The sequence below is a fragment of the Nocardioides sp. genome, assembly GCF_035503875.1.
Taxonomy (GTDB): domain Bacteria; phylum Actinomycetota; class Actinomycetes; order Propionibacteriales; family Nocardioidaceae; genus Nocardioides.
This window is the reverse complement of the sequence record NZ_DATJTA010000096.1, coordinates 1-91,989: the sequence shown is the minus strand read 5'-3', so window position 1 is coordinate 91,989 and position 91,989 is coordinate 1. Positions and strand designations below refer to the sequence as shown.

Below are 91,989 nucleotides of genomic sequence, written 5' to 3'. Positions count from 1 at the left end.
CCGCTCGACTCCTACCTGATGGCCGAGCTCCTCCAGGAGGCCGGCGTGCCGGCCGGTGTGGTCAACATCGTCGCCGCCGGCCGCGAGGTGGGGGAGCACCTCGTCGCGCACCCCGGCATCGACAAGGTGGCGTTCACCGGCTCGACCGCGGCCGGGCGCAAGATCGCCGCCGTCTGCGGCGAGCAGCTCAAGCGGGTCAGCCTGGAGCTCGGCGGCAAGTCGGCCGCGATCGTGCTCGACGACGCCGACCTCGAGGCGACCATGGCCGGGCTGCGGTTCACGGCCCTGATGAACAGCGGCCAGGCGTGCGTCGCTCAGACGCGCATCCTCGCGAGCCGGGCGAAGTACGCCGAGGTCGTCGACGCCCTCGCCGAGACGGTCTCGTCGATGCCGGTGGGGGACCCGAGCGACGCGGCGACCGAAATCGGGCCGATGGTCGCCCAGCGCCAGCAGGAGCGGGTGGAGAAGTACATCGCGCTCGGCCAGGAGGAGGGCGCCCGCGTCGTCGCGGGCGGCAACGGCAGGCCCGACGGGCTCGACCGCGGGTGGTACGTCCGCCCGACGGTGTTCGCCGACGTCGACAACCGGATGCGGATCGCCCAGGAGGAGATCTTCGGGCCGGTGCTCTCGGTGATCCCGTTCGACGACGTCGACGACGCGGTCCGGATCGCCAACGACTCCGACTACGGCCTGGCCGGCACCGTCTGGACCGCCGACCAGGAGGCCGGGCTCTCCGTGGCTCGCCGGGTCCGCGCCGGCACGTACGGCGTGAACACCTACACGATGGACTTCGCCGCCCCGTTCGGCGGTTTCAAGGACTCGGGCATCGGCCGCGAGTTCGGCCCCGAGGGCCTGGCGCAGTACACCGAGCTGAAGGCCATCTACCCGACCGCCCCCGCGATGTAGGAACCGCCGAGTCGGCAGAAGTTGCGCGTCGAGTCGGCAGAACTTGCCGTCAGGTCTGACGTGAACTTCTGCCGACTCGACGTCTGGGTCGGGGCCGGGCTGCGAGAACCGGACAGATTCCTACTGTGCGGTAGTTCCGGGGGGCGGTGTCACCTACTCTCGGCTGCATGAGCGCCTCGAACCCCAGCCCCGCCGGCGGCCCGCTCGTCGAAGGACCGCACGACCCCGAGCACGACCCGACGGCGGCGTACGCCCTGGAACCGGAGTACGTCGAGCCGCTCCTCGCGCGGCTGGTCGCGACCTCCGGGCGCACCGTCGAGGTGCGCTCGCCGTTGAACGGTGCGCCGCTGGCGCACCTGCCGCAGTCGAGCGACGCCGACCTCGACGAGGCCTTCGCGCGGGCCCGCCGGGCGCAGCAGGCGTGGGCGCGCACCTCGCTGGAGGCGCGGTCCGCGGCGCTGCTGCGGCTGCACGACCTGGTGCTCGACCGGCAGGACGAGATCATCGACTTGATCGTGTGGGAGTCGGGCAAGGCCCGCAAGCACGCGTTCGACGAGCCGCTGCACATCGCGCTGACCGCGCGCTACTACGCGCGCACCGCCCGCCAGCACCTCGACCCGCAGCGCAAGCTCGGCGTCGTGCCGGGGCTGACCCGGGTCGCGGTCAACCGGGTCCCCAAGGGTGTCGTCGGCATCATCACGCCGTGGAACTACCCGTTCACGATGGCGCTGTGCGACGGCCTCCCCGCCCTGCTCGCCGGCAACGCGGTGGTCGCCAAGCCCGATGCCCAGACCATGCTGTCGGCCCTGCTCGCCGCGCAACTGCTGGAGGAGGCGGGCTTCCCGCGTGACCTGTGGCAGGTCGTCTCCGGCCCGGGTCCGGAGGTCGGCGGCGGGATCGTCGAGCGATCCGACTACGTCTGCTTCACCGGCTCGACCGCGACCGGCCGGATCATCGCGCGGGGCTGCGCCGAGCGGCTGATCGGCTGCTCGCTCGAGCTCGGCGGGAAGAACCCGCTCCTGGTGCTCCGCGACGCCGACCTGGAGAAGGCGGCGGAGGGCGCCGTCCGGGCGACGTTCTCCAACGGCGGCCAGCTCTGCGTCTCCATCGAGCGGATGTTCGTCGCCGACCAGGTCTACGACCGGTTCGTGGAGCGGTTCGTGGCCCGCACCGAGGCGATGACGCTCGGCGCCACCCTCGACTGGGACAACGACATGGGCTCGCTGATCTCCCAGGCCCAGCTCGACACCGTGACCGCCCACGTCGAGGACGCCGTCGCCAAGGGTGCCCGGGTGCTGACCGGTGGCACGGCGCGGCCCGACCTGGGGCCGTACTTCTTCGAGCCCACCATCCTGGAGGGCGTCACGCCCGACATGACCTGCTTCGGCCGGGAGACGTTCGGGCCGGTCGTCTCGCTCTACCGCTTCCACGACGAGGCCGACGCCATCGCCCGCGCCAACGAGGGGGAGTACGGCCTGAACGCCTCGATCTACAGCCGCGACGGCGCCCGCGCCCGCGCGATCGCGCCGTACATCAAGTGCGGGACGGTCAACATCAACGAGGCCTTCGCTGCGACGTTCGCCAGCATCGACGCGCCGATGGGTGGCATGCGCCAGTCCGGCCTCGGCCGCCGCCAGGGCAGCGAAGGCATCCACCGGTTCACCGAGACGCAGTCGGTCGCGACCCAGAAGCTGCTCCGGTTCGGGCCGATGCTCGGCATGTCCGACCAGGCGTACGGCAAGGTGATGACCGCCAACCTCCGACTCATGAAGAAGCTCGGTCGCGCATGAGCGAATTCGACTTCGACGTCCTGGTCGTCGGCTCCGGCTTCGGCGGCTCGGTCACCGCCCTGCGCCTGACCGAGAAGGGCTACCGGGTCGGCGTCATCGAGGCCGGCGCGCGCTTCGAGGACGACGACCTGCCCGACACCTCGTTCGACGTGAAGAGCTACCTCTTCCGCCCCGAGGTCGGCTGCTACGGCATCCAGCGCATCGACGCCCTCCGCGACTGCATCATCGTGTCCGGGGCCGGCGTGGGCGGTGGCTCGCTGGTCTACGCCAACACGCTCTACGAGCCGCTGCCGGCGTTCTACGACGACCCGCAGTGGGGTCACATCACCGACTGGCGCTCGGAGCTGGCGCCGTTCTACGACCAGGCCAAGCGGATGCTGGGCGTCGTCGAGAACCCGCTGCGCACCCCCTCCGACGACGTCATGGAGAAGGTCGCCTCCGAGATGGGGGTGGCCGACACCTTCCACCCGGCCCCGGTCGGGGTCTTCTTCGGCGAGCCCGGCCAGGCGCAGGGGGAGCGGGTCGCCGACCCGTTCTTCGGCGGCGTCGGCCCCGAGCGCACCACCTGCACCGCGTGCGGCGAGTGCATGACCGGGTGTCGCCACAACGCCAAGAACACCCTGGTCAAGAACTACCTCTACCTCGCCGAGCAGAACGGCGCCGCCGTACTCCCGCTCACGACCGTCACCCGGGTCGCCCCCCGCGACGGCGGCGGGTACGACGTCGACGTCCGCTTCACGAAGGCCAAGCTGCCGAGCCGGGGCGCCCGCCGTACCCTCACGGCCGAGCAGGTCGTCTTCTCCGCCTCCGCCCTCGGCACCCAGCGGCTGCTGCACCGGATGCGCGACGAGGGCCACCTGCCCGGCGTCTCCGAGCGGATCGGTCACCTCTCGCGCACCAACTCGGAGTCCATCGGCGGGGCGATCGCGTACGACGCCACCGTCGACTACAGCCAGGGCATCGCGATCACCTCCAGCTTCCATCCCGACGCCGACACGCACATCGAGCCGGTGCGCTACGGCCGCGGCAGCAACCTGATGTCGCTGCTGCAGTCGGTGCTGACCGACGGCGACGGCGACGAGCCGCGGTGGCGCACCTGGGCGCGGGAGATGTGGCGGCAGCGGCGTGACATCACCACGCTCTACGACATGAAGCACTGGTCGGAGCGCACCGTCATCGCGCTCGTCATGCAGAGCCTCGACAACTCGATCACGACGTACACGAAGCGGATCCCGTTCTCGAAGCGGCGCTACCTCACCTCCAAGCAGGGCCACGGCGTCCCGAACCCGACCTGGATCCCCGCCGGGAACGAGGCGATCCGGGCCATGGCGCGGATCATGAACGGCTTCCCGGGCAGCGCCGTCGGCGACGCCTTCAACCGGCCGCTCACGGCCCACTTCCTCGGCGGCTGCGCGATCGGCGACTCGCCCGGGACCGGCGTCATCGACCCCTACCAGCGCCTCTACGGCCACCCGGGCCTGCACGTCGTAGACGGCTCCGCGGTCACCGCCAACCTGGGCGTGAACCCGTCCCTCACGATCACCGCGCAGGCCGAGCGCGCCATGGCCTTCTGGCCGAACAAGGGGGAGCAGGACCCGCGCCCCGCGCTGGGCGAGACCTACCGCCGCCTCGACCCGGTCGCCCCCGCCGCTCCGGTCGTCCCCGACGACGCCCCCGGCGCCCTCCGCCTCCCCATCGTCGGCATCAGCTGACCCACTCCCTGCCCACCCCGCCGAGTCGGCAGAAGTTGCGCGTCGAGTCGGCAGAAGTTGCCGTCAGGTCTGACGTGAACTTCTGCCGACTCGGCGTCGGACGGGCTTGACGTACCTCCGGCACGGCGAGACGTACGACGCCCCGCCCGCGCTCACCTCGTACGGCAGCGGTCCGCCGTCGCGCCAGCCCTGCCGCTCGTAGAACCGTCGTGCGCGGGCGTTCCCGACGACGACCGCCAGCCAGGCCTCGTCGTACCCGGCGTCCGCGACCTGGCGCTCCGCCTCGGCGAGCAGTAGGCCGGCCACGCCGCTGCCGCGGTGCTCGGCGCCGACGAAGACCTGCTCGACCTCGTCGCCGACGACCATCACGAACCCGGCGACCTCGCCCGCGACGTCCGCGACGGTGGTGTCGTCGACACGGAGCGGGGTGCGCTCGTGGAAGGCGGCGAGCGTGCGGGCGGCGGTGAGCCCGTCGGGTACGTGGCCCGCGTGGCCGTCGTGCCATCCGGCGTGCCAGAGGTCGGCGACGCGGGCCGCGTCGGCGGGCGTGCCAGGGCGGAGGACGGGATCGGTCACCGCTGCAGGCTAGACCCCGTAACCCCGCTCCGAGGGGTTCGTTGAGGCAGCAGAGACCCGGTTCGAGTTGCTCCCTCCGTCACCGGGTCGACCTGTCCAGCGCTGCTCGGCAGTCGCGTGGACGATCAGGACCCGGCCACCTCCCTCCCCGGCCGGGTCCTGGTGCGTCCGGGGTCCGAGGGCCGTCGATAGACTGAGCGCATGACGCAGCAGCCCGACCATGACCTGGTCCTGGTCGTCGACTTCGGCGCCCAGTACGCCCAGCTGATCGCGCGCCGCGTGCGCGAAGCCCGGGTCTACTCCGAGATCGTCCCGCACCACGTGCCCGTCGAGGAGATGCTCGCCCGCAAGCCGAAGGCGATCATCCTCTCCGGCGGACCGTCCTCGGTGTACGCCGAGGACGCGCCCGCCATCGACACCGCCATCTTCACGTCCGGCACCCCGGTCTTCGGGATGTGCTACGGCTTCCAGCTGATGGCCCGCGGCCTCGGCGGCGAGGTCGCGCACACCGGAGCCCGCGAGTACGGCCGCACCGACGTCACGGTGGGGGAGCCCGGCACCCTGCTGGCCGACATCCCGGCCGCGCACCGGGTCTGGATGTCCCACGGCGACTCCGTCACCGCGGCGCCCGACGGCTTCACCGTCCTCGCCTCGACCGAGGTCACCCCGGTCGCGGCCTTCGAGAACGTCGACCGCGGCCTGGCCGGCGTCCAGTGGCACCCCGAGGTGCTGCACTCCGAGCACGGCCAGGCCGTCCTCGAGCACTTCCTGCACGACATCGCCGGCTGCCGGCAGACCTGGACGATGCTCAACATCGTCGAGGAGCAGGTCGAGATCATCCGCGAGCAGGTCGGGGACGGTCGCGCGATCTGCGCGCTGTCCGGCGGCGTCGACTCCGCCGTCGCCGCGGCGATCGTCCAGCGCGCCATCGGCGACCGCCTCACCTGCGTGTACGTCGACCACGGGATGATGCGTCTCGGCGAGACCGAGCAGGTGCGCCGCGACTTCGAGGAGGTCTTCGACGCCCTCGACGTGGTCGACGCCGCCGACCAGTTCCTCGACGCGCTGGCCGGGGTGACCGATCCCGAGGAGAAGCGCAAGATCATCGGGCGCGAGTTCATCCGCACCTTCGAGGCGGCCCAGGTCCGGGTCTTCGGCGACCTGGTGCACGAGGGCGACGGCGACACGGCGTACCTCGTCCAGGGCACGCTCTACCCCGACGTCGTGGAGTCCGGCGGCGGCGCCGGCACCTCCAACATCAAGTCCCACCACAACGTGGGCGGCTTGCCCGACGACCTGAAGTTCGAGCTCGTCGAGCCGCTGCGCACCCTGTTCAAGGACGAGGTCCGCGCGGTCGGCGAGCAGTTGGGCCTGCCCTCGACGATGGTGTGGCGCCAGCCGTTCCCGGGTCCCGGTCTCGGCATCCGGATCATCGGCGAGGTCACCCGCGACCGGCTCGACATCCTGCGCCAGGCCGACGCCATCGCCCGCGAGGAGCTCACCCGCGCCGGCCTGGACCGCGACATCTGGCAGATGCCGGTCGTGCTGCTGGCCGACGTACGCTCCGTCGGCGTGCAGGGCGACGGCCGGACCTACGGCCACCCGGTCGTGATCCGCCCGGTCACCTCCGAGGACGCCATGACGGCCGACTGGGCGCGGCTGCCGTACGACGTCCTCGAGCGCATCTCGACGCGGATCACCAACGAGGTCGCCGAGGTCAACCGGGTCACCCTCGACGTGACCTCGAAGCCGCCGGGCACCATCGAGTGGGAGTAGCGCCCCGCCGGGTCACCCGGCGGCGGCGCGCAGCGGCTCGATGACGTCGGCGGCGAAGCGCTCCATGCCCTCGAGCTTCTGCTCGACGGTCGCGTCCATGCCGAAGTAGTAGGCCCACGGCATGGTCATGCACTCGGTCACGCCGCCCTCGCGGGCGCGCTCGAAGTGCTCGGGCAGGAACGCGTCGGTGAGCGCGACGATCACCTGGAAGTCGCCCTCGGCCCCGTGCTCCGCGCGGACCTCCGCGAGCCGGGTGGCCCAGCCGATGGCCTCATCGGTCTTGTACATGTCGCCGACCCAGCCGTCGTGCCGGGCGGCGCGGGCGAACGCGATCTCGGACAGCCCGCCGATGAAGATGGGCGGCTGCTCGGTGGGCGTCGGCTCCATGACCAGCCGCGGGGCGTCGTAGAACTCGCCGTGGAACTCGGTCCAGCCGGGCTTCCACAGCTCCTTGACCAGGGCCAGGCCCTCGTCGGTGCGCTTGCCGCGGGTGCGGAAGTTCTGCTCCAGCAGCGCGAACTCCTCCTCGCACCAGCCGATCCCGACGCCGAGGCTGACCCGGTTGCCGGACATCACGGCGGCGGTGCCGACCGACTTCGCGACCTGGAACGGGCTGCGCATCGACGGGACGTAGACCGAGGTGAAGAACCGCAGCCGGGTCGTGATGGCGGCCAGGGAGCCGGCGAGCACCCACGGATCGGGCCACTCGGCGGAGAAGTCCCAGCGGCGGGACCCGTCCGGCGTGTAGGGGTACGGCGTACTCAGCGTCTCGAGGTCGACGACGTGGTCGGGCATCGCGATGCTGTGGTAGCCGAGCTCGTCGGCGGCCCGCGCGATGGCGGGCAGCTGGGCGGTCGGCAGGAAGGCCGAGCTGATCGAGAAGCGCACGAGCGCCACCTTAGAACGTGTTCTTATTCCGTGCGTCCGGCTGGGACTACCGTGACGTCATGATGCGCGCGCTGCACCACCTCGACCTGTGGGTGAGCGACCCCGACCTCGCCTCGGAGGAATGGGGCTGGCTGCTGGGCGAGCTGGGCTGGGAGGCCGACGAGTCGGTCCGCTCCTGGGCGCACCCGGACGGCACCTACCTGTTCCTGGAGCGCTCGCCCGACCAGGTCGACGCCCCGCACGACCGGATGCGCCCCGGCATCAACCACCTCGCGCTGCACGTGGGCGACGGGCGGTCGCTCGACCGGCTGCGAGCCGAGTCGAGCGCCCACGGCTGGCACGAGTTGTTCGCGGACCGCTACCCGCACGCCGGCGGCGAGCAGCACACGGCGCTCTACCTGGAGAACGGCGAGGGCTTCGAGGTCGAGGTCGTGCTGGCCGACGAGCCCGAGGACTGAGCACCCCGGAACGCACGATCGCCCGCCCGACGAGGTCGGGCGGGCGATCGGTGCGTGCGGTGCTAGCCGAAGATGCTGTAGCCGCCCGGGCCGACGGCGAAGCCGACGATGATCAGCACGATGCCCCACAGCATCTGGCCCTTGAAGAGCTGGAAGATGCCGGCGATCACGAGGATGACGGCGAGGATCCAGAAGATGAAGCCCATGGTGGTTGTACTCCTGTCGTAGGGGGATCTAGCGGAGGTCGTCGGAGGACTCGTCCTCGACGATGTGCATGGCCGCCTCCTCGGCGGAGGCGGCGGCGCCGTCGATGCCGACGTCGGTGCCCACCAGCTCGGACTCGGTGTCCTCGCCGATGCCGGCGTTCGGGTCGACGAGCCGGCCGGCGCGTCGGTCGCCGACCTCGCCGTCCCGGAGGTCCTCGGTGGCCGACTCGTCGTACGGGTCGGGCTCGGGCTCCTCCTGGGTGATCCGCTGGTCGATGGTCTCCCGGTGCTCCTCCTCCCAGGGCGTGTTGCCGTAGCCCTGGCCGGCGGAGTACTTCTCGGGCGGGCTGTACCCGCGATCGGCCTCGTCCTCGACGTCCTGGTCGAGCAGGAGGTCCTCCGCGCCGGGCTGGTCCTCGTCGTCGACGCTGTAGTCGCCGTACGTCTCGTGGTCGGCCGGGTCCGGGGTGACGTCACCCTGGGTCATGGCTGCCTCCTGTCTGTCGCTTCCGCCGGTCGTGTACCCGGCGGTCGGCGCAGACATGCCCGACCCTTGACTTTAGTTCGAGTCGCGTACTTAATGGCGGGGTGACCCTCGTGCTCGGAGTCGACTCCTCGACGCAGTCGACCAAGGCCCTGCTCGTCGACGCCGACGACGGCACGGTCGTCGCCAGCCGTACGGCGCCGCACCCACCCGGCACCGAGGTCGACCCGCGGGCCTGGCTGAGTGCGTTCGACGAGGCCACCGACGGACTGGTCGAGCGGGCCGACGCGGTGTCCGTCGCCGGTCAGCAGCACGGGATGGTGGCCCTCGACGAGGCCGGCGAGCCGGTCCGCGACGCCCTGCTCTGGAACGACATCCGCAGCTCGGGTGCCGCCCGCGACCTCATCGAGGAGATGGGCGGACCGCAGGCCTGTGCTGACGCCATCGGCAGCGTCATGGTCGCCTCCTTCACGGCCAGCAAGCTGCGCTGGCTGCGGGACCACGAGCCGCAGAACGCCGCCCGGGTCGCGGAGGTCCTGCTCCCGCACGACTACGTCTCGCGGCACGTCTCCGCGCCGGGCACCGCCGCCTTCACCGACCGGGGCGACGCCTCCGGCACGGGCTACTTCGCGACCGCCGCCGGCGAGTGGCGACCCGACCTGCTGGAGCTCGCGCTCGGCCGGGTGGTCGGCCTCCCCGCCGTGGTCGCGCCCGAGGCGGTCGCCGCGCACACGGCGGGGGGAGCGGTTATCGCGGCCGGCACCGGCGACAACGCGGGCGCCGCGCTCGGGATGGGCCTGGAGGCCGGCGACGTCCTCGTCTCGATCGGCACCTCGGGCGTCGCCTCCACGATCAGCGCGGTCCCCGTCGCCGACGGAACCGGGGCGATCACCGGCTTCGCCGACGCGGCCGGCGGCTTCCTCCCGATGGCGACCACCATCAACGCCGCCCAGATCCTCGACCTCCAGGCGCGTTGGCTGGGTGTCGACCACGACGAGCTGGCCGCGCTCGCGCTGGCCGCACCCGCGGGAGCGAGCGGGGTCACCCTGCTGCCGTACTACGGCGGCGAGCGCACGCCGAACCGCCCCGACGCGACCGGCACGTGGACCGGCCTCACCCCGCGCACCACCCGCGAGGACCTGGCCCGGGCCGCCTTCGAGGCGCTGCTGTGCTCGCTGGCCGACGCCGTCGACCTGGTCGTCGGCGCGACCGGTCAGGAGTCGCGCCGGATCCTGATGGTCGGGGGCGCCACCCGCAGCGCCGCCGTCCGCGCCCTGGCGCCCGCCGTCCTGGGCCGCCCCGTCGTCCTCCCGCCGGCGGGGGAGTACGTCGCCCGCGGTGCGGCCCGCCAGGCCGCCTGGGCGCTGACCGGCGTCCTCCCGGACTGGGGGCTGCCCGCCACCGAGACGCTGACCGCCGACCCCACGCCCGCCGTACGCACCGCCTATGCAGCACTGAGAGAGGGTTCATCATGAGCATCGAGATCCCCACGCCGACCCCCGAGGACAAGTTCTCCTTCGGTCTGTGGACCGTCGGCTGGCAGGGCGTCGACCCGTTCGGCGGCGCGACCCGCCCGCCGATGGACACCGTGCACGCGCTGGAGAGGCTCGCCGGGCTGGGCGCGTACGGCGTCAACTTCCACGACGACGACGTCATCCCGTTCGGCAGCGACGACGCCACGCGCGACGCGATCATCGACCGGTTCAAGAAGGGGCTGGCCGACACCGGCCTGGTCGTCACGACCGCGACGACCAACCTGTTCAGCCACCCCGTCTTCAAGGCCGGCGGGTTCACCAACAACGACCGCGACATCCGCCGCTTCGCGATCCGCAAGGTGATGCGCAACGTCGACCTGGCCGCCGAGCTCGGCGCCAAGGTCTACGTCGCCTGGGGTGGCCGCGAGGGCGCGGAGTTCGGCGCCTCGCAGGACACCGCGGTCGCGCTGGACCGGATGAAGGAGGCCTTCGACCTGCTCGGCCAGTACGTCGTCGACCAGGGCTACGACCTGCGCTTCGCCATCGAGCCCAAGCCCAACGAGCCCCGCGGCGACATCCTGCTGCCGACGATCGGCCACGCGCTCGCCTTCATCAACGAGCTCGAGCGTCCCGAGCTGGTCGGTGTGAACCCCGAGATCGGGCACGAGGAGATGGCCGGCATGAACGCCGCCGCCGGCTACGCCCAGGCGCTGTGGGCGGGCAAGCTCTTCCACATCGACCTCAATGGGCAGAACGGCCCGAAGTACGACCAGGACCTGCGCTTCGGCGCCGGCAACGTGCGCGGCGCGTTCTGGGTGGTCGACACGCTGCTCGCCGGCGGGTACGACGGCCCGGTCCACTTCGACTTCAAGCCCTCGCGCATCGAGGACGAGGACGGCGTGTGGGTGAGCGCCGCGGCCAACATGCGCAACTACCTGATCCTGCGGGAGAAGGTGAAGGCCTTCCGGGCCGACCCGGAGGTGCAGGCCGCACTCGAGGCGGCGAGGCTGCCCGAGCTCGCTCGGCCGACCCTCGGGGAGGGCGAGGGCTGGCAGCAGCTGCTGGAGTGGCCGCTGCCCGACCCTGAGGCCCTCGCGCTGCAGGGTGCCGCGGCCGAGCACCTCGACCAGCTCGCGCTCGAGCACCTCTACGGTGTCCGCTGACCGACCGGCCGGCACCGAGGCCCTCCGGCGGCAGAACGCCGCCCTGGTGCTGCGCAGCCTGCGCCGGCTCGGACCCGCGACCCGGGCCGAGCTGGCGCAGCGCACGGCGCTCGCGAAGGCGACCGTCGGGGTCATCGTCGCGGGTCTGGAGTCCGCGGGCGCCGTGACCGAGGCGCCGTCCGAGGCCGAGGCCCGCACGGGTGCGCGGGGCCGGCCGGGCCGGCCGGTCGCGCTGCGCGGCGACTCCTGGGTCGGCGTCGGGCTGGAGGTGAACGTCGACTACGTCGCGGCGGTCGTCCTCGACCTCGCCGGGCAGGTGCGGTTGAGCGAGAGCCGTCCGGTCGCGCTCGACGGCGGCGTCGACGAGCAGTCGCTCACCGATCTCGTGCAGTACGTCGCGGACCACTGCCGGGCCGCCGGCCAGGAGCTGGTCGGGGCCACCGTCGCCGTCCCGGCCCTGGTGCGCGGCGACAACCGCACGGTCGCGTGGGCGCCCAACCTGGGCCTCGAGGGGCCGGGGCTGGCCGACCGGGTGTCCGGCCTGCTCGGCACTCCCGTCCGGGTGAGCAACGACGCCAACTGCGCGGCGTACGCCGAGTCGCACCACGGCGCCGCCGTCGGCGCGCGGCACGCGCTCTACCTCACCGGCACGGTCGGCATCGGTGCGGGCATCGTGGACCGCGGCGAGCTCGTGCGCGGAGCGGCGGGGTTCGCCGGCGAGGTCGGCCACATGCCGATCGGCGACTCGGCCGCGCGCTGCGGCTGCGGTCGCACGGGCTGCTGGGAGGCGTCGATCGGGCTGCACGCCGTGCTCGCGGCGGTCGGGATGCCCGAGCTGGACTCGCCGCTGGAGAGTGCGGCGGCCGTGGCCGAGCGGGCTGCCGTCGACCCCGACGTACGCGCGGTGCTGACCCGGGTGGGGGAGGACGTCGGGCTCGGGTTGGCGATGCTGACCGGGGTCCTCGATCCCGAGGTGGTGGTGCTGGGCGGCTACTTCGTGCCCCTCGGCGAGCTGGTCCTCGGTCCCGCCCGCGCCACCCTCGACCGTCGGCTCGCGTCCGCGGTCCAGGTCCGTCCCGAGCTGCGGCTGAGCACGCTCGGCATCCAGGCGGCGGCCCTGGGGGCGGCCGAGCAGGTCTTCGCCGACGTCTTCGCCGGCGAGCTGGACCTGACCTCGGGCTGACCCCGCTCCGGCGGTGTCCGGGGACGCCGACGCCCCGACAGGCAGGACCTGTCACCGGCATGCCCGCCGGTCGCGGGGAACCTGGCAGACTGATTTAATAGCACTAAACAAGTTGGGTTTAGTGAATTAGTCTCCAGGGAGGTCCCGATGAGCCTGCTCGGCACGCCGCCGCGGCGTACCGCCGCCGTACGTCCCGGCACCGCCCCGAGCGACGCGGCCTCCGGCTCGCTGCGCTTCGAGCAGGTGGGCCGCACGTTCGGCACCGGACCGGGCGCCCGGGAGGTGCTGCGCGCCGTCGACCTCGACCTGGAGGCCGGCGAGGTCGTCGCCCTGCTCGGGCCGAGCGGCTGCGGCAAGTCCACCCTGCTGCGCGCGGCGGGCGGGCTCGACCTGCCCACCTCCGGGCGGGTCCTGATCGGCGGCAGCCCGGTGCGCCCGCACGACGAGCGGTGCGCGGTCGCCTTCCAGGAGCCTCGGCTGCTGCCCTGGCGTACCCTGCGCGCGAACGTCGCGCTCGGGCTGCCGTCGGGCACCGACCGGCGCGCCGGTGCCGCTCAGGTCGACGAGCTGCTGGAGCGGGTGGGCCTCGCCGACCACGCCGAGCTCCGACCGCGGGAGGTCTCCGGGGGCATGGCCCAGCGCACCTCGCTGGCCCGGGCGCTGGCCCGCCGGCCCGGCGTCCTGCTGCTCGACGAGCCCTTCGGCGCGCTCGACGCCCTCACCCGGATGAAGATGCAGGACCTGCTGCTCGCGGTGCACGCCGGCAGCCCGACGACCGTCCTGCTCGTCACCCACGACGTCGACGAGGCCCTCCAGCTCGCGGACCGGGTCGTGGTGCTCGGCCGGTCCGGCGACGACCCCGCCGCCACGGTGACCGAGCTCGTCACCGTGCCCGGGGCCCGGCCCCGTGACCGGGGCTCCGTCGAGCTCGCCGCGCTCCGCAGCCGGCTGCTGGAGAGCCTCGGCGTCGACGCGCACCGCCACTGACCTCGGGATCCATCCATCACCCGACCCCACCCTGCCGGGCGGGGGTCCGACCCACCAGAAGGAACACCCTGATGACGACGCTGACCACGCTCCACCAGCGCCCCCTCGTCCGTCGTGGACTCGCCGCCCTGCTCGCCACGAGCGCCGTGCTGGCGGGAGCCACCGCCTGCGCCGAGGGCGAGGCGGCCGGCGACGACGGCGGCACCCGCTCGCTCGAGGTCGACTACGCGACGTACAACCCGCTCAGCCTGGTCATCAAGGACCAGGGCTGGCTCGAGGACGCCGCGGGCGAGGACGTCGAGGTCACCTGGGTGAAGTCCGAAGGCTCTAACAAGGCCAACGAGGCGCTGCGCGCGGGCGCCATCGACGTCGGCTCCACCGCCGGGTCGGCCGCGCTGCTGGCCCGGGCCAACGGCTCGCCGATCCACACCATCGACGTCTACTCGCAGCCGGAGTGGGCCGCGGTCGTCGTCGGCCCCGACTCCCGGATCAAGGACCTCAGCGAGCTCGAGGGCAAGAAGGTGGCCGCCACCCAGGGCACCGACCCGTACTTCTTCCTCGTCCAGGCCCTCGAGGCCGAGGGCGTGGACCGCTCGAAGGTCTCGATCGAGAACCTCCAGCACGCGGACGGGGCCGCGGCCCTGCAGAACGGCGCCGTGGACGCGTGGGCGGGGCTGGACCCGATCATGGCGAACGCCGAGACCCAGGGCGCGCAGCTGATCTACCGCAACATCGACTTCAACACCTACGGCTTCCTCAACGCCACCGAGGACTTCCTCGAGAAGGAGCCGGAACTGGCCCAGCTCGTCGTCGACGCCTACGCGAAGGCGCGCGAGTGGGTGCAGGAGAACCCCGACGAGGCGGTCGGGATCCTCGCCGCCGAGGCCGGCATCGACGAGGCCGTCGCCCGCACGGTGCTGACCGAGCGCACCAACCTCGACTTCGACCACGTCCCCGGGTCCGCCCAGCTCGACGTGCTCACCAAGGTCGGACCGCTGTTCGTCGAGACCGGCGACGTCGAGGACCAGTCCCAGATCGACGACGCGCTCGACACGCTGCTCGACGACACCTGGGCGACCGAGGCCGACGGCTCGAAGGTCGGCTGATGCCCGGGGCGAGCAGCACGAGCCCGGGAGTCGCCGGCGCGGTCGACGAGCCGCGCCTGGTGGCCCCGCCGACCCGGTCCTGGCACGACCGGCGCGCCGTACGCCTGCTCGGTGGCGCACTGGTGCCGATCGGCCTGCTCGTGGCCTGGCAGCTGGTGACCGCCGCGGAGGTGTTCAGCCCCGTCCAGCTCCCCGCGCCCGGCGCGGTGCTGGACGCCGCCCGAGGGCTGGTCGAGCGCGACCTGCTGTGGCAGCACGTGCACATCAGCACCCAGCGCGTGCTCGTCGGCTTCGCCATCGGCGCCGTGATCGGCACCGTGCTCGGCGCGCTGGTGGGCCTGTCCCGGTTCGCCGACGTGCTGCTCGCCCCCACGATCGGTGCGTTGCGCGCCGTCCCCTCCCTGGCCTGGGTGCCGCTGCTGATCCTGTGGCTGAAGATCGGCGAGGACTCCAAGATCACCCTGATCGCCATCGGCGCGGTCTTCCCGGTCTTCACCACGGTCTCGCTCGCCCTGCGGCACGTCGACCGGAACCTCGTCGAGGCGGGCCGCGCCTTCGGGTTGCGGGGGCTGCGGCTGTTCACCGCGGTGCAGCTGCCCGCGGTCATCCCCGCGCTCTTCTCCGGCCTCCGCCTCGCGCTGGCCCAGTCCTGGCTGTTCCTGGTCGCGGCGGAGCTGATCGCCTCCTCGCAGGGGCTGGGCTACCTGCTCATCGAGTCGCAGAACAACGGCCGCACTGACCGGCTGCTGCTCGCGATCGTGCTGCTGGCGGTCCTCGGCAAGCTCTCGGACGCCGTACTCGGCATCGTCGAGCGCTGGGCCGTACGACGCTGGACCTGACCGGCCCGCCGCTCAGCCGGCGAGGCGCGAGCGGACGTCGACCAGCGCCGTGCCGAGCGCGGCGACCGGGTCGACGAAGAGGGGCTCGAAGGCGACCTCCGCGGCGCCGAGCAGCACGGAGTCCTCGCCGAGCCCGGGCAGCGTGAGGGTGACCGACTCCAGCGGTGCGGGCAGGGCGCGGTCGGCGAGCCCCGCCTGGACCTCGGCGCCGACCAGGGTGAACAGTGCCCGGAAGTAGCCGCCGAGCACGACCAGGCGCGGGTTGAAGGCGTTGACGATGCTCGCGAGCCCGTGCCCGAGGACCGTGCCGGTGGCGCGCAGCTCGCGGGTGGGCCGGTCGAAGCCGGCCAGCACCTCGCCGAGCTGGGCCACCTTGTCGGCCGGGCAGTGGATCGCCTCGGCGATCGCGTGCGCGCCGACCTCGGTCTCCCAGCAGCCGAGGTTGCCGCAGTGGCAGGGCCGGCCCTGCGGGTTGAAGCGCAGGTGGCCGATCTCGCCGGCGTACCCGCCCGCGCCCTCGAGCCGGTGGCCGCCGGTGATCACGCCGGCGCCGACGCCGACGTTGCCGGAGACGTAGATCAGGTCGTCGATCCCCACGCCCGCGCCGCGCTGGTGCTCGGCCAGCGCGCCGAGGTCGGCGTCGTTGGCGATCGAGACGGGGATGTCGAGGCCGAGGGCGGCGAGCACGATGCCCCCGAACGAGACGTCGTGCCACTCCAGGTTGGGGGCCAGCCGGACCAGTCCGTCGGTACGGCGGACCAGGCCCGGGACGCTGATCCCGATGCCGACGAGGGGAGCGGAGGCCCGGGCGTCCTCGACCACCTCGCGGATCAGGGCGGCGACCGAGGCGCCGACCTGCCACGCCTCGCCCGAGGCCCCGACGATCGGCGCCTCGGTGCGCTGCTCGACCACCCCGCCCAGGCCCACCCGGGCGACGACGGCCCGGTCGACCCCGAGGTCGACCCCGATGACGTAGGGCCCGCTGTCGGTCAGCCGCACCCCCGCGGACGGCCGGCCCGCGCCCTGCCGGGCACCGACCGGCAGGGCGCGCTCCGTGACGCCGAGGGACTCCAGCTCGCCCACCAGGTCGGCGATCGTGCTGCGGTTGAGACCCATCATGCTGGTCAGCTCGGCCCGGGAGATGTGCCCGGCCCGGTGCACGTGCCGCAGCAGCGTCCCGAGGTTGTGGCGGCGTACGGCTTCCTGGTTGGTGCCGAGGCCCGCCCGTTGGCGGCTCATGGGATCGCCTCAGACGCCCGCGGCAGAACGACGACGACGCGACACGGCGTCCACGCTAGCGGCCAGCAGCAAGACGCCGCCGGTCACGATGTAGTTGATGTACGCCGCCTGGTTGAGCAGACCCAGGCCGTTCGGGATGGTGGCGATGACCAGGCCGCCGATCACGGCGTCGATGGCCCGGCCGCGACCGCCGAAGAGGCTGGTCCCGCCGATGACCGCCGCCGCCACGGCGTACAGCAGGACGTTGCCGCCGCCGGAGCCCGGCGAGACCTTCCCGGTGTACGACGCCGACAGCAGGCCGGCGATCGCCGCCATCCCCGTGCAGATGACGAACGCGCTGATCTTGATCCGCAGCACGCTGATGCCGGCCCGGCGGGCGGCCTCGGCGTTGCCGCCGACGGCGTACAGGTGCCGGCCGTAGCGCGTCCGGCCCAGCACGAAGGTCCAGAACAGCAGCAGGGCGACCACGATCGGCAGCACCCACGGGATGCCGCTGATGTTGAAGACCGCCGGGTTGGGCGCGCGGTTGGCGCTGAGCAGCGCCGTCACGCCGAGCACGATCGCGGCGAGGACGACGATCTGGATGACCACCAGGGCCAGCGGCTTGTGCACCAGGCCGCGCGCGGAGCGCGAGCGGTAGCGCCAGAGGCTGAGCGCTGCGAAGGCGGCCACGATCAGTCCGGCCGCGATCCAGCCGGCGGCCACGGGCACGTTCTTGATCGAGATGTCCCGCAGCACGCCGGTGATGCGCAGCGAGCCGCCCGAGCCGATCAGCTTCAGCGCGACGGCCTGGAGGCCGAGGAAGAAGGCCAGGGTCACGACGAAGGACGGGATGCCGAGCAAGGAGACCAGCAGGCCGATGACCAGGCCGATGACCGCGCCGACGGCGATGCCGGCGAGCGTGGCCAGCCACCAGGTCCAGCCGTAGTCGATCATCAGCAGCGCGACGATCGTCGCGCAGGCGCCGCCCGCGACGCCGGCGGACAGGTCGATCTCGCCGAGCAGCAGCACGAAGACGATGCCCATCGCGAGCACGATGATCGAGCCGGCCTGGATGACGAGGTTCGCCATGTTGTAGGTCGTGAGGAAGCGGTCGTGGGCCGAGGTGAAGATCGCGAACAGGACGACCAGCCCGAGGATGGCCGGCAGGGAGCCCATGTCGCCGCCGCGCAGGCGGTTGAGGTAGTCGCGGGCCGCGTCGCCGAGGCTGGTGGCCTGACGGTTGTCGTTGGCGAAGTCGTGGTCGGAGGTCTTCGCGGGAGTGTCGGATCCGACGGTCATGATGAGGTTCTCCGGTCCTTCTCAGACGTTCGCGGTCGCGGGGTTCTCGGCGATGCCGAGGTCTCCGGAGCGTCCGGCGGTGATGAGCTCGACGATCTGACTGTGGGTCAGGTCCTCGGCCGGCACGTCGGCAGCCACCCGACCGAGGTAGAGCGCCGTGATGCGGTCGGCGACCTCCATCACGTCGGTCATGTTGTGCGAGATCAGCACGACGCCGAGCCCGCGGTCCGCGAGCCGGCGTACGAGGTCGAGGACCTGGCGGGTCTGGGCGACGCCGAGGGCCGCGGTCGGCTCGTCGAGGAGCACGACCCGGGAGTTCCACAGGACGGCCTTGGCGATCGCGACGGTCTGGCGCTGGCCGCCGGAGAGGCTGGCCACGCTCTGGCGCACCGACTTCACGGTGCGCACGGACAGCGACGCGAGAGTCTCGCGGGCCTTCTCCTCCATCGCATTGTCGTCGAGCACGATGCCCGACCTCAGCTCGCGTCCGAGGAACATGTTCTCGACGATGTCGAGGTTGTCGCACAGCGCGAGGTCCTGGTAGACGACCTCGACGCCGAGTGCCCCGACGTCGCGCGGGCCGTGCACGTGCACCTGCTGCTCGTCGAACAGGTACTCGCCGCTGTCGCGGCCGTAGATGCCGGCGATGATCTTGACCAGCGTGGACTTGCCGGCGCCGTTGTCGCCCACCAGCGCGGTCACCTGACCCGGGTAGACGGCGAAGTCGACGTCGTGCAGGACGTGCACCACACCGAAGCTCTTGTTGACCCCGCGCAGCTCCAGCAGCGGTTGTGTCATGAGGTCCCACTCTCCTCAGGAAATTGTTGTTCGGGGGGACGAAAGGCGCCCGGGCCGAGTCCGACCCGGGCGCCGTCCGTCGTACTGCTGGATCAGGAGATGCCGGCATCGGTGCACAGCGAGGCGAAGTTGCCCGCGCACACGTCCTCCACCGTCTGGCCGCCGTCGTCGATCACGTCGCTGACGTTGTCCTTGGTGATGGACTGCGGGTCGAGCAGGATCGAGGGGACCTCGCGGCCGCTCTCGGAGTCCTTCGTCGTACCCGTCGTCTCGGCGTCCTCGCCGTTGACCAGCGCGATCGCGGCGTCGGCGAGCGCACCCGCCTCCTGGGTGGCGGACTTGTAGACCGTCATGCACTGGGTGCCGGCGAGGATGTTCTGCAGACCCTCGACCGTGGCGTCCTGGCCGGTGACCGGGACCTTCCCGGCCTGGCCGTTGCCCTCGAGGATGCCGATGGCGGCGCCGCCGAGACCGTCGTTGGCCGCGAGTACGCCGTCGACCTTGCCGTCAGCGGCGGTGTAGAGCTGCTGGAAGATCGTCGCCGCCTCCTCGTTGTCCCACTCCGGGACGGCCTGCTCGCCGACGACCGTGTAGTTGGTCATCGGGTCGAGGACGCTGTGCGCGCCCTCGGCGAACAGGGTGGCGTTGTTGTCGGTGGGCGAGCCGTTGAGGAAGACGATGTTGGCCTTCTTGTCGCCCAGGCAGTCTGCGAGACCCTGGCCCTGCAGCTCGCCGACCTTCGTGTTGTCGAAGGAGACGTAGTACTCCGCGCTGCCGTTGAGGGTCAGCCGGTCGTAGTCGATGGTGGCCACGCCCTGGGACTGGGCCTTCTCCTGGATGGCCGCGCCCGACTCGGAGTCGAGGTTGACGATGGCCAGGACCGTGACGCCGTTGCCGATCATGGTGTCGGCGATCTGGGTCATCCGCTCGGCGTCGCCCTCGGCGTTCTGGATGTCGTACTCGACGCCCGCCTCCTCGAACGCAGCCTCGAGGGCCGGCCGGTCCGCGCTCTCCCAGCGGACCGACGACTCGGTGTCGGGCAGGATCACGCCGATCTTGCCCTCGGCCGCGCTGCCACCCCCGCCGCCGTCGCTGCCCTCGGCGCCGGAGCCCGAGTCGTCGTCACCACATGCGGTGAGTGACATCGCCACTCCGAGCAACCCCACCAGGATCAAGCTGTGCTTCCGCTTCACGCGAACCGCCTCCCTTTGCGATCTCGATCGCGCCGCCCGTCCGACCGTCGGAGGTTCGCCGCGCGTTTGTTGTGCGCCACAACATATGAGGTGACGACGGTCACGTCCATACCCAATCGGCGCTGTTTCCGGTTCGTTACCAACCGCCCCGCCCCACCGCCGAGTCGGCAGAACTTGCGCGCCGAGTCGGCAGAACTTGCGCCCCGAGTCGGCAGAAGTTGCGGGCCGAGGGGCGTTGTCCACAGGCGGCGAGCGGGTGGGTGTGGGGGAGGGGCGCGAGCGGGCAGGTCGGAACGCATGCCGCTCCCATTGCCCGACGACTTCCCGCTGCCCGCTGACCGACCGTTCCGTCGACGAGATGCGATCGAGGCGGGCCTGACCGATCGGATGCTCAGCGTTCTCACCCGGGAGGGTCGGCTACGCCGCCCGGTCCGCCAGGTGTACGTCGGCGCCGGCGTACCGGACAGCCTGGAGCTGCGATGCCGGGCGATCGGGCTCGTCGTACCTCGCGACGGGTTCATCTGCGACATCACGGCTGCCTGGATCCACGCGGGGGACATGGCGCTGGCGCCCGGCGACCACGAGACCGTCCCGCCGGTCTCCTGCTTCCGGCCGAGCGACGCCGGTCGGATCCGCAACAGCGTGACCGCGAGCGGCGAGCGCCGGATGGGGCCGGACGACCTCGTCGAGCTCCACGGTCTCGTCGTCACCACGCCGCTGCGGACGGCCCTCGACCTCGGCCGCCTCCAGCGCACCGCCGACATGCGCCTGTGGGGCATGTCCTGCATGCAGTACGTCGGCGGCTTCGGCCACGACCGCCTCTGCGTCGAGATTGACCGGTTCCGTCGTCAGCGAGGAGTCGTCCTGCAGCGGATCCTCGTCGAGCGGGCAGACCCCGGGCTCCAGTCGTTCGGGGAGGCCGCCCTCGCCAACCGGTGGTGGGACGCCGGTCTGCCGCGGCCCCAGACGCAGGTCGAGATCGAGCGCGACGACGGGTCGACGTACTTCCTCGACCTGGGGCTGCCCGGCGAGCGCTTCGCCGCCGAGTACGACGGCCGCGCGTGGCACTCGAGCGTCGAGCAGCGCGAGCACGACCGCGGCCGGCGACAGTGGATCCGCGACCACCGCGGCTGGCGGATCGAGTCGTACGGCGAGGCCAACGCCTTCGGCCACCACCAGGACGCCGAGCGGCTGCTCCGCGAGGCCTTCGCGGCTCACCGAGGGGTGCGCTACCTCTGAGCGCCGCAAGTTCTGCCGACTCGGCGGTCAAGTTCTGCCGACTCGGCGGTCAACTTCTGCCGACTCGGCGGTCAGCGGGGGTCGTACGTCGTGGTGCGCTCCCTCACCGGGCGGTCGATGCCGGCGCCGATCTCGACCAGTTCGGCGACGGTCTTGGCGGAGCCGTGCTCGGAGCCGGCCATCCGGGAGATGGTCTCCTCCATCAGGGTGCCGCCGAGGTCGTTGGCGCCGGCGTTGAGCATGGCGCGGGTGCCGTCGATGCCGAGCTTGACCCAGGAGGTCTGGATGTTGCGGATCCGGCCGTGCAGCAGGATCCGGGCCATCGCGTGCACGGCGAGGTTGTCGCGCAGGGTGGGGCCGGGGCGGGCGACGCCGGCGAGGTAGATCGGCGCGGAGGTGTGCACGAACGGCAGCGGTACGAACTCGGTGAACCCGCCCGTCTCGTCCTGGATGCGGGAGAGGACCCGCAGGTGACCGACCCAGTGCTTCGGGTTGTCGACGTGGCCGTACATCATCGTCGAGGTCGTCGGCACCCCCACGCGGTGCGCGGTGGAGACGATCTCGATCCAGGTGCGGGTCGGCAGCTTGCCCTTGGTCAGCACCCAGCGGACCTCGTCGTCGAGGATCTCCGCGGCGGTGCCGGGCAGCGAGCCGAGCCCGGCCTCGCGGGCCTTGATGAGGAAGTCCTCGATCGACAGCCCGGTCCGCGCGGTGCCGTTGACGACCTCCATCGGCGAGAAGGCGTGCACGTGCATCTGCGGTACCCGCTGCTTGACCGCCGCGACCAGGTCGAAGTACGCCGAGGACGGCAGCTCGGGGTCGATGCCGCCCTGCATGCACACCTCGGTCGCGCCGAGGTCCCACGCCTCCTGGGCACGGTCGGCGACCTCGTCGTACGACAGCGAGTAGGCGTCGGCGTCGGTACGCCGCTGGGCGAACGCGCAGAAGCGGCAGCCGACGTAGCAGACGTTGGTGAAGTTGATGTTCCGGTTCACCACGTAGGTGACGTCGTCGCCGACCGTCTCCTTGCGCAGCGCGTCCGCGAGCTTCACGACCTGCTCGAGCAGCGGCCCCTCGGCGGTCATCAGGGTCAGCGCGTGCTCGTCGGAGAGGTTGCCGGGGTCGGCCTCGGCGGCGGCCATCGCCTCGCGGCCCTCGGCGTGCAGCACTGCCGGGGCGCCGGTCGAGCCCGCAGCCGCTCGGATCGAGTCCCAGTCGCCGTACACGTTCGAGAAGTCCGAGCGCCGGTCGTCGGTGCGCCCCTCGGTGTCGACCGCGGCGAACAGGTCGGTGCGCCCGACCGAGGCGAACCCGCCGTCGGGCTCCTGCCACGGCAGACCCTCGGGCCGTACGCCGGGCCGCGCCAGCCCGTCGTCGGTGGCGAGCGCGGCGACGTGCGCGGAGACCCGCGGGTCGAGCCACGGCTCGCCGGCGCGGACGTACTCGGGGTGGACCGTGAGCCGCGCCTGCAGGTCGAAGCCGCACTCGGAGGTGATCGAGCGCAGCCGCTCCAGCGAGGGCCAGGGCCGCTCGGGGTTGACGTGGTCGGGGGTCAGCGGCGAGACGCCGCCCCAGTCGTCGACACCCGCGTCGAGCAGCGCGCGGCACTCGGCCAGGTCGACCAGGTTGGGCGGGGCTTGCACGCGGGCCTTGGGGCCGAGCAGGAGGCGGGTGACGGCGATCGCGGCGCGGTACTCGTCGAGGTCGAGGTCGTCGGTGTGCCGCATGGCGGTGTCGGGCTTGGCCCGGAAGTTCTGGACGATCACCTCCTGCACGGCGCCGTACGCCTTCAGGTTCGCCCGCAGCGCGAAGATCGTCTCGGCGCGCTCGGTGAGGTTCTCGCCGATGCCGACCAGGATGCCGGTGGTGAACGGGATCGAGAGCCGGCCGGCGTCCTCCAGCACGCGCAGGCGTACGGCGGGGTCCTTGTCCGGCGACCCGAAGTGCGCGAGCCCCTTGGTCTCGAACAGCCGCGTCGAGGTGGTCTCCAGCATCATCCCCATCGAGGGCGAGACCGGCTTGAGGCGGTTCAGCTCCTCCCACGACATCACGCCGGGGTTGACGTGCGGCAGCAGCCCGGTCTCCTCCAGGACCCGGATCGCCATCGCGCGGACGTAGGCCAGCGTGGAGTCGTAGCCGCGCTCGTCGAGCCACTCGCGCGCCTCGGGCCAGCGGTCCTCGGGGCGGTCGCCGAGGGTGAACAGCGCCTCCAGACAGCCCATCGCGGCACCCTGGGTGGCGATCTCGAGGATCTCGTCGGGGGAGAGGTACGGCTCGCGGCCCTCGCGCCGGGCGTGCCCGGGCGTCTCGACGAACGTGCAGTAGTGGCACTTGTCGCGGCACAGCTTGGTGACCGGGATGAACACCTTGGGCGAGTACGTCACGACCCCCGGCCGGCCCGCCGCCACCAGGCCCGCGTCGCGGACCTTCGCCGCCGCCGCGGTCAGTCGCACGAGGTCCTCGCCGGTCGCCGCGAGCAGCGCCGTCGCCTCCGGTACGTCGAGCGCGGCTCCCCGCTCGGCCCGCGCCAGGGCCCGTCGTACCTGCTGGGGAGTGGGCCGGTCCGTCACCTCGTCAGGCTAACCGCGCTGTCCTCGGGGGCGGCGGGTGGCCCGCTCAGTGGTCCTCGGTCGAGGCTGGAGGGCCACCAGATCCGGGAGCCGAGATCGAGGTTGAGAGCCGTCACGAGCACCGACCGGACGATCAGGGTGTCGAGCAGCACCCCCAGCGCGACCGCCACGCCGAGCTGCACGAGGAAGACGAACGGCAGGGTCGCCAGCGCGAGGAAGGTGGCGGCGAGCACCAGCCCGGCGGACGTGATCACCCCGCCGGTCGAGGCCAGCGCGATCAGGGATCCGCGCCGGGTGCCGAAGGTGGCCGTCTCCTCGCGGACCCGGGTCATCAGGAAGATGTTGTAGTCGATGCCCAGCGCGACCAGGAAGACGAAGGCGAACAGCGGGAACCCGGCGTCCGAGCCCGCGAAGTCGAAGACGTACTCGAAGAGCAGGGCCGAGATGCCCAGGGCGGCCCCGAACGACAGGACGACGGTCAGGATCAGCAGCACCGGGGCGACCAGCGCGCGCAGCAGGACGATGAGGATGAGGAGTACGACGAGCAGCACCAGCGGGATCACGACCTTGTTGTCGCGCAGCGACGCGGTCTTGGTGTCGAGGTAGAACGCCGCGCCCCCGCCGACCAGCGCGTCGGCCCCCTCGACCGAGTGTGCGGCCGTCCGGGTGTCCTCCACGATCGTGAACGCCGCCTCCGAGGAGATGTCGGCGCTGATCGGCGCCTCGAAGTACGACCGCCCGCCGCCGATCGAGGTGGCGTCGGTGGGACCGCCGACGCCGTCGACCCCGGCGACGGCCTCCTCGACGGCGCCCAGCTGTGCGTCGTTCGCCACGACCTGGACGGTGTTGGAGTTGTCGCTCAGGCCGTGGTCGGTAAGCAGCTCCTGGGCGATGATCGAGTCGAAGCGCTCGGTGAAGGAGTCCTCGGTCGACAGCCCGGACGCGTCGAGCCGGAACAACCCGAGGCAGGCGACCAGCAGCACGAACGTCGTCCCCATCCAGACGGCCCGGGGCCGGACGGAGATCCGGCGGCCGACGCGGGACCAGAACCCGGTCTGGGTCGGCTCGGGGGAGCCGTACGCCGGCCGCACCGGCCAGAAGATCCAGCGGCCGACGATCACCAGCAGCGCCGGCAGCAGGGTGACCATCACCAGGAACGTGACGGCCACGCCGACGGCGAGCACCGGACCCAGGCTGGCCGTCGAGTTCAGGTCGGCGAAGGCCAGGCAGAGCAGGCCGACGACCACGGTGGCCGCGGAGGCCAGGATCGCGGGCGTCGCCCGGTGCAGGGCGTACGCCATCGCCTCGTGCCGGTCCTCGTGGCGGCGCAGCTCCTCCCGATATCGCGCGACCAGCAGCAGCGCGTAGTCGGTGCCGGCCCCGATGACCAGGATGCTGAGGATGTACTGGCTCTGGTCGTTGACCGTCAGGTCGGCGTACTTCGCCAGCAGGTAGACCACGCCGCCGGCCATCGTGTTGGCGACGATCGCGCAGATGATCGGCAGGATCCACAGCACCGGGCTGCGGTAGGTCACCAGCAGGATCAGGATCACGACCGCGAAGGTGATCAGGAGCAGGGTCAGGTGCGAGCCGTCGAAGGAGTTGATGAAGTCGTACGCCTGGCCGCCGAAGCCGCCCACGTAGACGTCGACGCCGTCGATCGCGGTCAGGTCCTTGATCTCCTCGACCGGCCCGTCGATCTTGTTCCAGCCCTCGGAGCCGAGGTTGAAGACGAAGTAGAGGTAGGCCACCTCGCCGTCGGCGGAGACGAGCTCGGGTGCTCTGACCCCCTGGGCACGGAGTGCCTCGGCCGACGCCGGGGAGAGGACGCCGGCGTCGGTGACGCCCTCGACGCCGGCGATCTCCTGGGCGTGCTCCTCCATCGCGGCGAGGTCGGCCTCGGTGAGACCGGACGCTCGGTGGTAGGCGACCAGGGTCGGGATGTCGTTGGGGTCGATCGCGTCGGACAGCTCCTCCGACACGCGGGTCGACTCCGCCTCGGCGGGCACCCACGACGACTGCTCGTTGTCCTTGACGTCGGCGAGCTGGCTGCCCAGCGAGCCGAGCACGCCGGTCAGGAGCACGACGGCGACGAGGACGATCCACTTGGTGACCGGGCTGGTGAGCCGGCCGGCGATCTGACGGTGCATGACGTGCTCCAGCGAGGGGGACGATCGGTCTTCTTGAGTCAGACCGGGCGCCCCCGCCGTACTCATCGGTGCGGGGGAGGGGCACTCAGGTCGTCTCCTCGGCGGCCGATAGGGGCGCGACAGGGTCGAGTGCCGACCCGAGAGAGAGGTTTGCCATGCCGTCCTCGCCCGCCCGCTCCCTGAGCGGCCTGACCCTGCGGACCAGGCTGCTGGCCGCCTTCCTGGCCGCGTCCGTGGCGAGCGTGGTCGTCGCCGGCTTCGCCCTCAACCGGATGGGCGACATCAGCGACCGCGCCGAGGCGGTGTACGACAACGGCACCGTCCAGCTCGACGCCACCCGCGAGCTCCAGGTCCTGTGGTGGGAGTACGCCGCCCACGACGCCCGCACCGCCATCGAGTCGATCCCGAAGGAGACCCTGGCCGCGGAGGCGAAGGAGGCGGCCCGGGCACTGGAGGAGCTCGGCACCCTGGTCACCGAGGTGCAGCAGATGGACCTCTCGGCGACGGTCGCGACGGCGATCGACTCCTTCGCGGCGGCGATCGACGCCAACGAGGAGGCGCTGGCGGCGCTCAAGAGCGGGACCCTGTCTCCGGAGGAGACCATGGCGCGCCTCGCGGACATGGGGACGGCGGCCGACCTGGCGAAGGCGTCCATCACCGAGGCCAACGAGGCCGAGCAGGCCGAGGCGGCCAAGCAGGCGCAGGCCGCCCGGGACGCCTACGAGTCGGCGCGCACCCTGACCCTGGTGATCATCGGCGTCGGGCTGGTGCTCACCGTCGGGCTCGGCGTGGTCACCGCCCGCAGCGTGGTCGGGCCGGTCCAAGCCACCCGCGACGTCCTGGCCCAGGTCGCCGCTGGCGACCTGACCGTCCGGGTCGCGGACGCCGGCTCGCGCGAGATCACCGAGATGAACCGCTCGCTGAACGCCACGCTCGACGCCTTCGGCTCGGTGATGCAGCTGGTCCGCGAGCTCGCCGCACGACTGGCCGGCTCGTCCGCGCAGCTGCGCAGCTCGGCCGAGGTCATCACGACCAACGTGCAGGGCGTCGCGACCCAGGCCGAGGTGGCCTCGGTCTCCGCCGGCGAGGTATCGCGCAACGTGGGAACCGTCGCCTCCGGCTCCGAGCAGATGGAGTCGGCGATCCGCGAGATCGCGCACAGCGCCAACGAGGCGGCGAGGGTGGCCGGCAACGCGGTGAGCATCGCCGAGAACACCACCGAGACCGTCGGCAAGCTGGGCGTCTCGTCGCAGGAGATCGCGTCGGTCGTCAAGGTGATCACCTCGATCGCCGAGCAGACCAACCTGCTGGCCCTGAACGCCACCATCGAGGCCGCCCGCGCCGGCGAGGCCGGCAAGGGCTTCGCGGTCGTCGCCGGCGAGGTCAAGGAGCTGGCTCAGGAGACCGCTCGTGCCACCGAGGACATCTCGCGCCGGGTGGAGACCATCCAGGCCGACACGGGCGGCGCGGTCGAGGCGATCAGCCAGATCAGCGCGGTGATCGCCGAGATCAACGACTTCCAGATGACGATCGCCTCGGCGGTGGAGCAGCAGACCGCCACCACCAACGAGATGAACCGCAACGTGCTCGAGGCCGCGAACGGCTCCGAGGGCATCGCGAGCAACGTCGCCGGCATCGCCTCCGCCACCGCCGAGACCTCGGCCGGGGTGCGCGACGCCCAGACCGCCGCGGCCGAGCTGGCCGAGATGGGTGCGGAGCTGGAGGCCGCCGTCGGCCGCTTCCGCGTCTGAACCCACCCGCCGAGTCGGCAGAACTTGCGCGCCGAGTCGGCAGTACTTGCGCGCCGAGTCGGCAGTACTTGCGCGTCGAGTCGGCAGAAGTTGCAGACAGACCGTCGACAAGTACTGCCGACTCGACGTTGTCAGTCGGGGAGCAGGCGGCGGCCGGTGATGTGGTCGACCGCGATCGCGATCGTGGTGTGGCGCGATCCGGCCGCCCACGGCTCGGGGGTCGGACCGTCGTCCGCGCCGTACCGGATATCCGCCTGGCCGCGGGCCACGACGCTCCACCCGGAGTGGTCGGTCTCGGAGATCGAGTCCACCTCGAAGGCGACCCGCTCGGCGTCGACCTTCTGCACCAGGGCGGAGTACGCCGCGGTCCGGATGCGGATCGTCGATCCGTCGGAGGTGAAGTTGACGGGGACCACCTCGGGGCCGGTCGCGGTGCTCCAGATGATCCGGCCGACCGGGGCGCCGGCGAGCAGCTCCCAGCACTCGGGGGCCGACAGGTCGCGCAGCTGTCCGGGCTGGTTCATGCCCCCATGGTGCCCGGACGGGTCCAGGACCGACAGGCCCCCGGGGCACGTGGGCGTGGGACGAAGGACCTAAGCGGCCGCGCGGCGGGCGCGCCGGGCGCGGCCCCGCCGTAGCGTCGCCGGCAGGGTGAGTACGACGCCGATCACGATGCCGACCAGCGCGCCGGCCGTATTGGCGACGAGGTCGCGCTCGTCGGGGACCCGGCCGGGGATCGAGCGCTGCGCGGTCTCGATCGCGGCGGTCATCGCGAACGCGGCGGCCGCCGCGATCCACCACAGCCGGGTCCCGAACAGCAGTAGCAGGAACAGCCCGACGGGGACGAACAGCGCGACGTTGGCCAGGAACTCGGCCCGGTCGTAGGTCAGCCACGAGAGCTCGTCGTACGCCTGCAGCCGGGCGAGCACCCGCAGCACCAGGTCGCTCTGGGTCGGGGCGGCCGAGCCCGGGGTGAGGGTCAGCCAGGCGACGAAGCCGAGGTACGCCAGGGTGACCAGGCTCAGGAAGGGGTGCCGGTGCAGCATCCGCCCAGTGTGCCGAGGGGGCGGTCGGGTCAGGCCGCGCGGGCCCGGCGGTTCTCCCAGACCTGGCAGCCGACCAGCACCGCGAGCGCGACGAGGGCGCCGGCGATCGCGTCGACGACGTAGTGCTCGCCGGTGTAGACCAGGCTCAGCGACATGGTCAGCGGGTAGGCCAGCAGCAGCCAGCGCGCCGGGTGCTTGAACCGCTGGATCGCGTAGAAGACCAGCAGGAACGAGAAGCCCGCGTGCAGCGACGGCATCGCGGCGACCTTGTTGGGCAGGCCGCCGAAGAAGATGCTCTGACGCTCCAGGCCGATCTCGTCCCAGCCGCGGCCCGTGATCCGGGTGACCGTCCCGATGAACCCGTCGCGTCCGGCCATCCACGGCGGCGCCATCGGGTAGAGGAAGTAGATCGTCAGCCCGGCGAAGTTCATCGCGACGAACCGGCGGATCCAGCGCACCCACTCGACCCGGCTGCGGATCCACAGCACGCCCGCGAGCCCCAGCGAGGCCAGGAAGTGCGACGCGTAGACGGTGGTGAAGAGCGTGTCGTACCAGCGCGGCGGCGAGGAGCGCAGGCACGGGTCGCCGCACCAGGCGTCCTGCAGCAGCTCGGTCGGGGTGGTCCCGCCGCCGAGCCACTCGTCGAAGCGGATCGGCGGGGTGATGTTGACCGGCACGAACGTCTGGTCGGCGAACCCGCGCAGCAGCGAGTACGTCACCAGCAGCGCCATCGGCAGCCACCAGTCGCGCCACCAGGCCCGGGTCACCTCGCGCGGTGCGTCGGCGTGCCAGGCCACCGTGCCGATCCAGATCCACAGGCACACGCCCAGGGTGTCGTTGGGGATGCCGATCGTCAGGCTCCACACGAGCAGCGCGACGATGTACGCCGTCATCGCGCGCCGGCGGCTGGCCGGGCGGGTGGGGGAGACGGCGACCTGGGTGGGCGCGGACGTCACGGGGTGTGGTCCTTCCGGTGGTAGACGGTGAACCGGCCGGGGCTGCCGACGAGTTCGTAGTGCTCGTCGAGGTGGACCTCCGCCGCCGAGGCGTCGATGCCCCAGGTGTCGAGGGAGCGGCCGGCGACGATGAGCCAGGTCGGCCGGTCCGGGCCGGCCAGCACCTGCTCGAGCCGCTCGAGCTTCGGGTCGCGGACCCGCACCGGCAGGCTCCACAGATCGGGGTAGGGGCTCTGCAGGCCGGCGGCCTGCAGGATGTTGGCGGCGCCGAACGCCACCATCCCGGTGTCGCCCGGCCGGACCTTGTCCTGGAGGTAGGCGACGACCGGCTCCTCGGGCCGCTCGATGGGCCGTACGGCGACGAACACGATCGCGCAGGCCGTCGAGATCGCGGTGACGGCGTACGCCGTGGTCAGCAGGCGTGAGCGTTCGGGTCGGCGCTGCGCGGCCGCGGCGGCCACCAGCACGACCCCGGGGATCAGGGCGGTGAGGTAGTGCAGCCAGTAGCTGCCGCTCACGTAGGCGGCGACCAGCTCCCAGGCCAGCACGGCGACCGCCGCCCAGCGCAGGTCGCCGGGGCCGGGAGCGTCCGCGGCCTCGCGGACCGGGCGGCGGGAGGCGAGCAGGAGCGCGGCGACGAGGAGCGGCGCGGCGCTCGCGACGAGGGCGGCGATCATGCCGAGCAGGCGGCGGCTGGTGGTCTCGGTCGCGGAGGAGACGATCTTGGCGGCCGCCTCGCCCCGGAACGAGACGACGGCCTCCCACAGCGGGCCCGGGTCGGTGCCGCGGAGGGCGGCGAGCCAGACCGCGAGGCCCACGGCGGCGAGCGCCCCGACGGCCGTGCCGGCCAGGGTGCGGGACACGACGGTCGACTCGCCCCGGCGCGGTCGCCACTGCAGGACGACGAGCGCGGCGACGAGGACGAACACGTCGACGAGGTTCTGCTTGACCATCGCCCCGCACGCGCCCGCGACGCCGGCGAGGAGCGCCCAGGCGAAGCCGCTGCGCCAGGTGGTCGCCGTACGGGATCGCAGGACGGCGGCGATCCCGGCGAGCAGGAACGGCAGGCCCAGCAGCTCGCCGTTGACCGCGCCGCCGCCGAAGAGCGGCGTGGCGACCAGCGCCGCCGCGGCGCCGGCGGTCAGCAGCGGCGCGTTGAGCGAGGAGGGTACGGCGAGCCGCCCCACCAGCCCGGCGAGCAGCACGGTCGCGATCACGGCGAGTACGCCGAGGGTGCGCAGCGCCCAGGCTCCGCCCGCCTCGTCGGCCAGCGCGAACAGCGCCACCAGCACCGGTGGGCGGTCGACCCAGTAGTCGCCGTACAGCGAGCTGCCCGGCGCCCACTGCCCGCCCACGATCAGCATGCCGCCCTCGTCGGGGCTCAGCGAGCGGCCCATGAACGGCACCCAGCCCAGGCAGGCCAGAGCCGCCAGCAGGCCGACGCGTGCCCACGCCGACCGGATGGCCCGGGGACTGGCGACGCGGCGGTGCACGGGTTCCCCTCACAGGATGCGGACAGCTGGGACGAACTCTATGGTGAGGAGTTGTCTTGGGGCACGTCAGATACCCACCGCACCGACCTTGCTTGCTCACGCGCAACTTCTGCCGAGTCGGGCTCTTCTGCAGTTTGTGTGGTCACCGTCCGGGTAGTTCGGGGCGGTGACCGCCGAGGGTGAGCCTGAGGATTGCGATGAGGGCGTGGGGGTCGCGGAAGCCGTAGGCCATGCGGGTGCGGAGTCGGATGCGGAGGTTGAGGGCTTCGGTTCGTCCGTTCGAGAGTCCGTGCTCGATGGCGAGCAGGATGGGTCGGCGTAGTTTCTCGACGGTGGTGGCGAGCTTGACGTATTGGGGGATGTGGCAGCGTCGTGCGGATTTGATCCAGGACTCCAGGGCGTCGGTGGCGTCGCGGAGCGGGAGTTTGAAGATGGCGCGGAGGCCTTCTTTGAGTTGGTAGGCGCGCCAGAGGCGGGGGTCGGTCTCAGCGATCCAGCGCAGCTGGACGTGTTGTCGGTCGGTGAGGTTCTCGGGGTTCTTCCACAGTGCGTAGCGCGAGCGGGTCAGCATCTTCAGCCGCTGTGATTCGGTGTGGGGCTGGGCGTTCTTGGCGGGTCGACCGCGTCGGGGTGGGTTCGCTCGTACGGCTGCGCGGGCCTCACGCCAAGCGGTGAGACGGACTTCGCCGAGGGCGTCGTTGACCCACTTCACGACGTGGAAGGGGTCGGCTGCCTGGATCGCGGTGGGGCACCGCTCGGCGACGACGTCGGCGATGTAGCCGGCGCTGTCGGCGGTGACATGGGTGATCTGGGCGGTGCGTTCGGGGCCGAGGAGGTCGAAGAACCCGGCCAGGGTGGCTTTGGTCTGTCCCTGTCCGGCCCACACCAGGCGGCCGGTGTGATGGTCGATGACGACCATCAGGTACAGGCGTCCGCGCCGGTAGGAGACCTCGTCGATCCCGATCCTGGACAGCCCGGCCAGCAGGTCGACGCGGTCTTCGACGTCGGCCCAGACCCGCGTGATGACCGCGCCGACGGTGCGCCACGCGATGCGCATCAACTCGCTCACCGCGTGCTGGGAGGTCTGGGTCGCCAACCAGGCGACCTGGTCATCGAAGACCCGGGTGGAGCGGGCGCCATGGCGTGCCCAGGGCACGTGCGCGACGACCACGCCGTGCTCGCGGCACCGTACTCGCGGCACCGAGGCCTGGAGCCGACACTCGATCGTGCCGAGGTCCAGGGTGCGCCAATGACGTGGTCCACCACGGCCGTGGTCGTAACGCCGTGCTGGGCGTTCACAGCGCCCGCACCGGTTCTGCCGCCGAGCAACAGGCCGGACCCGCACGGTCACGACCTGCCGTTGTTCGTCGAACTCGACGCCCTCGACGATCGTGTTCTCGACCCCGATCAGAGCACGCCATAAAGTGCTGTCCCGCACGCCGCTCTCCTGCCGCCCGGTGGATGTTCCTAGACAGCTCAGAAACCTAGGCAGAGAGCGGCGTGCGCTCGTTCAGACCACGCTCATGCACCCACACAAGCTGCAGAAGAGCCCGACTCGGCGCGCAACTTCTGCCGACTCGGCGGGCAACTTCTGCCGACTCGGCGGGCAACTACTGCCGACTCGGCGTGCGGGGGGACTCGCGGGGTTGGTGGATGGCGTGGCGGACGCGGTCGCAGAGGGCGGCGTACTCGGGGAGGGCGCGGATCTCGTCGGCGGGGACCCGGGCGCCGTACTCGGTGAGGACGGCGGACTCGTCGAAGACGATGCGGCCGGGGCGCGGGCTCATCACCAGCACCCGCGAGCCCAGGAAGACCGCCTCGTCGACGCTGTGGGTGATGAACAGGATGGTCCGGCCGGTGGCCCGCCAGATCTCGAGGAGCTCCTCCTGCAGCCGCTCGCGGGTGAGCGCGTCCAAGGCGCCGAAGGGCTCGTCCATGAGGACGACGTCGGGCTCGTTGGCCAGCACCCGCGCGATCTGGCAGCGCTGCTGCATGCCGCCGGAGAGCTCGTAGGGACGGTGCTTCCCGAAGTCCTGCAGCCCCACGAGGCGCAGGTAGCGGTCGGCGATCTCGGCGCGCGCCGCCGCCGGCACGCCCCGCAGTTTGGGCCCGAGCTCGACGTTGCGCCGTACCGTGAGCCAGGGGAACAGGGTCGGCTGCTGGAAGACCACCCCCCGCTCCTCGGCCGGCCCCCGCACCTGCTCGCCGCCGCACGTCACCCGTCCGGTCGACGGCGGCAGGAAGCCGGCGATCAGGCGCAGCAGGGTCGTCTTGCCGCACCCCGAGGGTCCGGCGAGCGTGACGAACTCGCCGGGCTCGATGGTCAGGTCGATCCGGTCGAGCGCGGGCACGGGCGTGCCACCCACGTCGAAGTGGTGCTCGACGCCCTCGAACGCGATGGCACGCCCGTGGCTCACTCGGCGGCCCGGCTCGCGGGTCCGGCGTCGACGTGCTCGGCGTACACCGCGGCGTCGCCGACGGCGTCGACCTCACCCTGCTCGAGCAGGAAGTTCGCCGTGGTGAGCAGGTCCTCGGCGAACTTGCCGCCGAGGTAGTCGGCGCCCGCCTGCTCGCTCGCCCGGTGGAACTCCAGGCCGGCGAACTGCGCCTTCGCGGCGCCGGGGTCGATGCCGAGTACGACGGCGACGGACTCGGCCGCCGTCGCGGGGTCGTCCTGGATCAGCTGGACCGCGTGGTCCTGGGCCTTGGCCCACTGGGTGAGGAAGTCCTCGTTCTCGGCGGCGAAGGTCCGGTCGACGGTGCCGACGTCGAAGGTGGGCCGGCCCGCGGCGGCCGTGTCGGAGCTGGAGATCAGCCGGGCGCCGCCCTCCTCCAGCAGCTGGCTCTGCACCGGGTCCCAGACCCAGGCGGCGTCGATCTCGCCGCCCTGCCAGGCCGCGGGCATCTTCTCGGGGTCGAGGTTGATGACCGTGACGTCCTCGGCCGGGTCCAGCCCGGCCTCGGCGAGGGCCTGCAGCAGCGAATAGTGGGCCGTGCTGCTGAACGGCGTCGCGATCGTGGCGCCCTTCAGCTGGGCCAGGTCGGTGACCCCGGCGTCCTTGACGATGAGCGACTCGGCGTCGCCGATGACGTCGTGGATCCAGATGGTGGCGATGTCGACGTCGCGGACCACGGGCTCGGAGGCCGAGCGGGCGGCGGGCGCCGAGCCCATCAGGCCGAGGTCGACCTCGTCGGCCCCGTAGTAGGTGATGACGTCGCCGCCCGAGGCCGCCTGGACCCAGGTGATCTTCGCCTTCGGCATGCACGCCTCGAGCAGGCCGAGGTCCTTGACGACCGCGTCGCCGTTCGGGATGGCCTGCCAGGCGATCCGGGCCGTCGTCGTGATCGACTCGTCCGGAGTCCAGGGGCAGTCGGTCTCGGGTGCGGACTCCGCCTTGCGGTCCTCGGCGTCGGCGACGCAGCCGCTGAGGGTGAGGGCCAGGGCGGCGCTCGCCAACAGCGCGGCTCCGGTGGTCTTTCGGGACATGCGGTGTTCTCCTTCGTACGCCGTCGCGGCGCGGTTCACGCCTTGCCCCGCCAGGGGACAAGGACCTTCTCCAGGTACTTCAGACCGAGATCGAGGGCGATCGCCGCGAGACCGATCACGAGGATGCAGGCGATGACGAGGGCGGAGTTCAGCTTCTCGCCGGACAGGTAGGCCAGGCCGCCGATGCCGGGGATGCCGTTGGCGATCTCGGCGGCGACGACCGTCGTCCAGGCGAACCCGGTCGCCACCCGGATGCCGGTGAGGATCTCGGGCAGCGTCGCCGGGAGCATCACCGACGTCAGCGCCTGCCGGCGCGAGGCGCCGAGGGTGAGGACGGCGTTGACCATGTCCTCGCGCACCCCGCGGATGCCGCTGATGGTGGCCATCGTGATCGGCGGGAACGCGGCGAGGAACAGCAGCCAGATCTTCGACGTGTCGCCGATGCCGAACCAGACGATGAGCAGGCCGATGTAGGCCAGCGGCGGGAGCGAGCGGACGAAGCTGAGGTACGGCTCGAGGACGGTCCCGAGCCAGGTCGTGGCCATCAGCAGGCCGAGCGGGATGCCGATCGCGATCGCGGCGCCGACGCCGAGCAGGATCCGCTGCAGGCTGGCGAGCAGGTGCTCCCACAGGTAGTAGTTCTGCTCGCCGCGCACGATCCGGTCGGAGGTGGAGCTGAGCGGATGGTCGGTGTTGGCCCGCACGAACGCGTCCCAGACGGCGCCGGGTCCGGGCAGGTACAGCGGGCGCACCACCTCCAGGCTGGTGAGCAGCCACCAGGTGGCCAGCAGCACCAGGAAGGTCCCGACGTGGAGCGGGACCCGGCGCAGGCGCTGGCGGCGTACGGCGTCGGCGCGCACGGCCCGGGCACGCACGGCCTGGGCGCGCGGGGAGGTGGTGGTGGCCATGCGGACGATCAAATCACAGTTACTTGATCGACTTTAGCCAACGACTCGCTTTCGAGACGGCGGTCCAGACAGGATCCGGTGCGCTACTCCCGCTCGAGCACGAAGTAGTAGTGCGCCCCCTCGTGCAGCACGCCCTTGCCGTTCATGATCCCCATCAGGGTGTCGGCGTCGATCCGCTTGAAGTGGTCGAGGATCGGCTGGCCGTCGTACACCATCGTCGCGGTGACCTCGCCCCGGAACTCCACGGGCCACAGGCTCGCGCCGCCCTTCGCGGCCTCCTTGTTCGCGACCAGCTCGCCGTCCTCGCCATGGCACACGATCGGGTCCACACGGTCGAGGGAGTGGAAGCGCTTGCCGTACCAGCGCAGCGAGGTGAGCAGCACGTGCGCCGGGTGGCCGGTGTCGAACGCGCTGCCGCGCCAGGTGCCGAGCAGCTCCTCGGGCCGCAGCGGGTCGAGCTCCGCCCAGACCTGGTCGAGCTCGGCCGGGTCGACGCGACCCTCGGCGGATCGCAGGGTGGCGATCCGGGTCTGGGGGTCGGGGGCGGTCATGCCGGGGTCCTGGGTGCGGCTTCATCACGGTATGCAGACGAGCCGGCACTGACCACGGCGTACCCACCATGGGGAGTGCGAACTGGTCTGCATACCGTGATGAACCTGCGGCGCCGCCCGCTCACGAGTACAACCGCTCGAGCACGTCGGCGTACTTCTGGTGGACGACGCGCCGCTTCAGCTTCAACGTGGGGGTGAGCTCCTCGGACTCCGCCGTCCACTCGACCGGCAGCAGCTCGAACTGCTTGACCTGCTCGGGCCGGGAGAGCCGGGCGTTCGCGGCCTCGACGGCCTGCTGGGCCATGGCCAGGATCGCGGGGTGCTGGGCGAGCTCGGCCAGCGAGGCGGACTCGATGCCGAGCTGGGCGGCGACGAGCGGAGCGATCTCGGCGTCCAGGGTGAGGACGGCGACGACGTACGGCCGGCCCTCGCCGAAGACCAGCGCGTGGCCGACGATCGGGGACTCCTTGAGGTAGTTCTCGATGTTGGACGGCGCGATGTTCTTGCCGGAGGAGGTGATGATCATCTCCTTCTTCCGATCCACCACGCGCAGGAACCCGTCCTCGTCGAGGACGCCGATGTCGCCCGTGTGCACCCAGCCCTCGTCGTCGACGAGCGCCCGGGTGGCGCCCTCCTGCCGGAAGTAGCCGGGGGTCTGCACCGGGCCGCGGGCCAGGATCTCGCCGTCCTCGGCGACCCGGACCTCGACGCCGGCCAGCGCCCGACCGACCGTGCCGAGCCGGAACGCGCTCGGTCCGCAGGCGGTCACCGCGGCGGTGGTCTCCGTCATGCCGTAGACGTCGTAGATGCGCATGCCGAGGCCGGCGAAGAAGCGGGCCACCTCCAGCGGCATCGGGGCGGCCGCCGACGTCGCCCACTCGACCCGGTCCAGGCCGAGCAGCCCGCGCAGCAGGCTCAGCACCTGCGCGTCGACGGCCTCGAAGCGGGCCTGGAGCTCGGGGGAGGTGGTCTCGCCGTACTGCTGCGACTCGACGTACTCGAGCCCGACCGCCATCGCGGCCTCGATGCCGGCCCGGCGGGCCTCGTCGGGCTCCGCGGCGAGCTTCGCGCTGATGCCGGTCTTGATCTTCTCCCAGACCCGCGGGACGCCGAAGAACCGCGTCGGGTGCACCTCGGCCAGCGCGCCGACGAGCTGCGAGGGGTCGGCGACCAGGTGCACGTGCCCGCCCTGGATCTGCGGGATGTACATGCCGAGGAGCCGCTCGGCGATGTGCGCGAGCGGCAGGTACGAGATCCAGACGAGGTCGCCCTCGGGGGCGGCGGTGCGCAGCGAGGAGTGCGCCTCGAAGAGCACGTTCGTGTGCGTCAGCACCACGCCCTTCGGGTGCCCGGTCGTGCCGGACGTGTAGAGGATCGTGACCGCGTCCTCGGGCCGCACCGCGCGCCAGCGCGCCTCGACCTCCTCGGCGTGCGCCGCCCGGTGGGCGGCCCCGTCGGCCAGCAGCGCCGACCACGCGACGTACCGCTCGCCGTCGGGCACCGCGTCCTCGTCGAGGACGACGACCGTGCGGATACTGGCCGAGGCGTCCAGGGCCGGTCGCCAGCGCGCCAGCTGGTCGGCCCCTTCGAGTACGACGACGGCAGGCTCGGAGTGACCGGCGACGTAGGTGACCTGCTCGGGCGCGAGCGTCGCGTAGACCGACATCGGCGTCGCGCCCGCGTGCACCGCGGCCATGTCGACCAGCACGTGCTCGATCCGGCTCGACGCCATGATCGCCATGGTGTCGCCGGGGCCGAGGCCCCGGGCCGCCAGCCCGGCCGCGACGTCGAGGACCTGCTCGCGGTACGCCGTCCAGGACACCGTGCGCCAGCCGGGCTGCCCCGGATCGACGCCGACCTTGTCGGAGTACGCCGGGGCGTCGCCGCGCTCGGCGACCACGCGTTCGAGAGTGACGGGGAGGGTCAGCCCCGCGATCTCGTGCTCGATCTCGGCGCGTTGGGTGAGGACGTCGGACATCGGGGCTCCTGCGGGGTCGGTCGGTCAGTAACTGCGCGGCAGCCCCAGCATCTGGGTGCCGATGTGGGCGAGGATGAGCTCCTCGGCGACGGGGATGTTCTTGGCGATCCGGGCGTCACGGAAGATGCGCTCGACGGGGTACTCCTTCGAGTACGCCATCCCGCCGAGGGTCTGGAACGCCTGGTTGGCCGCCTCCCAGCCGACCTGGGCGCCGGTCAGCTTGGCGATGTTCGCCTCGTTGCCGCACGGACGTCCCTGGTCGAAGAGCCACGCGGCGCGGTAGGTCATCAGCCGGCCCAGCTCGGTCTTGGCCTTGAGCTGCGCGAGCGGGAACTGCAGCCCCTGGTTGGCGCCGATCGGCCGGCCGAAGACGACCCGCTCCTTGGCGTAGTCGGTGGCGATCCGCAGCGCGGCGTCGGCGGTCCCGATGCCCCCGGACGCGGCCAGGATCCGCTCCGGGTTCAGCACGTCCCACAGCACCGAGAAGCCCTGGTCGACCTCGCCGATGACGTTGCCCGACGGCACCCGGACGTCGTCGAGGAAGACCTGGCTGGAGTGCAGGATGTTGCTGCCCATCTTGGGGATGGGCGTGTACGACAGGGTCCCGGCGGCGACGGCCTCGCGCACGTCGACGAGGAACAGCGTGAAGCCCGCCGTCCGGGAGCCCAGCTCGTCCTTCGCCTCGGCCGCCGGGGTGGTGCGGGTGACCACGACCATCCAGTCGGCGTTCTCGACGTTGGAGATCCAGATCTTCTGGCCGCGGACCAGGAAGTCATCGCCGTCGGGCCGGGCCGCCGTGGTGATCTCGATGGCGTTCGACCCGGCGTCGGGCTCGGTGAGCGCGAAGCAGAACTGCACCCGGCCCTCGGCCAGCCCGGGCAGGATCCGCTGCTTCTGCTCCTCGGTGCCGTGCCGGGTCAGCGTCATCGCGCCGAAGCCGGGCGTGGTGACGTAGAAGAACGTCCCGGCCACCCCGCCCGACGCGCAGAGCGTCTCGTTGGCGACGGCCAGCTCGAGGAGACCCTGGCCGCCACCGCCGTACTCCTCCGGGACGCAGAGGCCGAACCAGCCGCCGGCCCCGAGGTCGTCGAAGACCTCCTGGGGGAAGCGGTGCTCCTCCTCGCAGCGCGACCAGTACGCGTGGTCGTACTTCGCCGCGACGGCGGCGACGCCCTCGCGTACGGCGAGCGCGGACTCCGGCAGGTCGAGGTCCATGCTCAGATCCCCAGGCTCCGACCGATGATCTCCTTCTGGATCTCGGTCGTGCCGCCGTAGATCGTCTGGATGCGGCTGTCGACGTACGCCTTGGCGATGGGGTACTCCATCATGTAGCCGTAGCCGCCGTGCAGCTGCACGCCCTGGTCGACGAGCTTCTTCTGCAGCTCGGTCGTCCACCACTTCGCCATCGAGGCGAGCGTCGTGTCGACCTCGCCGGCGTTCAGCTTCGTCACGCAGTCGTTGACGAAGACGCGTGCGATGTGGACCTCGGTGGCCATCTCGGCGAGCAGGAACCGGTTGTGCTGGAACTTGCCGATCGGCTTGCCGAACGCCTCGCGCTCCTTCGCGTAGTCGAGGCACAGGCTCAGCACGTGCTCGCAGGCCGCGACCGCGATGGCGGCGATCGAGATCCGCTCCTGGGGGAGGTTGACCATCAGCGAGATGAAGCCGGAGCCCTCCTCGCCGAGCAGGTTCGCCTTGGGCACCTCGACGTTGTCGAAGAACAGCTCGGCGGTGTCCTGGGCCTTCATGCCGATCTTGTCGAGGTTGCGTCCGCGCTCGAAGCCGGCCATGCCGCGCTCGACGACCAGCAGGCTGATGCCCTGGTGGCCGGCGTCGGGGTTGGTGCGGGCGACGACGATGACCAGGTCGGACAGGATGCCGTTGCTGATGAAGGTCTTCGAGCCGTTGAGGACGTAGTGGTCGCCCTTGTCGACGGCCGTGGTCCGGATGCCCTGCAGGTCGGAGCCGGCGCCCGGCTCGGTCATGGCGATCGCGGAGATCAGCTCGCCGCTGACCAGGCCCGGCAGCCAGCGCTGCTTCTGCTCGGGCGTCCCGAGCTGGCTGATGTAGGGGACGATGATGTCGGTGTGGACCGGGAAGCCGAGTCCGCTGCCCCCGACCCGGCCGATCTCGTCGGAGACGATCATGTTGTAGCGGAAGTCGGCGATCCCGGCGCCGCCGTACTCCTCCTCGACGTCGAAGCAGAGCAGTCCCTGCTCGCCGGCCTTGCGCCACACCTCCCGGTCGACCTGGCCGTCGCGCTCCCACTGCTCGTGGAACGGGACGACCTCCTTCTCGAGGAACGCGCGGACGGTACGACGGAAGTCCTCGTGCTCCTGCTCGAAGAACGACGGGGTCTGCGACATGGGATCTCCTTCGCGTGATCGTGACGGTCTAACTGTTACAGCAGAACTGTCAACGTGCAAGGGACTACTGTGCTGGGCGTGAGCGAGGGAGCGTCGGAGGGCCTGCTGACGATCGACGAGCTGGCCGCCGCGGTCGGCCTGACGGTGCGCACGACGCGCTACTACGCCACCCTCGGACTGCTGCCGCCGCCGGTGCGCCAGGGCCGGATCGCCTACTACGGACCCCTGCACCGCGCCCACCTGGAGCTGGTCCGGGCGCTGCAGGACCACGGCTTCACGCTGCAGGCCGTCGAGCGGTACGTCGCCTCGCTGCCCGCCGACGCCACCGTCGAGGACCTCGCGCTGCAGCGGGTGATGCACACGTCGTGGAGCCCGCTGCCGCACGAGGAGCTGGACCACCGCGGGCTCGAGGAGCGCGCCGGTCGCACCCTCAGCGACCGCGACGTCGCGGTCCTGGAGAAGGTCGGCACCGTCGAGCGTCAGGGGAGCGGGTACGTCGCGCTGCCGAACCTGGCCGTCGGCGTCGAGCTGCTCGACCTCGACGTACCCGAGGACAGCCTGGGGGCCGCCGGCGACGCGATCCGCCGCCACATGGAGGCCCTCGCCGACGACCTCACCGAGATCCTGCGCGAGGGCATCCTGGCGCCGTACCGACGCGAGCCGCACTCGCCCGAGGACGCCGAGCGCCTCGAGCGGACCGTCTCCCGGCTGCGTCAGCTCACCCTGGAGGCGGTCGTCACCGGCTTCCAGCGCGCGGCCAACGCCGTCATCACGCGTTCGCTGGCGCGGTAGGCCGGGCACTCCCGCGTCACCGGTTCGGCATCTCGATCCCGAGCCGCTCGGCGAGGGGCTCGGCCAGGGAGGCGGCGTACGTCGCGCTCATGTGGTGCTTGTCCCGCATGGTGACGATGTCGCCCACCACCGCCGGGCACCGGTCGCCGGCGCAGAACCAGTCGCGGGTGCCGACGAAGCGCGCGGGCGTCCCGCGGGTGGCCTCCTGCATCGTGTCGGTCATCAGCTCGTTGCGCTCCACCGGGCTCGTGAGGCAGTCCGCGAGGGTGGCGCCGCGGGCGCCCAGGCAGGTGCCGGCGAGGGTCGGGCGGCGCGGCACGTCACCCAGGACGACGACGTCGTCGGCGAGCGGGGCCAGGTCCGAGATCATGCTGCGGTAGCCCGCGAGGACGAGCTCGCTCGCGGTCGCGTCGTCGGTGCGGATCTCGCCGTCGACCACGAAGCCGCGGGGCACGGAACCGGAGAGGACGACCAGGTCGGGCCGCACGGCTGCGACCTGCTCGCGCGCCCAGTCGGCGAAGTCGCCGCACTCGGGCCAGGCACCGGTGAGGTTGCGGTCGGCGACGTCGACGAGGCTGGGGTTGCAGGCCGACTTCACCAGGTAGAAGGTCGCGAACCCGGCCCGTTCGGCGATCTCCTCGAAGGCCGGCAGCCAGTGCCGGCCGTGCGAGTCGCCCAGCACCATGATCGTGCGGTCGGCGTCGACGTCGCCGCGCGGGCACAGCTCGAAGGGGGTGCCGTAGAACTCGCAGCCGCGCAGGTCGGCGCGGTCACCGTCGAGGTCGAGCAGGCCGGGGCGGAGGCCGGAGGGGACCGGCGTACCGTCCTCGGCCGCCTGCACCGACGCCTGGACCAGCGCGACCGCCGGCTCCTCGGAGACCGGCTCGCCTCCCGGGCCCTCGGTGAGGTCGTCGGCGCTGATCGCGGGCTGGGTCGTGCCGGTGGGCTGATCGACCCAGCGGATCGCCGTCGTGCTGCCGACCAGGACCAGCGCCACCGAGAGCGGGTAGAGAGCCAGGGCGCGGGGCAGGCGCACCATCGGCCGGCGGAACGGCTGCTCGACCAGGCGGTGGCTGGCCAGGGCGATGAGCACGCTGAGACCGACCGCGACGAGGGTCTCGGCCAGCTCCAGGTCGCGGCCGACGTGCTGGGTCGCGATGACGAGCACCGGCCAGTGCCACAGGTAGAGCGAGTACGACGCGTCGCCGACGAACCGCAGGGGCCGGCAGCCCAGCGCGCGCTGGACCAGTGCCGGTCGTCCGGTCATCTCGGCGCCGGCCACCAGGACGGCGCCGGTCCCGAGCACCGGGAGCAGGGCCAGCGAGCCGGGGTACGGGTCGGTCTCGGTCACCACGAAGCACGCGAGCGCGATCAGGGCCAGGCCGGCGGCGCCGAGCAGGGTGCGTGCCCGGTCGGTCAGGGCGTACGCGAAGCGCGGGGCGGCCATCGCCAGCAGCGCCCCGACGCCGAACTCCCAGGCGCGCGTGAAGGTCGAGAAGTACGCCGTCTCCGGGCTCGCCGTCGACGCGTGCAGGGACCAGAACAGGCTCAGGGTGCTCATCGCCGCCAGGGCGAGGGCGATCGTCCGTCGGGTCGCGAGCCGGTCGCCGCCGTACCGCCGGCGGACGAGAAGCACGCAGGCGACGAGCAGCAGGGGGAGCACGAGGTAGAACTGCTCCTCGACGGCCAGCGACCAGTAGTGCTGCAGCGGTGAGGGCGGCTGGTCCTGCGCGAAGTAGTCGGTCTCCTGGGAGGCGAACCGGACGTTGGCCGCGAACAGCGTCGCCCAGATCGCGTCGACGGCCGTGTCGCGTACCTCGACGACTCCCAGCCACAGCCAGGTCGCCAGGAGCGTGCCGAGGGTCGCGACGGTGGCCGCCGGCAGGATCCGGCGCGCGCGGCGCGCGTAGAACGCCGTCAGGGAGATCGTCCCCGTGCGGTCGACCTCGCGCAGGAGCAGGTGGGTGATGAGGAAGCCGGAGAGGACGAAGAAGACGTCGAGGGTGACGAACCCGCCCGGATAGGGGCTGAGGCCGGCGTGGAAGACCATGATCGCGAGCACGGCCAGGGCGCGCATGCCTTGGATGTCGTCGCGGAACCCCGGGCGGGCGCCCCGTGTGTGGGGGGTACGCCGGTGGCGTGCTCGGCGGTCGGTCGGGACGCGGACGCAGCGGTCCGGTCGCTGGGGCACGGGACGATCCTTCCGGCGCGGCCAGGGGCGCCCGTGACTTTACTCAGTGCTCTTTAACGCGTCCCCGGTGCCGGGCTCCCGGTCGTCGCTCACGCCGGTGCGAAGGGCCGCAGCTCCTCGGTGCCTCCGTGCACGGTGATCGAGTTCGCCTCGGGGATCTCGCGCCAGGCGCCGCGCAGGTCGCCGAGCGGCTCGGAGACCACCAGGCGGGCCTCGTCGGAGAGGCCGCGCAGCAGGGGGTTGTCGGGGTACTGCTGGCGCAGCGTCGAGACGTCGGTGCTGTGGAAGAGGGAGCGCGAGCGCCCCTCGCTGGAGTAGCGGAACGCCCACACGGTCTCTCCGTCGGTGGTCGCGACCGTCATCTGCACCGGGAACGCCACGCCGTGCCGCTGGGCCGTCTCCTCGACGCAACCGACGGCGCGGGCCACCGCAGCCAGCGGGTCCTCGGCCAGCCCGAAGGTCAGGGCGAGGTAGAAGAGCAGCTCCGAGTCCGTCGACCCCTCGATCGAGGGGAACAGGTCGGGGTCGACCGCCAGCAGGAGGTCGCGCTTGAGCACCGCGAAGCCGTCGAGGTAGCCGTTGTGCATCCACAGCCAGTGGCCGTGCCGGAACGGGTGGCAGTTCGTCTGCTGCACCGGCGAGCCGATGGAGGCACGGATGTGCGCGAACACGAGCGGGGAGGTGATGTGGGCGGCCAGCTCGCGCAGGTTGTGGTCGTTCCAGGCCGGCTCGGCGCTACGGAAGACGCCGGGCACCCCGGTGCCGCCGTACCAGCCCACGCCGAAGCCGTCGCCGTTCGTCGGCTCGGCACCCAGGCGGGAGTGCAGGCTCTGCACGATCAGGGAGTGCTCGGGTCGGTAGAGGAGGTCCTCGACGAGCACCGGCGAGCCGGAGTAGGCGAGCCATCGACACATCGTGTCCTCCCTCGAAGCGCCTCGTGCGTCGTACTCAGGGTGGACGCGGCAGCGCCGGAGCGGATCGTCCGTCTCGGGTGAACGGTGTGCTCGGGATCTCACGCTCGACCGTGCACCGGGATCCGGTGGACGGGCCGGAGCAGGTGGCTCCCTAGCCTGGCGGCCGCGAGGACGGCCCTCGGTGCTGACGAAAGAACGGGATGACCGCGACGACCACCCCGCCCGACCAGGACGCGGTCGAGTCGGAGTTCCGGGGCGGCGAGACGACGGTACGACGGCGTCGGTTCGCGAGCGCCGCACCGCCGCGGGCTCCGCTCGGGGCGATCCTGGTCGCGACGCTGACCTGCCTGGGTGGGCTGACCGTCCTGGTGGGACTCGGGACGCTGAGCGGCCACGTCCTGCTCATCCCGTCGCTGGCCGGGACCATGGCACTGGTCGCCGGCGCACCGCACCTGCCGCTCTCGCAGCCGCGCAACCTGCTGCTGGGACAGGCACTCGCCACCGGTGCCGGGTTGGGGGTCGGCCTGATCAGCCACTCGCTCTGGGCGGCGGCCGCGGCCGCGAGCCTCGCGCTCCTCCTGATGCTGCTGAGCCGCGCGGCTCACTCGCCCGCGACGGCGACGGCGGTCCTGGGGACCTCCACGGTCTCCGGGCGCGGCTCCTTCGTGCTCTGCGTCCTGACGGCCGCGGTCGCGATCGTGCTGGTGGCCGTCGTACGGTCGCGCGCCGGGCGGGGCGACTACCCCGTCTACTGGTGGTGACCTTCCGGCTCGCCCACCCGTCGATCCTTCGTCGACACACCGCGAAAAGCGCCGAGAAAGTGACGGGTCGGCGAGGTGCCGGCCGATAGGGGTAAAGACGGCTCTCGGGTGGCCGCCTCGTCATGCTCTCTACCTGAAGGTTCAGTCATGCATCTCTCCCTTGTCCGCCCGAGGACGGCCCTGGCGGCCGTCGCGTTCTCCGGGGTGACCGCCGTGCTGTCGGGGGTCCTCGCGCCCGCGGCGTCCGCGTCCGAGCCGGCCGCGCCGGGCACCACCGCGAGCGTCGTGGCGCGTACGTCGACGGCGGCGTGGTTCGTCGACCCGCGGACCCCCGCCCAGCGCAAGGCCCAGATCAAGGTGCCGCGCAAGCCCGCGGCGTACCGCGGGAAGGCCCGCGAGACCCGCGCGGTCTACCGCACCCGGGCCGGTGCGCTCGCCGTCCCGATGCGGTACGCCTTCGGGCACCAGCTGAGCCGGGGCCAGGCGGTGACCCTCGACGGCGCCGGCCTGTTCACCGGCGGTTCCGCGAAGCTGACCCGCTCGGCGTCGGCGCAGGTCACCCGGCTCGCCGGGTCGCTGACGAACGCCGCGCGCGTGCGGTGCGAGGGCTACGCCGACTACACCGGGTCGCACACCCGGGCCCAGGCGAAGGCGCTGTCGCGCCAGCGCGCGGCGACGGTCTGCGCCCGGCTCGCCCGCACCAACCCGGGCCTGAAGGTCTCGACGATCAGCTATGGCCCGCGCCACCCGGCGGTCGTCGGTGGCACTCCGGGCGACCGGCGCCTCAACCGCCGCGTCGTCGTCCAGATGACGGGCACGCGGCCCCAGGAGCAGCAGCCCAAGACGCCCGGCGCTCCCGTCCTGCGGTACGCCGACGGCGGCGACGAGACGATCACCTACGCCTACACCGCGCCGGCCAGTGACGGCGGGTCGCCGATCATCCGCTACGAGGTGTCCACCGGCGGCGCCTGGACGCCGGTCGTCGCCCGGCACGACCCGGGGCACCTGACCCGGGGGATGGTCGACGAGACCGGCTGGATCTTCGGCATCCTCGCCGACCTGCCTGTCGGGTCTGAGTTCGACCTGCGCGTCCGCGCGGTGAACAAGGTCGGGGCCGGGCAGCCCTCCAACCAGCTCTCCGCCATGGCCTACGGCCGTCCCTCGGCGCCCACCGGCCTGACGGTGACCGGCGGCGACGGGACCCTCACCTTCTCCTTCTCCGCCCCGGAGGTCGACGGCGGCTTCTCCGTCCACGCCTACGAGGTGTCGTACGACGACGGCGGCAACTGGGCGCCCGTCGCCAAGAGCGGAGACGCTCCGTGGACCGTGACCCATCACGACCTGACCAATGGCGAGACGTACCGGGTGCACGTGCGCGCCCGCAACGCGTACGGCGCCGGCCCGGCCGCGACCGGCTCGGCCCTCGTCGCGACGGTGCCGGGTGCTCCGGCGCTCACCGGCCCGGTGCTGACCGGCAACTCGGTCGCTCTCTCCTTCACCGCTCCGGCCTTCGACGGCGGCCTGGCGATCACGTCGTACGAGCTGAGCACCGACGGCGGGGCCAGCTGGAACCCGTTCGTCTACACCCCCGGCAGCGGCTCGTCGTACACCGCGACCCTGGACGACCTGACCTACGGCCACGCCTACGAGTTCCGGGTCCGCGCCCTGAACGAGCGCGGCCCGGGGGCGGGCTCTGGCTCGCACCTGCGCACCCCGGTCACCGTGCCGGACGCCCCGACCGCGCTGGTCGCCACCGCGATCGGCAACGTCGTCACGCTGGCGTTCGAGGCGCCGGCGTTCGACGGCGGCTCGGCGATCACGGGCTACGAGGTCCGGGTGGACGACGGCGCCTGGGTGTCCGAGGAGCGGGTCGACGGCGCCATCCGGCTGACCGGCCAGGACTGGGGCACGCACGTCTACCAGGTCCGCGCCGTCAACGCCGTCGGGGAGTCGGGCGCCGCGACCAGCAACGAGCTGGTGCTTTCCCAGCCCGCACCGCGGACGTACCGGTCGGAGTCCTACTACTTCATGAACCAGTACACGACGGACGTCTTCTTCGACACCGTCCCCGGTGCTCTCAGCTACGAGGCGCGGCTCGACGGCGGGTCCTGGTGGCCGGTGTCGATCGTCATGGACTACGGGAACGGCTCGGTGTACGGCTCCCTCAGGGAGCCCGCCTGCCAGGTCGGCGGCTGCACGCAGGACCGGACGATTGAGGTCCGGGCGATCACGGCGGCCGGACCCGGCATCGCCGGGAACCAGTTCACGTCCGACTACATCGTGCTGGGCTGAGCGACGGCGTACGACCTGCACCAACGGCGAGGCGGTCCCGGGCATCCGCCCGGGGCCGCCTCGGCCGTGGGGTCAGTCCTCGATGACGTCCAGGCCCTGCTCGCGCAGGCGGGCCAGGCTGTCGAGCATCGCGCCGAGCACCTCGGGGGAGTGACCCTCCCAGTCCTCGACCTCGCCGACGACGCGCAACGGGTGCGGGGTGCGGTACGACCTCGTGGGGTTGCCCGGGAACCGCTTGTCCGTGACGTTCGGGTCGTCCTCGAAGGGGCCGAGGGGCTCGACGACGTAGACGTGCCCGCGCTCGTCGAGGCCGGCGAGGCTGGTCGCGAGCTCGGCACCCCAGACGGCGGTCTCGAGCACCGCGGTGAAGTAGATGTTGTTCGAGACCCGGCCGTCCTGGAAGTTCGAGCCGAAGCCGGGTACCAGCTCTTCGCCGATCGCGACGGCGGCCTTGGTGCCGTGGAAGAACGGCCCGGCGACGTGCTCGTAGCGGTCGAAGGTGACCGGCCCGTCGCCGGCGTCGGTCACGACACCATCTCCTTGATCTGGGCGACGGTGGCGGCCGGGTCGGCGGAGGCCGGGACGAGGGAGAGGTTGGTGACCCCGGCCTGGCGGAAGGCGGCGATCCGCTCCTCGACGTACGACCTCGGTCCGACGAGGTTGCCCGCCTCGAGCCACTCCAGCGGCACCTTGGCCTCGGCGTCGCGCTTGTTGCCGCCGAGGTAGAGGTCCTGGATCTCCTGGGCCTCCTTCTCGTAGCCGTACTGGCAGGCGACGTCGAAGTAGAAGTTCTTGCCGCGCGCGCCCATCCCCCCGACGTACAGGGCGTACGTCGGCCGCGCGAAGTCGAGCAGCGCCTTCGTCTCCGGCCCCTCGCCGATCGCGACCATGCCCCCGGCGCTGATCTCCAGCGGGCCGAGGTCCGCGGAGCGCTTCGCCGCGCCGCGGGCCAGTGCGTCGCCCCAGACGTCCTTGGCCTTCTCCGGGTGGAACAGGTGGGGGAGCCAGCCGTCGGCGACCTCGGCGGTCATCTCGACGTTCTTGTCGCCGAGCGCGGCGATCCAGATCGGGACCTCCTTGCGCTCCGGCTTGGTGAGCAGCTTCAGCGGCTTGCCGAGGCCCAGGCCCTGGTCGGGCGGCAGGGGGAGGGTGAAGTTGCGGCCGGAATGGACCAGCGTCTCGCGGCGCAGGCCCTGGCGCAGGATGTCGACGACCTCGCGGGTGCGCCCCAGCGGGCGCTCGTAGGGCAGGCCGTGGAAGCCCTCGATCACCTGGGGTCCCGAAGCGCCGAGACCGATCACGGCCCGGCCGCCCGAGACGTTGTCGAGGCCGGCGGCGGTCTGCAGCAGCGCGCCCGGCGTACGCGAGAAGACGTTGAGGATGCCGGCGGCGATCTCGACCGTCTCGGTCTTGGCGGCGAGGTAGCCCATCAGCGTGGGGGAGTCGAAGCCGTACGCCTCCGCCACCCACACCGTGTCCAGCCCGGCCTTCTCCAGGGCGACCACCTGGTCGGCGGACTCGCGCGGGTTGCCGGCGTACATCAGGGGGGTCGAGAGCTTCATGTTCACACCTTCGGATCGGACCGTGACAGTGAAGATGTCACGGTATCAGGGCGCGGAACGTGGCCTACGCCACGCTGCGGCGGGGGCGCGCAGTGACATGATCGGGCGGGGTCGCACGGCCCCGTGGACAAGTGGAGGAGCACACGTTGACGACGTACCGCATCGCCGTGATCGGCGGCACCGGACCGCAGGGCAAGGGGCTGGGCTACCGGTTCGCCAAGCACGGGCACTCGGTCATCCTGGGCTCCCGGGCCGCCGAGAAGGCCGAGCCGGTCGCCGCCGAGGTCACCGAGCGGCTCGCGGGTGTCGAGGGTGCCGGGACGGTGAGCGGGATGGCCAACAACGACGCCGTCGCCGCGGCCGACGTCGTCCTCCTCGCGGTGCCGTACGACGGCCACGACGAGCTGGTCGCCACCCTGCCGCTGGCCGGCAAGACCGTGATCTCCTGCGTGAACCCGCTCGCCTTCGACAAGCGCGGCGCGCACGGCCGGGTCGTCGACGGCGGCGAGGGGTCCGCGGCCGAGTCGGCCCAGCGGATCGCCCCCGAGGCCACCGTCGTGGGCGCGTTCCACAACGTCTCCGCGGTCCACCTGTGGGGCGACCACGACTACCTCGACGAGGACGTCCTCGTCGTCGGCGACGTCGTCGAGGCCAAGCAGGTCGCGATGGAGCTCGCCGCCGCCGTCACCAGCCGGGTCGGCATCGACGCCGGCAAGCTGCGCCTGGCCCGCCAGCTGGAGCCGTTCACCGCGGTGCTCATCTCGATCAACCGCAAGTACAAGGTGAACTCCGGCATCCGGATCTCCGGCCTCTGATCCCCGGGTCGTGCCCCAGAGCGGGCGCTCCGGCGCGCGCTCGGGGGCACGACCCTGTCAGTCCCGGCCGAGGATCCCCGGTACGACGAGCAGCAGCGCCACGATCACCGCGCCCATCGCCGCGCCCGTGACGAGCGCGGCCTCCAGGCTGACCACCACGTCGAAGATGAACGTGGTGATGCCGACGACCAGCAGCGCGAGGCAGGTCAGCACGGCGGTCATCAGCCGGTGCGCCGAGGCGACCACCCGCTCCTTGACGTGCCCGCCCGAGAGCCGACGGTGGATCGCGACGGGGGTCATCACCAGGACCGTGGTCAGGCCGGCCAGCACGACGAGGGCCAGGTAGAAGACCTCCTGGCCCCGGTTGAGCCGCTCCCAGAAGGTCTCCTGGAACGGCAGGGTCAGCAGGAAGCCGGCCGTCAGCTGGGCGCCGGTCTGCATGACGCGCAGCTCCTGGAGCAGGTCCTCCCACTTGCGGTCCTGCTGCTCCGCACGGGTCTCGTGGCGGTCGGTGTGGGCGTCGTGCTCCATCGCACCTCCCAGGTCACCCCACCGGTACCCCGAGACCGTCGACGACCTCCGCGCCGGGCAGGCGGGCGAGGAGCCGGCCGGGCACGAGCAGCTTGGAGCGGCGTACGCCGGAGCCGAGCACCGCCACCTCGATGTCGAGCACCCGGCTGTCGACCAGCACCCGCCACTCCCCGGGAAGGCCGACGGGCGTGATGCCGCCGTACTCCATCCCGGACTCCTCGACCGCCCGGTCCATCGACAGGAACGAGCACTTGCGCACGTCGAGGGTCCGCTTGACCAGGGTGTTCACGTCGGCGCGGGTGTCGGCCCGGACGACGCACGCGGCGACCCGCTCCGTGCCGTCCCGCCTGCCGGCGACCACGACGCAGTTGGCGCCGGTGTCCAGCGGGAGGTCGTAGGCCGCGCTCATCGCGGCGGTGTCGGCGAGGTCGGGGTCGATGGCCACGACGGCGATCTCGCCGGTGTGCTCCCAGGGCTTCAGTGCGGCGGCCACCGGGGGCGCGAGCAGGTGGAGGTGGTCGAGGACGGGCAGCGAGGTCAGCCCGCCGAGCGAGGGGAGGGTCATGGCCCCATCATGTGGCATTCACCTGGGCGCCACGGCCGGGCCACCGCCGGGACGCCCGGACCTGCGATCCATGGTGTGTGAGCGTCCTGACCGCCGGTCCGACCTCCCGGTCGCACACCGCCCGCCTCGCCGTCACCCCGGCCGTGGTGGCCCACCGCGGGGCCAGCGGCTACCGCCCGGAGCACACCCTCGACGCCTACCGCACGGCGATCCGGATGGGCGCCGACGCCATCGAGCTCGACCTGGTGCCGACCGCCGACGGCGTCCTGCTGGCGCGGCACGAGAACGAGCTCGGCCTGACCACCGACGTGGTGGCGCGGCCCGAGCTCGCCCACCGGCGCACCACCAAGGTGGTCGACGGCGAGACCGTCACCGGGTGGTTCAGCGAGGACCTGACGCTGGCGGAGGTCCGCACCCTCACCACCCGCGAGCGCCGGCCGGGCCTGCGACCCGGCAACACCCTGCACGACGGCCGCGAGGGCGTCCCCACGCTCGACGAGGTGCTGGCGCTGGTCGCCACCGAGTCGGTACGCCGCGGGCGCGCCGTCGGCGTCCTGCTGGAGCTGAAGAGCACGGCGTACTTCGACGGGGTGGGCCTGCCGGTCGACGAGCCGCTGCTGGCCGCCCTGCGCCGGCACGGCCTGGACCACGCCCGGTCGGGCGTGACGCTGATGTCGTTCGACGCGGTGGTCCTGCGCCGGCTGGCGCCGCGGACGCGGGTGCCGCTGGTGCAGCTGCTCGACGTCGGCGACCCGGTCGACGCCGCGGCCCTGGACGCCATCGAGGAGTACGCCGACGGGCTGGGCGTGCACCAGGAGCTGGTGCTGCCCCGGACCGCCGAGGGGACGCTGGACGCCCCGACCCGGCTGGTCCGCGATGCCCACCGGCGCTGGCTGGACGTCCACGTGTGGACCCTGCGGGCGGAGAACCACTACCTGCCGGCGGACTTCCGGATCGGTCCGGACCCGGCCGGTCTCGGCGACCTGGGCGGGTACGCCCGGGCGTTCCTGGACGCCGGCGTCGACGGGCTGATCACCGACCACCCCGACCTGGCGCTCCGCACGGTGGCCGCCGCCGCGTGACGGCGGCCCCACCTCACCGCAGCGGCTCGTCCGGGTCCGGTCGGGACGCGGGCTCCGTGGTCTCGTAGGACGGGAAGGGCTGGTACGGCTCGACGGGCTCCGGCTGGACCCAGCCGACCTGTCGCTCGTGGTTCCGGCGACCGGCGAGCACGCTGGCCACGAGGCCGGCGCCGCCGGCGAGCACCCACGGCAGCGGCAGCAGCCAGCGGATGTGCTCGTCGGCGACAGCGTCGCTCTGGACGATCGCCCAGACCGCGACCAGGCCGAGGAAGGCCATGCCCATCACGAGATGGCCGATGTTGACGGGGTGGCGGCCGCTGTTCAGGCGACCGGTCGGGTGCTCGCTCATCGGGTCCTCATCTCGATCTCGCCGAAGTCCATGTCGGCCGTGATGGTGAGCTCGGGGTGGTCGCCGAGGCCGGGGTCGTGGAACTCGCTGGAGCTGGTGGAGATGCCGTCGCGCCGCTCGCCGAACAGGTCGATCGCCCCGGGGCCGTCCACGGTCGCCTGCGCGTCGACCGCGAGACCCTCGGGCACGATCACCTCGATCCGGCCGACGTTCACCTCGAGATCGAGGGTGCGTCCGTCGAGGTTCTCCAGGTCCTGGACGTCGGTCAGGTCGATCACCAGCTCGCCCGCGCCGAAGCTGTAGCTCTCGTCGAGGTCGGCCGCGAGCACCGGCCGCTCGGTCGTGGCCTCACCGTCCCACCGGTCGGCCGCCGTGGCGCCGGCGGTCGCCACGGCCGCGATCAGCCCCAGCAGGATCAGGCCGCCGGCCCGTCCGTAGGAGGCACCGACCACGAGCATCGCGCCGATGGTCGCCAGGGCGAGGGCCGGGTACGCCGCGTCGGCCACGGGGGCGCCCGCGAGGTCGGCGATGCCGAGCACTCCCTCGAGCAGGGCCACGAGCGCGACGGTGAACCAGAACAGCAGCGGGCCGCGGCGGCGCGGGTCGCGCTGGACCGGCCGCACGTAGGCGACCGGGGGGACGTAGCCGGGGGGCGGGGCGGCGTACGGCGGAGCGCCCGGGACCCAGGCGGGAGCGACGGGCGAGGTGGGCTCCGTCGCCGTGACCGGCTCGTTCGGCACCGGTGCGCCGTCGTACGGCGCGACCGGCTTGGGCTTGTTGCGGGAGAGCACGTAGAGCGCGATCAGGCCGATGATGGCGATCGGCCACGGGAAGCCGATGAACCCCCAGGAGTCGCCGACCAGCGCCAGCGCCGCGAGACCGCCGACGATCACGAGCGCCACCGTGCGGTTGCGGTCGTCGAGGGTGATCGTCGCCTCGGTGCCGTCGTCCTCGGGGACCAGGAGCCAGCAGGCGCCGTAGATCAGCAGGCCGGCGCCGCCGAAGAAGACCAGCACCACGAGCGTCACGCGCAGCAGGAGCGGGTCGATGTCGAGATGCCGACCGAGACCACCGGCGACCCCGGCGATCTTGCGGTCGGTGGTGGAGCGGCGCAGCCGGCCGAGGTCGCGGATCTCCTCGCGCGTGGCCCGCGGACCCTCGTCGGGACCGGGACCCGGTGCTGCGTCGGGTGGTGTCGTCGTCATGTCTCAACCCTCGCCGCGGAGGCGCTCCAGAACCATCGGGGACGACCCTGATCCTGCCGCACCCGGACCCCTGGTCGGGCCGGGACCGGACCGGGGTCCGCATCGGGGGTCTCTCGGGGTCGATCCTCATGGTCCGGGTCCGGCGGCTGTGTGACGATTGCCGGGAGATGAGCGCCGCCACGACACCCACGCCGTACGAGCCCCGGAAGGCCTACCGCGACTCCCAGGACTCGATCCTCGGGGGCGTCGCGTCGGGCATCGCCCGGCATCTCGGCGTCCCGTCGCTGTGGGTGCGTGCCGCCTTCCTCCTCCTCGCGCTGCTCGGCGGCTTCGGCGTCGCGCTGTACGCCGCCTTCTGGCACCTCCTGCCCAGCGACACCCGGTTCGACGACAGCCCGCCCGGGCTGGCCAGTGCCACCCGTGGCGGCCGGCGGCCCGGTCGGCTGCGCCGGCTCGGCGACGTCGGGCCCGCGCTGGCGCTCGCCGCGCTCGGCCTCGGCGCGGTGCTCGCGCTGCAGGCCACGTTCGGTGGGGGAGCGCTCTTCTGGCCGGCGTTCTTCGGGCTCGTGGGTCTCGCCCTGCTGTGGCGGCAGGCCGACGAGGCGCAGCGGGAGCGCTGGGTCGACCAGACCGGCCGGATCGACCCGGTCCGGATCGTGTTCGGCAGCGGCGGCTGGGCGTCGTACGCCCGGGTCGTGGCGGGGGCGCTCCTGGTCGTCTCGGCCGTGTTCATCGTGGGTTTCGAGGGCGCGTCCCCGAGCGACGCCCGCGCGGGCCTGCTCGCCGGCGGGCTGGTGCTGATCGGGATCGCGATCGTGGTCGGCCCGTGGGTCTTCGGACTGGCCTCCGACCTCAGCGCCGAACGCGAGGAGCGGGTGCGCTCGCAGGAGCGGGCCGACGTCGCCGCCCACCTCCACGACTCGGTGCTGCAGACCCTCGCCCTGATCCAGAAGAGCTCGCACGACAGCGCCACGGTGGCCCGGCTCGCCCGCGCCCAGGAGCGCGATCTGCGGGCCTGGCTCTACCAGGGCGAGTCGGCCGACGAGTCGACCGTCGCGAGCGCGCTCCGCGGCGCCGCAGCCGAGGTGGAGGACGCCCACGGGATCTCCGTCGACGTGGTCGCCGTCGGCGACTGCGACCTCACCGAGCCGCTGCGGCCGGTCGTCGCGGCGGCCCGCGAGGCCGTCACCAACGCCGCCAAGCACGCCGGCACCGGGCAGGTCGACGTGTACGCCGAGATCACGTCCGGCGCCGTCGACGTCTTCGTGCGCGACCGTGGCGTCGGCTTCGACCTGGACGAGGTCGCGGCCGACCGCTACGGCGTCCGCAACAGCATCGTCGACCGGATGCGCCGCCACGGTGGCAGCGCGGAGATCCGGACCTCGCCCGGCGAGGGCACCGAGGTGCGCCTGCACCTGTCCCGCACCGACCTCCAGGAGGAGAGCCCATGAACAGCCCCCGTGCCGTCCGCGTCGTCGTCGTCGACGACCACGCCATGTTCCGGCGCGGGGTGACCGCCGAGCTGGCGGCCGCCGGCGCCGGCGAGGTCGAGGTGCTGGCCGAGGCGGCCGACGTCGACGAGGCGGTCGCCGCGGTCGCCGCGCACCGGCCCGACGTCGTACTCCTCGACGTGCACCTGCCGGGCGGCGGCGGGGTCGAGGTGATGCGGCGCGGCCAGTCGCCCGAGACCCGCTACCTCGCGCTCAGCGTGTCCGACGCCGCCGAGGACGTCATCGGCACGATCCGCGGCGGCGCCCGGGGCTACGTCACCAAGACCATCACCGGCCCGGAGCTGGTCTCCGCGATCCGCCGCGTGGCCGACGGCGACGCGGTGTTCTCGCCGCGGCTGGCCGGCTTCGTGCTCGACGCCTTCGCGGGCTCCATCGAGGTCGCGGCCGTCGATGAGGACCTCGACCGGCTCACCGAGCGGGAGCGGGAGGTCATGCGGCTGATCGCCCGCGGCTACGCCTACAAGGAGGTGGCCAAGGAGCTGTTCATCTCCATCAAGACCGTCGAGACCCACATGTCGAGCGTGCTGCGCAAGCTGCAGCTCTCCTCGCGCCACGAGCTCAGCCGCTGGGCCTCGGACCGCCGCCTGCTCTGAGTTTCCCTCGCGGTGGCGTCGGGTACCCCCGGAGGCCATGACCGCCACCACCGATCGTGAGGCCGAGAGCGAGTCCGGGCTCAAGCGCTCCATCACCGGTCCGCAGCTGTTCTTCTACACCCTCGGCGACGTCCTCGGGTCGGGCATCTACGTGCTCATCGGGCTGGTCGCCGCCGCGGTCGGAGGCGCGTTCTGGATCGCCTTCGCGGTCGGCATCACGGTCGCCGCCATCACCGGCAGCGCGTACGCCGAGCTGGCGACGAAGTACCCGAAGGCCGCGGGCGCGGCACTCTACGTCAATAAGGCGTTCGGCAGCAAGGCCCTGACGTTCCTCGTCACGATCTCGTTCCTCTCGGCGAGCTTCGCCGCCGCCGGGTCGCTCGCCAGCGGCTTCGCGACGTACTTCGCCGAGCTGTTCCCCTCGCCGCCCACGCTGCTCGTGGTGCTGGCCTTCCTCGCCGTCCTGACGGTGGTCAACTTCATCGGCATCACCCAGTCGGTGGTCGTGAACATGCTGATGACCTTCGTCGAGATCGCGGGCCTGGCGATCATCATGCTCTGCGCGATCCTCTACATCGGCGAGGGCAGCGCCCACTTCGGCACGCTCACCGAGTTCGCCACCGACGGCAACCCGGTGCTGGCGATCCTCGCGGGCGTCTCCCTGTCGTTCTTCGCGATGACCGGCTTCGAGAACACCGCGAACGTCGCCGAGGAGACGGTCGACCCGCACCGCTCCTTCCCGCGCTCGCTGGTCGGCGGCATGATCGTGGCGGGCATCGTCTACGTGCTGGTGTCGGTGTCGGCGGCGCTGACCGTCGACCCGGGCACGCTGGCGACGTCGCCGGCTCCGCTGCTCGAGGTCATCGAGACGGGCATCCTGCCGTTGTCGACGGGGTTCATGGCCAACGTGTTCGCCGTGATCGCGATGATCGCGATCACCAACACCGCGCTGGTCGTCGTCACCACGCAGCCGCGCATCCTCTACGGCATGGCCAACGAGGACGTCGTACCCGGTGTCTTCAACAAGCTGCACCGCACGCGCCGCAGCCCCTGGGTCGGCCTGATCTTCAGCGCCCTCGTCGTCGCGACGCTGCTGGTGATCGGCACGGTAGTCACCGAGGCCGGGGGCGGCATCGACCTGGTCGGGCGCCTCGCGACCGTGACCGTGGTGTTCCTGCTCGCGATCTACGCGCTGGTCATCGTCGCCACGCTGAAGCTGCGCGGGCAGGACGAGCACGAGGGGACCTACCGGGCCAACACCCCGCTGCTGCTCGTCGGCCTGGTCGGCAACGTCGCGATCCTCGGCTGGACCGTGTACGACGACCCCGCGTCGCTGCTGTGGTGCGCGGGCCTGATCGGCATCGGCGTGGTGCTCTTCGTGATCGAGTTCCTCTTCGGCCGCCAGGACCGCCCCGAGGGCGCCGTACGCGGTGACCCGACCGTCACGCGGTAGCCGCCGCGCCCTAGGATTCGCCCCGTGGACACCCTGCGCCTGATCCTGCTGTTCGTGCACATCCTGGGCTTCGCGGCCCTGATCGGCGGCCTGCTCGCCCAGGCGAAGGAGCCCGTGAAGCGGGTCAACGCCGCCATGCGCGACGGCGCAGGCACGGCCTTCGTCGCCGGCCTCGCCCTCGTCGGCGTCCTCGAGGCCGGCGACGGCGACGTCAACCACGCCAAGATCGCCGTCAAGACCGTCATCGGCCTGGTCATCCTGGTCCTGGTGATGGTCAACCTCCGCAAGGAGCGCATCCCCCAGGGCCTGTGGGTCGGCCTGCTCGCGCTCAGCGTCCTGAACGTCGCCGTCGCGGTCTTCTGGTCGCCCACGCACGCCTGAGCGTCGGCCGGGCGCCGCTGTAACGCGGTGTCCACGTGACTGGTGCGGTGTCGCGACACCGCACCAGATCGGCGAACACCGCGTTACAGCGGCCTCCGACGCGGTGGCCGGGGCACGAGGTACGGCGCCAGGTCGCTGATGTCGCTGCCGAAGCGGGCCTCCGTGTCGGACACCTCCCGCTCGAGCCGGATCAGTGCTGCGGCCTCGCCGGCGCCGTACACGTCGGCCCAGGTCAGTCGGCTCATCCCCAGCTTGAACCCGCACAGCCAGTCCTGCCGCTTCTTCTCCTCCCACAGGGTCTCGTCCGGCGGACGGTCGGACGGGTCCTCGCGCAGGTACTTCACCCTCCCGTCCACCTCGATCAGGTGTCGACCGATCCGGAGGTCGGCGAAGGCGGTCCGCCCGTCGCAGGAGAGTCCGAACTGCGTCTGCGGCTGGCCCCGGCCCAGCCGGGCCACGAGGAGACGGCCCAGCGTCTCGGCGACCGAGTCCGATCCGGGGTCGCAGAGCTCGATCGCCGCCCGGATCTCGCGACTGAACGGCCAACAGCGCATGTGCTCGAACGCCGCCCACAGGTCGCTGCGCCGGGTCCCGAGCCGCAACGCGGAGTCCATCGCCACGATGCCTCGTACGATGCCGTGCTCACGCGTGATGTCGAGGCTCGTGCGGGCCGGATCGAGCACCCGTACGCCGTCGACCACGCGCACCTGCTCCTCGCGGAACGGCGCCTTGTGGTGCTTCACGCCATGCTCGTGTCGCGAGCCGTGGACGCCTCGACGGGTCACATGGGTCGTGGTGGGGCCCGGCAGCAGGACCGGCATCCCGAGCACGACTGCCGCGCTCTCGTGACTGCGCACGTGCGGGTGGGAGATCCGCAAGCAGGCCGCGTCGTCGTACAGCCGCTGGAGCTCGTCGCGAGTGCCACGCGAGTCGACGTACGACCGCGCGGCGTAGACGCCCCGGCGCACGGTCACCCAACTGCCGCTGCGCACCATCCGGTCGATGGCCTCGCCGCTCATCCCGGCCGCGCGCGCAGCCTGGCGCGTCGCCAGTCCCGTGGCGGCGAAGAGGGTCCTGCCCCAGAAGTCGTCCATAGCGGTCAGGCTCAACGAGGGTCGCCGCCCCGTCGCCGCTCCGCCCGATGCCCTGGGGACGGGCCGGGACCGGGGCCGGCTGTGAGCGCCTGGTGGCCATCCAGGCGGTCGCCTTGTGGCTGTAACGCGGTGTCCACCGGCCTGGTGCGGCGTCGCAACACCGCACCAGATCACCGAACACCGCGTTACAGCAGCGCCGACCCCCAGCCCGTCGGCGCCGGACCGTAGGCTGGGCGCAGCATGAGCACCCCCTCCCTTCCCGGTTTCGAGCACCTCACCGACGCGCCGCCCGCCGAGCCGCGCACGACCCGCCGCGGGCCGACCCGCGAGGAGCTGCTCGAGGGGCTCAACGACCCCCAGCGGGCGGCCGTGGTCCACGAGGGCGCGCCGCTGCTGGTCGTCGCGGGGGCGGGGTCGGGCAAGACCCGGGTGCTGACCCGGCGGATCGCGTGGCTGATCCAGGAGCGGCGCGCCCACCCGGGCTCGATCCTGGCCATCACCTTCACCAACAAGGCCGCGGCCGAGATGAAGGAGCGCGTCGAGGACCTCGTCGGCAAGCGCGCGCGGATCATGTGGGTCAGCACGTTCCACTCCGCGTGCGTGCGGATCCTGCGCAAGGAGATCGAGCGCTTCGGCTACAAGTCCGGCTTCTCGATCTACGACGCCGCCGACCAGAAGCGCCTGATGACCCTGGTGCTCAAGGATCTCGACCTCGACCCCAAGCGCTACCAGCCCGGCCCGGTGCTGCACTGGGTGTCGAACCACAAGAACGAGCTGCGCGACGCCGAGGAGGCGACCAAGGACGCGCAGAACAAGCTGGAGGAGCAGTACGCCGCGGCGTACACGCTCTACCAGCGGCGGTTGCGCGAGGCCAACGCCCTCGACTTCGACGACCTGATCATGACGACGGTCCACCTGTTCCAGGCCTTCCCCGACGTGCGCGAGGTCTACCGCCGGCGGTTCCGGCACGTGCTGGTCGACGAGTACCAGGACACCAACCACGCCCAGTACGCCCTGATCCACCAGCTCTGCGCCGAGCAGATGGAGGAGACCGGCGACCTCGAGCACAGCGGTGGCGAGCGGGTCGAGCCCGCGGAGCTGATGGTCGTGGGTGACGCCGACCAGTCGATCTACGCCTTCCGCGGCGCGAACATCCGCAACATCCTCGACTTCGAGCAGGACTTCCCGAACGCCACCTCGATCCTGCTGGAGCAGAACTACCGCTCCACCCAGACGATCCTGACCGCCGCCAACGCCGTGATCGGCCACAACAAGGGGCGCAAGGAGAAGCGTCTGTGGTCCGACGCGGGCGAGGGCGAGCGGATCGTCGGGTACGTCGCCGACGACGAGCACGACGAGGCGCGGTTCGTCTCCGACGAGATCGACAAGCTGTCCGATGCCGGCACGAAGGCCGCCGACGTCGCGGTCTTCTACCGCACCAACGCCCAGTCGCGGGTCTTCGAGGAGGTGTTCATCCGCACCGGCCAGCCCTACAAGGTGGTCGGCGGGGTGCGCTTCTACGAGCGGCGCGAGGTGCGCGACGCCCTGGCGTACCTCCGGATGCTGGCCAATCCCGACGACCAGGTCTCGCTGCGCCGGATCCTGAACACCCCCAAGCGCGGCATCGGCGACCGCGCCGTCGCCTGTGTGTCCGTGCTGGCCGAGCGCGACCGGATCACCTTCTGGGAGGCGCTGCGCCGGGCCGACCAGGCGCCCGGGCTGGCCACGCGGTCGCTGACCAACATCCGTGGCTTCGTCGCGCTGGTCGAGGAGCTGCAGTCGATGGTCGAGGCGGGGGAGCGCGCCGACGTCGTCCTCGAGACCGTGCTCGCCCGCTCGGGCTACCTCACCGAGCTCGAGGAGTCCGACGACCCCCAGGACGCCACCCGGCTGGAGAACCTCGCCGAGCTCGTCGCCGTCGCGCGCGAGTTCAGCGACGACCCGGTCGCCGGCCCGTCCGCCGACCCCGCCGACGTCGACGCCGGCACGGTCGCGCCCGGACTCAACGACTTCCTGGAGCGGGTCGCGCTGGTGGCCGATACCGACCAGATCCCCGAGACCGACGAGGGCGTCGTCACGCTGATGACGCTGCACACGGCCAAGGGTCTGGAGTTCCCGGTCGTCTTCCTCACCGGCCTGGAGGACGGCGTCTTCCCGCACTCCCGGTCGCTCGGCGACCAGACCGAGCTCGAGGAGGAGCGCCGCCTGGCGTACGTCGGCGTCACCCGGGCCCGCGAGCGGCTCTACATCTCGCGCGCCGTCGTACGCTCCGCCTGGGGCGCGCCGTCCCACAACCCCGCGTCCCGCTTCCTCGACGAGCTGCCGATCGACCTGGTCGACTGGCGCCGTACGGAGGCCGCACAGACGCGCTGGGGTCGTCCCGACCTGGCCAGCGGGTCGCCGGCCCGGCTCGGCAGCCCGACCGCCGCAGGCCGTCGCAACTTCTCCTCGGCCGCGGCCCGGGCCGATGCCGCCGCGAAGGCGAAGCCTGCCCGCGCGGTGCCGTCGCTGGAGCCGGGCGACCGGGTCTCCCACGACACCTTCGGCCTCGGCACCGTCGTCGCGCTCGAAGGCGCCGCGGACAAGGCCGTCGCGTCGATCGACTTCGGGACCGAGGGCGTCAAGCGGCTGCTGCTGCGCTACGCGCCGGTGGAGAAGCTCTGAATCACGTCGAGCCGGCGGCAACTACTGCCGACTCGGCGCGCAAGTTCTGCCGACTCGGCGGGTAACTTCTGCCGACTCGGCGGGGAGGTGGGTTACGGCTGGAGGCCGTTGACGACCATGGCGCTGTAGGGGTCGACGGGGTCGCCCGCGCCGGGCCGGACCTCGAGGTGGAGGTGCGGGCCGGTGACGTTGCCGGTGGAGCCGACGGTGCCGATCCGCTCGCCGGCACGCACGGTCTGGCCGGCCGAGACCTCGATCGAGGTCTGGTGGCAGAACCACAGCTCGGTGCCGTCGTCGAGGGTGATGACCGTCTTGTTGCCGTAGGCCCCGTCGTACCCGGTCTCGGTCACGACGCCATTGGCCATCGCGCGGATCTCGGTGCCGGTGGGCGCGGCGAAGTCGAGGCCGGTGTGGTAGCTCGACCAGAGGCCGTACTCGCCGAAGCGGGCGGTCAGCCGGTAGCCGTCCAGCGGGGTGACCCACTGGTTCTCCTCGATGACCGCGGAGCGCTTCTCGGCCTTCTGGGCGAGGTTCATCAGCTCGCCGGTGTGGATCTCGTACTGCTTCTCGACCTCGGCCTTCAGCTCCTGCTGGGCCTCGTCCTCGAGCGCGTCGCGGCGCGAGTCGCGGCTGACGACCTGGCGGCGTTTGTCCTTGAGCAGGTTGACCGTGGAGCCGGCGCTCGCGCCGCTGAGGGCGCTGGCCTGGCTGAGCCGGGGGGCGTCGGCGTCGGCGATGCCGGTGCCGCCGGCCATCAGTGCGCCGCCCGCGGAGACGGCGAGGGCGGCGATGCCGACCAGGACCGGCGCCGACGGGAGCCCGCGGAACAGGGGGCCGCGGTTGCCGGCGTGCTTGACGGCCTTCCGCTTGCCGGGCGCCGCGACGAGCGGGAGCCGCTCGGTGGCGTCGGTGCTGAACGAGGTGGTCGCGTCCGACTGCGCCGCCGGAGCGGGCGGCGTCGGGAGGACGATCGCCTCGGAGACGTGCAGCACCGGCATGGCGGCCGGCGCGACCTCGGGTCGACCTGCGATCCGCCGGCCGACGTACGTCGAGGGCGTCTCCGATCGGGACTCCGAGGGTCCACGGCGTGAGCCGCGGTGGTCCGCTCGGTGATTACCCATGGATCAAGTCGCTCCGGAGGTTCGTTTCGGCGAGGTCTGACAAGCGCCCCAGACTGTAACGGATGGGCTCCGATGGTTGAAACCGGGCGCATGTCGGATTGTGGAGGAACGGCGAGGGGCCGCGGGCCGTTTTCGCCGTTTTCGCAGGTCAGCGCGGGGTCGCCGTGAGCCCGTCACGGCGTCGACGTGGTGCGACTCATCCCGGACCGTCCCGATCCCGCCGGGACCGGCCCTCGCGCCTCCGGCCGCGAGGAGGTGTACGACGGGCACCACGCGGTCACCTTCCGCGGGTATGTCCTCGATCACGTCGGCCGTCCGACCCTTAGCGGAGAGGACATGACAGGGCTATCGTCCCGGGGGATATCCGCGACTAGAGACTGGTGGATCAGTGGACCTGATGGAGTACCAGGCGAAGGAGCTCTTCGCCAAGCATGGTGTGGCAACGACGCTGGGCGTCGTCGTCGAGACCGCCGAGGCCGCCAAGGCCGCCGCCGAGGAGATCGGTGGCGTGACGGTCATCAAGGCGCAGGTCAAGGCCGGCGGTCGCGGCAAGGCCGGTGGCGTCAAGATCGCCAAGACCGCCGACGACGCGTTCGAGCACGCCTCCAACATCCTCGGGATGGAGATCAAGGGCCTCACGGTCAACCGGGTCCTGGTCACGCCGGCCACCCCGCCGGTGGAGGAGTACTACTTCTCCTTCCTCCTCGACCGCGCGAACCGCTCGCACCTGTGCATCGCCTCGGTCGAGGGTGGCGTCGAGATCGAGGAGGTCGCCAAGACCAACCCCGAGGCCGTCCGCCAGATCCCGATCAACGCGCTGGAGGGGGTCACCCCCGAGAAGGCCGCCGCGATCGTCGACGAGGCGAAGTTCCCCGCCGAGCTGCGCGACCAGGCCATCGAGATGGTCCAGAAGCTGTGGCAGGTGTACGTCCAGGAGGACGCCACCCTGGTCGAGGTCAACCCGCTGGCCCGCCTGGAGGGCGACAAGCTGGAGGCCCTCGACGGCAAGGTCTCGCTCGACGAGAACGCCTCGGAGTTCCGGCACCCGCACCACGCGGACTTCGAGATCCGCGAGGAGGCCGACCCGCTCGAGGCCAAGGCCAAGGACCTGGGCCTGAACTACGTCAAGCTCGACGGTGCCGTCGGCATCATCGGCAACGGCGCGGGCCTGGTCATGTCGACCCTGGACGTCGTCGCGTACGCCGGCGAGGCCCACGGCGGCGTGAAGCCGGCGAACTTCCTCGACATCGGCGGCGGCGCCAACGCCACCGTCATGGCGAACGGTCTCGACGTCATCCTCAACGACCCGCAGGTCAAGAGCGTCTTCGTGAACGTCTTCGGCGGCATCACGGCGTGCGACGAGGTCGCCAACGGCATCAAGGGTGCCCTGGAGATCCTCGGTGACAGCGCGACCAAGCCGCTGGTCGTCCGGCTCGACGGCAACAACGTCGAGGCCGGTCGCGCGATCCTGAACGAGCTGAACCACCCGCTCGTGACGCAGGTCGACACGATGGATGGCGCGGCCGACAAGGCCGCCGAGCTGGCGAACGTCTGAGAAACGGAGACCTGAAGCAATGACGATCTACCTCAACAAGGACTCCAAGATCATCGTCCAGGGCATCACGGGTGGGATGGGCTCCAAGCACACCAACCTGATGCTCCAGGCCGACGCGAACATCGTCGGTGGCGTCAACGCCCGCAAGGCCGGCACCACGGTCGAGCTGAACGGCAAGGAGCTGCCGGTCTTCGGCACCGTCAAGGAGGCCATGGAGGCCACCGGTGCCGACGTGTCGGTCGCCTTCGTGCCGCCAGCCTTCACCAAGGACGCCTGCATCGAGGCCATCGACGCGGAGATCCCGCTGCTCGTGGTCATCACCGAGGGCGTCCCGGTCCAGGACAGCGCCGAGGTCTTCGCCTACCTCGACGGCAAGAAGACCCGGATGATCGGCCCGAACTGCCCCGGCATCATCTCGCCGGAGGAGTCGCTGGCCGGCATCACCCCGCACACCATCGCGGGCAAGGGCCCCATCGGCCTGGTCTCGAAGTCCGGCACGCTGACCTACCAGATGATGTACGAGCTGCGGGACTTCGGCTTCTCGACCGCCATCGGCATCGGCGGTGACCCGATCATCGGCACCACCCACATCGACGCCCTCGCCGCCTTCGAGGCGGACCCCGAGACCAAGGCGATCGTGATGATCGGCGAGATCGGCGGCGACGCCGAGGAGCGCGCCGCGGCGTACATCAAGGACAACATCACCAAGCCGGTCGTCGGCTACGTCGCGGGCTTCACGGCCCCCGAGGGCAAGACGATGGGCCACGCCGGTGCGATCGTGTCGGGCTCGTCCGGCACCGCGCAGGCGAAGAAGGAGGCCCTCGAGGCCGTCGGCGTGAAGGTCGGCAAGACGCCGTCCGAGACCGCCGAGCTGATGCGGGAGATCCTGAAGAACCTCTGATCCACCAGCACGGACGACGGCCCCCGGCGAGCACCGCTCGCCGGGGGCCGTCCTCGTTGCTCAGTCGGTGCCGGGGGAGAAGACCTGCATGGACTCGACCAGGTCGGCGACCGCGTCCTGCTCCAGCCCGACCTGCTGGTCGTTGGGAGCGACGCCCGTCGCGGACGTGACCAGCAGCGCGTTGCCGGTGCGCGCCACCACGAAGTAGTCGGCCTGGGTCGGATAGTCCTCGCCCTCGCCGTAGAAGCCCTGCGTGAGCGCGAAGGACTCGTCGGTGGGAAGGCCACCCTCGACGCGCTCCCACCGCACCGTGTCGCCGACGGTGCCGAACGGAGCCGAGTCGCAGGCCTCTGTCGCGTCCCGGAGATCGTTCATGGCGGCGCCTGCCGCAGCGTCGTCCGGGTAGAGCGCCAGGGTGCGGCCGATCGAGTGCTCGGTGCCGGTCTCCTCGTACGCCGCGCCGGCGACGTCCACGGTGCCGGCCCCCGCGTCGAACGCTGTCTCGCCGCAGATCGCGATCGAGGCGACCGCGGGCTCGTCGGTGGTCTCGGTCCCGTCCAGGCCGGCGGCGACGTCCAGGTCACCGGGGATCTCCTGGAGCCATTCCGGTGGGGCCGGACGCGTGGCGATCGGCGGATCGGGCTGCTCGGGGGAGGACTGGTCGGCGACGACGGCGATGGGCGTCGCGATGACGACGAGGGCGGCGGCGACACCCCCGACCGTGGCCAGGGCGGTGTTGCGGCGCCGCATCCGGTCGCCGCGGCGGCGTACCTCGGAGGCGGGCAGGGGGTTCACGGGTGATCCTTCGTTCTTGAAGCCGGCGAAGAGGTCGTCGTCGAGATCAGGCATGGCTGGCTCCCTCCTGGAGTCCTCCGTCGTCGGCGAGCAGCGCGGCGAGCGCCGCCCGGCCCCGGCTGAGCCGGGCCTTGATGGTGCCTTCGGGGACGCCGACCTCGCGGGCGACGTCGTGCACGGACAGGTCCGCGATGTGGTGCAGCACCAGCGCCTGGCGCTGGGCCTCGGGCAGCTGCCGCAGCGCCGTCACGAGGGCCACGTGGCTCTCGCTCGGCGGCGCGGTCTCGGTGCGTGCGCCCAGTGCCCGGTCCTCGGGCCGGCGCGCCCGGACGGTACGGCGCCACCGGCTCACCGCGAGGCGGTACGCCGTGGTCCGCACCCAGGCCTCGGGGTGCTCGGCCCGGTCGAGCTTGCGTCGGTGCGCCCAGGCGCGCACGAACGCCTCCTGCACGCATTCCTGAGCCTCGTCGCGGCTCCCGATCATCGCGTGGAGCTGGCCGACGATGCGGGAGAACGACGCGGTGTAGAAGTCGTCGAACTCGCGTTCGTCCATCCTCGTTCCCGTCTGCTGGTGGGGTGGTGCCTGCTTGTCGGAGTGGATACGCCCCACCTGTGTGCACGGTTGCACACCGCTGGAGTGACTAGACCGCACCGCGCGGTGGGTAGGTTCGCAGCGTGCAGAGCGACGAGGTGCTGACCCTGCTGCAGGACGTCTCCGCCGAGGTGATCGAGCCGCGGTTCCGGGCGCTGGACGACGACCAGGTCGACGAGAAGGGTCCGGGCGACCTGGTGACGGTGGCCGACCGGGAGGCGGAGGTGCTGATCACGGCCGCGCTGACCGCGGCATACCCGGACGCGCTCGTGCTCGGCGAGGAGGCGACGGCCGCCGACCCCGGGCTGCTCGAGCGCTTCGCGAAGGCCGAGCACGCGTTCACCGTCGATCCCGTGGACGGGACCCGCAACTTCGTGCACGGCTCGCCCGACCACGCCGTCATGGCCGCCGAGCTGCGCGACGGCGTCGTGGTCCGCAGCTGGATCTGGCAGCCGCAGCACCGCACGGCGTACGTCGCCGAGCGCGGCGCCGGCGCGTGGCGCGACGGGGTCCGGCTGACCCGCCCGCCGCTGGGCGAGGAGCTGCGCGGCGTGACCTCGCGGCGCAGCTGGCTCGGCCGGGCGCTGGGCACGCTGCGCGAGCTGGAGCTCACCTGGGTCTGCTGCGGCGTGGACTACCCGAAGCTGGTCGAGGGCGAGGCCGACTACGCGCTCTACCGCGGGACGCAGCCGTGGGACCACGCCCCGGGCTCGCTGCTGCTCACCGAGGCGGGCGGGTTCGTCGGCACCTTCGGCGGCGAGGAGTACGACGCGCAGGCCGAGCCGCCGTCCGGGCTGGTCGCGGCGGCCGACCGGGCGACGTACGACCTGGTCCAGGGGCTGCTGGACGGCCTGCCGGGGCTGTCGCGGCGCTGAGCGTCAGGCGCCGGGCCTCGGGAGCCGCTCGAGCCGCTGCAGTGCGCGCTCGGCCAGCGCGAGGAACGCCTTGTCGGTCATCCGCACGTCCCGGGAGGGGACGAAGCCGATCTGGGCGACGGACCGGCCGGTGCGCAGGATCGCCATGCGGTACTCCACCGACCGGTCGTCGGACACCTCGGTCGAGACCTGCCACACGGTGAGGTCCTCGCCGGCGGAGCTGCGGTTGGCGAGCTGGCGGACGTCGGTGCCGAGCTGGTCCTCGGGGCACGCGCGCACCGACCGGCGGACGTTCTCGACGAACGCCCGCGCGCGCCGCTTCGACAGCGCGCCCACGGTCTCGGTGAGCCCGAACTCCGCAGGCAGCCGCGCGCCCGGGATCAGGAACGTGCGGGTCAGGTTGGTCGACCAGCCGGGGCCGCGGAACCGGGCGTCGTCGCACCGGGTGGCGGCGAGGTTGGTCCGCGCCTGCCGCGGATCGGTGCCGGCCCAGGTGCGCCGGTTGACGTTGCTGACGGGAGGCAGGTCGACCGTGTCGAGCATGGCGGGCACCACCCCGACGGGCAACGGGGACACGAGCGCCAGCTGGGGCGTCGAGCCGCACCCGCCGGCGTCGGGCAGGGAGCACAGGTCGGCGACGGCCGTGCCCAGGAGCTGCGCGGTGGGCCGGGGCCGGGGCTTCTCGGACGCGGCGACCGAGGTCACCGTGGTGGTCGTCAGCTGCCCGGTGCGCGCGACGGCGGCGACGAGCGTCGTCGGGTCGGCCCCCCAGCTCCGCAGGGTCAGGAGCATCGCCTCGTCGCCGACGCCGGTGATCCGCTGGGTGGTCAGCAGCTGGGTGCGGTCCTCGCTGCAGCCGGCGAACCAGCGCAGCATCGTGCGGAACGCGCGGTGCGCCGCGTCCTCGGTGGCGGAGGCCTCCGCCAGCTGGGTCGCGGTCCGGGCCGGCTGCCGGCGCGGCGTCGCGGCGGTGAAGTCGCGGACCAGGGCGGCCGAGCTGCGGGCGTCGGCGTACCGGGTGAGCTGGCAGGGCAGGACCAGGCCGTCCCCGCCCGAGTTGTCGTGGGTCCGGCCCTCGCTCCACGCCCCGCCGGGCACGGTGGCGGTGACCTGGTCGGCGGTGAGCAGGGCCGCCTCGTCCAGGGCCGGGGGCGGCGGCGCCGCGGTCGGGGTGCCCTGCTGGCCGGCCGGCGCGAGCTCCCGGTCCAGGGTCGGTTGCACGCCGCCGCCGGTGTCGGTCACGGCGATGCCGGTCACGACCAGGGTGGCGACGGCGGCGACCATCCCGACGGCGGTGTGGGTACGACGCCGCGCGGCCCCCGCGCGGCGCAGGATCGAGGCCCGGGGGAGCCGCACGCCCGCGACGACGTCGGCGAGCGGTGCGAAGACGGCCCGGGCGACCGGGGTGCCGAGCTCGAGGTGGATCGCGAGCTGGGAGGTCGCCGTCTGCAGCTCCCGCTCGGCGTCCTCGCGGGTGAGGCCCACCTCGCGGGCGAAGTCGGCGAGGGTGCCGGTGGCGAGCACGGTCAGCAGCAGGATCTTGCGCTGGTCGACGCTCAGCTTCCCCAGCGCCTCCAGGGTGGCCTGCGCCTCCGGGGAGAGGCCCTTCTCGCGGTGCCAGATCCGGGTGGTGTGGCGCCGCTGGGCGTGCGCCCAGGCGATCGGGCGGATGTAGGACTCCGGGTCGCCGTGCCGGTTCGCCTTGCGCCAGTGGTGCCAGGCGACGACGAACGCGTCGTTGACCGCGGCCTTCGCGGCCGGGAGGTCACCGGTGAGCGCGTAGGTCTGCAGCAGCAGCCTGGTCCGGGCGTCGGCGTAGCACGCGTCGAACTCTTCTGGGTCCCTCATGGCCCGTCCACGGTACGCGACGGCGTGGCGGCTCCGAAGCCCCGGACCGGACGGCCATGATGGATCGATCATGACCTCCGAGCTTCTGGACCAGCGCCGCAGCCGGGACGACCTCCGGCACCGCCGTCCGCTCGCCCTGATCGCCACCCTCGGCGGGGCGGCCGCCGCCGCCTCGACCCTCGTCGTCTGCCTGGCGGCCGGCATCCTCGGCTGGTTCCTGACCGACGCCGGGTCGCACGGCGAGCCGCGCGACGCGCTGCAGGTCGGTGCCCTGGGCTGGCTGATGGGCCACGGCTCGGGCATCACGGTCGAGGGGACGCCCGTCAGCGTCGTACCTCTCGGCCTGACGCTGGTCGTCGCCTGGACCCTCTGGCGGATCGGGATCCGGGTGGGGGACTCGGTCTCCGGTCACGGACCCGACGCGGACGCCATCGCCGACGGCGAGCGGGACCTCACCGTCCCCGTGGCCGCGTCGCTCCTCGCCGCCGGGTACGCCGTCGTGCTCACCGTCACCCACACGCTGGCCGCCACCCCCGCGACGTCCCCGTCGCTGGGCCGGTCGCTGCTGTGGTCGATCCTGCTGTGTCTGGTCGTCGGCGGCGCGGGCATCGCGGTCGGCTCCGGGCGGGCGGCGATCTGGGCGGCCTTCGTCCCGGTCGCGCTCCGCGAGGCCGCGGTCACCTGCCGGCGGATCCTGCTCGGCTGGTTCCTGGTCGCCGGCCTGGTCCTGGTCGCGGCCCTCGTCGTCGACCTCGACACCGCGGTCAACGTGATGTCGCAGCTGCACACGGACGCGGGCGACGCCACCGTCTTCACCCTGCTCAGCCTCTCGGTGGTCCCCAATGCGATCGTGTTCTCCGGCGCCTACCTGCTCGGGCCGGGCTTCACCGTCGGCGTCGGCACCCTCGTGTCGCCCTCGGCCGTGGCCCTCGGCCCGCTGCCGATGTTCCCGCTGCTGGCGGCGCTCCCCGACGACGGGACGCCGCCGGCCTGGACGGCGTACCTCATGGCCCTGCCGCTGCTGGTCGCGTTCGCCGCGACGATGCGCTCGCAGCGGCTGGCCCCCACCGCGCGCTGGGACGAGGGGATCATCCGCGGGCTCGCCGGGGGCGTCCTCGCCGGCCTGCTGTTCGGGCTGCTCGCCGCGGTCGCCGGAGGCGCGGTCGGCCCGGGGCGGATGACCGACGTCGGGCCGCTGGTCCTCGACACCACCGTGTACGCCGTCACCGCGTTCGGGCTCGGCGGACTGCTCGGCGGCGTCCTCGCGACCTGGCTGCAGCGGCGTCGGGCCACGCAGGCCGACAGGGCCGAGAACCCCTAGACTGCGCCGCGTGCCAGCCGAGCCCGCGTCCGTCGTCGTCCTCGTGTCGGGTTCCGGCACCAACCTGCAGGCCCTGATCGAGGCCAGCCGCGATCCCGCGTTCGGCGCGCGCATCGTCGCCGTCGGCGCGGACCGCGACGGCATCGAGGGCCTGGCCCGGGCCGAGCGGGCGGGCATCCCGACCTTCGTGCTGAAGGTCGGCGACTTCGAGACCCGCGAGGAGTGGGACGCCGCCCTGGCCGGCGCCGTCGCCGCCTGGGACCCGGACCTCGTCGTGCTGGCCGGCTTCATGAAGCTCGTCGGGCCGGTCTTCCTGGGCCTGTACGGCGGCCGCGTGGTCAACACCCACCCGGCCCTGTCGCCGTCCTTCCCCGGCATGCACGGACCCGCCGAGGCGCTGGCGTACGGCGTCAAGGTCACGGGCGCGACGCTGTTCGTCGTCGACCCGGGCGTCGACACCGGACCGATCGTGGCGCAGACCGCGGTGCCCGTGGAGGACTACGACACGGTCGAGACCCTGCACGAGCGGATCAAGGTGGCCGAGCGGGCGATGCTGGTCGAGACCGTGGGCCGGATGGCCCGCGAGGGGTTCACCGTCGAGGGTCGCCGGGTCCGCTTCAACGCTTGACAGTGGGTATGCTGGCCCCACACGACTGGCGCAGGTGGGTGACCACCAGGGAGTGATCTGCGGGAGCATCGACCGCCTGGGTGCCCCGGCCACCCGAGCCCACCCTCAGGAGTTTTTCCGTGGCTGATGTCACCGTTGATGGCCGTGTCCCGATCAAGCGAGCGCTGGTCTCCGTCTACGACAAGACCGGCCTCGAGGACCTGGTCCGCGGCCTGCACGAGGCGGGTGTCGCGCTGGTCTCCACCGGCGGGTCCGCGAAGCTCATCGAGGGCCTCGGCCTGCCGGTGACCAAGGTCGAGGACCTGACCGGCTTCCCCGAGTGCCTCGACGGCCGCGTCAAGACGCTGCACCCGCGCGTGCACGCCGGCATCCTCGCCGACCGCCGCCTCGACTCCCACGTCGCGCAGCTGGCCGAGCTCGGCGTCGAGCCGTTCGACCTGGTCGTCTCCAACCTCTACCCGTTCACCCAGACCGTCGCCTCGGGCGCCGGTGCGGACGAGTGCGTCGAGCAGATCGACATCGGCGGGCCGTCGATGGTCCGCGCCGCGGCGAAGAACCACCCGTCGGTCGCCATCGTCACCTCGCCCGAGCGGTACGCCGACGTCCTGGCCGCCGTCGCCGGCGGAGGCTTCACGCTGGCCCAGCGCCAGACGCTGGCCGCGGAGGCGTTCGTGCACACCGCGACGTACGACGTCGCCGTGGCCTCCTGGATGGGCAACGTGCTGACCGACTCCTCCGAGGGCACCGGCTTCCCGGCCTGGGCGGGCGCGACCTGGGAGAAGAAGGCGGTGCTGCGCTACGGCGAGAACCCGCACCAGCCCGCCGCGCTCTACACCAGCGGCCACGGCCCGGCCGGCCTCGCCGCCGCCGAGCAGCTGCACGGCAAGGAGATGTCGTACAACAACTACGTCGACACCGACGCCGCGCGCCGTGCCGCCAACGACTTCGCCGAGCCCGCGGTCGCGATCATCAAGCACGCCAACCCCTGCGGCATCGCGGTCGGCGCGGACGTCGCCGAGGCGCACCGCCGCGCGCACGCCTGCGACCCGACCTCGGCCTTCGGCGGCGTGATCGCCGTCAACCGGCCGGTGTCGGTCGAGATGGCACAGCAGGTCGCCGAGATCTTCACCGAGGTGATCGTCGCGCCGGCGTACGACGAGGGCGCCGTCGAGGTGCTCCAGGGCAAGAAGAACATCCGGATCCTGGTCTGCCCCGTCGACGAGGGAGCGGGCGTCGAGACCCGCCCGGTCAGCGGCGGCCTGCTCATGCAGCGCGTTGACCACGTCGACGCCGAGGGCGACGACCCGTCGACCTGGACGCTGGCGACGGGCGAGGCCGCCTCGCCCGAGGTGCTCGCCGACCTGGCGTTCGCCTGGAAGGCCTGCCGCTCGGTGAAGTCGAACGCCATCCTGCTCGCCAAGGACGGCGCGTCGGTCGGCGTCGGCATGGGCCAGGTCAACCGGGTCGACTCCTGCAAGCTCGCCGTCCAGCGGGCGGGTGAGCGCTCGGTCGGCTCGGTCGCCGCCTCCGACGCCTTCTTCCCGTTCGAGGACGGCCCGCAGATCCTCATCGAGGCCGGCGTCACCGCGATCGTGCAGCCCGGCGGCTCGGTGCGCGACGAGCTCACGATCGAGGCCGCCAAGGCCGCCGGCGTGACCATGTACTTCACCGGCACGCGGCACTTTTTTCACTGATCAGGGACGCGTCAGCGGACCTGATCGATGGTGGTCGAGCAGCGACCGCGGCTGAGGAACGAAGCCGCGACGGAGCGTGTCGAGACCCGGTGAGACGAGAAGCAAGAGTGAGCACTGACAGGATGAAGACGTGACAGCACAGAAGCTCGACGGCAGCGCCACCCTGAAGGCCATCAAGGCCGAGCTCACCGAGCGGGTGGCCGCCCTCAAGGAGCGTGGGATCGTCCCCGGGCTCGGCACCGTCCTGGTGGGCGACGACCCCGGCTCGCACTGGTACGTCGGCGCCAAGCACAAGGACTGCGCCGAGATCGGGATCGAGTCGATCCGGGTCGACCTGCCGGCGAGCGCCACCCAGGCCGAGGTCGAGGCGGAGATCGACCGGCTCAACGCCGACCCGGCCTGCACCGGGTTCATCATCCAGCAGCCGACCGGCCTCGACGAGTTCCGGCTGCTGTCCCGGGTCGACCCCGACAAGGACGTCGACGGGCTGCACCCGACCAACCTCGGCAAGCTCGTGCTCGGCGAGGCCGGGCCGCTGCCGTGCACCCCGATCGGCTGCATCGAGCTGCTGCGCCGGCACGGTGTCGAGCTGAACGGCGCCGAGGTGGTCGTGGTCGGCCGCGGTCTCACCGTCGGTCGGCCGATGGGGCTGCTGCTCACCCGCCGCAGCGAGAACTCGACGGTCACGCTCTGCCACACCGGCACCCGCGACCTGGCCGCGCACACCCGTGGTGCGGACGTCATCGTGGCGGCGGCCGGCGTCCCCGACATCATCACCGGCGACATGGTGAAGCCCGGCGCGGCGGTCCTCGACGTCGGCGTGTCCCGGGTCGACGGCAAGATCGCCGGCGACCTCGCCGCGGACGTGTGGGACGTCGCCGGCTGGGTCTCGCCGAACCCCGGCGGGGTCGGGCCGATGACGCGCGCCATGCTGCTCTCCAACATCGTGTCGATGGCGGAGCAGTCGGCCGCGGCCGCACGCTGACGTCGAGCCCGTCCGTGAGCGACCGCGAGGCCGAGCCTCCCGAGCAGCCGGAGGAGACCCCCGTCCCGACGCCGGACGAGGTCGCCGCGGAGCTGGAGCAGGTCGCCGCCGTCGAGGACACCCGGCGCCACCCGTCCACGATCGGCGGGATGTTCTACCTGGTCATCCTCGGCGCGACCGCGGTCGGGCTCGGGATCACCTGGGCCGGCAACTGGCGCCTCGGGGTGCAGTGGATGGCCGGCGCGCTGATCGTCGCGGCCGTCCTGCGGCTGGTGCTGCCCCGGCGCGACGCCGGCATGCTCGCCGTACGGCACCGGCTCTTCGACTGCCTGCTGCTCGGCGGCGTCGGGGCCCTGCTGATCTTCCTCGCCCAGACGATCCCGGACCAACCGGGGTTCTGAGCGCGCAACGGCCCGCCACCCTCGCTGGGGTGGCGGGCCGTCGTCGATTCGTCAGGGTCCGAGAAGCGCGAGTGGGACGACCGCGATCCCGTCCGGTCGCCGGTATGCGTGCTCCCCTGTAGTCAGCACGACCGCATCGACCAGGCGGTCCCCGAGCTTCTCCCGCAACCAGCGCAGATGGTCGACGTCCTTGTCGGCGACACCCGCGGCCAGCTTGACCTCGAACGCGACGATCGCCCGGTCGTCTCCGCGTTCGACGATCAGGTCGACCTCGTGTCGACCTCCTTCGAGACGGAGGTGGGAGACCTCCGCGCCGGGCGGCCCGGCGAACACGCGCACGCTCATCGTGGCCAGCGACTCGAACAGTTGCCCGAGATAGGTGCCGTCGTTCGGTGTGAACGTGCTTCCCGCGCCCTGGAGGAGGCTCGCTCTCGTGACGCCGACGAGGCGTGCCGCGAGTGCGGGGTCGGCCAGATGGTGCTTCGGCGCCTGCGTGAGTCGGTTCAGGTGGCTGCGACCGGTGGACCAGGCCGGCAGCTCGTCGAGGATCCGGAGCTGGGTAAGCGTGTCGATGAACGGCAGTGTGGTCGTCTTCGCCGGTTTGTTGCCCTGACCAGGTGTCGCGGCATCGCGGATCTTCTCCCAGGCGGTCGGCGTCGCCACCGCCGCGGCGTACGCCGCCATCCACGCCTTCAACGTGGCGGGTCGGCGTACCTTCAGCCCGGCTTCCGGCAGGTCGCGGTCGATGATCCGCTCGATGTAGCCGTCCAGCTGTGTCGCCAGTGGGACGCCGGAGAGGTGCTGGAGTCCGGGGAGACCCGACTGGAGGATGAGATCGACGTAGTCCTGCAGACGCAGCGGGCTCGAGCCGCCGATCCTCGTGTCGCCGTCGAGAAGGCCGCGCAGGCTGACCGTCGCCGCGCAGACCCCGCGTTCGGGCAGGGTCAGCGGACGCATCCTCACCGACGGGATCCGGCCGGCTCCGGAGTGCGCGCCGTGCGGGGGTTCGGAACCGGTGAGCAGCACCCGGCCCGGGGTCGGGTCTCGGTCGACGAGATGCTTGACCTCGTCCCAGAGGTGCTCGACCCGCTGGTACTCATCGAACAGCACCGGAGCCGGTGCCCGCATCGCGAGCTCCGGGTCGGCCGCGACGACTTGGGCCACCGCGGGCCGGTGCAGATACCAGGTGGTGGCGGCTCGCTGCTCGGCCGTCCTGGTCTTCCCGACGGCCTTGGGTCCGTCGAGGAGGAGGGCTGGGAGGTGGGGCAGCAGCGTCTCGATCTGGTCATCGACTACCCGCTCGACATACCCGTGCCGGAAGTCGTGGCGCATCCGTCTACGCTACCTTTCCGCCGCTCACTACACTACTTTTTCCACAGCTGCTGCCCTACTTTTCCCACGCGGTGGCGGACTTCCGTCGGTAAAGCGCCACGGCCCGCCACCCCCGTCGGGGTGGCGGGCCGTCGTACGTCGTGGCGCGGGCTCAGATCAGGCCGAGCTCGGTGACCGCGGCCCGCTCCTCGGCGAGCTCGGCGGTCGAGGCGTCGATGCGGCCGCGGGAGAAGTCGTCGATCTCCAGGCCCTCGACGATCGACCAGTCGCCGCCGGAGGTGGTGACGGGGAAGGACGAGATGAGGCCCTCGGGGACGCCGTACTCGCCCTGGGAGCGGACGGCCATCGAGACCCAGTCGCCCTCGGGGGAGCCGAAGAGCCAGTCGCGCGCCGCGTCGATGGTGGCGGAGGCGGCCGAGGCGGCCGAGGAGGAGCCGCGGGCGTCGATGATGGCGGCACCGCGCTTGGCGACGGTGGGGATGAAGTAGCTCTCCAGCCACTCCTGGTCGCCCACGACCTCGGCGGCGTTGCGGCCGCCGACCTCGGCGTGGAAGAGGTCGGGGTACTGGGTGGCCGAGTGGTTGCCCCAGATCGTCATCTTGGTGATGTCGGTGACGGGGGCGCCGGTCTTGGCGGCCAGCTGCGAGATCGCCCGGTTGTGGTCGAGGCGGGTCAGTGCCGAGAACCGCTCCTGCGGGATGTCGGGCGCGTTGGTCATCGCGATCAGCGCGTTGGTGTTCGCGGGGTTGCCGGTGACGCCGACCCGCACGTCGGAGGCGGCCACCTTGTTGAGCGCCTTGCCCTGCGCGGTGAAGATCGCGCCGTTCGCGGAGAGCAGGTCGCTGCGCTCCATGCCCGGCCCGCGCGGGCGAGCGCCGACGAGCAGGGCGAGGTTGACGCCGTCGAAGATCTTCTCGGCGTCGTCGCCGATCTCGACGCCGGCGAGGTTCGGGAACGCGCAGTCGTCGAGCTCCATCACGACCCCCTCGAGCGCCTTCAGCGCCGGCGTGATCTCCAGCAGGCGCAGCTCGACCGGCCGGTCGCCCGCCAGGGCGCCGCTCGCGAGGCGGAAGAGGAGGCTGTAGCCGATCTGACCGGCGGCGCCGGTGACGGCGACCTTCAGGGGGGCAGTGCTCACGACGACTCCTAGTCGGTTCTCTGTTCCGATGGTGGGACGTTCGTCACGGACGCTAGCAGCGCGGTGGGGGTCCTCGAGCCGAAGGCTCGAACCTGGTGGGGGATGCTTCGCCCATGCAGTTCTCCAGTCAGTTCTCCAGGCGGGCCGGAGTACGCCGGGTCGCGGCGTGCGTGGCGGCCGCGGTCCTGTTCACGGGGTGTGCGTCGGACCCGGACCCGAGCCCGCCCGCGGGCGTCGACGAGCTGACGATCCCGACGCCGTCGCCCGACCCCGACGACTTCACCGACCGCGTCGACAACCCGTGGCTCGCCCTGGAGCCGGGGTCCAGCACGACGCTGACCGGCCTGCGGGGTGAGCTGGTCGTGTCGGTCGACGAGACGCCGACGACGGTCGACGGCGTGACGGTCACGACGATGCGGCTCGGCGACGCGCCGTACCTCCTGGCCCAGGACGAGCGGGGCAACGTCTGGCGCTTCGTCGAGGGGGCCGAGCCGGGGCTGTTCATGCCCGCGACCCCGCGGTACGGCGACGGCTTCCGCACGGCGTACGACGAGGGCGTGGTCGAGGAGCGGGCCGAGATCACCGCCCTCGAAGGTGACACCGTCGAGGTCGCGACCACCGACCCGGTCCGTCCCGGCGCCGACACGAGGGCGACGTACGAGAAGGGGACCGGGCTGGTGCGGATCGTGACCGCCGACGGGTCCTTCGAGAGGTAGACCCTGAGGCCGTGTCTCCCAAGTCCATGACCTGCTGCGCGCCGCCCCTGGGGCACCTGGACTTCGTTGTCGTCGGTCGCCAGGACTCCGTCATGGCTCCCTCCTCCGCCTCGCCAGGCACACCCAGGGACGACGCTCGCGACGGCCAGGACTCGGGAGACACGACCTACGGCTGCGGCGGCCGGATCTGGGTGCCGTCCTCCGGCCCGGGCTCGTCGAACGGCGGCGGGGTCGGGGCCGGGGGAGTGGCCGGGTCGGCGGGCGCCGCGTGGCTGCCCGGTGCGCCCGGGGCGTTCGGGGTGTGCGGCGCGCTCGGGGTGTGCGGGTCGACCGGTCCCGTGCCGGCGGTCGTGCCGGCGGGGGCCGGCGGGGTCGCGCCGGGCTGCGGGGCGGGGATCCACTGCTGGGCGTAGGGGTCCCACTGCCAGCCGTCCTGGATGATCGGCTCGCCGCTCCAGACCTGCTGGTTCCACTGCTGCTGGTACTGGTCGCTGGCGCCGTACCCGGGCACGGCGGCGGGGGAGGCGGCGCGGGTCGGGAAGCGGAGGCCGGAGCCGGGCACCGGCTCGCCCGCGTGGCCGTACAGCGCGGGGTAGGCGAGGCCCGCGATCAGGCCACCGAGCAGCGGGGCGAGGATGAAGAGCCAGAGCTGGAGGACCGCGTCGCCGCCGGCGAACAGGGCCGGACCGATCGAGCGGGCCGGGTTGACCGAGGTGCCGGTGGCCGGGATCGCGACGAGGTGGATCGCGGTCAGCGAGAGGCCGATGACCAGCGGCGCGAACGCCGGGTGCTCGTTGCGGGCGTCGGTGACCGAGAGGATCACCCAGACGAAGATCGCGGTCAGGACCAGCTCCAGCAGGAACGCCGCCCACCAGGCGTAGCCGCTCCCCTCGTCGCCGAAGGAGTTCTGACCGAGGCCGAACCGGTCGACCTCGTAGAACTCGAAGCCCTGGACCAGCGAGAGCAGCACCGCGCCGCCCAGGATGGCGCCGCCGAGCTGGGCGGCGACGTAGATCGGGACCTCGCGCCAGGAGATCCGGCCGCCGACGGCGGCGGCGACCGAGACGGCCGGGTTGAAGTGGCCTCCGGAGATCCGGCCGACGGCGTAGGCCATCACGAGCACGGCCACGCCGAAGGCGAGCGCGGTGCCGACGATGGTGAACGAGTCGCTGGCGGTGGCGTAGACGACGGCGCCGCAGCCGAAGAGGACGAGCACGAACGTGCCGACCACCTCCGCGACGACCTTCTGCAGGACGGTCGGCGCCGGGGGCGCCTCGGCGACTTCGGTCGGGTCGGGGGCATCGGTCATGGCTGGCTCCTCGAGACGGTCCCGGGAGGTCCGGGCGGAAGAACTCTATCGATGCCGACGACGTTTGCCGGGGTGCCGGACGGATGTCAAGGTGAAGCAGCGAGACCCGTCAGGTATCTTGACGTCGAGAAACTTCCTCCCAGCTCTCCATCCATCAGCTCAGGAGTCGCCTCACCATGGCCACGATCATCTACACCCACACCGACGAGGCGCCGCTGCTGGCGACGTACTCGTTCCTGCCGATCATCCAGGCGTACGCCGCTCAGGCAGGCGTCGAGGTGGAGACGCGTGACATCTCGGTCGCAGCGCGCATCCTGGCCCAGTTCGGCCTCGCCGACGACGCGCTCGGCGAGCTCGGCGAGCTGGCCACGAAGCCCGAGGCCAACATCATCAAGCTGCCCAACATCTCCGCCTCCGTGCCGCAGCTGAAGGCCGCGATCAAGGAGCTGCAGGAGAAGGGCCACGACATCCCGGACTACCCGGAGTCCCCCTCGACCGACGAGGAGAAGGAGATCCGGGCCAAGTACGACAAGGTCAAGGGCTCCGCGGTCAACCCCGTCCTGCGCGAGGGCAACTCCGACCGCCGCGCGCCGCTGTCGGTCAAGAACTACGCGAAGGCCCACCCCCACCGCATGGGGAAGTGGACGCCGGACTCGAAGACCAACGTCGCGACCATGGGCGAGCACGACTTCCGCTCGAACGAGAAGTCGGTCGTCATCCCCGCCGACGACGCCCTCACCATCAAGCTGGTCGGCGCCGACGGCACCGAGACGGTCCTCAAGGAGGGCGTCAAGGTCCTCGCCGGCGAGGTCGTCGACGCCACCTACATGGACGTCGCCGCGCTGCGCCGCTTCCTCACCGAGCAGGTCGCCCGCGCCAAGGCCGAGGGCGTGCTCTTCTCCGCGCACCTCAAGGCCACGATGATGAAGGTCTCCGACCCGATCATCTTCGGCCACGTCGTCCAGGCGTTCTTCCCGACGCTCTTCGAGCAGTACGGCGAGCAGCTGAAGGCGGCCGGGATCTCCCCGAACGACGGCCTCGGCGGGCTGCTGTCCGCCGTCGAGTCGCTCCCCGAGGGCGAGGCGATCAAGGCCGCCGTCCAGCAGGGCCTCGCCGACGGCCCGGCGCTGGCGATGGTCGACTCCGACAAGGGGATCACCAACCTGCACGTCCCGAGCGACGTCATCATCGACGCCTCGATGCCGGCCATGATCCGCACCTCGGGCCACATGTGGGGTCCCGACGGCGAGGAGGCCGACACCCTCGCGGTGATCCCGGACTCCTCCTACGCCGGCGTCTACCAGACCGTCATCGACGACTGCCGCGCGAACGGCGCCTTCGACCCGGCCACCATGGGCTCGGTCCCGAACGTCGGCCTGATGGCCAAGGCGGCCGAGGAGTACGGCTCCCACGACAAGACCTTCGAGATCCCGGCCGCCGGCACCGTCCAGGTCGTCAACGGCGCCGGCGAGGTGCTGATCAGCCACGACGTCCAGCCGGGCGACATCTGGCGTGCCTGCCAGACCAAGGACGCGCCGATCCGCGACTGGGTCAAGCTGGCCGTCACCCGCGCCCGCGCCACCGGCTCGCCGGCCGTCTTCTGGCTCGACGAGACCCGCGCCCACGACGCCAACCTGATCGAGCTCGTGAAGAAGTACCTGCCCGAGCACGACACCGACGGGCTGACCATCGAGATCATGGCGCCGGCCGCGGCGACGGCGTACTCCCTGGAGCGGATCCGCAAGGGCGAGGACACCATCTCGGTCACCGGCAACGTGCTGCGCGACTACAACACCGACCTGTTCCCGATCCTCGAGCTCGGCACCTCGGCGAAGATGCTCTCCGTCGTCCCGCTGATGAACGGCGGCGGCCTGTTCGAGACCGGCGCCGGCGGCTCGGCGCCCAAGCACGTGCAGCAGCTGGTCAAGGAGAACTACCTGCGCTGGGACAGCCTCGGCGAGTTCTTCGCCCTGGCGGCGTCCTTCGAGCACCTCGCGGGCTTCGACAGCAACCCGCGTGCGCAGGTGCTGGCCGACACCCTCGACCGCGCGACCGGCACGTTCCTCGAGAACGACAAGTCGCCGACGCGTCGCCTCGGCGGCATCGACAACCGCGGCTCGCACTTCTACCTGGCGCTCTACTGGGCGCAGGAGCTCGCGCAGCAGTCCGACGACGCCGAGCTGGCCGCGACGTTCAAGCCCTTCGCCGAGGCGCTGACCTCGCAGGAGGAGAAGATCGTCGCCGAGCTCAACGGCGTGCAGGGCAGCCCGGCCGACATCGGGGGCTACTACCAGCCCGACGACGCCAAGGCCGACGCGGTGATGCGTCCCTCGGCGACGCTCAACGAGGCGCTCGCCACCCTCGCCTGATGTCCGACCAGCAGGCTGACCAGCAGGTCGGTCCCGACCCGTCGTACGGGCGGCGTGCCCTCTCCACCCGGGGGTACGTCGCCGCGGTGGTCGTGCCGGTCGTGATCGCCGCCGCGCTGTTCGGCCTCGTCGTGTGGAACTACGACGACGCCGACGTCGAGGGCAGCACGGCACCGCTCCTGGTCTCGGCGTGGCAGCCCGGTCAGGACGACGGCGGCGAGCAGATCGTCGGGGTCCTGGAGCAGGGCGACCGGAACTGCCCGGTGCTCAGCTCCGCCGACGGCAGCCTCGTCGTGGCGTGGCCGGCCGGCTACTCAGCGCGGGTCAGCGCCGGCGGCACGTTGACGGTCTACGACCCCGGCAACGCCGTGGCCGTCCGTGAGGGCCAGGAGATCCGGGCGGTCGGCAGCCTGGTCGACGCGGAGGGCTCCGAGTTCGTCGGCCGCCCGTGCGCGCCCGAGACCGGTCGGATCGCGGCGATCCAGTCGGAGGTCCAGGTCGTCGGCTGATCCGGCGAGAAGCAGCTTCATCCGGACGTCATGCGGTCCGGGCGCCTCCGCGCCCGCATCGCATGACGTTCGCCACGTCCGGAGCGAAAACCCTTCGTGGGTGGTCGGTGGGTCGTCGTACCGTCGTCGGTGATGAGCACGACCGCCCTCACCGAGGCCTCCCGCACCGCCCCGCCCGCCCCGCCGACGCCCGGGGACCCGCGCCGGCGCGTCGACTGGCGACGGCTGTGGTCCGGCGTGGCGATCGCCGCGCTGGTCGCCTCCATGATCTCCGCGATCGGCCAGACCCTCGGCACCGTCGTGGCCGGCCGCCTCGCCGACGACCCCACCGGGCGGCTGGTCGGCCTGCTCGCCGTGTGCGTGGTCGGCGCCGCGGTGCTCGACACCATCGGCCGCACCGCCTGGGCGGGCGTCTCCGACCGGGCCGAGGGGCAGCTGCGCGCCGACCTCCTCGAGGCGGCGATGCACCAGCCGCTGGCGATGCTCTCCGAGCAGGCCGTCGGCGAGGTGCTCGACCGCGTCGACGACGACACCCACGAGGTCGGCACGCTCGTCCGGCGCCAGCTGTGGGACGCGATGCGCACGGTGTTCACCACCGTGCCCATGTGGATCGTCGCGGGCCTGACCTGGTGGCCGGCCTGGTTCCTCTTCCCCATCGTCGGTGCCGTCACCTTCGTGGTGGTCCGGCCGCTGCTCGGCGAGATCTCCCGGCGCAAGGTCATCGAGGAGATGGCCTGGACCGACCACGCGGCGGCGATGGAGGAGGGCGTCACCGGCCGCGACGACCTGCGCACCAGCCTCGGCCAGGCCCACGTCGTACGCCGCCTCAGCGAGCTGTCGGCCCGCGTGCACGACCTGTTCGCCGCGGTGCTCGCCGTCGAGACCCGGCTGGCCCGCCGGGCCGGGCTGCTGCTGCACGGCCTGCTCGCGGGGGTCGGCGTGGTGGCCGTCGCGCTCACGGCGGCCGGCGACCTGTCGGTGCCTCGCCTCGTCACGCTCTTCCTGGTCACGACGATGTTCGTCGGCCAGATCGACCAGGTCGCCCGGCACCTGCCCGACCTGCAGGCCGGCGTCGGTGCGCTGGTCCGGCTGCGCCAGATGCTCGAGGCCGAGCCGGAGCCGACCGGCGGGCGCTCGCTGCCCGCGGGCAGCCTCGGCATCGAGCTGCGCGACCTGCACTTCGCCTACGCCGAGGGCACCTTCGCGCTGCGCGAGGTCGACCTCGACGTCCCGGCCGGGCGGACGGTGGCGCTGGTGGGACGCACCGGCTCCGGCAAGTCCACCCTGGCCTCCCTGCTCTCCCGCGCGGTCGACCCGGAGCCGGGCAGCGTCCTGCTCGGCGGCGTCGACGTGCTCGACCTCGACCTGCAGCAGCTGCGCGCCGCGGTGGGGGTGGTCACCCAGCGCACCGAGATCCTCGCCGGCACCCTCGCCGAGAACATCGCCCTCTTCGCCGACCTGCCGCGCCGGGCGATCGAGGACGCCGTGGCCGAGCTCGGACTGGCCGACTGGGTCGCCGGGCTGCCCGGCGGTCTCGACACCCTGCTCGGCCCCGGCGGCACCACCCTGTCGGCGGGCGAGGAGCAGCTGGTCGCCTTCGCGCGGCTGCTGGTGCGCGACGTGCGCGTGGTCGTCCTCGACGAGGCCACCGCCCGGATGGACCCGCTCACCGAGGCGCGCGTGGTCCGTGCCTCCGACCGGCTGCTCGCCGGCCGCACCGGCGTCCTGGTGGCCCACCGGCTCTCCACGGTCAGCCGGGCCGACCTGGTCGCGGTGCTCGACTCCGGCCGGGTGGTCCAGCAGGGGCCGCGGCAGCTGCTGGCCACGCGCCCCGGTCACTTCCGCGACCTGCTCGACGCCGGCGGCGCCGAGCAGACCGAGGACACCGCCTCCGAGCCGACCGACGAGCCCGCCGGTGCCGTCGGCGGCGTCCGCCGCTCCGGGCCGCCGCCCGTGCTCGCCGCCGTGCCCGACGGGCCCAGCCTGACCCGGGGCATCACCCATGCGCTGCTGATCGTGCCGCGCTGGGGCCTGGTCGGCGCGGTGCTGTTCCTGCTCGCCGCCGTCGTCGGGGCGTACGGCGCGGTCACCGGCCTGGTCTGGGGCCGCATCGTCGAGGACCTGCAGGCGGGCCGGGAGCCGGTGCTGCTGACCGTCGGGCTGGTCGTGTCGCTGCTCGCCGCGCCGCTGCTGCTGGCCGGGGCGTTCGTGCGCTATCCGCGCTGGTGGGTCGAGGTGATGCTGCGGGTCCGGATGTCGGTCCTCGCCGGTCAGACCGAGCAGCACCGGCTCACCCGCACCCCACCCGGAGAGGTCGTCGCGCGAGCCATGGACGCCGACCGCTTCGCCCGGTACGCCGACCGCTGGGTCGACTTCCTCAACGGTCTCGCCATCGTCGTGGTCACGGCGATCCTCGGCGGCAGCCTGCTCGCCGGCGGTGTGCTGCTGGCCGTGATGGTCGCCTCCGCCCTGGCCTCGACCGTCGGCCGGCCGATCGCCGGCCGGTCGGCGACGGCCTCGTCCGCGGCCCGGGCCGGGTTCGGCCGCTCCCTGGTCTCGGCGCTGGAGTCCGCGCGCACGGTCAAGCTCGCCGCCGCCACCCCGGCCGTGCACGCCCACCTGCGCCGGGTCGACGGCGGCCGGGTCGACGCCGCGGTCCGCGAGCACCGCGTCCAGGCGGTCCTCGACGGCGTCCCCGTCGTCATGGTGCAGGCCGGTGTGGTCGCCGCGTGGGCCGTGTTCTTCTCCGGCGGCTGGGGGTTGGCCACGGCGCTGCTGGTGGCCAACGCCGTCAACGGCTTCGACTGGTTCGGCCGGGTCGCGGGCTCGGTGATCACCGAGGCCCCCGGCACCCGCTCCTGGCAGCAGGCCACCAGCCGGCTGGCCGGCGGGGTCGACCTGATGGACCTGCCGCCCGGCGTCGACCTCGTCGACGGGACCGCGCCGACCCCGGCCGCGACCGGACGGGTGCCGCTGCGCGAGCTCACCCTGCACGGGGTCGAGGCGGTCCACGACGACGGCACCCGCGGGGTCGTCGGCGTCGACCTGACGCTGCGCTCCGGTGAGCTGGTGCTGCTGCTCGGGCAGGTCGGATCGGGCAAGTCCAGCCTGCTGGCCGCGCTGGCCGGACTGGTCGAGCACACCGGCTCGATCCGCTGGAACGGCACCGAGGTCGAGGACGCCCAGACGTTCCTGCGCCCGGGGCAGGTCGCCCACATCGCGCAGGTGCCACGGGTGCTCTCCGGGACCTTCGCCGACAACGTGCGGCTGGGCCACACCCGACCGCTGGAGCAGGCGGTCGCCGATGCGCGCCTCGAGGCCGACGTGGCCGAGGCCGGCGGACCGGACGCGGTCGTCGGGCACCGCGGCGTACGGCTCTCGGGCGGGCAGGTGCAGCGGCTCGCGCTCGCCCGGGCGCTCGCCGCCGACGCCGAGCTGCTGCTCGCCGACGACGTGTCCAGCGCCCTCGACGCCGCGACCGAGATCGAGCTGTGGCGGGCGCTGCGCGAGCGCGGCACCACGGTCCTCGGGGCGACGTCCAAGCAGGCGGCGCTGACCCAGGCGGACCGGGTGGTGGTGCTCGTCGAGGGTGAGGTCGCTGCGGTCGGCCCGTGGCGCGAGCTGGCCGCCGACTGGGGCCACCTCGCCGGTTAGCCTCCTTGTCGTGCAGACCCTGACCGTCCCGATGTCCGACGGCTTCGGCGTCTCCGTGCAGGTGGCCGGACCCGCGGACGCCCCGACCCTGCTGCTGCTCGCCGGTCAGGCCAACAACCACCACTGGTGGGACCTGGTCCGCGGCGGCTTCGAGGCGCGGTGGCGCACGGTCACCCTCGACCAGCGCGGCACCGGCGACAGCCGGGGGCCGGTGGGGGAGTGGTCGACGCGGCTGTTCGCCGACGACGCCGCCGCGGTGGTCGAGCACCTCGGAGGCGGACCCGTCGCGGTCTACGGCACCTCGATGGGCGGCCGGGTCGCCCAGGTGCTGGCGGCCGAGCACCCCGAGCTGGTCGCCCGGTTGGTGCTGGCCTGCACCTCGCCCGGTGGCCCGCACGCCCAGGAGCGCGACGCGGGCGTACGACGCGACCTCGCCCACCCCGACCCGGCCCACCGCCGGGCGACCCTGCGCGAGCTCTTCTACACCGACGCCTGGCCGCACCGGCCCGAGGACAGCGTGCTCTTCGGCGACCGGGCGATGAGCGCCGAGGAGACGCGGGCGCACCTGCGGGCCAGCGCCCGCCACGACGCCTGGGACCTGCTGCCCCGGATCTCCGCTCCGACGCTGGTGCTGCACGGCACCGACGACCGGATGGTGGCGACCGCGAACGCGCCGCTGCTGGCGGAGCGGATCCCGGGCGCGGTCCTGCACCTGCACGAGGGTGGCCGGCACGGGTTCTTCGAGGAGTTCGCGACCGAGATCACCCCGCTGGTGAGCGACTTCCTGGAATAGGTCCCCGGCGGGTCCTGGTTGGACGATGAGGCCGCTCGCCCCCGACCGAAAGCGATCATGACGACCACCGCCCCCGCCACGACCGCGCCTCCGACCCCCGAGCTCGGTGGTCGGAGATTCGTGCTGGCCGTGCTCGCGCTCGCGGTCGGCGGCTTCGCGATCGGTACGACGGAGTTCGTGACGATGGGCCTGCTCCCGCAGATCGCCGAGGGCATCGGCGTCTCGGAGCCGAAGGCCGGGCACGTGATCTCGGCGTACGCCCTCGGGGTCGTGGTCGGCGTCCCGATCCTGTCCTTCTTCGCCGCCCGGCTGCCGCGCCGCGGACTGCTGGTGGGCCTGATGGCGGCGTACGCCGTGTTCAACCTGCTCAGCGCGGCTGCGACCGGCTACGGGATGCTCACCTTCGCGCGGTTCCTCGACGGCCTGCCGCACGGCGCCTACTTCGGGGTCGCCAGCCTGGTCGCGGCCAGCCTGGCCGAGCCGCGGCACCGCGGCCGGGCCGTGGCCAGCGTGATGCTGGGCCTGTCCTTCGCCAACGTCGTCGGCGTGCCCGCGGCGACCTGGGTCGGCCAGGGACTGGGCTGGCGCGCGGCGTACCTGATGACGTCGGGCATCGCCCTGCTGACGATCGTGCTCGTCCTGGCGTTCGTGCCGTCGGTGCCGGGCGACAAGGAGGCCACGGGCCGCAAGGAGGCCCGGGAGTTCTTCGCGCGCCGCCAGGTGTGGCTGACGATGGCCGCGGGCGCGGTCGGCTTCGGCGGGCTGTTCGCCGTCTACTCCTACATCGCCACCACCGTGACCGACGTCGCCGGGCTGGGCGAGGGCGACGTCCCGATCTTCCTGCTCGCCTTCGGCCTCGGCATGGTCGCCGGCACCTGGCTCGCGGGCGAGCTCGCCGCCTGGTCGGTCTTCCGCTCGCTGCTGTGGTCCGGCATCGGCTCGGCCGTCGTGATGCTGGTCTTCTGGGCGGTCGCGCCGCACGGCTGGTTCCTGCTGCCGGTGGTCTTCTCGATCACCGCGATCGGCTCCATCCTCGTCACCAACCTGCAGCTGCGCCTGATGGACGTCGCCGGCGACGCCGTCACCCTCGGCGCCGCGATGAACCACGCCGCGCTGAACACCGCCAACGCCCTCGGCGCCTGGCTCGGCGGCCTCGTGATCGCCGCGGGGTACGGCTACCGCTCGCCGGCCCTCGTCGGTGCGGGGCTCTCCGTCCTCGGCGTCGGCATCCTGCTCTGGTCGGCGCTCAGCGAGCGCCGCTCGACCGCGAGCTGACCCACTCCTCGGTCAGCACGTCGTACAGCGCGAGGTCGGCGCGGCCGTCGCGGACCAGGGCACCGAGCCGCTCGACGCCGTACTGGCGGAAGCCGTTGGCTTCGATGACGCGCCGCGAGGCGGTGTTGCCGGTGGCGGCGAAGCAGGTGACGCGCCGGACGCCCAGCGTCGCGACGACGTGGTCGGTGACGATCGCCAGCGCCCGGGTGGTGATCCCGCGGCCCCGGGCGTCGGGGTGCGCCCAGAAGCCGATCTCGCACTGCACACCGGGGGTGTGGTCGAACCAGCCGATGTCGGCCAGGATCCGGTCGTCGCCCGGCTCGGTCACCGCCCAGTTCACGCCGCGACCGTCGGCGAGCATCGCCCGCCGGGCCTCGACGTACGCCGCCGCGTCCTCGTGCGTGTACGGCGCGGGCAGCTGGCCCAGCCACCGCTGGGTGCGCTCCTCGCTGCACGCCTCCTGGATGCGCGGCGCGTCCGCGGCCGAGATCGGCCGCAGCCGGAGCCCGTCGGCCTCGATCACCGGGCACTCCAGCCAGGTGGTGCGCGGCTCGCGCGGGTCGTCGCGGTGGAGCGTCCCGACCCAGACGTCGCGCAGCTCGCCGCGCTGCGGAGCCCACTGCCGCAGGGTGCCGTCGCAGGAGAAGCCGAGCCGCCAGGCGACCCTGCGCGAGGCCCAGTTGCCGGTGTGCGCCATCCAGAGGACGGTCCGCAGGCCCTGCGCGGCGAAGCCCCACTCCAGCAGGAGCCGCAGCGCCCGCTCGACCACCCCGGACCCGCGGACGGACGGGTGCGAGCCGTAGGCGATCTCCGCGCGGCCCTGGCCCTCGTCACGCAGGGAGATCGTCCCGGCGTACCGGCCGTCGTACTCGATCGCGAAGCCCCACTCCGTGCCCTCGGCCCAGCCCCGCGGCATCACCTCGCCGACGAAGCGCTCGGCGTCGCTCATCGCGTACGGCACCGGGACGGTCGTCCACTGCTGGGAGAGCGGGTCCCGGCTCTGCTCGAAGGCGCCCGGCGCGTCGTCCGGGCGGTGGGCGCGGAGCGTGACGGTGCCGTCGGTGAGCGTGGGGGCGCACATGGCTCCACCCTCACCGACGAGCCCCGTGTCGCGAAACCGGAATTCGGGCCGGTCAGCGCGACTCGACGAGCCGGTGCTGCGCGGCGGTGGTCCGGCGCACGACCCGCACCCAGGGGACGAGCGCCACGACGAGCGCGACCGTCGTGATCGCCTCCAGCACCGGCAGCGCCATCACGAGGTCCTCGTCGATCGCGTCCTGGGACGCCGTCAGGTGACCGGTGCTCTGCAACGTGAGCTGGAAGCCGAGCCACCCGGCCCACCAACAGCCGAGCCACACCCGCGGGGTGGCCACGCGGTCGGGCTGGACGTCGCGCACGACCTGGTAGGGGAACCAGAACGCCACCACGGGCACCACCCAGCCCAGCCAGGTCCAGATGGGGCTGCGCGCGTGGTGGAGGTGCGGGGCGAACCGGTCGAGGTTGGCGCGACACCGCCGCAGCCACAGGCAGGTCACCACGTAGCAGGCCAGCAGCGTGGGGAACAGCAGGCCGACGAGCCCGTCGTACACCGTGAAGACGTCCCAGGGCGCCAGCCCGTCGCGCGCCGCCTGTCGATAGGTCTCGGCAGCCGGCCAGGCGGCGACGGCGATCGACACCTGCACGGCTGTGAGGACCAGGGCGAGGACGATGACACCGACGGCCAGGCCGCTCGGGGCGGAGGCGCGCGGACCGTCGTACGGCCACGCGCCCGGGTGGCCATGCTCCGGAGGATGGAACCGGTCGGCGGGCGGCGGGTACGGCGGTGGCCAGGGCTGCTGCGGGACGCTCAAGGGTGCTCCGTCGTCGGGGACGCGTCAGCGTAGGGCCTGGGCGCGCCTCGTCGGGTGCGATCGGAGAGAATGCCTCCCATGTCCACCACGACCCAGCCGGACGTCGCCGTCCCCACGCAGGCCACGGGCGGCGCCCGGCCGCGCGTGCTCTCGGGGATCCAGCCGACGGCCGACTCCTTCCACTTCGGCAACTACCTGGGCGCGCTGCGCCAGTGGGTGGACCTGCAGCGCGACCACGAGCCGTTCTTCTTCATCGCCGACCTGCACGCGATCACCGTCGAGCAGGACCCGAAGGTGCTGCGCGAGCGGTGCCTGCGCGCGGCCGCGCAGCTGCTGGCGATGGGCATCGACCCGGCGCGGTCGTCGATCTTCATCCAGTCCCAGGTGCCGGCGCACGCGCAGCTCGGCTGGGTGCTGCAGTGCCTGACCGGCTTCGGCGAGGCGCGTCGGATGACGCAGTTCAAGGACAAGTCCGCGAAGGGCGGTGAGGGTGCCGCGAGCGTCGGCCTGTTCACCTACCCGATCCTGCAGGCGGCCGACATCCTGCTGTACCGGCCGCACTACGTGCCGGTCGGCGAGGACCAGCGTCAGCACCTGGAGCTGACCCGCGACCTGGCCCAGCGGTTCAACCACCGCTACAAGAAGACGTTCCGGCTGCCCGAGCCGTACATCCTCAAGGCCACGGCCAAGATCACCGACCTGCAGGTGCCGACCGCGAAGATGTCGAAGTCGGCGTCGTCGCCCGCCGGCATCATCGACATGCTCGACGACCCCAAGGTCAGCGCCAAGAAGATCCGCTCGGCGGTCACCGACTCCGAGGCCGTCGTCCGCTTCGACCCGGAGGGAAAGCCGGGCGTCTCCAACCTGCTGACGATCTTCTCCGCGCTCACCGGCACCGGCGTCCAGGACCTCGCCGAGCAGTACGCCGGCCGCGGGTACGGCGACCTGAAGAAGGACCTCGCCGAGGCGGTCGTCGACTTCGTCACGCCGTTCCGCGAGCGGACCCTGGAGCTGCTCGACGACCAGGCCCACCTCAGCGCCGTACTGAAGCAGGGCGCGGAGCGGGCGGGCGAGGTGGCGGAGGCGACGCTGCGCGACGTCTACCAGCGGGTCGGCTTCGTCGCTGCGGCTCAGTAAGGTCGGTCCATGCCCACCATCGGTGTTGCCATCGCGATCCCGGAGCCCTGGGCCACGGAGCTCCAGGACTACCGCACGGCGCTGGGCGACGTCACGGCGACGATGATCCCCACGCACGTCACCCTGGTGCCGCCCACCGAGGTGAGCGACGCCGAGCAGCGTGACATCGAGGGCCACCTCGCCGAGGTGGCCGCGGACTTCCCCGGCTTCCGCGTGCACCTGCGCGGGACGGGGACCTTCCGGCCCGTCTCGCCGGTGGTGTTCGTGACCCTCGTCGAGGGCATCTCCCAGTGCGAGCAGCTCGCCTCGGCGGTGCGCCGCGGCCCCCTCGACGTACCGCTGAGCTTCCCGTACCACCCGCACGTGACCATCGCGCACCACCTCGACGACGACCGGCTCGACCAGGCCTTCCGCGAGCTCGCGGACTTCGAGTGCGAGTTCGCGGTCCGTGAGTTCCATCTCTACGTGCATGACCGCGACCTGGGCTGGCAACCCACCAGTGAGTTCACCCTCCAGAACCCCGATCCCACGAGGCGGTAGCCACCCATGCCGGCGATCTCCGAGCGCGTCACCGCGAAGGTCGCCGACGTACGCCGCCGGCGACCCGTCGTCGACCACCTGGTGCTCATGCAGGAGCACTTCGGCAACGTGAAGGCCGGCCAGCAGGCCGGTGCCGTCACCTACTTCGCGTTCCTGTCGTTCTTCCCGATCCTCGCGCTCGCCGTGTTCGTGCTCGGCCGGCTCTCCAGCCTGTACGACGGCCCCGACCCGGATCTCGTCGAGACCATCAACTCGGTGGTGCCGGGCATCGTGGGGAACCGCGAGGACCAGATCTCGCTCGACGACATCCGCACCTTCTCCGGGTGGGCGGCGGTCCTGGGTCTCGCCGGTGTCCTCTACACGGGGCTGGGCTGGATCTCGGCCCTGCGCGACGCCCTGCTGGTCGTCTTCGAGACCCCGCAGCGCGACCAGCCCGGCTTCGTGCCCGGCAAGCTGCGGGACCTGGTCGCGCTCGTCGTCCTGGGCGTCGTCCTCCTCGTCGCCGTCGCGCTGACCGGGTTCGTCGCGGGGTTCTCCGGCGACGTGCTCGGCTGGTTCGGCCTCGGGAGCGAGCTCGGCTGGCTGGTCAGGCTGCTCACCATCGGCCTGGGCCTCGGCGCCAACGCCGTCCTGTTCTTCCTGATGTTCCGGCTGCTGGCCGACCCGCACGTGCCGCGCCGCTCGCTGTGGTCCGGGGCGCTCGTCGGCGGCGTGGTCTTCGAGCTGCTCAAGCAGCTGTCCGGCATCCTGCTGGAGGCGACCCGGAACCAGCCCGCCTTCCAGGCGTTCGGCATCGCGCTGGTCCTGGTCGTGTGGATGAACTACACCTCGCGGGTCATCCTGTACGCCGCGTCGTGGGCCTACACGACTCCCGATGCGCGCGCCGCCCGCTGGGTCGAGCCCGCCGAGCCCGTCCAGGGTCCCCGGATGCCCTCGCGCGAGGAGGTGGAGAATGGGGACGACGGCCGGCCGACCGGCCGAGCGGCCTTCGCCGCGGGGGCCGTCGCGGGGGCTGCGGCCGCCGCCGTCGTACGCAAGGTCAAGGAGAACGACTCGTGAAGCTCGAACGCCGGCACGGCTGGCTGCTCGTCGGGGTGGCGGTGTGGAACCTGCTCACCTACGCCACCTTCACCCGCAACCTGTGGAACGCCCACTCCTCGGGCGAGGACCGGCCCACCGGCTACTGGGTCGCCCACACCGTGCTGATCGTCGTCAACGTCGTGATCGGCGTCGTCCTGGGCCGCCTCGGCCTGAAGTCCCTCCGCTCCCGCTCCTGACCCGAAATCGCCGAGCCGGCGTGAGTTTGCCGCCGAGCCGGCGCGAACTCGCGCCGGCTCGGCA

At 72.3% G+C, this 91,989-nt stretch carries 81 protein-coding genes and 1 riboswitch; of the genes, 41 read left to right on the top strand and 40 right to left on the bottom strand.

Going from position 1 to position 91,989, the window contains the following annotated elements:
- From VMF51_RS23865 to VMF51_RS23855, 3 genes are all read left to right on the top strand, one after another.
- Positions 1–906: aldehyde dehydrogenase family protein (locus VMF51_RS23865; protein ID WP_325476983.1), on the top strand; the 906-nt coding region annotated here is incomplete at its 5' end.
- A gap of 167 nt (positions 907–1,073) precedes the next feature.
- Positions 1,074–2,696, top strand: coding sequence for a succinic semialdehyde dehydrogenase (locus tag VMF51_RS23860; RefSeq protein ID WP_325476982.1), 1,623 nt, complete (start codon positions 1,074–1,076; stop codon positions 2,694–2,696).
- On the top strand, positions 2,693–4,408 hold the full coding sequence (locus VMF51_RS23855; protein ID WP_325476981.1) for a GMC family oxidoreductase: 1,716 nt from the start codon (positions 2,693–2,695) through the stop codon (positions 4,406–4,408). Before VMF51_RS23860 ends, VMF51_RS23855 begins: the two co-directional genes overlap by 4 nt.
- A gap of 63 nt (positions 4,409–4,471) precedes the next feature.
- Here VMF51_RS23855 and VMF51_RS23850 read toward each other — a convergent pair whose 3' ends face one another.
- Positions 4,472–4,984, bottom strand: coding sequence for a GNAT family N-acetyltransferase (locus VMF51_RS23850; RefSeq protein ID WP_325476980.1), 513 nt, complete (start codon positions 4,982–4,984; stop codon positions 4,472–4,474).
- A 201-nt stretch (positions 4,985–5,185) separates the two neighbouring features.
- On the opposite strand from VMF51_RS23850, the gene guaA reads away from it, so the two are divergent.
- The gene (guaA, locus tag VMF51_RS23845; RefSeq protein WP_325476979.1) at positions 5,186–6,760 is read left to right on the top strand and encodes a glutamine-hydrolyzing GMP synthase; all 1,575 of its coding nucleotides are present in this window, start codon (positions 5,186–5,188) and stop codon (positions 6,758–6,760) included.
- Positions 6,761–6,772: 12 nt separating this feature from the next.
- Here guaA and VMF51_RS23840 read toward each other — a convergent pair whose 3' ends face one another.
- Positions 6,773–7,648, bottom strand: coding sequence for a TIGR03619 family F420-dependent LLM class oxidoreductase (locus VMF51_RS23840; RefSeq protein WP_325476978.1), 876 nt, complete (start codon positions 7,646–7,648; stop codon positions 6,773–6,775).
- A gap of 59 nt (positions 7,649–7,707) precedes the next feature.
- On the opposite strand from VMF51_RS23840, the gene VMF51_RS23835 reads away from it, so the two are divergent.
- The gene (locus tag VMF51_RS23835) at positions 7,708–8,106 is read left to right on the top strand and encodes a VOC family protein (RefSeq protein ID WP_325476977.1); all 399 of its coding nucleotides are present in this window, start codon (positions 7,708–7,710) and stop codon (positions 8,104–8,106) included.
- Between the two features lie 62 nt (positions 8,107–8,168).
- On the opposite strand, the gene VMF51_RS23830 is transcribed toward VMF51_RS23835, so the two are convergent.
- A complete protein-coding gene (locus VMF51_RS23830) occupies positions 8,169–8,312 on the bottom strand; it encodes a GPGG-motif small membrane protein (protein WP_325476976.1) in 144 nt (47 codons plus the stop codon).
- A gap of 28 nt (positions 8,313–8,340) precedes the next feature.
- Positions 8,341–8,799, bottom strand: a complete 459-nt coding sequence (locus VMF51_RS23825) for a DUF5709 domain-containing protein (RefSeq protein ID WP_325476975.1) — start codon at positions 8,797–8,799, stop codon at positions 8,341–8,343.
- Between the two features lie 101 nt (positions 8,800–8,900).
- On the opposite strand from VMF51_RS23825, the gene xylB reads away from it, so the two are divergent.
- The 6 genes from xylB (at position 8,901) to VMF51_RS23795 (ending at position 15,549) form a co-directional block, all read left to right on the top strand.
- Entirely contained in the window at positions 8,901–10,271 is a 1,371-nt protein-coding gene (xylB, locus tag VMF51_RS23820) for a xylulokinase (protein WP_325476974.1), read from the top strand.
- On the top strand, positions 10,268–11,434 hold the full coding sequence (xylA, locus tag VMF51_RS23815) for a xylose isomerase (protein ID WP_325476973.1): 1,167 nt from the start codon (positions 10,268–10,270) through the stop codon (positions 11,432–11,434). Before xylB ends, xylA begins: the two co-directional genes overlap by 4 nt.
- Positions 11,424–12,617 (top strand): ROK family transcriptional regulator, encoded by a 1,194-nt coding sequence (locus VMF51_RS23810; RefSeq protein ID WP_325476972.1) that lies wholly within the window; start codon positions 11,424–11,426, stop codon positions 12,615–12,617. The genes xylA and VMF51_RS23810 overlap by 11 nt, the downstream gene beginning before the upstream one ends.
- A 147-nt stretch (positions 12,618–12,764) precedes the next feature.
- Entirely contained in the window at positions 12,765–13,604 is an 840-nt protein-coding gene (locus VMF51_RS23805; RefSeq protein WP_325476971.1) for an ABC transporter ATP-binding protein, read from the top strand.
- A gap of 71 nt (positions 13,605–13,675) precedes the next feature.
- Entirely contained in the window at positions 13,676–14,710 is a 1,035-nt protein-coding gene (locus tag VMF51_RS23800; RefSeq protein WP_325476970.1) for an aliphatic sulfonate ABC transporter substrate-binding protein, read from the top strand.
- Positions 14,710–15,549 (top strand): ABC transporter permease, encoded by an 840-nt coding sequence (locus VMF51_RS23795; RefSeq protein WP_325476969.1) that lies wholly within the window; start codon positions 14,710–14,712, stop codon positions 15,547–15,549. Before VMF51_RS23800 ends, VMF51_RS23795 begins: the two co-directional genes overlap by 1 nt.
- A 12-nt stretch (positions 15,550–15,561) precedes the next feature.
- On the opposite strand, the gene VMF51_RS23790 is transcribed toward VMF51_RS23795, so the two are convergent.
- The 4 genes from VMF51_RS23790 to VMF51_RS23775 all read right to left on the bottom strand — a co-directional run bounded on the left by VMF51_RS23790 (position 15,562) and on the right by VMF51_RS23775 (position 20,060).
- Complete coding sequence (locus VMF51_RS23790; protein WP_325476968.1) at positions 15,562–16,788, bottom strand: ROK family protein; 1,227 nt, start codon at positions 16,786–16,788, stop codon at positions 15,562–15,564.
- Positions 16,789–16,797: 9 nt separating this feature from the next.
- Positions 16,798–18,069 (bottom strand): sugar ABC transporter permease, encoded by a 1,272-nt coding sequence (locus tag VMF51_RS23785; protein WP_325476967.1) that lies wholly within the window; start codon positions 18,067–18,069, stop codon positions 16,798–16,800.
- Between the two features lie 21 nt (positions 18,070–18,090).
- Positions 18,091–18,867: an ATP-binding cassette domain-containing protein gene (locus VMF51_RS23780; protein WP_325476966.1), complete on the bottom strand. Its 777-nt coding sequence runs from the start codon at positions 18,865–18,867 to the stop codon at positions 18,091–18,093.
- Positions 18,868–18,959: 92 nt separating this feature from the next.
- On the bottom strand, positions 18,960–20,060 hold the full coding sequence (locus tag VMF51_RS23775) for a sugar ABC transporter substrate-binding protein (RefSeq protein WP_325476965.1): 1,101 nt from the start codon (positions 20,058–20,060) through the stop codon (positions 18,960–18,962).
- Between the two features lie 297 nt (positions 20,061–20,357).
- On the opposite strand from VMF51_RS23775, the gene VMF51_RS23770 reads away from it, so the two are divergent.
- Positions 20,358–21,299, top strand: coding sequence for a hypothetical protein (locus VMF51_RS23770; protein WP_325476964.1), 942 nt, complete (start codon positions 20,358–20,360; stop codon positions 21,297–21,299).
- A 71-nt stretch (positions 21,300–21,370) separates the two neighbouring features.
- On the opposite strand, the gene VMF51_RS23765 is transcribed toward VMF51_RS23770, so the two are convergent.
- Positions 21,371–23,869 (bottom strand): bifunctional FO biosynthesis protein CofGH, encoded by a 2,499-nt coding sequence (locus VMF51_RS23765; protein WP_325476963.1) that lies wholly within the window; start codon positions 23,867–23,869, stop codon positions 21,371–21,373.
- Positions 23,866–26,019 carry an MMPL family transporter gene (locus VMF51_RS23760; protein WP_325476962.1) on the bottom strand — a complete coding sequence of 718 codons (2,154 nt, stop codon included), beginning with the start codon at positions 26,017–26,019 and terminating at the stop codon, positions 23,866–23,868. Before VMF51_RS23760 ends, VMF51_RS23765 begins: the two co-directional genes overlap by 4 nt.
- Positions 26,020–26,174: 155 nt before the next feature.
- On the opposite strand from VMF51_RS23760, the gene VMF51_RS23755 reads away from it, so the two are divergent.
- The gene (locus VMF51_RS23755; RefSeq protein ID WP_325476961.1) at positions 26,175–27,770 is read left to right on the top strand and encodes a methyl-accepting chemotaxis protein; all 1,596 of its coding nucleotides are present in this window, start codon (positions 26,175–26,177) and stop codon (positions 27,768–27,770) included.
- Between the two features lie 131 nt (positions 27,771–27,901).
- On the opposite strand, the gene VMF51_RS23750 is transcribed toward VMF51_RS23755, so the two are convergent.
- The 12 genes from VMF51_RS23750 to VMF51_RS23695 form a co-directional block, all read right to left on the bottom strand.
- Entirely contained in the window at positions 27,902–28,294 is a 393-nt protein-coding gene (locus VMF51_RS23750) for a pyridoxamine 5'-phosphate oxidase family protein (protein WP_325476960.1), read from the bottom strand.
- A gap of 69 nt (positions 28,295–28,363) precedes the next feature.
- The gene (locus VMF51_RS23745) at positions 28,364–28,816 is read right to left on the bottom strand and encodes a VanZ family protein (RefSeq protein WP_325476959.1); all 453 of its coding nucleotides are present in this window, start codon (positions 28,814–28,816) and stop codon (positions 28,364–28,366) included.
- A 29-nt stretch (positions 28,817–28,845) separates the two neighbouring features.
- Positions 28,846–29,772 carry a phosphatase PAP2 family protein gene (locus VMF51_RS23740; protein ID WP_325476958.1) on the bottom strand — a complete coding sequence of 309 codons (927 nt, stop codon included), beginning with the start codon at positions 29,770–29,772 and terminating at the stop codon, positions 28,846–28,848.
- Positions 29,769–31,265, bottom strand: a complete 1,497-nt coding sequence (locus VMF51_RS23735; RefSeq protein ID WP_325476957.1) for a hypothetical protein — start codon at positions 31,263–31,265, stop codon at positions 29,769–29,771. The genes VMF51_RS23740 and VMF51_RS23735 overlap by 4 nt, the downstream gene beginning before the upstream one ends.
- 142 nt (positions 31,266–31,407) lie before the next feature.
- Positions 31,408–32,703, bottom strand: coding sequence for an ISL3 family transposase (locus tag VMF51_RS23730; RefSeq protein ID WP_325476956.1), 1,296 nt, complete (start codon positions 32,701–32,703; stop codon positions 31,408–31,410).
- A 172-nt stretch (positions 32,704–32,875) separates the two neighbouring features.
- On the bottom strand, positions 32,876–33,682 hold the full coding sequence (locus VMF51_RS23725; RefSeq protein ID WP_325476955.1) for an ABC transporter ATP-binding protein: 807 nt from the start codon (positions 33,680–33,682) through the stop codon (positions 32,876–32,878).
- A complete protein-coding gene (locus VMF51_RS23720) occupies positions 33,679–34,752 on the bottom strand; it encodes an ABC transporter substrate-binding protein (RefSeq protein WP_325476954.1) in 1,074 nt (357 codons plus the stop codon). The genes VMF51_RS23725 and VMF51_RS23720 overlap by 4 nt, the downstream gene beginning before the upstream one ends.
- Before the next feature lie 35 nt (positions 34,753–34,787).
- Positions 34,788–35,660: an ABC transporter permease gene (locus tag VMF51_RS23715; protein WP_325476953.1), complete on the bottom strand. Its 873-nt coding sequence runs from the start codon at positions 35,658–35,660 to the stop codon at positions 34,788–34,790.
- A gap of 83 nt (positions 35,661–35,743) precedes the next feature.
- The gene (locus VMF51_RS23710; RefSeq protein ID WP_325476952.1) at positions 35,744–36,211 is read right to left on the bottom strand and encodes a DUF4334 domain-containing protein; all 468 of its coding nucleotides are present in this window, start codon (positions 36,209–36,211) and stop codon (positions 35,744–35,746) included.
- A gap of 121 nt (positions 36,212–36,332) precedes the next feature.
- Positions 36,333–38,189 (bottom strand): AMP-dependent synthetase/ligase, encoded by a 1,857-nt coding sequence (locus tag VMF51_RS23705; RefSeq protein WP_325476951.1) that lies wholly within the window; start codon positions 38,187–38,189, stop codon positions 36,333–36,335.
- A gap of 24 nt (positions 38,190–38,213) precedes the next feature.
- Positions 38,214–39,404: an acyl-CoA dehydrogenase family protein gene (locus tag VMF51_RS23700; protein WP_325476950.1), complete on the bottom strand. Its 1,191-nt coding sequence runs from the start codon at positions 39,402–39,404 to the stop codon at positions 38,214–38,216.
- 2 nt (positions 39,405–39,406) lie between these two features.
- Positions 39,407–40,555, bottom strand: a complete 1,149-nt coding sequence (locus tag VMF51_RS23695) for an acyl-CoA dehydrogenase family protein (RefSeq protein ID WP_325476949.1) — start codon at positions 40,553–40,555, stop codon at positions 39,407–39,409.
- 78 nt (positions 40,556–40,633) lie between these two features.
- Here VMF51_RS23695 and VMF51_RS23690 point away from each other — a divergent pair, with 78 nt between their 5' ends.
- Entirely contained in the window at positions 40,634–41,347 is a 714-nt protein-coding gene (locus tag VMF51_RS23690) for a MerR family transcriptional regulator (protein WP_325476948.1), read from the top strand.
- A 16-nt stretch (positions 41,348–41,363) separates the two neighbouring features.
- Here VMF51_RS23690 and VMF51_RS23685 read toward each other — a convergent pair whose 3' ends face one another.
- Both VMF51_RS23685 and VMF51_RS23680 read right to left on the bottom strand, forming a co-directional pair.
- Positions 41,364–43,538 (bottom strand): acyltransferase family protein, encoded by a 2,175-nt coding sequence (locus VMF51_RS23685; RefSeq protein ID WP_325476947.1) that lies wholly within the window; start codon positions 43,536–43,538, stop codon positions 41,364–41,366.
- An 89-nt stretch (positions 43,539–43,627) separates the two neighbouring features.
- The gene (locus VMF51_RS23680) at positions 43,628–44,452 is read right to left on the bottom strand and encodes a class II glutamine amidotransferase (protein ID WP_325476946.1); all 825 of its coding nucleotides are present in this window, start codon (positions 44,450–44,452) and stop codon (positions 43,628–43,630) included.
- A 200-nt stretch (positions 44,453–44,652) separates the two neighbouring features.
- On the opposite strand from VMF51_RS23680, the gene VMF51_RS23675 reads away from it, so the two are divergent.
- On the top strand, positions 44,653–45,213 hold the full coding sequence (locus VMF51_RS23675; protein WP_325476945.1) for an HPP family protein: 561 nt from the start codon (positions 44,653–44,655) through the stop codon (positions 45,211–45,213).
- Between the two features lie 147 nt (positions 45,214–45,360).
- A complete protein-coding gene (locus VMF51_RS23670; RefSeq protein WP_325476944.1) occupies positions 45,361–47,505 on the top strand; it encodes a fibronectin type III domain-containing protein in 2,145 nt (714 codons plus the stop codon).
- Between the two features lie 72 nt (positions 47,506–47,577).
- Here the strand turns inward: VMF51_RS23670 and arr are convergent, their stop codons facing one another.
- Together arr and VMF51_RS23660 are read right to left on the bottom strand one after the other, a co-directional pair.
- Entirely contained in the window at positions 47,578–48,033 is a 456-nt protein-coding gene (gene arr / locus VMF51_RS23665) for an NAD(+)--rifampin ADP-ribosyltransferase (protein WP_325476943.1), read from the bottom strand.
- Positions 48,030–49,067, bottom strand: a complete 1,038-nt coding sequence (locus VMF51_RS23660) for an LLM class F420-dependent oxidoreductase (RefSeq protein ID WP_325476942.1) — start codon at positions 49,065–49,067, stop codon at positions 48,030–48,032. Before VMF51_RS23660 ends, arr begins: the two co-directional genes overlap by 4 nt.
- Before the next feature lie 146 nt (positions 49,068–49,213).
- Here VMF51_RS23660 and npdG point away from each other — a divergent pair, with 146 nt between their 5' ends.
- The gene (gene npdG / locus VMF51_RS23655; protein WP_325476941.1) at positions 49,214–49,882 is read left to right on the top strand and encodes an NADPH-dependent F420 reductase; all 669 of its coding nucleotides are present in this window, start codon (positions 49,214–49,216) and stop codon (positions 49,880–49,882) included.
- A gap of 57 nt (positions 49,883–49,939) precedes the next feature.
- On the opposite strand, the gene VMF51_RS23650 is transcribed toward npdG, so the two are convergent.
- Positions 49,940–50,413 (bottom strand): DUF6328 family protein, encoded by a 474-nt coding sequence (locus tag VMF51_RS23650; RefSeq protein WP_325476940.1) that lies wholly within the window; start codon positions 50,411–50,413, stop codon positions 49,940–49,942.
- A gap of 13 nt (positions 50,414–50,426) precedes the next feature.
- Positions 50,427–50,978, bottom strand: a complete 552-nt coding sequence (locus VMF51_RS23645; RefSeq protein ID WP_325476939.1) for a YbaK/EbsC family protein — start codon at positions 50,976–50,978, stop codon at positions 50,427–50,429.
- Positions 50,979–51,055: 77 nt separating this feature from the next.
- Here VMF51_RS23645 and VMF51_RS23640 point away from each other — a divergent pair, with 77 nt between their 5' ends.
- Positions 51,056–52,060 carry a glycerophosphodiester phosphodiesterase family protein gene (locus tag VMF51_RS23640; RefSeq protein WP_325476938.1) on the top strand — a complete coding sequence of 335 codons (1,005 nt, stop codon included), beginning with the start codon at positions 51,056–51,058 and terminating at the stop codon, positions 52,058–52,060.
- A 13-nt stretch (positions 52,061–52,073) separates the two neighbouring features.
- On the opposite strand, the gene VMF51_RS23635 is transcribed toward VMF51_RS23640, so the two are convergent.
- Together VMF51_RS23635 and VMF51_RS23630 are read right to left on the bottom strand one after the other, a co-directional pair.
- Entirely contained in the window at positions 52,074–52,409 is a 336-nt protein-coding gene (locus tag VMF51_RS23635; protein WP_325476937.1) for a hypothetical protein, read from the bottom strand.
- Positions 52,406–53,614, bottom strand: a complete 1,209-nt coding sequence (locus VMF51_RS23630; protein ID WP_325476936.1) for a PspC domain-containing protein — start codon at positions 53,612–53,614, stop codon at positions 52,406–52,408. The genes VMF51_RS23635 and VMF51_RS23630 overlap by 4 nt, the downstream gene beginning before the upstream one ends.
- Positions 53,615–53,781: 167 nt before the next feature.
- Here VMF51_RS23630 and VMF51_RS23625 point away from each other — a divergent pair, with 167 nt between their 5' ends.
- Genes VMF51_RS23625 through VMF51_RS23610 form a run of 4 tightly spaced genes read left to right on the top strand, consistent with a single transcriptional unit; the run spans position 53,782 to position 57,552 of the window.
- A complete protein-coding gene (locus tag VMF51_RS23625) occupies positions 53,782–55,065 on the top strand; it encodes a PspC domain-containing protein (RefSeq protein WP_325476935.1) in 1,284 nt (427 codons plus the stop codon).
- Positions 55,062–55,718, top strand: coding sequence for a response regulator transcription factor (locus VMF51_RS23620; protein WP_325476934.1), 657 nt, complete (start codon positions 55,062–55,064; stop codon positions 55,716–55,718). Before VMF51_RS23625 ends, VMF51_RS23620 begins: the two co-directional genes overlap by 4 nt.
- A gap of 37 nt (positions 55,719–55,755) precedes the next feature.
- Positions 55,756–57,171 carry an APC family permease gene (locus VMF51_RS23615; protein ID WP_325476933.1) on the top strand — a complete coding sequence of 472 codons (1,416 nt, stop codon included), beginning with the start codon at positions 55,756–55,758 and terminating at the stop codon, positions 57,169–57,171.
- Positions 57,172–57,195: 24 nt separating this feature from the next.
- Positions 57,196–57,552, top strand: coding sequence for a hypothetical protein (locus VMF51_RS23610; protein WP_325476932.1), 357 nt, complete (start codon positions 57,196–57,198; stop codon positions 57,550–57,552).
- An 83-nt stretch (positions 57,553–57,635) separates the two neighbouring features.
- Here VMF51_RS23610 and VMF51_RS23605 read toward each other — a convergent pair whose 3' ends face one another.
- On the bottom strand, positions 57,636–58,646 hold the full coding sequence (locus tag VMF51_RS23605) for a type IV toxin-antitoxin system AbiEi family antitoxin domain-containing protein (RefSeq protein ID WP_325476931.1): 1,011 nt from the start codon (positions 58,644–58,646) through the stop codon (positions 57,636–57,638).
- Positions 58,647–58,886: 240 nt separating this feature from the next.
- Here VMF51_RS23605 and pcrA point away from each other — a divergent pair, with 240 nt between their 5' ends.
- The gene (gene pcrA, locus VMF51_RS23600; protein ID WP_325476930.1) at positions 58,887–61,310 is read left to right on the top strand and encodes a DNA helicase PcrA; all 2,424 of its coding nucleotides are present in this window, start codon (positions 58,887–58,889) and stop codon (positions 61,308–61,310) included.
- 92 nt (positions 61,311–61,402) lie between these two features.
- Here pcrA and VMF51_RS23595 read toward each other — a convergent pair whose 3' ends face one another.
- The gene (locus VMF51_RS23595) at positions 61,403–62,308 is read right to left on the bottom strand and encodes a M23 family metallopeptidase (RefSeq protein ID WP_325476929.1); all 906 of its coding nucleotides are present in this window, start codon (positions 62,306–62,308) and stop codon (positions 61,403–61,405) included.
- A 511-nt stretch (positions 62,309–62,819) separates the two neighbouring features.
- Here VMF51_RS23595 and sucC point away from each other — a divergent pair.
- A complete protein-coding gene (sucC, locus tag VMF51_RS23590) occupies positions 62,820–63,986 on the top strand; it encodes an ADP-forming succinate--CoA ligase subunit beta (protein ID WP_325476928.1) in 1,167 nt (388 codons plus the stop codon).
- A 19-nt stretch (positions 63,987–64,005) separates the two neighbouring features.
- Positions 64,006–64,887: a succinate--CoA ligase subunit alpha gene (gene sucD, locus VMF51_RS23585; RefSeq protein WP_325476927.1), complete on the top strand. Its 882-nt coding sequence runs from the start codon at positions 64,006–64,008 to the stop codon at positions 64,885–64,887.
- A gap of 60 nt (positions 64,888–64,947) precedes the next feature.
- Here sucD and VMF51_RS23580 read toward each other — a convergent pair whose 3' ends face one another.
- Both VMF51_RS23580 and VMF51_RS23575 read right to left on the bottom strand, forming a co-directional pair.
- Positions 64,948–65,736: a hypothetical protein gene (locus VMF51_RS23580; RefSeq protein ID WP_325476926.1), complete on the bottom strand. Its 789-nt coding sequence runs from the start codon at positions 65,734–65,736 to the stop codon at positions 64,948–64,950.
- On the bottom strand, positions 65,729–66,235 hold the full coding sequence (locus tag VMF51_RS23575; RefSeq protein WP_325476925.1) for an RNA polymerase sigma factor: 507 nt from the start codon (positions 66,233–66,235) through the stop codon (positions 65,729–65,731). The genes VMF51_RS23580 and VMF51_RS23575 overlap by 8 nt, the downstream gene beginning before the upstream one ends.
- A gap of 122 nt (positions 66,236–66,357) precedes the next feature.
- Between VMF51_RS23575 and VMF51_RS23570 the strand changes: the two genes are divergently transcribed.
- A complete protein-coding gene (locus VMF51_RS23570) occupies positions 66,358–67,149 on the top strand; it encodes an inositol monophosphatase (protein ID WP_325476924.1) in 792 nt (263 codons plus the stop codon).
- A gap of 3 nt (positions 67,150–67,152) precedes the next feature.
- Here VMF51_RS23570 and VMF51_RS23565 read toward each other — a convergent pair whose 3' ends face one another.
- Positions 67,153–68,997, bottom strand: a complete 1,845-nt coding sequence (locus VMF51_RS23565) for a hypothetical protein (protein ID WP_325476923.1) — start codon at positions 68,995–68,997, stop codon at positions 67,153–67,155.
- A gap of 70 nt (positions 68,998–69,067) precedes the next feature.
- Here VMF51_RS23565 and VMF51_RS23560 point away from each other — a divergent pair, with 70 nt between their 5' ends.
- The 5 genes from VMF51_RS23560 to VMF51_RS23540 all read left to right on the top strand — a co-directional run bounded on the left by VMF51_RS23560 (position 69,068) and on the right by VMF51_RS23540 (position 74,026).
- Positions 69,068–70,318 (top strand): DUF6350 family protein, encoded by a 1,251-nt coding sequence (locus tag VMF51_RS23560; RefSeq protein ID WP_325476922.1) that lies wholly within the window; start codon positions 69,068–69,070, stop codon positions 70,316–70,318.
- Between the two features lies 1 nt (position 70,319).
- The gene (purN, locus tag VMF51_RS23555; RefSeq protein WP_325476984.1) at positions 70,320–70,946 is read left to right on the top strand and encodes a phosphoribosylglycinamide formyltransferase; all 627 of its coding nucleotides are present in this window, start codon (positions 70,320–70,322) and stop codon (positions 70,944–70,946) included.
- An 11-nt stretch (positions 70,947–70,957) separates the two neighbouring features.
- Positions 70,958–71,035: riboswitch (ZMP/ZTP riboswitch) on the top strand.
- A 30-nt stretch (positions 71,036–71,065) separates the two neighbouring features.
- Positions 71,066–72,640, top strand: a complete 1,575-nt coding sequence (gene purH, locus VMF51_RS23550; RefSeq protein ID WP_325476921.1) for a bifunctional phosphoribosylaminoimidazolecarboxamide formyltransferase/IMP cyclohydrolase — start codon at positions 71,066–71,068, stop codon at positions 72,638–72,640.
- A 130-nt stretch (positions 72,641–72,770) separates the two neighbouring features.
- Positions 72,771–73,625: a bifunctional methylenetetrahydrofolate dehydrogenase/methenyltetrahydrofolate cyclohydrolase gene (locus tag VMF51_RS23545; protein ID WP_325476920.1), complete on the top strand. Its 855-nt coding sequence runs from the start codon at positions 72,771–72,773 to the stop codon at positions 73,623–73,625.
- 14 nt (positions 73,626–73,639) lie between these two features.
- The gene (locus tag VMF51_RS23540) at positions 73,640–74,026 is read left to right on the top strand and encodes a DUF3017 domain-containing protein (protein ID WP_325476919.1); all 387 of its coding nucleotides are present in this window, start codon (positions 73,640–73,642) and stop codon (positions 74,024–74,026) included.
- Positions 74,027–74,077: 51 nt separating this feature from the next.
- Here the strand turns inward: VMF51_RS23540 and VMF51_RS23535 are convergent, their stop codons facing one another.
- Together VMF51_RS23535 and VMF51_RS23530 are read right to left on the bottom strand one after the other, a co-directional pair.
- Entirely contained in the window at positions 74,078–75,358 is a 1,281-nt protein-coding gene (locus VMF51_RS23535) for an ATP-binding protein (RefSeq protein ID WP_325476918.1), read from the bottom strand.
- Between the two features lie 151 nt (positions 75,359–75,509).
- On the bottom strand, positions 75,510–76,496 hold the full coding sequence (locus VMF51_RS23530) for a malate dehydrogenase (protein ID WP_325476917.1): 987 nt from the start codon (positions 76,494–76,496) through the stop codon (positions 75,510–75,512).
- Positions 76,497–76,609: 113 nt separating this feature from the next.
- Between VMF51_RS23530 and VMF51_RS23525 the strand changes: the two genes are divergently transcribed.
- A complete protein-coding gene (locus VMF51_RS23525) occupies positions 76,610–77,212 on the top strand; it encodes a hypothetical protein (protein WP_325476916.1) in 603 nt (200 codons plus the stop codon).
- A 166-nt stretch (positions 77,213–77,378) separates the two neighbouring features.
- Here VMF51_RS23525 and VMF51_RS23520 read toward each other — a convergent pair whose 3' ends face one another.
- Positions 77,379–78,521, bottom strand: a complete 1,143-nt coding sequence (locus VMF51_RS23520) for an MIP family channel protein (RefSeq protein ID WP_325476915.1) — start codon at positions 78,519–78,521, stop codon at positions 77,379–77,381.
- Positions 78,522–78,697: 176 nt separating this feature from the next.
- Between VMF51_RS23520 and VMF51_RS23515 the strand changes: the two genes are divergently transcribed.
- From VMF51_RS23515 to VMF51_RS23495, 5 genes are all read left to right on the top strand, one after another.
- Positions 78,698–80,890, top strand: coding sequence for an NADP-dependent isocitrate dehydrogenase (locus VMF51_RS23515; protein ID WP_325476914.1), 2,193 nt, complete (start codon positions 78,698–78,700; stop codon positions 80,888–80,890).
- The gene (locus tag VMF51_RS23510) at positions 80,890–81,399 is read left to right on the top strand and encodes a hypothetical protein (RefSeq protein WP_325476913.1); all 510 of its coding nucleotides are present in this window, start codon (positions 80,890–80,892) and stop codon (positions 81,397–81,399) included. The genes VMF51_RS23515 and VMF51_RS23510 overlap by 1 nt, the downstream gene beginning before the upstream one ends.
- 132 nt (positions 81,400–81,531) lie before the next feature.
- Positions 81,532–85,053, top strand: coding sequence for an ABC transporter ATP-binding protein (locus VMF51_RS23505; protein ID WP_325476912.1), 3,522 nt, complete (start codon positions 81,532–81,534; stop codon positions 85,051–85,053).
- Positions 85,054–85,063: 10 nt separating this feature from the next.
- A complete protein-coding gene (locus VMF51_RS23500) occupies positions 85,064–85,846 on the top strand; it encodes an alpha/beta hydrolase (RefSeq protein WP_325476911.1) in 783 nt (260 codons plus the stop codon).
- Between the two features lie 57 nt (positions 85,847–85,903).
- Complete coding sequence (locus tag VMF51_RS23495; RefSeq protein ID WP_325476910.1) at positions 85,904–87,121, top strand: MFS transporter; 1,218 nt, start codon at positions 85,904–85,906, stop codon at positions 87,119–87,121.
- Here the strand turns inward: VMF51_RS23495 and VMF51_RS23490 are convergent.
- Entirely contained in the window at positions 87,093–88,202 is a 1,110-nt protein-coding gene (locus VMF51_RS23490; protein WP_325476909.1) for a GNAT family N-acetyltransferase, read from the bottom strand. The genes VMF51_RS23495 and VMF51_RS23490 overlap by 29 nt on opposite strands.
- A 52-nt stretch (positions 88,203–88,254) precedes the next feature.
- On the bottom strand, positions 88,255–88,971 hold the full coding sequence (locus VMF51_RS23485) for a DUF4328 domain-containing protein (RefSeq protein ID WP_325476908.1): 717 nt from the start codon (positions 88,969–88,971) through the stop codon (positions 88,255–88,257).
- Between the two features lie 78 nt (positions 88,972–89,049).
- Here VMF51_RS23485 and trpS point away from each other — a divergent pair, with 78 nt between their 5' ends.
- From trpS to VMF51_RS23465, 4 genes are read left to right on the top strand one after another with little or no spacing between them, the layout of a single operon-like run.
- Entirely contained in the window at positions 89,050–90,108 is a 1,059-nt protein-coding gene (gene trpS / locus VMF51_RS23480) for a tryptophan--tRNA ligase (protein WP_325476907.1), read from the top strand.
- A gap of 9 nt (positions 90,109–90,117) precedes the next feature.
- Positions 90,118–90,648 carry a 2'-5' RNA ligase family protein gene (locus VMF51_RS23475; RefSeq protein WP_325476906.1) on the top strand — a complete coding sequence of 177 codons (531 nt, stop codon included), beginning with the start codon at positions 90,118–90,120 and terminating at the stop codon, positions 90,646–90,648.
- 6 nt (positions 90,649–90,654) lie between these two features.
- Positions 90,655–91,707: a YihY/virulence factor BrkB family protein gene (locus VMF51_RS23470; RefSeq protein ID WP_325476905.1), complete on the top strand. Its 1,053-nt coding sequence runs from the start codon at positions 90,655–90,657 to the stop codon at positions 91,705–91,707.
- The gene (locus tag VMF51_RS23465) at positions 91,704–91,925 is read left to right on the top strand and encodes an SCO4848 family membrane protein (RefSeq protein WP_325476904.1); all 222 of its coding nucleotides are present in this window, start codon (positions 91,704–91,706) and stop codon (positions 91,923–91,925) included. Before VMF51_RS23470 ends, VMF51_RS23465 begins: the two co-directional genes overlap by 4 nt.
- The last annotated feature ends 64 nt before the right edge of the window (positions 91,926–91,989 follow it).

Coding starts and splice junctions, on each gene's coding strand:
- VMF51_RS23520 (WP_325476915.1), bottom strand. CDS start 78,521: ATGACCGATGCCCCCGACCCGACCGAAGTCGCCGAGGCGCCCCCGGCG.
- VMF51_RS23705 (WP_325476951.1), bottom strand. CDS start 38,189: ATGTCCGACGTCCTCACCCAACGCGCCGAGATCGAGCACGAGATCGCG.
- VMF51_RS23790 (WP_325476968.1), bottom strand. CDS start 16,788: ATGAGCCGCCAACGGGCGGGCCTCGGCACCAACCAGGAAGCCGTACGC.
- VMF51_RS23580 (WP_325476926.1), bottom strand. CDS start 65,736: ATGCCTGATCTCGACGACGACCTCTTCGCCGGCTTCAAGAACGAAGGA.
- VMF51_RS23470 (WP_325476905.1), top strand. CDS start 90,655: ATGCCGGCGATCTCCGAGCGCGTCACCGCGAAGGTCGCCGACGTACGC.
- VMF51_RS23605 (WP_325476931.1), bottom strand. CDS start 58,646: ATGGACGACTTCTGGGGCAGGACCCTCTTCGCCGCCACGGGACTGGCG.
- VMF51_RS23535 (WP_325476918.1), bottom strand. CDS start 75,358: ATGCGCCACGACTTCCGGCACGGGTATGTCGAGCGGGTAGTCGATGAC.
- VMF51_RS23780 (WP_325476966.1), bottom strand. CDS start 18,867: ATGACACAACCGCTGCTGGAGCTGCGCGGGGTCAACAAGAGCTTCGGT.
- VMF51_RS23510 (WP_325476913.1), top strand. CDS start 80,890: ATGTCCGACCAGCAGGCTGACCAGCAGGTCGGTCCCGACCCGTCGTAC.
- VMF51_RS23835 (WP_325476977.1), top strand. CDS start 7,708: ATGATGCGCGCGCTGCACCACCTCGACCTGTGGGTGAGCGACCCCGAC.
- VMF51_RS23515 (WP_325476914.1), top strand. CDS start 78,698: ATGGCCACGATCATCTACACCCACACCGACGAGGCGCCGCTGCTGGCG.
- VMF51_RS23620 (WP_325476934.1), top strand. CDS start 55,062: ATGAACAGCCCCCGTGCCGTCCGCGTCGTCGTCGTCGACGACCACGCC.
- VMF51_RS23505 (WP_325476912.1), top strand. CDS start 81,532: ATGAGCACGACCGCCCTCACCGAGGCCTCCCGCACCGCCCCGCCCGCC.
- VMF51_RS23495 (WP_325476910.1), top strand. CDS start 85,904: ATGACGACCACCGCCCCCGCCACGACCGCGCCTCCGACCCCCGAGCTC.
- VMF51_RS23630 (WP_325476936.1), bottom strand. CDS start 53,614: ATGACGACGACACCACCCGACGCAGCACCGGGTCCCGGTCCCGACGAG.
- VMF51_RS23635 (WP_325476937.1), bottom strand. CDS start 52,409: ATGAGCGAGCACCCGACCGGTCGCCTGAACAGCGGCCGCCACCCCGTC.
- VMF51_RS23700 (WP_325476950.1), bottom strand. CDS start 39,404: ATGGACCTCGACCTGCCGGAGTCCGCGCTCGCCGTACGCGAGGGCGTC.
- VMF51_RS23660 (WP_325476942.1), bottom strand. CDS start 49,067: ATGAAGCTCTCGACCCCCCTGATGTACGCCGGCAACCCGCGCGAGTCC.
- VMF51_RS23795 (WP_325476969.1), top strand. CDS start 14,710: ATGCCCGGGGCGAGCAGCACGAGCCCGGGAGTCGCCGGCGCGGTCGAC.
- VMF51_RS23650 (WP_325476940.1), bottom strand. CDS start 50,413: ATGGAGCACGACGCCCACACCGACCGCCACGAGACCCGTGCGGAGCAG.
- VMF51_RS23695 (WP_325476949.1), bottom strand. CDS start 40,555: ATGTCGCAGACCCCGTCGTTCTTCGAGCAGGAGCACGAGGACTTCCGT.
- VMF51_RS23525 (WP_325476916.1), top strand. CDS start 76,610: ATGCAGTTCTCCAGTCAGTTCTCCAGGCGGGCCGGAGTACGCCGGGTC.
- VMF51_RS23475 (WP_325476906.1), top strand. CDS start 90,118: ATGCCCACCATCGGTGTTGCCATCGCGATCCCGGAGCCCTGGGCCACG.
- VMF51_RS23670 (WP_325476944.1), top strand. CDS start 45,361: ATGCATCTCTCCCTTGTCCGCCCGAGGACGGCCCTGGCGGCCGTCGCG.
- guaA (WP_325476979.1), top strand. CDS start 5,186: ATGACGCAGCAGCCCGACCATGACCTGGTCCTGGTCGTCGACTTCGGC.
- pcrA (WP_325476930.1), top strand. CDS start 58,887: ATGAGCACCCCCTCCCTTCCCGGTTTCGAGCACCTCACCGACGCGCCG.
- VMF51_RS23770 (WP_325476964.1), top strand. CDS start 20,358: ATGCCGCTCCCATTGCCCGACGACTTCCCGCTGCCCGCTGACCGACCG.
- VMF51_RS23595 (WP_325476929.1), bottom strand. CDS start 62,308: ATGCCGGTGCTGCACGTCTCCGAGGCGATCGTCCTCCCGACGCCGCCC.
- VMF51_RS23680 (WP_325476946.1), bottom strand. CDS start 44,452: ATGTGTCGATGGCTCGCCTACTCCGGCTCGCCGGTGCTCGTCGAGGAC.
- VMF51_RS23715 (WP_325476953.1), bottom strand. CDS start 35,660: ATGGCCACCACCACCTCCCCGCGCGCCCAGGCCGTGCGTGCCCGGGCC.
- VMF51_RS23800 (WP_325476970.1), top strand. CDS start 13,676: ATGACGACGCTGACCACGCTCCACCAGCGCCCCCTCGTCCGTCGTGGA.
- VMF51_RS23830 (WP_325476976.1), bottom strand. CDS start 8,312: ATGGGCTTCATCTTCTGGATCCTCGCCGTCATCCTCGTGATCGCCGGC.
- VMF51_RS23625 (WP_325476935.1), top strand. CDS start 53,782: ATGAGCGCCGCCACGACACCCACGCCGTACGAGCCCCGGAAGGCCTAC.
- VMF51_RS23745 (WP_325476959.1), bottom strand. CDS start 28,816: ATGCTGCACCGGCACCCCTTCCTGAGCCTGGTCACCCTGGCGTACCTC.
- VMF51_RS23855 (WP_325476981.1), top strand. CDS start 2,693: ATGAGCGAATTCGACTTCGACGTCCTGGTCGTCGGCTCCGGCTTCGGC.
- VMF51_RS23805 (WP_325476971.1), top strand. CDS start 12,765: ATGAGCCTGCTCGGCACGCCGCCGCGGCGTACCGCCGCCGTACGTCCC.
- VMF51_RS23675 (WP_325476945.1), top strand. CDS start 44,653: ATGACCGCGACGACCACCCCGCCCGACCAGGACGCGGTCGAGTCGGAG.
- VMF51_RS23615 (WP_325476933.1), top strand. CDS start 55,756: ATGACCGCCACCACCGATCGTGAGGCCGAGAGCGAGTCCGGGCTCAAG.
- xylA (WP_325476973.1), top strand. CDS start 10,268: ATGAGCATCGAGATCCCCACGCCGACCCCCGAGGACAAGTTCTCCTTC.
- VMF51_RS23560 (WP_325476922.1), top strand. CDS start 69,068: ATGACCTCCGAGCTTCTGGACCAGCGCCGCAGCCGGGACGACCTCCGG.
- VMF51_RS23575 (WP_325476925.1), bottom strand. CDS start 66,235: ATGGACGAACGCGAGTTCGACGACTTCTACACCGCGTCGTTCTCCCGC.
- trpS (WP_325476907.1), top strand. CDS start 89,050: ATGTCCACCACGACCCAGCCGGACGTCGCCGTCCCCACGCAGGCCACG.
- VMF51_RS23755 (WP_325476961.1), top strand. CDS start 26,175: ATGCCGTCCTCGCCCGCCCGCTCCCTGAGCGGCCTGACCCTGCGGACC.
- VMF51_RS23710 (WP_325476952.1), bottom strand. CDS start 36,211: ATGACCGCCCCCGACCCCCAGACCCGGATCGCCACCCTGCGATCCGCC.
- VMF51_RS23825 (WP_325476975.1), bottom strand. CDS start 8,799: ATGACCCAGGGTGACGTCACCCCGGACCCGGCCGACCACGAGACGTAC.
- sucD (WP_325476927.1), top strand. CDS start 64,006: ATGACGATCTACCTCAACAAGGACTCCAAGATCATCGTCCAGGGCATC.
- VMF51_RS23720 (WP_325476954.1), bottom strand. CDS start 34,752: ATGTCCCGAAAGACCACCGGAGCCGCGCTGTTGGCGAGCGCCGCCCTG.
- VMF51_RS23565 (WP_325476923.1), bottom strand. CDS start 68,997: ATGAGGGACCCAGAAGAGTTCGACGCGTGCTACGCCGACGCCCGGACC.
- VMF51_RS23860 (WP_325476982.1), top strand. CDS start 1,074: ATGAGCGCCTCGAACCCCAGCCCCGCCGGCGGCCCGCTCGTCGAAGGA.
- VMF51_RS23750 (WP_325476960.1), bottom strand. CDS start 28,294: ATGAACCAGCCCGGACAGCTGCGCGACCTGTCGGCCCCCGAGTGCTGG.
- VMF51_RS23785 (WP_325476967.1), bottom strand. CDS start 18,069: ATGACCGTCGGATCCGACACTCCCGCGAAGACCTCCGACCACGACTTC.
- VMF51_RS23490 (WP_325476909.1), bottom strand. CDS start 88,202: ATGTGCGCCCCCACGCTCACCGACGGCACCGTCACGCTCCGCGCCCAC.
- VMF51_RS23760 (WP_325476962.1), bottom strand. CDS start 26,019: ATGCACCGTCAGATCGCCGGCCGGCTCACCAGCCCGGTCACCAAGTGG.
- VMF51_RS23645 (WP_325476939.1), bottom strand. CDS start 50,978: ATGACCCTCCCCTCGCTCGGCGGGCTGACCTCGCTGCCCGTCCTCGAC.